114 protein-coding genes and 1 tRNA gene (2 of these 115 running past the window's edge) are annotated in these 109,285 nt (G+C 64.2%); 61 read left to right on the top strand and 54 right to left on the bottom strand.

The window, feature by feature from the left end:
• Positions 1–674: the 3' portion of a glycosyltransferase gene (locus BMZ70_RS00510; RefSeq protein ID WP_092277353.1), read on the top strand. Its footprint begins 532 nt before the window's first position; 674 of the gene's 1,206 nt are visible here — the last part of the coding sequence; its start codon lies off the left edge, out of view; it ends in the stop codon at positions 672–674.
• A 47-nt stretch (positions 675–721) separates the two neighbouring features.
• Here the strand turns inward: BMZ70_RS00510 and BMZ70_RS00515 are convergent, their stop codons facing one another.
• The 6 genes from BMZ70_RS00515 to BMZ70_RS00540 all read right to left on the bottom strand — a co-directional run bounded on the left by BMZ70_RS00515 (position 722) and on the right by BMZ70_RS00540 (position 6,809).
• Entirely contained in the window at positions 722–1,645 is a 924-nt protein-coding gene (locus BMZ70_RS00515) for a PEP-CTERM sorting domain-containing protein (protein WP_092268658.1), read from the bottom strand.
• A gap of 130 nt (positions 1,646–1,775) precedes the next feature.
• On the bottom strand, positions 1,776–2,444 hold the full coding sequence (locus tag BMZ70_RS00520) for an acyltransferase (RefSeq protein WP_092268660.1): 669 nt from the start codon (positions 2,442–2,444) through the stop codon (positions 1,776–1,778).
• Positions 2,444–3,541, bottom strand: a complete 1,098-nt coding sequence (locus BMZ70_RS00525; protein WP_092268662.1) for a nitroreductase family protein — start codon at positions 3,539–3,541, stop codon at positions 2,444–2,446. The genes BMZ70_RS00520 and BMZ70_RS00525 overlap by 1 nt, the downstream gene beginning before the upstream one ends.
• Positions 3,538–4,401: a ThiF family adenylyltransferase gene (locus tag BMZ70_RS00530; RefSeq protein ID WP_092268664.1), complete on the bottom strand. Its 864-nt coding sequence runs from the start codon at positions 4,399–4,401 to the stop codon at positions 3,538–3,540. The genes BMZ70_RS00525 and BMZ70_RS00530 overlap by 4 nt, the downstream gene beginning before the upstream one ends.
• Positions 4,402–4,536: 135 nt before the next feature.
• Positions 4,537–4,737 (bottom strand): YbdD/YjiX family protein, encoded by a 201-nt coding sequence (locus BMZ70_RS00535; protein ID WP_092268666.1) that lies wholly within the window; start codon positions 4,735–4,737, stop codon positions 4,537–4,539.
• Positions 4,737–6,809, bottom strand: coding sequence for a carbon starvation CstA family protein (locus tag BMZ70_RS00540; protein WP_092268668.1), 2,073 nt, complete (start codon positions 6,807–6,809; stop codon positions 4,737–4,739). Before BMZ70_RS00540 ends, BMZ70_RS00535 begins: the two co-directional genes overlap by 1 nt.
• Before the next feature lie 162 nt (positions 6,810–6,971).
• Here BMZ70_RS00540 and BMZ70_RS00545 point away from each other — a divergent pair, with 162 nt between their 5' ends.
• From BMZ70_RS00545 to BMZ70_RS00565, 5 genes are all read left to right on the top strand, one after another.
• Complete coding sequence (locus BMZ70_RS00545) at positions 6,972–8,333, top strand: cache domain-containing protein (protein WP_092268669.1); 1,362 nt, start codon at positions 6,972–6,974, stop codon at positions 8,331–8,333.
• 2 nt (positions 8,334–8,335) lie between these two features.
• Positions 8,336–8,956 (top strand): response regulator, encoded by a 621-nt coding sequence (locus BMZ70_RS00550; protein WP_092268671.1) that lies wholly within the window; start codon positions 8,336–8,338, stop codon positions 8,954–8,956.
• 247 nt (positions 8,957–9,203) lie between these two features.
• Positions 9,204–10,373, top strand: a complete 1,170-nt coding sequence (locus BMZ70_RS00555; protein ID WP_092268673.1) for an EAL and HDOD domain-containing protein — start codon at positions 9,204–9,206, stop codon at positions 10,371–10,373.
• A gap of 3 nt (positions 10,374–10,376) precedes the next feature.
• Positions 10,377–12,461: a putative bifunctional diguanylate cyclase/phosphodiesterase gene (locus BMZ70_RS00560; RefSeq protein WP_092268674.1), complete on the top strand. Its 2,085-nt coding sequence runs from the start codon at positions 10,377–10,379 to the stop codon at positions 12,459–12,461.
• A 51-nt stretch (positions 12,462–12,512) separates the two neighbouring features.
• Positions 12,513–12,602 (top strand) — tRNA-Ser (locus BMZ70_RS00565).
• Positions 12,603–12,724: 122 nt separating this feature from the next.
• Here BMZ70_RS00565 and BMZ70_RS29155 read toward each other — a convergent pair.
• Complete coding sequence (locus BMZ70_RS29155; RefSeq protein ID WP_092268676.1) at positions 12,725–13,483, bottom strand: PEP-CTERM sorting domain-containing protein; 759 nt, start codon at positions 13,481–13,483, stop codon at positions 12,725–12,727.
• 139 nt (positions 13,484–13,622) lie between these two features.
• Between BMZ70_RS29155 and BMZ70_RS29260 the strand changes: the two genes are divergently transcribed.
• Positions 13,623–13,772: a 50S ribosome-binding protein YggL gene (locus tag BMZ70_RS29260; protein WP_092268678.1), complete on the top strand. Its 150-nt coding sequence runs from the start codon at positions 13,623–13,625 to the stop codon at positions 13,770–13,772.
• A gap of 15 nt (positions 13,773–13,787) precedes the next feature.
• Here BMZ70_RS29260 and BMZ70_RS00580 read toward each other — a convergent pair whose 3' ends face one another.
• From BMZ70_RS00580 to BMZ70_RS00590, 3 genes are all read right to left on the bottom strand, one after another.
• Positions 13,788–14,831 carry a type II toxin-antitoxin system HipA family toxin gene (locus BMZ70_RS00580; RefSeq protein ID WP_092268680.1) on the bottom strand — a complete coding sequence of 348 codons (1,044 nt, stop codon included), beginning with the start codon at positions 14,829–14,831 and terminating at the stop codon, positions 13,788–13,790.
• Positions 14,828–15,148 carry a helix-turn-helix domain-containing protein gene (locus BMZ70_RS00585; protein ID WP_229205232.1) on the bottom strand — a complete coding sequence of 107 codons (321 nt, stop codon included), beginning with the start codon at positions 15,146–15,148 and terminating at the stop codon, positions 14,828–14,830. The genes BMZ70_RS00580 and BMZ70_RS00585 overlap by 4 nt, the downstream gene beginning before the upstream one ends.
• 133 nt (positions 15,149–15,281) lie before the next feature.
• Positions 15,282–16,658, bottom strand: coding sequence for an MFS transporter (locus BMZ70_RS00590; RefSeq protein ID WP_092268682.1), 1,377 nt, complete (start codon positions 16,656–16,658; stop codon positions 15,282–15,284).
• A gap of 146 nt (positions 16,659–16,804) precedes the next feature.
• Here BMZ70_RS00590 and BMZ70_RS00595 point away from each other — a divergent pair, with 146 nt between their 5' ends.
• On the top strand, positions 16,805–17,344 hold the full coding sequence (locus BMZ70_RS00595) for an isoaspartyl peptidase/L-asparaginase (RefSeq protein WP_165403549.1): 540 nt from the start codon (positions 16,805–16,807) through the stop codon (positions 17,342–17,344).
• Positions 17,345–17,374: 30 nt separating this feature from the next.
• On the opposite strand, the gene BMZ70_RS00600 is transcribed toward BMZ70_RS00595, so the two are convergent.
• Positions 17,375–18,124 carry an SDR family NAD(P)-dependent oxidoreductase gene (locus BMZ70_RS00600; protein WP_092268685.1) on the bottom strand — a complete coding sequence of 250 codons (750 nt, stop codon included), beginning with the start codon at positions 18,122–18,124 and terminating at the stop codon, positions 17,375–17,377.
• A 123-nt stretch (positions 18,125–18,247) separates the two neighbouring features.
• Between BMZ70_RS00600 and BMZ70_RS00605 the strand changes: the two genes are divergently transcribed.
• The 4 genes from BMZ70_RS00605 to paoC all read left to right on the top strand — a co-directional run bounded on the left by BMZ70_RS00605 (position 18,248) and on the right by paoC (position 23,046).
• A complete protein-coding gene (locus tag BMZ70_RS00605; protein WP_092268687.1) occupies positions 18,248–19,162 on the top strand; it encodes a LysR family transcriptional regulator in 915 nt (304 codons plus the stop codon).
• 107 nt (positions 19,163–19,269) lie between these two features.
• A complete protein-coding gene (gene paoA / locus BMZ70_RS00610) occupies positions 19,270–19,905 on the top strand; it encodes an aldehyde dehydrogenase iron-sulfur subunit PaoA (RefSeq protein WP_092268689.1) in 636 nt (211 codons plus the stop codon).
• Positions 19,902–20,855, top strand: a complete 954-nt coding sequence (locus BMZ70_RS00615; protein WP_092268691.1) for an FAD binding domain-containing protein — start codon at positions 19,902–19,904, stop codon at positions 20,853–20,855. Before paoA ends, BMZ70_RS00615 begins: the two co-directional genes overlap by 4 nt.
• A 4-nt stretch (positions 20,856–20,859) precedes the next feature.
• Complete coding sequence (gene paoC, locus BMZ70_RS00620) at positions 20,860–23,046, top strand: aldehyde oxidoreductase molybdenum-binding subunit PaoC (protein ID WP_092268693.1); 2,187 nt, start codon at positions 20,860–20,862, stop codon at positions 23,044–23,046.
• Here paoC and BMZ70_RS00625 read toward each other — a convergent pair.
• From BMZ70_RS00625 to BMZ70_RS00635, 3 genes are all read right to left on the bottom strand, one after another.
• Complete coding sequence (locus BMZ70_RS00625) at positions 23,036–24,019, bottom strand: OmpA family protein (RefSeq protein WP_229205233.1); 984 nt, start codon at positions 24,017–24,019, stop codon at positions 23,036–23,038. The genes paoC and BMZ70_RS00625 overlap by 11 nt on opposite strands.
• Before the next feature lie 76 nt (positions 24,020–24,095).
• Positions 24,096–24,647, bottom strand: coding sequence for a DUF308 domain-containing protein (locus tag BMZ70_RS00630; protein WP_092268695.1), 552 nt, complete (start codon positions 24,645–24,647; stop codon positions 24,096–24,098).
• A gap of 56 nt (positions 24,648–24,703) precedes the next feature.
• Positions 24,704–25,288 (bottom strand): TetR/AcrR family transcriptional regulator, encoded by a 585-nt coding sequence (locus BMZ70_RS00635; RefSeq protein WP_092268697.1) that lies wholly within the window; start codon positions 25,286–25,288, stop codon positions 24,704–24,706.
• A gap of 94 nt (positions 25,289–25,382) precedes the next feature.
• On the opposite strand from BMZ70_RS00635, the gene BMZ70_RS00640 reads away from it, so the two are divergent.
• Together BMZ70_RS00640 and BMZ70_RS27830 are read left to right on the top strand one after the other, a co-directional pair.
• A complete protein-coding gene (locus BMZ70_RS00640; RefSeq protein WP_092268699.1) occupies positions 25,383–25,595 on the top strand; it encodes a hypothetical protein in 213 nt (70 codons plus the stop codon).
• A 70-nt stretch (positions 25,596–25,665) separates the two neighbouring features.
• Positions 25,666–25,881, top strand: coding sequence for a hypothetical protein (locus BMZ70_RS27830; protein ID WP_130300960.1), 216 nt, complete (start codon positions 25,666–25,668; stop codon positions 25,879–25,881).
• 7 nt (positions 25,882–25,888) lie between these two features.
• Here the strand turns inward: BMZ70_RS27830 and BMZ70_RS00645 are convergent, their stop codons facing one another.
• Positions 25,889–26,272, bottom strand: coding sequence for a hypothetical protein (locus BMZ70_RS00645; protein WP_092268701.1), 384 nt, complete (start codon positions 26,270–26,272; stop codon positions 25,889–25,891).
• Positions 26,273–26,312: 40 nt separating this feature from the next.
• Positions 26,313–27,452 carry a pyridoxal phosphate-dependent aminotransferase gene (locus tag BMZ70_RS00650; RefSeq protein WP_092268703.1) on the bottom strand — a complete coding sequence of 380 codons (1,140 nt, stop codon included), beginning with the start codon at positions 27,450–27,452 and terminating at the stop codon, positions 26,313–26,315.
• A 51-nt stretch (positions 27,453–27,503) separates the two neighbouring features.
• Here BMZ70_RS00650 and BMZ70_RS00655 point away from each other — a divergent pair, with 51 nt between their 5' ends.
• From BMZ70_RS00655 to BMZ70_RS00675, 5 genes are all read left to right on the top strand, one after another.
• On the top strand, positions 27,504–30,893 hold the full coding sequence (locus tag BMZ70_RS00655; protein WP_092268705.1) for a DUF748 domain-containing protein: 3,390 nt from the start codon (positions 27,504–27,506) through the stop codon (positions 30,891–30,893).
• Position 30,894: 1 nt separating this feature from the next.
• Positions 30,895–31,749, top strand: coding sequence for an EamA family transporter (locus BMZ70_RS00660; protein ID WP_092268707.1), 855 nt, complete (start codon positions 30,895–30,897; stop codon positions 31,747–31,749).
• Between the two features lie 56 nt (positions 31,750–31,805).
• Positions 31,806–32,126 (top strand): hypothetical protein, encoded by a 321-nt coding sequence (locus BMZ70_RS00665; RefSeq protein WP_092268709.1) that lies wholly within the window; start codon positions 31,806–31,808, stop codon positions 32,124–32,126.
• Between the two features lie 98 nt (positions 32,127–32,224).
• Complete coding sequence (gene alaC, locus BMZ70_RS00670; protein ID WP_092268711.1) at positions 32,225–33,424, top strand: alanine transaminase; 1,200 nt, start codon at positions 32,225–32,227, stop codon at positions 33,422–33,424.
• Between the two features lie 86 nt (positions 33,425–33,510).
• Positions 33,511–34,044 (top strand): hypothetical protein, encoded by a 534-nt coding sequence (locus BMZ70_RS00675; RefSeq protein WP_092268713.1) that lies wholly within the window; start codon positions 33,511–33,513, stop codon positions 34,042–34,044.
• Here the strand turns inward: BMZ70_RS00675 and BMZ70_RS00680 are convergent.
• Positions 34,041–35,072: a zinc-binding alcohol dehydrogenase family protein gene (locus BMZ70_RS00680; protein ID WP_092268715.1), complete on the bottom strand. Its 1,032-nt coding sequence runs from the start codon at positions 35,070–35,072 to the stop codon at positions 34,041–34,043. The genes BMZ70_RS00675 and BMZ70_RS00680 overlap by 4 nt on opposite strands.
• Positions 35,073–35,165: 93 nt before the next feature.
• On the opposite strand from BMZ70_RS00680, the gene BMZ70_RS00685 reads away from it, so the two are divergent.
• Together BMZ70_RS00685 and BMZ70_RS00690 are read left to right on the top strand one after the other, a co-directional pair.
• Entirely contained in the window at positions 35,166–36,065 is a 900-nt protein-coding gene (locus BMZ70_RS00685) for a LysR family transcriptional regulator (RefSeq protein WP_092268717.1), read from the top strand.
• An 84-nt stretch (positions 36,066–36,149) separates the two neighbouring features.
• Complete coding sequence (locus BMZ70_RS00690) at positions 36,150–37,226, top strand: AI-2E family transporter (RefSeq protein WP_092268719.1); 1,077 nt, start codon at positions 36,150–36,152, stop codon at positions 37,224–37,226.
• 72 nt (positions 37,227–37,298) lie between these two features.
• Here BMZ70_RS00690 and BMZ70_RS00695 read toward each other — a convergent pair whose 3' ends face one another.
• Entirely contained in the window at positions 37,299–37,529 is a 231-nt protein-coding gene (locus BMZ70_RS00695; RefSeq protein WP_090192292.1) for a hypothetical protein, read from the bottom strand.
• A gap of 211 nt (positions 37,530–37,740) precedes the next feature.
• On the opposite strand from BMZ70_RS00695, the gene BMZ70_RS00700 reads away from it, so the two are divergent.
• Genes BMZ70_RS00700 through BMZ70_RS00710 form a run of 3 tightly spaced genes read left to right on the top strand, consistent with a single transcriptional unit; the run spans position 37,741 to position 40,109 of the window.
• The gene (locus tag BMZ70_RS00700; protein WP_229205234.1) at positions 37,741–38,382 is read left to right on the top strand and encodes a phosphatase PAP2 family protein; all 642 of its coding nucleotides are present in this window, start codon (positions 37,741–37,743) and stop codon (positions 38,380–38,382) included.
• 5 nt (positions 38,383–38,387) lie between these two features.
• Positions 38,388–39,281: a diacylglycerol/lipid kinase family protein gene (locus tag BMZ70_RS00705; protein ID WP_092268722.1), complete on the top strand. Its 894-nt coding sequence runs from the start codon at positions 38,388–38,390 to the stop codon at positions 39,279–39,281.
• 9 nt (positions 39,282–39,290) lie between these two features.
• Positions 39,291–40,109, top strand: coding sequence for a metallophosphoesterase family protein (locus BMZ70_RS00710; RefSeq protein WP_092268724.1), 819 nt, complete (start codon positions 39,291–39,293; stop codon positions 40,107–40,109).
• Between the two features lie 5 nt (positions 40,110–40,114).
• Here the strand turns inward: BMZ70_RS00710 and cls are convergent, their stop codons facing one another.
• From cls to BMZ70_RS00730, 5 genes are all read right to left on the bottom strand, one after another.
• Positions 40,115–41,437: a cardiolipin synthase gene (cls, locus tag BMZ70_RS00715; protein WP_092268726.1), complete on the bottom strand. Its 1,323-nt coding sequence runs from the start codon at positions 41,435–41,437 to the stop codon at positions 40,115–40,117.
• Positions 41,434–43,401, bottom strand: coding sequence for a site-specific recombinase (locus BMZ70_RS00720; RefSeq protein WP_092268728.1), 1,968 nt, complete (start codon positions 43,399–43,401; stop codon positions 41,434–41,436). Before BMZ70_RS00720 ends, cls begins: the two co-directional genes overlap by 4 nt.
• Before the next feature lie 57 nt (positions 43,402–43,458).
• Positions 43,459–43,992, bottom strand: coding sequence for a DUF3617 domain-containing protein (locus BMZ70_RS00725; RefSeq protein ID WP_092268730.1), 534 nt, complete (start codon positions 43,990–43,992; stop codon positions 43,459–43,461).
• An 80-nt stretch (positions 43,993–44,072) separates the two neighbouring features.
• Positions 44,073–44,219, bottom strand: coding sequence for a lmo0937 family membrane protein (locus BMZ70_RS27835; protein WP_130300958.1), 147 nt, complete (start codon positions 44,217–44,219; stop codon positions 44,073–44,075).
• 78 nt (positions 44,220–44,297) lie between these two features.
• Positions 44,298–44,864, bottom strand: a complete 567-nt coding sequence (locus BMZ70_RS00730) for a glycine zipper 2TM domain-containing protein (RefSeq protein ID WP_229205235.1) — start codon at positions 44,862–44,864, stop codon at positions 44,298–44,300.
• Between the two features lie 108 nt (positions 44,865–44,972).
• On the opposite strand from BMZ70_RS00730, the gene BMZ70_RS00735 reads away from it, so the two are divergent.
• The gene (locus BMZ70_RS00735; protein ID WP_092268732.1) at positions 44,973–45,692 is read left to right on the top strand and encodes a Crp/Fnr family transcriptional regulator; all 720 of its coding nucleotides are present in this window, start codon (positions 44,973–44,975) and stop codon (positions 45,690–45,692) included.
• A gap of 41 nt (positions 45,693–45,733) precedes the next feature.
• Here the strand turns inward: BMZ70_RS00735 and BMZ70_RS00740 are convergent, their stop codons facing one another.
• The gene (locus BMZ70_RS00740) at positions 45,734–45,958 is read right to left on the bottom strand and encodes a glycine zipper 2TM domain-containing protein (protein ID WP_092277365.1); all 225 of its coding nucleotides are present in this window, start codon (positions 45,956–45,958) and stop codon (positions 45,734–45,736) included.
• Positions 45,959–46,042: 84 nt separating this feature from the next.
• A complete protein-coding gene (locus BMZ70_RS00745) occupies positions 46,043–48,013 on the bottom strand; it encodes an AsmA family protein (protein ID WP_092268734.1) in 1,971 nt (656 codons plus the stop codon).
• Positions 48,014–48,137: 124 nt separating this feature from the next.
• On the opposite strand from BMZ70_RS00745, the gene BMZ70_RS00750 reads away from it, so the two are divergent.
• From BMZ70_RS00750 to BMZ70_RS00775, 6 genes are all read left to right on the top strand, one after another.
• Positions 48,138–48,515: a DUF4398 domain-containing protein gene (locus tag BMZ70_RS00750; RefSeq protein ID WP_229205236.1), complete on the top strand. Its 378-nt coding sequence runs from the start codon at positions 48,138–48,140 to the stop codon at positions 48,513–48,515.
• Positions 48,516–48,558: 43 nt separating this feature from the next.
• The gene (locus BMZ70_RS00755) at positions 48,559–49,452 is read left to right on the top strand and encodes an OmpA family protein (protein WP_092268736.1); all 894 of its coding nucleotides are present in this window, start codon (positions 48,559–48,561) and stop codon (positions 49,450–49,452) included.
• Positions 49,453–49,470: 18 nt separating this feature from the next.
• The gene (locus BMZ70_RS00760; protein WP_092268738.1) at positions 49,471–50,001 is read left to right on the top strand and encodes a ferritin-like domain-containing protein; all 531 of its coding nucleotides are present in this window, start codon (positions 49,471–49,473) and stop codon (positions 49,999–50,001) included.
• A 75-nt stretch (positions 50,002–50,076) separates the two neighbouring features.
• Positions 50,077–50,379, top strand: a complete 303-nt coding sequence (locus BMZ70_RS00765; protein ID WP_092268740.1) for an ElaB/YgaM/YqjD family protein — start codon at positions 50,077–50,079, stop codon at positions 50,377–50,379.
• A gap of 6 nt (positions 50,380–50,385) precedes the next feature.
• Complete coding sequence (locus tag BMZ70_RS00770) at positions 50,386–50,769, top strand: phage holin family protein (RefSeq protein WP_229205237.1); 384 nt, start codon at positions 50,386–50,388, stop codon at positions 50,767–50,769.
• A 9-nt stretch (positions 50,770–50,778) separates the two neighbouring features.
• Positions 50,779–51,162, top strand: coding sequence for a hypothetical protein (locus BMZ70_RS00775; protein WP_092268744.1), 384 nt, complete (start codon positions 50,779–50,781; stop codon positions 51,160–51,162).
• Positions 51,163–51,197: 35 nt separating this feature from the next.
• On the opposite strand, the gene BMZ70_RS00780 is transcribed toward BMZ70_RS00775, so the two are convergent.
• The 3 genes from BMZ70_RS00780 to BMZ70_RS00790 are packed head-to-tail and all read right to left on the bottom strand — an operon-like array spanning position 51,198 to position 52,147.
• Positions 51,198–51,524 (bottom strand): hypothetical protein, encoded by a 327-nt coding sequence (locus BMZ70_RS00780; RefSeq protein WP_092268746.1) that lies wholly within the window; start codon positions 51,522–51,524, stop codon positions 51,198–51,200.
• Positions 51,525–51,538: 14 nt separating this feature from the next.
• Positions 51,539–51,691 carry a DUF3309 domain-containing protein gene (locus BMZ70_RS00785; protein ID WP_090192273.1) on the bottom strand — a complete coding sequence of 51 codons (153 nt, stop codon included), beginning with the start codon at positions 51,689–51,691 and terminating at the stop codon, positions 51,539–51,541.
• A 15-nt stretch (positions 51,692–51,706) separates the two neighbouring features.
• Positions 51,707–52,147 (bottom strand): glycine zipper 2TM domain-containing protein, encoded by a 441-nt coding sequence (locus BMZ70_RS00790; protein ID WP_092268748.1) that lies wholly within the window; start codon positions 52,145–52,147, stop codon positions 51,707–51,709.
• Positions 52,148–52,341: 194 nt separating this feature from the next.
• Between BMZ70_RS00790 and BMZ70_RS00795 the strand changes: the two genes are divergently transcribed.
• Complete coding sequence (locus BMZ70_RS00795) at positions 52,342–52,656, top strand: BON domain-containing protein (protein ID WP_092268750.1); 315 nt, start codon at positions 52,342–52,344, stop codon at positions 52,654–52,656.
• A gap of 18 nt (positions 52,657–52,674) precedes the next feature.
• Positions 52,675–53,808: an AI-2E family transporter gene (locus BMZ70_RS00800; protein WP_092268752.1), complete on the top strand. Its 1,134-nt coding sequence runs from the start codon at positions 52,675–52,677 to the stop codon at positions 53,806–53,808.
• Here BMZ70_RS00800 and BMZ70_RS00805 read toward each other — a convergent pair.
• A complete protein-coding gene (locus BMZ70_RS00805) occupies positions 53,794–54,636 on the bottom strand; it encodes a YihY/virulence factor BrkB family protein (protein WP_092268754.1) in 843 nt (280 codons plus the stop codon). The two genes, BMZ70_RS00800 and BMZ70_RS00805, sit on opposite strands and share 15 nt — an antisense overlap.
• 15 nt (positions 54,637–54,651) lie before the next feature.
• Entirely contained in the window at positions 54,652–55,692 is a 1,041-nt protein-coding gene (locus tag BMZ70_RS00810; protein ID WP_092268755.1) for an OmpA family protein, read from the bottom strand.
• Positions 55,693–56,016: 324 nt separating this feature from the next.
• Between BMZ70_RS00810 and BMZ70_RS00815 the strand changes: the two genes are divergently transcribed.
• The 4 genes from BMZ70_RS00815 to BMZ70_RS00830 all read left to right on the top strand — a co-directional run bounded on the left by BMZ70_RS00815 (position 56,017) and on the right by BMZ70_RS00830 (position 60,138).
• Entirely contained in the window at positions 56,017–56,601 is a 585-nt protein-coding gene (locus BMZ70_RS00815) for a winged helix-turn-helix domain-containing protein (protein ID WP_092277371.1), read from the top strand.
• A gap of 100 nt (positions 56,602–56,701) precedes the next feature.
• Positions 56,702–57,571 carry a M90 family metallopeptidase gene (locus BMZ70_RS00820; RefSeq protein WP_092268757.1) on the top strand — a complete coding sequence of 290 codons (870 nt, stop codon included), beginning with the start codon at positions 56,702–56,704 and terminating at the stop codon, positions 57,569–57,571.
• 139 nt (positions 57,572–57,710) lie between these two features.
• Complete coding sequence (locus BMZ70_RS00825) at positions 57,711–58,745, top strand: extracellular catalytic domain type 2 short-chain-length polyhydroxyalkanoate depolymerase (RefSeq protein ID WP_373922453.1); 1,035 nt, start codon at positions 57,711–57,713, stop codon at positions 58,743–58,745.
• 100 nt (positions 58,746–58,845) lie between these two features.
• Entirely contained in the window at positions 58,846–60,138 is a 1,293-nt protein-coding gene (locus BMZ70_RS00830) for an ATP-binding protein (protein ID WP_092268772.1), read from the top strand.
• Here BMZ70_RS00830 and BMZ70_RS00835 read toward each other — a convergent pair.
• From BMZ70_RS00835 to BMZ70_RS00860, 6 genes are read right to left on the bottom strand one after another with little or no spacing between them, the layout of a single operon-like run.
• A complete protein-coding gene (locus tag BMZ70_RS00835; RefSeq protein ID WP_092268774.1) occupies positions 60,135–60,611 on the bottom strand; it encodes a response regulator in 477 nt (158 codons plus the stop codon). The two genes, BMZ70_RS00830 and BMZ70_RS00835, sit on opposite strands and share 4 nt — an antisense overlap.
• Complete coding sequence (locus BMZ70_RS00840; RefSeq protein WP_092268776.1) at positions 60,608–61,939, bottom strand: response regulator c-di-GMP phosphodiesterase, NosR family; 1,332 nt, start codon at positions 61,937–61,939, stop codon at positions 60,608–60,610. Before BMZ70_RS00840 ends, BMZ70_RS00835 begins: the two co-directional genes overlap by 4 nt.
• Positions 61,936–63,399, bottom strand: coding sequence for an ATP-binding protein (locus tag BMZ70_RS00845; protein ID WP_092268778.1), 1,464 nt, complete (start codon positions 63,397–63,399; stop codon positions 61,936–61,938). The genes BMZ70_RS00840 and BMZ70_RS00845 overlap by 4 nt, the downstream gene beginning before the upstream one ends.
• Positions 63,396–64,241, bottom strand: coding sequence for an HDOD domain-containing protein (locus BMZ70_RS00850; RefSeq protein WP_092268780.1), 846 nt, complete (start codon positions 64,239–64,241; stop codon positions 63,396–63,398). Before BMZ70_RS00850 ends, BMZ70_RS00845 begins: the two co-directional genes overlap by 4 nt.
• The gene (locus tag BMZ70_RS00855; RefSeq protein ID WP_092268782.1) at positions 64,238–64,576 is read right to left on the bottom strand and encodes a hypothetical protein; all 339 of its coding nucleotides are present in this window, start codon (positions 64,574–64,576) and stop codon (positions 64,238–64,240) included. The genes BMZ70_RS00850 and BMZ70_RS00855 overlap by 4 nt, the downstream gene beginning before the upstream one ends.
• Positions 64,560–66,215, bottom strand: a complete 1,656-nt coding sequence (locus BMZ70_RS00860; protein ID WP_092268784.1) for an EAL domain-containing protein — start codon at positions 66,213–66,215, stop codon at positions 64,560–64,562. Before BMZ70_RS00860 ends, BMZ70_RS00855 begins: the two co-directional genes overlap by 17 nt.
• Positions 66,216–66,386: 171 nt before the next feature.
• On the opposite strand from BMZ70_RS00860, the gene BMZ70_RS00865 reads away from it, so the two are divergent.
• On the top strand, positions 66,387–66,938 hold the full coding sequence (locus BMZ70_RS00865) for a glycine zipper domain-containing protein (protein ID WP_092268786.1): 552 nt from the start codon (positions 66,387–66,389) through the stop codon (positions 66,936–66,938).
• Between the two features lie 141 nt (positions 66,939–67,079).
• Positions 67,080–67,442 carry a hypothetical protein gene (locus BMZ70_RS00870; protein WP_092268788.1) on the top strand — a complete coding sequence of 121 codons (363 nt, stop codon included), beginning with the start codon at positions 67,080–67,082 and terminating at the stop codon, positions 67,440–67,442.
• Between the two features lie 6 nt (positions 67,443–67,448).
• On the opposite strand, the gene BMZ70_RS00875 is transcribed toward BMZ70_RS00870, so the two are convergent.
• The 6 genes from BMZ70_RS00875 to BMZ70_RS00900 form a co-directional block, all read right to left on the bottom strand.
• A complete protein-coding gene (locus tag BMZ70_RS00875; protein ID WP_092268790.1) occupies positions 67,449–67,823 on the bottom strand; it encodes a TraR/DksA family transcriptional regulator in 375 nt (124 codons plus the stop codon).
• A 50-nt stretch (positions 67,824–67,873) separates the two neighbouring features.
• Entirely contained in the window at positions 67,874–68,266 is a 393-nt protein-coding gene (locus tag BMZ70_RS00880; RefSeq protein WP_092268792.1) for a hypothetical protein, read from the bottom strand.
• Positions 68,267–68,278: 12 nt separating this feature from the next.
• Complete coding sequence (locus tag BMZ70_RS00885) at positions 68,279–69,049, bottom strand: hypothetical protein (protein ID WP_092268794.1); 771 nt, start codon at positions 69,047–69,049, stop codon at positions 68,279–68,281.
• Positions 69,050–69,116: 67 nt separating this feature from the next.
• Positions 69,117–69,896, bottom strand: a complete 780-nt coding sequence (gene hyi, locus BMZ70_RS00890; RefSeq protein ID WP_092268796.1) for a hydroxypyruvate isomerase — start codon at positions 69,894–69,896, stop codon at positions 69,117–69,119.
• 61 nt (positions 69,897–69,957) lie between these two features.
• Complete coding sequence (locus BMZ70_RS00895; protein ID WP_092268798.1) at positions 69,958–71,388, bottom strand: DEAD/DEAH box helicase; 1,431 nt, start codon at positions 71,386–71,388, stop codon at positions 69,958–69,960.
• Between the two features lie 148 nt (positions 71,389–71,536).
• A complete protein-coding gene (locus BMZ70_RS00900) occupies positions 71,537–72,319 on the bottom strand; it encodes an inositol monophosphatase family protein (protein ID WP_092277374.1) in 783 nt (260 codons plus the stop codon).
• A gap of 169 nt (positions 72,320–72,488) precedes the next feature.
• On the opposite strand from BMZ70_RS00900, the gene BMZ70_RS00905 reads away from it, so the two are divergent.
• From BMZ70_RS00905 to BMZ70_RS00930, 6 genes are all read left to right on the top strand, one after another.
• Positions 72,489–73,283: an RNA methyltransferase gene (locus BMZ70_RS00905; RefSeq protein ID WP_092268800.1), complete on the top strand. Its 795-nt coding sequence runs from the start codon at positions 72,489–72,491 to the stop codon at positions 73,281–73,283.
• Positions 73,284–73,289: 6 nt separating this feature from the next.
• Complete coding sequence (locus BMZ70_RS00910; protein ID WP_092268802.1) at positions 73,290–74,045, top strand: substrate-binding periplasmic protein; 756 nt, start codon at positions 73,290–73,292, stop codon at positions 74,043–74,045.
• Positions 74,046–74,069: 24 nt separating this feature from the next.
• Positions 74,070–74,507, top strand: coding sequence for an acyl-CoA thioesterase (locus BMZ70_RS00915; RefSeq protein WP_130300956.1), 438 nt, complete (start codon positions 74,070–74,072; stop codon positions 74,505–74,507).
• A gap of 21 nt (positions 74,508–74,528) precedes the next feature.
• Positions 74,529–75,479, top strand: coding sequence for an esterase/lipase family protein (locus BMZ70_RS00920; RefSeq protein WP_092268806.1), 951 nt, complete (start codon positions 74,529–74,531; stop codon positions 75,477–75,479).
• 70 nt (positions 75,480–75,549) lie between these two features.
• Positions 75,550–77,034: a PAS domain-containing sensor histidine kinase gene (locus tag BMZ70_RS00925; RefSeq protein ID WP_092268807.1), complete on the top strand. Its 1,485-nt coding sequence runs from the start codon at positions 75,550–75,552 to the stop codon at positions 77,032–77,034.
• A gap of 16 nt (positions 77,035–77,050) precedes the next feature.
• The gene (locus BMZ70_RS00930) at positions 77,051–80,704 is read left to right on the top strand and encodes an EAL domain-containing protein (protein WP_092268808.1); all 3,654 of its coding nucleotides are present in this window, start codon (positions 77,051–77,053) and stop codon (positions 80,702–80,704) included.
• A 37-nt stretch (positions 80,705–80,741) separates the two neighbouring features.
• Here the strand turns inward: BMZ70_RS00930 and lptA are convergent, their stop codons facing one another.
• Positions 80,742–81,314, bottom strand: a complete 573-nt coding sequence (gene lptA, locus BMZ70_RS00935) for a lipopolysaccharide transport periplasmic protein LptA (RefSeq protein WP_092268810.1) — start codon at positions 81,312–81,314, stop codon at positions 80,742–80,744.
• A gap of 88 nt (positions 81,315–81,402) precedes the next feature.
• Here lptA and BMZ70_RS00940 point away from each other — a divergent pair, with 88 nt between their 5' ends.
• The 5 genes from BMZ70_RS00940 to BMZ70_RS00960 all read left to right on the top strand — a co-directional run bounded on the left by BMZ70_RS00940 (position 81,403) and on the right by BMZ70_RS00960 (position 84,691).
• The gene (locus BMZ70_RS00940) at positions 81,403–82,164 is read left to right on the top strand and encodes a substrate-binding periplasmic protein (protein ID WP_092268812.1); all 762 of its coding nucleotides are present in this window, start codon (positions 81,403–81,405) and stop codon (positions 82,162–82,164) included.
• A 64-nt stretch (positions 82,165–82,228) separates the two neighbouring features.
• Positions 82,229–82,594: a phasin family protein gene (locus tag BMZ70_RS00945; protein ID WP_092277377.1), complete on the top strand. Its 366-nt coding sequence runs from the start codon at positions 82,229–82,231 to the stop codon at positions 82,592–82,594.
• 101 nt (positions 82,595–82,695) lie between these two features.
• Positions 82,696–83,361, top strand: coding sequence for a TetR/AcrR family transcriptional regulator (locus BMZ70_RS00950; protein WP_092268814.1), 666 nt, complete (start codon positions 82,696–82,698; stop codon positions 83,359–83,361).
• 12 nt (positions 83,362–83,373) lie between these two features.
• Positions 83,374–84,162 carry a tetratricopeptide repeat protein gene (locus BMZ70_RS00955; RefSeq protein ID WP_092268817.1) on the top strand — a complete coding sequence of 263 codons (789 nt, stop codon included), beginning with the start codon at positions 83,374–83,376 and terminating at the stop codon, positions 84,160–84,162.
• Positions 84,155–84,691: an LOG family protein gene (locus BMZ70_RS00960; protein ID WP_229205238.1), complete on the top strand. Its 537-nt coding sequence runs from the start codon at positions 84,155–84,157 to the stop codon at positions 84,689–84,691. The genes BMZ70_RS00955 and BMZ70_RS00960 overlap by 8 nt, the downstream gene beginning before the upstream one ends.
• A 1-nt stretch (position 84,692) precedes the next feature.
• Here BMZ70_RS00960 and BMZ70_RS00965 read toward each other — a convergent pair whose 3' ends face one another.
• Entirely contained in the window at positions 84,693–85,835 is a 1,143-nt protein-coding gene (locus BMZ70_RS00965; RefSeq protein WP_207231534.1) for a glycoside hydrolase family 88 protein, read from the bottom strand.
• Positions 85,836–85,995: 160 nt separating this feature from the next.
• Here BMZ70_RS00965 and BMZ70_RS00970 point away from each other — a divergent pair, with 160 nt between their 5' ends.
• The 5 genes from BMZ70_RS00970 (at position 85,996) to BMZ70_RS00990 (ending at position 95,484) form a co-directional block, all read left to right on the top strand.
• Positions 85,996–88,125: a glycoside hydrolase family 88 protein gene (locus tag BMZ70_RS00970; protein ID WP_130300954.1), complete on the top strand. Its 2,130-nt coding sequence runs from the start codon at positions 85,996–85,998 to the stop codon at positions 88,123–88,125.
• Positions 88,126–88,137: 12 nt separating this feature from the next.
• Positions 88,138–90,537, top strand: coding sequence for a polysaccharide lyase 8 family protein (locus BMZ70_RS00975; RefSeq protein WP_092268825.1), 2,400 nt, complete (start codon positions 88,138–88,140; stop codon positions 90,535–90,537).
• Positions 90,538–90,576: 39 nt separating this feature from the next.
• Entirely contained in the window at positions 90,577–91,629 is a 1,053-nt protein-coding gene (locus BMZ70_RS00980; protein WP_092268827.1) for a LacI family DNA-binding transcriptional regulator, read from the top strand.
• A gap of 176 nt (positions 91,630–91,805) precedes the next feature.
• Positions 91,806–94,214: a TonB-dependent receptor gene (locus BMZ70_RS00985; RefSeq protein ID WP_092268829.1), complete on the top strand. Its 2,409-nt coding sequence runs from the start codon at positions 91,806–91,808 to the stop codon at positions 94,212–94,214.
• A 127-nt stretch (positions 94,215–94,341) separates the two neighbouring features.
• On the top strand, positions 94,342–95,484 hold the full coding sequence (locus BMZ70_RS00990) for an MFS transporter (protein WP_092268831.1): 1,143 nt from the start codon (positions 94,342–94,344) through the stop codon (positions 95,482–95,484).
• Here the strand turns inward: BMZ70_RS00990 and BMZ70_RS00995 are convergent.
• The 6 genes from BMZ70_RS00995 to BMZ70_RS01020 are packed head-to-tail and all read right to left on the bottom strand — an operon-like array spanning position 95,475 to position 102,447.
• Positions 95,475–97,199, bottom strand: a complete 1,725-nt coding sequence (locus tag BMZ70_RS00995) for an MFS transporter (protein ID WP_092268833.1) — start codon at positions 97,197–97,199, stop codon at positions 95,475–95,477. The genes BMZ70_RS00990 and BMZ70_RS00995 overlap by 10 nt on opposite strands.
• Positions 97,186–98,307, bottom strand: coding sequence for an N-acetylglucosamine-6-phosphate deacetylase (nagA, locus tag BMZ70_RS01000; RefSeq protein ID WP_092268835.1), 1,122 nt, complete (start codon positions 98,305–98,307; stop codon positions 97,186–97,188). Before nagA ends, BMZ70_RS00995 begins: the two co-directional genes overlap by 14 nt.
• A gap of 1 nt (position 98,308) precedes the next feature.
• Entirely contained in the window at positions 98,309–99,085 is a 777-nt protein-coding gene (gene agaR, locus BMZ70_RS01005; protein WP_092268837.1) for a transcriptional repressor AgaR, read from the bottom strand.
• Complete coding sequence (locus BMZ70_RS01010) at positions 99,079–100,386, bottom strand: D-tagatose-bisphosphate aldolase, class II, non-catalytic subunit (protein ID WP_207231533.1); 1,308 nt, start codon at positions 100,384–100,386, stop codon at positions 99,079–99,081. The genes agaR and BMZ70_RS01010 overlap by 7 nt, the downstream gene beginning before the upstream one ends.
• The gene (locus BMZ70_RS01015) at positions 100,383–101,327 is read right to left on the bottom strand and encodes an ROK family protein (protein ID WP_092268841.1); all 945 of its coding nucleotides are present in this window, start codon (positions 101,325–101,327) and stop codon (positions 100,383–100,385) included. The genes BMZ70_RS01010 and BMZ70_RS01015 overlap by 4 nt, the downstream gene beginning before the upstream one ends.
• The gene (locus BMZ70_RS01020) at positions 101,314–102,447 is read right to left on the bottom strand and encodes an SIS domain-containing protein (RefSeq protein WP_092268843.1); all 1,134 of its coding nucleotides are present in this window, start codon (positions 102,445–102,447) and stop codon (positions 101,314–101,316) included. Before BMZ70_RS01020 ends, BMZ70_RS01015 begins: the two co-directional genes overlap by 14 nt.
• A 250-nt stretch (positions 102,448–102,697) precedes the next feature.
• Between BMZ70_RS01020 and BMZ70_RS28660 the strand changes: the two genes are divergently transcribed.
• On the top strand, positions 102,698–103,339 hold the full coding sequence (locus BMZ70_RS28660) for a PEP-CTERM sorting domain-containing protein (protein WP_229205239.1): 642 nt from the start codon (positions 102,698–102,700) through the stop codon (positions 103,337–103,339).
• A gap of 1 nt (position 103,340) precedes the next feature.
• On the opposite strand, the gene BMZ70_RS01030 is transcribed toward BMZ70_RS28660, so the two are convergent.
• Positions 103,341–103,850 (bottom strand): YgjP-like metallopeptidase domain-containing protein, encoded by a 510-nt coding sequence (locus BMZ70_RS01030; protein ID WP_092268845.1) that lies wholly within the window; start codon positions 103,848–103,850, stop codon positions 103,341–103,343.
• Positions 103,851–103,932: 82 nt separating this feature from the next.
• Between BMZ70_RS01030 and modA the strand changes: the two genes are divergently transcribed.
• The 4 genes from modA to BMZ70_RS01050 are packed head-to-tail and all read left to right on the top strand — an operon-like array spanning position 103,933 to position 106,833.
• Positions 103,933–104,676 carry a molybdate ABC transporter substrate-binding protein gene (modA, locus tag BMZ70_RS01035; RefSeq protein WP_092268847.1) on the top strand — a complete coding sequence of 248 codons (744 nt, stop codon included), beginning with the start codon at positions 103,933–103,935 and terminating at the stop codon, positions 104,674–104,676.
• Between the two features lies 1 nt (position 104,677).
• Positions 104,678–105,358 (top strand): molybdate ABC transporter permease subunit, encoded by a 681-nt coding sequence (modB, locus tag BMZ70_RS01040; RefSeq protein WP_092268850.1) that lies wholly within the window; start codon positions 104,678–104,680, stop codon positions 105,356–105,358.
• Between the two features lie 3 nt (positions 105,359–105,361).
• Complete coding sequence (locus BMZ70_RS01045; RefSeq protein ID WP_092268852.1) at positions 105,362–106,039, top strand: sulfate/molybdate ABC transporter ATP-binding protein; 678 nt, start codon at positions 105,362–105,364, stop codon at positions 106,037–106,039.
• Positions 106,040–106,041: 2 nt separating this feature from the next.
• A complete protein-coding gene (locus BMZ70_RS01050) occupies positions 106,042–106,833 on the top strand; it encodes a TOBE domain-containing protein (RefSeq protein ID WP_092277383.1) in 792 nt (263 codons plus the stop codon).
• Positions 106,834–106,840: 7 nt separating this feature from the next.
• On the opposite strand, the gene BMZ70_RS01055 is transcribed toward BMZ70_RS01050, so the two are convergent.
• The 3 genes from BMZ70_RS01055 to BMZ70_RS01065 all read right to left on the bottom strand — a co-directional run bounded on the left by BMZ70_RS01055 (position 106,841) and on the right by BMZ70_RS01065 (position 108,634).
• A complete protein-coding gene (locus tag BMZ70_RS01055) occupies positions 106,841–107,158 on the bottom strand; it encodes a KGG domain-containing protein (protein ID WP_092268854.1) in 318 nt (105 codons plus the stop codon).
• 86 nt (positions 107,159–107,244) lie between these two features.
• The gene (locus BMZ70_RS28235) at positions 107,245–107,487 is read right to left on the bottom strand and encodes a phasin family protein (RefSeq protein WP_165403547.1); all 243 of its coding nucleotides are present in this window, start codon (positions 107,485–107,487) and stop codon (positions 107,245–107,247) included.
• A 127-nt stretch (positions 107,488–107,614) separates the two neighbouring features.
• Positions 107,615–108,634 carry an NADP-dependent oxidoreductase gene (locus BMZ70_RS01065; RefSeq protein WP_092268858.1) on the bottom strand — a complete coding sequence of 340 codons (1,020 nt, stop codon included), beginning with the start codon at positions 108,632–108,634 and terminating at the stop codon, positions 107,615–107,617.
• Between the two features lie 122 nt (positions 108,635–108,756).
• On the opposite strand from BMZ70_RS01065, the gene purU reads away from it, so the two are divergent.
• Positions 108,757–109,285, top strand: the 5' portion of a protein-coding gene (purU, locus tag BMZ70_RS01070; RefSeq protein WP_092268860.1) for a formyltetrahydrofolate deformylase. 341 nt of this gene lie beyond the right edge of the window; the window shows 529 of its 870 coding nt (coding positions 1–529); it begins with the start codon at positions 108,757–108,759; the stop codon falls past the right edge of the window.

Here is a 109,285-nt window from a genome sequence, read left to right on the forward strand (position 1 = left end):
GCATGCCGTCGCTGGGCTATGACTTGCGGCGCATCTACACCGACGCCGACCACGTGCTGTACGCCGATATTCCGGAAATGTTCCCGGCGCACGACTTGCCGATCACGCACGCTTATCTCGGCCCGGTGACGTGGTCGCCGCCGACCGAGCCGCCGTCGTGGTGGGACGCCTTGCCCGACGGGCGCGAGCTGGTCTACGTCACACTGGGCAGTTCAGGGCAGGGCGCCTTGTTGCCGCGCATCCTGCAGGCGCTGGCGCCGCTGCCGGTGACGGTAATGGCCGCTACCGCCGGCACCATCGAACCGGGCCTGTTGCCGGACAATGTGCACATCGCCAGCTACCTGCCCGGCGAGCAGGCGGCGCAGCGCTCGCGGCTGGTGATCTGCAACGGCGGCAGCCCGACCTGCCAGCAGGCGCTGGCGGCCGGCGTGCCGGTGCTGGGTATTGCCGGCAATCTCGATCAGTACCTGAACATGGCGGGGGTGGTGCGCTCCGGCGCCGGCGTGCTGTTGCGCTCGGATCGGCTGGAGGAACAGGCCTTGCGTTCAGCGGTGCTGCATTTGCTGCATGACCCGGAGCCGCGCACTGCGGCGGGACGGGTGGCGGAGCATTTCCAGCGCTACCACGCGGGTGCCCGGCTGACCGCCCTGTTGGCGCAGCTGCCGGGCCAATAAAAAAACGGACCGGGGTGCCGGTCCGTTGGGAAAGACCGCTGCTGCGGTCACGACTGTACTTTGCGGCGCGTGCCCAGCGCGAGGCCCGCAAAGCCCAGGCCGATCAGCGCCAGGGTGGCAGGCTCCGGAATGGTGGCGAAGCTCTGCGAGGAATCCACTTTGAGGAAGGGCACGGTGGTGGGCGTGGCGCCGTCCCACATCATGGTGGGGTTGAAGAACGACGGCACGTTGGTGGTGCCGGTGAATTTGTCGATGAAGATGCTGCCGCTGACGACATCCAGGTAGTTGTTGTCCACGTAGTCGATCATGAAGCGCGAATCGAACGAGCCGGTGCCGACCGCGCCGCTGGCGCTGAAGCTGGCTTCGTTGAACACCAGGTGGCCGGACAGGATCAGGATGCCGTCGCCATCGCTGCCGGCGCCGGCGCCGCAACCGGCCGACGTGACGCCTTCGCCATAGCAGCGTACCGTGGCGCCGCCATTACCGGGCACAGCCTTGCTGCCGTCGGTGATGCGGTCGAGATAGATGGCGACGTTCTGCACGCCGGCGTGCGCGGCGTCCACATCCATCGCGGCCGACTGCGTGGCCGGCATGCCGAAGTTGACGGTGGTGGCGGTCTGCGCGGTGACCAGTTCCTGGAAGCGCACCACTTTGCTGATTTCAAACGTGGTGTTCAGCCCGGCGGGCGTGACGATGGCCGGGATGTTGCTGTTGGACATAGTGCCGACCACCATTTGCGAGCGCAGTTCGGTCAGGTACGGCGCGGCGCCGCCGGGGCCGACGATCTGGCCGGGAATGAAGCCGGTGGCGAGACCGGTGTCGGTGACGTTGGTCCACAGGTCGGCGTAGGTGGTGTAGGTGCCGGTGCCGGTGGGATCCAGGCCGAGGGTGGGGGCGGCGCTTGCCGTCAGCGGCGCCGCCAGCGCGGCCGCCAGCAGGGCGGCGGCCAGCGCAGGTTGGGTGATTTTCATAAGTGCTCCTCGAAGAAGGCCACGGGAATCGAAGCCGTAGCGTTCAAAGAGCAAAACCCTTGCCAGTGCTGGTGCGCTTTTAAAATCAAGGACTTGCGTGCCGTGCCAGCGCTGGGTGTAAAAAAATCCGTCAGGCCGGGGCGGCCTTGATGCGGCGCGCCGGAATGCCGCCCCAGATTTCGCCGGCCGCGATCTGGGTATCCTTGGTCACCACCGCGCCGGTCGAGACGATGGCGTTGTCGCCGATGCGCACGCCGGCCATCACCACCGCCTTGGCGCCGATGGTGACGGTGTTGCCGATGTGGACCGCCTTGAGTTCCAGCCGCGCGCCTTCGATCACATGCGCGAACACCACGGCGTCGTGGCCGATGATGGTGTTGCTGCCGATGTGGGTCAGCGGCGGGTCGAGCAGGGCGCCGGCGCTGTAGGTGTTGGCGCCCAGCCGTGCGCCCAGCGCCAGATAGATCAGGCGCTGGATCGGCACCGGAATGAAGTGAGTGCGGATCAGCGAGTTGAACAGCAGCAGGTAGAACAGGATGTTGACGTTGGCGGCCAGCTCATGGCGCGAGTGCTCGGGTACGTCGCCTTCATGCAGCGGCAGCACCAGCAGGAAGCAGCGGTAGATCAAAAACGCGTACAAGTAGACCAGCAGCAGCGCCACCGCGACCAGCGTGACGCCGCGAAAATCACCCAGCGGCAGCGCGCCGAACAGCAGCGCGGTGGTGCCCACGGCCAGCGCCAGGATCAGCGCCAGCAGGCCAAGGAAGACGGCCACCTGGCCGGGCTTGATGGCGCGCATCACGGACTCCCTGCAGGCACCAGCAAGTCGCGCAAGGGCCGGCGCAGCGAGCGCGACGCGGCCGGTTCGCCGGCGCCGATGCGGCCCATGAACACTGCCGCCTCCCAGTCCTGCTGGCCGACCAGCGCTGCACCCTGGCGCGACAGTTCCGCCGCGCGTTCCTGCATGCCCGGCGTGGCGGAAAACACGCGGCCTTCGCGCACGTAGCGCGAGAAGATCAGCGGCGTCATCTCCGGTTGCAGTTGCAGGCCTTGCGCCGTGGCCGTGAGCCAGAAGCGCTGCATGGCGCGGCCGGCGGCGATGTAGTCGTCCATGCGCTGCGGCCGGCGCTCGGCCACCAGCACGAAATGGGCGGCGCAGGCCAGACCGGGAATCAGGTCCATCTGCAGGCGCGGCGCCAGCGTGCCAGCCAGCCAGGTGTTGAAGAAGTGCACACGCCGCCAGTCCTGCATCACCCAACGCATCAGCTTGGTGGTCATGGGGTCCGCGCCCAGCGCCTGGTCGGGCATGCGGTCTTCGCTGTAGCGGGCGTTCCATTCGATGACGGACTTGTGCACGCGGTGCGCTTCCGGCATGGTCAGGCGCAGTTTGGCGTTGCGGAACATCAGGCGCGCGGCGGCGCCGCGCTGGCTGCCTTCCAGCCAGTGCACGCGATAGCCTGCCGGCAGCGCGATGTTGAGCGCGGATTTTTCCGCTGCCGTCAGCGCGCGGCGGCCGAGCGCGCGGCGTTGCACGCTGCGCGCCAGAATGGCGTCGGCCAGCGGATCGGGCTCAAGATCCGGCGCAGGCAGGAATTCGATGCTGAAGGTGGGCCGGGTATCGGGCGTGTCGGTGTGGCGCATGGCGCGCATCTCGAGCTGGAGAGTGCTGGCGGCAATGGCCATTGTCTCCAGCAGGGCGCCAATCGACATCTGGCTCGGATGGCCGTCGAGGTCGTAGACGCAATGGTCGCGCGTGTCGTGGCCATGCACCACCAGCCGGCGTTCATCGAGCACCTCGAAGCGCCACGGTTGCGTGTTGTCGCCGCTCGGCGCCCAGCGCGCCAGTTCGAGGATTTGTTCCAGCGTTGCGTCCAGGCGCAGCTCCATCTTGCTCATGTCTTCGCTCCAGGCCGTCGTCGCCGCGCCAGCATCATGGCCAGCCGCTGCAACGGGTTGCGGTTGCCGCCGGGGCGCCAGGTGCGCACCAGCTTGTTGCGGAAGGCGTCGAACTGGTAGCCCCACGGGGCGGCCCGCACGTCGCCGCGTTTCAGTAAAATCTTCAGCGCCTCGGTGGCGGCCGCGCCGGCGCACAGCTCGCAGCCCATGATGGTAGACGGACCGCGCTGTTCCTTCAAGTTGATGCTGGACGGATCGACCAGGTAGCCGCCATGCAGCCCGGCCGGCGCCAGCCCGACCAGGAAGCGCAGGGCTTTTTCCATGTCCGGTTTATCGCCCCAGCCGAAGTATTCCTCGAACGTCATGTGGCCCGGCAGGAAGTTCAGCACCGCCGTGCCCATGCCCAGCGGCGCCGCCGTGATGGCCGGAATGCCGAGCCGCGCGCAGGCCGCAAACGCCGCCTGCCGCGCGCCGAAGGCAAAGAAGTCGAGGCCGTCAACGTACAAGTCTACACCCTCGAAGAAGTCGGCCAGATTGTCTTGGCTGACGCCGGCGGGGAAGCGCACCAGCTTGAGTTCGGGATTGATGTCGAGCGCCATGCGCGCCAGTACCTCGACCTTGGGCTGGCCCAGCGACGACATGGTGGCGCCGACCTGCCGGTTGAAGTTGGCGATGTCGAAGGTGTCGAAGTCGGCAATGTGGAAGCCGCCGATGCCGAGCCGTGTCAAGGTGAGCAGGTGCACGCCGCCGACCCCGCCCATGCCGGCGATGGCAATGCGTTTGTTGCGCAAGGTGGCCTGTTCGGCCGCTGTGACCCAGCCGATGTTGCGTGCGTATGCCTGTTGGTAAATGTAAGCCATCTTGATTAGATGGCTTGGGAGGGAAAAAGTTCCGCTGTGGGCGCGTCATCCCGGCGCAGGCCGGGATCCATGCTGAGCTTGCGTCGTCTCAGGCGTTCTATGGTTTCCGGCCTACGCCGGAATGACGGGGCTGGCTCAGCAACAACCGCCGCGCTTGCCTGCGCCGCCGTAACGCGCCTCTTGCCGTTCGCGGAAGAATTCCTCGTACGTCATGTACGGCTCGCCGGGATGGGTGGTTTCCCGGTGCGTGACGTAGGCATCGTAATCAGGCAGGCCCATCATCAGGCGCACGCTTTGCCCGAGGTAGCGGCCGGCCTTGGCGATATCGCTGAACATCACTGCACCTTGGCGGTCAGGACCATCGGGCTTTCGTTGGCCGTCGGCTTGCTGTTGGCGCGCGCGCGCAGCACGGTGCGGGCGCCAAAGATCAGCACGCTCAGGACCACGATCACGAAGAAGCCAGCCAGCGAAGCGTCGAGGTAGTCATTGAAGATCACCTGCTGCATCTGCGCCACCGATTTGGCCGGGGCCAGAATCTTGCCTTCATCCAGCGCGCCCTGATACTTGGCGGCGTGCGCCAGGAAGCCGACTTTCGGATTGGCGTCGAAGATCTTCTGCCAGCCGGCGGTCAGCGTGCACAGCAGCAGCCACACGGTCGGCACGATGGTCACCCAGGCGTACTGGCCGCGCTTCATCTTGAACAGCACGCAGGTGCCGAGGATCAGCGCAATCGCGGCCAGCATCTGGTTGGCGATGCCGAACAGCGGCCACAGGGTGTTGATGCCGCCCAGCGGATCAACCACGCCCTGGTACAGGAAGTAGCCCCAGGCCGCCACGCACAGGCCGGTCGCGGTCAGGTTGGCGAAGGTGTTTTCGGTTTTCTTCATGGCTGGCACGAAGGCGCCCAGCAAGTCTTGCAGCATGAAGCGGCCGGCGCGGGTGCCCGCGTCAACGGCGGTCAGGATAAACAGCGCTTCGAACAGAATCGCGAAGTGGTACCAGAAGGCCATCATCTCGCGGCCACCCAGCACGCCGGACAGGATGTGAGCCATGCCCACTGCCAGGGTCGGTGCGCCGCCGGCGCGCGAAATGATGCTGTGCTCGCCAACATCCTTGGCGGTCTGCACCAGCATTTCAGGGGTGATGTAGAAGCCCATCTGCGATACCGCCTGCGCGGCGGACTCGGCCGTGGTGCCCAGCAGCGCGGCCGGCGAGTTCATCGCGAAGTACACGCCCGGATCGATGGTCGAAGCGGCCACCAGCGCCATGATGGCGACGAAGGATTCCATCAGCATCGCGCCGTAGCCGATGAAGCGGGCGTGGGTTTCGTTCTCGATCATCTTCGGCGTGGTGCCGGACGAGATCAGCGCGTGGAAGCCGGACACGGCGCCGCAAGCGATGGTGATGAACAGGAACGGGAACAGCGAGCCAGCCCAGACCGGACCGGTACCGTCGATGAACTTGGTCATCGATGGCATTTGCAGGTGCGGCGCAACGATCAGGATGCCCAGCGCCAGGCCGACGATGGTGCCGATTTTCAGGAAGGTCGACAGGTAGTCGCGCGGGGCCAGCAGCAGCCACACCGGCAGCACCGAGGCGACGAAGCCGTAACCGATCAGCATCCAGGTCAGTTCGGTGCCGGTGAAGGTGAACATCGGCGCCAGCGCCGGGTTCTCCTGCACATACTGGCCGCCGAAGATGGCGGCCATCAGCAACACGAAACCAATGATCGACACTTCACCAATCTTGCCGACGCGGATGTAACGCGAATACACGCCCATGAACAGGGCGATCGGGATAGTGGCCATCACGGTGAAGCTGCCCCACGGCGAGCCGGTAAGCGCCTTCACCACGATCAGCGCCAGCACCGCCAGGATGATGACCATGATCATGAAGGTGCCGAGCAGGGCGATGTTGCCCGGAATCGGACCCAGCTCCGACTTGATCAGGTCGCCCAGCGAGCGGCCGTCGCGGCGCATGGAAATGAACAGCACGATGAAGTCCTGCACCGCGCCGGCAAACACCACGCCGGCCAGGATCCACAGCATGCCGGGCAGGTAGCCCATCTGCGCGGCCAGCACCGGGCCGACCAGCGGACCGGCGCCGGCAATCGCGGCGAAGTGGTGGCCGAACAGCACGTACTTATTGGTCGGCACGTGGTCGAGGCCATCGTTGAGCTTGTTGGCCGGGGTCATGCGGCGCGCGTCCAGGCCCAGCACCTTGTCGGCGATGTACAGGCTGTAGAAGCGGTAGGCGATCAGGTAGACGCAGACGGCAGCGATCACGATCCAGATGGCACTGATCGACTCGCCGCGATGCAGGGCCACCACGCCCAGCGCCGAGGCGCCGGCCAGGGCCAGCGCGGCCCAGCCCAGCTTGCTGGCCAGGGTGTTCGGTACAGTATTCATTGTGTCCTCCAAGGGTGTATTTTTACTTATGATGAGTATTCAGGATTGTGATATCACCCGCAAGCGCAGCACTACGCAAGGCCGGTGCGTAGGACTACGTAGGCCAACGGCCGGGCTGGAGCGTAGAATGCGGGCTATCAGAATAGGACCGGGGGCGGGGCGATGAAGTTGCGGCAAAAAGTGCTATTTCTGGCGATCGCGCCGCTGATCCTGGCGCTGTGCGCGATTGCGCTGGCGGTGCGTCACCAGTCGGTGCTGCTGGCCGAGCAGCAGCGCGCCACCATCCAGCAGGCTTACCTGAGCAGCAAGGAGGCCGAGCTCAAGCACTACGTGGCGCTGGCTTCGCATTCGATCGCCCGCCTGTACGATTCCGGCCGCGACGACCAGGCCACGCGCGAGGAGGCGATGCGCATCCTGTCCTCGCTCAGCTATGGCGACGACGGTTATTTCTTTCTGTACGACATGCAGGGCAACACCCTGATGCATCCGCGCCAGCCGGAGCTGGTCGGCCAGAACCTGCTGGGCCTGCGCGATGAGCATGGCCAACTGACCATCCAGAACTTGCTGCAACGGGCCAAGGCGGGCGGCGGACTGGAACGCTACATGTGGGTCAAGCCGTCCACGCATAAGCCGGTCGCCAAGCTCGGCTACGTGATCGCCATGCCGAAATGGGGCTGGATGATGGGCACCGGGATTTATCTGGATGATGTCGATCAGGCGCTGGCCAAGGTCGACGTTCAGCAGTCCCGCAACATCCACAACACCATGCTGTGGATCGCCGGGATTGCGATTGCCGCCGCCGTGGCGGTGGCCAGCTCTGGCGTGGCCTTAAACATTAGCGAACTGCGCGTGGCCGACGCCAAGCTCAAGGAATTGGCCCAGCGCGTGGTCGAGTCGCAGGAAGAGGAGCGGGCGCGGCTGTCGCGCGACCTGCATGACGGCATCAGCCAGTGGCTGGTGTCGATCAAGCTGCAAATCGAGGCCGGCATGATCCGCTTATCATCCGGCAAGCCCGAGCAGCAGCAGGCGGCGCACGCGGTGTTCGAGCACGCTGCCGACCAGCTCAGCAACGTGATGGCCGAGGTGCGCCGCATTTCGCACAACCTGCGCCCGGCCATCCTGGACGACCTCGGGCTGGCCGCCGCGCTGCAGCACCTGACCAAGGAGTACACCCTGTCGAGCGGAACCCCGGTACACTTTGAAGCGTCCGGCTGCACCGACGCCTTGCCCGATGTCGCCAACACCGTGCTGTTCCGGCTGGCACAGGAAGCGCTGACCAATATCGAACGCCATGCCGGGGCCAGCAGCATTAACATTACGCTGGCCGGCGAGGCGGACGGCGTCACGCTGCGCATCCGCGACAACGGCCACGGCTTCGACGCCGAGGGCATCGCCCTCCATCCCAAGCGCGGCATCGGCTTGCGCAATATGATGGAGCGCATGGACGCCATCGGCGGCCGCTTTGAAATCATGTCGTCCACCGACGGCACCATAGTGACGGCCTACGCCGCAAACAACAGTTAAAGATGACGATGAATACGATCAAGATCCTGCTGGTAGACGACCATCCCCTGGTGCGCGACGGCCTGCGCGCGCGGCTGGAAGCCATGCCGCAATTCGAGGTGGTGGCGGAAGCCGGCGGCGCGGCGGAAGCGCTGGAGCAGGCGGCCCGCCACCCGGTCGACCTGGTGCTGATGGATATTAATATGCGCGGTACCAACGGCATCGAGGCCACCGCCCAGTTCAAGCAGGCGTTCCCGCATATCGCGGTGCTGATCCTGTCGATGCACGACAAGGTGGAATACGTGTCGCAAGCGATCCAGGCCGGCGCGCGCGGCTACGTGCTCAAGGATGCACCCGGCAAGGATATCGTGGTGGCCATCGAGACCGTGATGTCGGGCGGCATCTACTACAGCGCCGCACTGGCCCGCCAGCTGGCCCAGCCGCAAAACCAGGACAACCAGCTGACCTCGCGCGAGCACGAGGTGTTGCGCCACATCGCCAACGGCGAGTCGAACAAGCAGATCGCCCGCGCGCTCGACCTCAGCGTGCGCACCGTGGAAACCCACCGCCTCAACATCAAGCGCAAGCTGGGCATTGAAGGGCAGGCCGAGCTGATCCGCTTTGCCGTGCAAAATGCACAATAGATGTGGCAAAAATACCGACGTGCACTTCTAATCCCGTTGAGCATTTCTTAACAGTACGTGTTTCTACGGCAAGATCTGATATATTCCTGCTCGACCGCAGATAACTGTGAAGTAAAGAAACGTTTCGCGCGCCGTCAATTGGTCCTATACTGGTAATATTGCTAACTGCTTAATATCTTGGTGGTATTTGGTTGCTTTAAGTCAAGTGTTGGTCTAAGATGGTGCGGATAACCTCGATGAGATATTGATGTCTGCGCCTGAAATCAGCCCGTTTCCACTGGTGGAATTACAAGCAGTATCCAACGCTCATAACGAGTGGGTGGCACTGACTTTTGAATTTGCGCAGCACGATGGCGACGCCTTCCAGGCCGCCCTGACGCTGTTGAAAACGCCCGACGTGTTTGCCGCGTTGGCGCCGCTCGATTGCATCCTTCCCGTACCGCATCCGCAGTTGCTTGAGCAGTCCCAACTGGAGACGCTGCAAGCCAACCGCATCATCCTGCGCGTCCCGGCCGCCGCCTGCGCCGACGCCGCGATTCAAAAGAAACTCTCCGCTTATGCCGATGCCGGCTACCGCATCATGCTCGATGGCGTGGCCGAAGGCTCGGCCGCCACCATGAGCGGCGCGCGCGGCCTGATCTTCGACGCAGCGCTGACCCTGCCGCCGACGCTGGCGCTGGTGGCCCAGCCGGGCCCGCACCTGGCCACCGGCATGGGCAGCGAGGAGCGCATCGCCGAATGCGCCAAGGCCGGCTTCAGCTGGTTTGCCGGCGACTTCGCGCTGCATCCGCACCACGACAACAACCTTGGCGACGGCACCTCGCGCAAGCGCCTGCTGGCGCTGCTGGGCCTGCTGGCCCGCGACGCCGATTCGCGCGAGCTGGAAGTGCTGCTCAAGCAAGACCCGGCGCTGGCCTACCACCTGCTCAAGCTGGTGAACTCGGCCGCGTTCGCGCTCAGTTCGCCGATCCACAGCTTCGGCCAGGCCATCAACGTGCTGGGTCGCCGCCAACTGCAGCGCTGGCTGCAACTGCTGTTGTACGCGCGCCAGCAGGACGACGGCATGGCCAATCCACTGCTGCCGCTGGCGGCAGTGCGCGCCTCCATGATGGAAGGCCTGGCCAAGTCGCTGGGCTGGGACCGCGACCAGCAGGACATGGCCTTCGTGGCCGGCGTGTTCTCGCTGCTGGACGTGCTGCTGGCCATGCCGATGACCGAAATCGTCGCCGCGCTGAGCCTTGATCTGGACGTGGTGCGAGCGCTGCTGGACCGCGCCGGTCCGCTGGGCGACCTGCTCAAGCTGGTAGAGCAACACGACGCCGCCAGCCTGGAACAGGCCGGCATCTCCCACGAAACCTATTGGGAAGCGCAGTTGCAGGCTTACCACTGGGCGATCCAGGTGAGCAGGAATATCTAAACCATGCTCGCGCAACCCGTCTCCGACTTCCTGGGCAACAGCGCGGCTCTCTGCGACGCGGTGTTGCGCCTGCGCGGCAACGCCCTCAGCGAAGAACTGGGACGCATCGTGCGCGCGGTGATGAACAGTCCGCTGGGCGAGTACGTGCCGGCCGATTCGTTCTCGGTGCTGTTGCCGCCGCCGACAGAGCCAGTGCAGGCGGCCAACGACGACGCGGTGCCGACCCTGAGCCAGGACATCCGTTTCGACAACCACTACTTCGGCCGCTTCATCGTCTCCGGCCGCGCACAGTACAGCGATCTCGATCGCCAGCACCTGGCCAGCCTGGCCAGCCTGGCGGCCAGCGTGCTGCAAGTGCATTCGGTGGCGCAGCGCACCACCCACGCCTACGTGCAGGTCGAGGCCAAGCTGCAGCATCAGGCGCAGATCCTGGACCAGATCCACGAATCGGTGCTGACGATGGACATGAACGGCTTCATCATCAGCTGGAACAAAGGCGCGGAGCGTCTGTTCGGTTACACCGCCGTGGAAGCGGTGGGCCGTAACATCCTGTTCCTCTACGATGACGAAGATATCGGCTTCCACGACGACTTCCTGGAGCAGGGCGGGCGCCTGATGGAAGTGCGGCGCAAAAAGAAAAGCGGCGAAGTGTTCTGGGCCAGCCTGTCGCTGTCGCCGCTGTGCGACATCAACGACCGCTCGATCGGCCTGATCGCCTACCTGACCGACATCACCGAACGCAAGATGGCGGAGGAACGCATCCACCACCTGGCCTACTACGACGCGCTGACCAACCTGCCGAACCGCACCCTGCTGACCAAGCTGGTGGACCAGGCCCTGACGGTCGCGCAGCGCAACAAGGCGCACGGCTGCGTGCTGTTCATCGACCTGAACCGCTTCAAGCTGATCAACGACACGCTGGGCCGCAAGATCGGCGACGAACTGCTGGTGGAAGTGGCGCGCCGCTTCCGCACCGTGCTGCGCGACCAGGACCTGGTGGCGCGCCTGGGCGGCGACGAATTCGCGGTTGGCCTGTTCGACATCGGCCAGCACTTCGAGGCCAGCATGGTGGCGCAAAAGCTGCTCGCCACGCTGAACGAAGCCATCCTCATCGACGGCCACGACTTGCGCGTGGGCGGCAGCATCGGCATCAGCGTCTATCCGCAGGATGGCAATGATGCGGAGACCTTGCTGCGCCTGGCCGATATCGCCATGTACCGCGCCAAGCAAGAGGGCAGTGCGGATGGCGACCACGTGGCCTTCTACAGCCAGGACATGAATCAGGGCATGCAGGAGCGCATGCGCATCGAGACCGGCTTGCGCAACGCGCTCGGCAACGGTGAACTGCTGCTGCACTACCAGCCCAAGTACGCCATCGAGGATGGCAAAATCATCGGCGCCGAAGCGCTGGTGCGCTGGCGTCATCCGGAGCGCGGACTGGTGCCGCCGTCGGAATTCATCCCGCTGGCCGAGGCCACCGGTTTGGTGGTGCAGGTGGGCGAGTGGGTACTGGAGACCGCGTGCGCGCAGGCGCAGGTCTGGAAAGATGCGGGACTGCCGCCGATCCGGCTGGCCGTCAACGTGTCGGCGCGCGAATTCACGGCGGCGCTGCCGGGGCGTGTCGCCGATACCTTGAAGCGCTACGGCCTGGAGCCGTCGTGGCTGGAACTGGAAATCACCGAGAGCACGCTGATGCACAACATCGACCGCGTGATCGGCATCATGGACCGGATTACCGCGCTCGGCGTGACCTTGTCGCTGGATGACTTCGGCACCGGGTATTCGTCGCTGTCGTACCTGAAGCGCTTCCCGATCGATACGCTGAAGATTGACCGTTCCTTTACCATCGGGATTCCGGGCGACACCAACGACTGCGCGATTGCCAACACCATCATCAGCATCGCCCAGCAGCTGAAGCACAAAGTGATAGCGGAAGGCGTGGAGACGGTGGAGCAGCTAGCCTTCCTGAAAAATTCCGGCTGCAATGAGGTACAGGGCTACCTGTTCTCCAAGCCGCTGGAAGCGGACGAATTCGAGCGCGCTCTGCGCGAGAACTGGGCGCCGGGAAGGGCAAGCCGGGCAGCGTGAGCGGGAATGGGTGGTCTTGGGGCCAGAAATCTGTATAATGTTGCACACTTAGGAAACGTGGCCGAGTGGTTGAAGGCAACAGTCTTGAAAACTGTCGACGGGTGAAACCGTTCGTGAGTTCGAATCTCACCGTTTCCGCCAGGATAATAAAATAAACCGCCCATGAGGCGGTTTTTTTATTTCCTGTCGCAATTTTGAGCAGGAATGAAAAACGGCCCGGTCGACAATGCGACCGGGCCGTTAGCGGCTGATTTCAGGCGGTGTTACTTGTTGCTCTTGCGCTTGCGGGCTGCAAAGCCGAGCAGGGCCAGGCCGCTCAGCATCATGCCATACGTCGCTGGCTCAGGTACGGCCGAGGTGAACAGACGGTAATTGCTGATGCCATGTGGCAGGTTGTTCAGCTCAAAGGTAGTATCGGCGGTGACTGGAGCGTTGAATTTGAACAGAATGTCGCCCTGACCGTAGTGGACCGACATATAAGTCGTGTTCGCCAGCACGCTGAACGAACCGCTGGTATCGTCAGCTTTCAGCAGCGACAGCGAACCCACGCCGCTGGTCGGCAGGCTGTACTTGCCGGTGATCGCGCTCAGCATCGTGGACGCGCTTTGGTCGTGCACGCCGTTGTTGTCGCCATCGTAAACCCACACGCTTTGGACGTTGGCCGTTGGCGTAGTGGTGTAGGTGACAGTCTTCGAACCAGCCTGGAAGCTGCCGCCCGGATTGGCCGTGTAGACCCAGCCAGGCGCCGGTGCAGGCGTCGGAGTTGGAGTTGGCGTTGGAGTCGGCGTCGGCGTGTCGATGTGGCCTGGTGCGTTGCCCGAGTTACCTGGGGCTGGGGTAGGAGTCGGCGTAGGCGTAGGCGTTGGAGTCGGCGTCGGGGTCGGTGCATGACCTGGCGCATTGCCCGAGTTGCCTGGGGCCGGAGTTGGAGTCGGCGTCGGGTCCGGCTTTTTTGCGAACGCTGGAGCGACAGCCAGGGACGTCATCACCGCAAACGCGGCAATATGCTTGGACTGGATCATGGTTTTTCCCCGCAGAATTTGATGTTGAATTTTGGAACTGCTTCTATTTTTTAGGAAATATATCACGGCTTTTCCGCGAGTGCAATTTATATAAGATAATTTTCTTTTTGAAAATTATTTTTGTGGTTTTTATCGGGATCTGCGACGCGGCTTCGTTGTAGCTGAGAAGGCGTACGCAGTGGTCGATGAAAATCACCGCGCCCTAGTTACCGCCTGGCTGAACCGTCAGGGCAATCTCAAAAATATCGTGGTCGGCCCCTTGCGTGATGCTTGGTATGGCTGGGGTTGATCGCAGCTAGCCAGCCTACCTCAATCGCCTCACATTAGCCTCCACCTGTGCTGCCATGTCCTTCACGGTGGATGGCCGTACCTTCGCGGCCTTGAGTGTTTTCGCAAAACCGCTGGCGACGTCTATATGCCGGTCCAGATGCGCTCGTGCCTTCTCAGCGGGAACGCCTGCTTTGCTAGCAAGGTCCAGCATATCCTTGCGTGTAATTGCCAGCGCCTCTCCCATCACGTCCATCTGATGATACCCACCCGGACCCGGTGAGTAAGTCAGGTCATACGCCGGTGATAATTTCCAGTGGCGCTCGCTATCGAGACGGAACGAAAAGTTCTTGGGATGGTCATCGCGGTTGTTGAAGACGACATTTCCGCCAAGCTTGGGCGAGATGTCAAAATATTCTGTCGCAGGAATATCCAGGCCGCAGTCCTGTGCCATCTCGGCATAGCAGTTCTCGATGATGCAGACCTCCTTATGCTCGCCTTGCGATTGGAACTTCACCAGCCAAGGCTGTCCGTTTGCGACGCCATGTGCTCCCATTTCTCCGGTGGCCGCGCAGTAGTCGACCAAGACTTTAGGGCGGGCGCCGTGCGGAGAGCCGCCCATCAAGACCAACTCTGCAAGAAGCTTGCTGTCCTTGCCGCTCATGACTTGTTGCGATTCCTGCGCGAGCTGAAGAAGGTCGACGTTATCGGCCGGGGCGGGCAGCGCTTGTGACGGCTCAAACGTCAGCGCGCCCATTGTGCGATGGCCCAGGAACGCCAACCGATCGAGAGGGGATACCTTGGCGGCCTCAATCCCGCTCTTGCGGCAGTAGCGATCCATCAGCAGCATCCCCCATCCGTCGGGCAGACTGTCTGCGATCAGGCCGGGCAAGCCATGCTGCGATTGGGGAAATTTGGAGAAAGCTGCAACTTGCAGCGGCAGCTTAAGGGGCGAAAGCTCCAGCTTTTGCTCCAGCGCTTGCGGGCTGTACTCAAACAAGAGCTCGCCGCTTCCGTGTGCCAGAGTCCCAAGAAGCCAACGCTCTGCCCAGCCCTCGTAATAGACATCGACGCGTTTCATGGCTTGGTCTTCATGGAGGGCTTGCGGATGCGCTGCGGTACCGGCGCCGTTTGCGCTTCCAGTTGCGCGATACTCTGAATCCGTAATACGAAGAGTGATTGCAACTGATCGACGATCCCCAATGCTGAGGCAACTCGCACCAGCGTCGTCATCGAGCCTTGGCCGTGGGATTCCAGTGCCAGTAGCGTGTTGCGCGAGATGCCCGAACGTGCCGCAAGCTCTGCTTGCTGTATGCCTTTGGCTTGCCGAGTCGCTTTCAGTCGTTCGCCTAGCGCGACGCACACCTCAGCTGGCGATGCTAAGTTAAAGTCCAGCATTTTGAGCGTTATCGGTATAAAGTGAATTTAGTGCTCACTATTTACGCACTAAGATCGTAATGCTCAAGCGGAAATGAATAAAAACGGCGACGGGCTGCGTAGCCGGTCGCCGCTTGCGAAAAATTTTTCTGCGTCAGTGCGCGGTGGCGCCGCGCACCAGCGCTGGCTTGCCGCCGTCTGGCTTGCCGCGATCGGCCGCTTGCTTGATCAGCAGCGCCATCGTGGATACCACCGCCGCCAGGGACACCACGGTGAACACATCGCTAAAGCCCATTTGCTGGCGCGACAATTCCGCCACCAGGAAGGAACCGGCGATGCCGCCGAAGCGACCGACGCCCAACATCCACGCCACGCCCGTGGCGCGGCAGCGGGTCGGGTAGTAGGCCGCCGCCAGCGCCGGCAGCGACGATTGCGCCGTGTTCATCAACGCACCGGCCACGAACACCACCACCGTCAGCACGCCGACATTGCCGGCCACCTGGCCGATGGCGTACACAGCGGCAGCCGTCAGCGCAAAGCCGGTGGCGATCACGCGATTGGCGTTGTAGCGGTCCATCAGCCAGCCGAACAGGATGGCGCCCACGCCGCCGAGCGGGAACAGGGCAGAAATCAGGGTGGCGGTTTTTGGTGCGAGGCCCGCATCCTTGAACAGCACCGGCATCCAGTTGACCAGCGCGTAGAAGATCACCAGGCCCATGAAGTAAGCCAGCCACAGCATGCAGGTGCCCACCAGATAGCGCGGCTGGAACAGCATGGCGATGCCGCTCTTGCCGTCGATGGCCGGACCTTGCTGGCGGCCCGTTTCGCTCAGGGTGAAGCTGGTCGCCGCAGCGGCCGAGGCGGCAATGCGGGCCAGCACGGCACGGATGCGCTCGGCCGGATAGGCTTTGGCCACCATGTGGCGTACCGATTCAGGCAAGGTGAAGAACATCACCACCAGCAACAGCAGCGGGGCGACGCCGCCCAGCATGAGCACGCTGCGCCAGCCCCAGATCGGGATCATCCACGCGGCCAGGAAACCACCCAGCGCCGCGCCTAGCGGGAAACCGCAGAACATGGCATTGGTCAGCGTGGAGCGGCGTGCGTCCGGACTGAATTCGCTGGTCAGGGTCACAGCATTTGGCATGGCTGCGCCCAGGCCCAGGCCGGTGATGAAGCGCAGCACGGTCAGTGCTTGCAGGCTGCTGGCCAGCGCCGAGGCGGCGCAGGCGCTGCCGAAGATGAAGATGGCCACCATCAGCACGATGCGGCGGCCGTAGCGGTCCGCCAGCGGGCCGGAGGTGAGGGCGCCGGCGGCCAGGCCGAACAGCGCGGCACTCAGTACCGGCGCCAGGTCCGGCTTGGCGATGCCCCAGTCCTTCATGAGGGAAGGGGCGATGAAGCCGATGGCTGCAGTGTCGAAGCCGTCCAGTAATACGATGAAAAAGCACAGGGCGAAAATCAGCCACTGGTAGCGCGAGAAGCGCTCACGGTTGATGAACTCCTGGACGTCCAGAGCTTGGGCTTGCATGTGAGTCTCCTGATGTAAATCTTATTCTCCCGAGTATAGTACACGATGTGCGATTAATGGATATAAGTTCGATAATCGCACAACTAATTTTGTAACGGCGAGTGTGTGCATTTCACCGGGAGAAGCAAGGCACCGGGCGACGGCAAGTGACGCGCAAAGCGCGCGTGCGTACGGAAACAACGCGCTGCGTTGCCGATGCTATTGGCCTCATACCCCAAAAAGGAAGGTTTAACGCCGGTACCGGCGTGGCCTTGGGCCTCGATGGCGTCACCGTCGAAATGGACGCAGCCATCATGGATACGCGCGGAAGGCTGAGCGCGGTAGCAGCGCTGCGCGCGGTAAAAAATCCGATCCTGGTCATGGCCGATGCCAGCGAGCGCATCTATTGCAGCGGTGGCGGCGAGCTCGGTGAAGGACTGTCGGTGGACATCGTCGACTGCGCGCTGACCCGGCTGGCGCCCGGCGGCCGACTGCTCATGTACACCTGTGTCGCCATCAATGGCGGGAACCACCCGTTTCGCGACCGGATCGGCGGCATGCTCAACGCTGCAGGGCTCATCTGGGATTACCACGAGCTCGACCCCGATGTGTTCGGAGGTGAACTGGGCAGCGAGAAGTACCAGCAGACTGAGCGTATTGCTGCGGTCGTGTTGTCCGCAGCAAGATGCCGGCGTGCTGTTGTCTAGCTGCCTCAGGCGCTGTGCCGCCTCGCCGGTTTAGATCTGGCGCAGGCCGCCGTCCACGAACAGCTCGGCGCCGGTGACGAAGCTGGCGCCGTCGGAGGCCAGGAACACTGCCGCTTTCGCGATCTCATCCGGATCACCGACCCGGCCCATCGGGATCTGCGACGCCAGATGGTCGAGGAAGCCTTGCTGCTGCCCCGCGTCGGTGCCGACCAGTTCCACCAGGCCCGGCGTCCTGATCGGGCCGGGGCTCAGCGTGTTGATGCGGATATCGCGGCCCTTCAGGTCCAGGATCCAGTTGCGGGCGAAGGCGCGCACCGCTGCCTTCGATGCCGAATACACACTGAACGCTTCCGTGCCGCTGCTGCCTGCGGTGGACCCGGTCAGGATCACAGACGCGCCCTTGCCCAGCAGCGGCAGCGCGGTCTGCACGGTGAGCAGCGTGCCTTTGACGTTGCGTGCGAAGGTGTCGTCGAAGTGCTCTTCGGTGATCTGCCCCAGCGGCAGCAGCGAGCCGCCGCCAGCATTGGCGACCAGCACGTCGAGCTTGCCGTGTTTGGCTTTGACGCGATCGAACAAGGCCTGCAGTTGGCCGATGTTGGTCGAATCGGCGCGCACGCCTTCGGCCGAGCCGGCGAGCGCATCCACTGCCATGTCCAGTTCGGCCTGGCGGCGGCCGGTGATGTAGACGTACGCGCCCTCGCGCACGAAACGTTGGGCGATAGCGAGGCCGATGCCGGTGGTGCCGCCGGTGATGACGGCGATTTTGTCTGCAAGTTTCATGATGCTCCTTCCGTAAATTATTGGGTGAGTGCAGTGTGCTCTCCTGCAAATCAAGTGATAAGACAGGCGGCACGCATATCAGTTATGCTTTGCTTGCATGAATTGATTTTTGATGGCGTGTAAATGGATAAATTGCTATGGATGCGCTGCTTCGTGCGGGCGATTGAGACGGGTAGCTTTTCGGCCGTGGCGCGCGAGCTGGGCATCGGCCAGCCCAACGTCAGCCGGCATATCGCTTCGCTCGAGAAGGCGCTCGACACGCGGCTGCTGCACCGCTCGACCCGGCAGCTGGTCGCGACACCCGAGGGCCAGCGCTATTACGCGCAAGCGCGCCAGGCGCTCGAGTTGATCGCCCAGGCCGACTCCGACGCGCGCGGCGAGCAAAAACCGCAAGGACTGCTCAGGGTAACGTGTGCGCCGACGCTGGGCACGGAGAAAATCATCCCCGCGCTGCCGGAGTTCCTGATGCGCTATCCGGAGGTCGAGATCGAGCTGCGGCTCAACGATGGCTATGTCGATCTGATTGCCGAGGGCATCGATGTGGCCGTTCGCGGCGGCGTGCTCAAGGACAGTTCGCTGCGCGCGCGCCGTGTCGGCATGTCCGAACGCATTTGTGTGGCGAGTGCGAAGTATCTGGAACAGCACGGCACGCCGGAGCGGCCGGCCGACCTCCTGCAGCATCAGTGCCTGATCTACACCCTGATGGCGGGCGGCGGCGGCTGGCCGTTCAAGGACGGCGCGGTGCATGTGCAGGGGCGCCTGCGCCTGAATAGCCTCGATGGCATCCGCGAGGCTGTCATGCAGGACATCGGCATCGGCTATCTGCCGTCATGGACGATCGCGGAGCAACTGCGCAGCGGCGCGCTGCGCGCGGTGCTGACCGATTATGCGGCCGCGCGTTCACCACTGAACGCAGTGTATGCGGCTGAGCGGCTGCTGCCGCAGCGCGCTGCCGTGTTCATCGATTTTATCAGTGCGCTGTTTGCCGCGACGCCCGGCCTCGATGGCCGTTCCATTCTGCGCACTCCCAGCGCTTAGTGAGCGGCGCAGGGAGGCGTCCCAGCCTGTGGCCGCCAACGGTGTTTAACCTGAAACGATATCGCATTTACTATTGGCCTGACCCTACAGGCATGAGGTGCGATGATATGAATGAGCTTTGCGACGTCAGTCTTTCCCGCCGTAACTTGTTGATTGCCGGCGCGCTGTCAGCGACCACAACGGCGGTGCCACTCACGGCGGAGGCGCAGCCGGCACAGGCAGCGACGCCGCCGGTGCCGGTCAAAGTCTCGCTCGTGGTCAACGGCAAACCGCAGCTGCTGGAGCTCGATACCCGCACCACGTTGCTGGATGCCTTGCGTGAACATCTGCGTCTCACCGGCACCAAGAAAGGCTGCGATCACGGCCAGTGCGGCGCTTGCACGGTGATGGTCAATGGCCGCCGCATCAACTCCTGCCTGACCCTCGCAGTGATGCACGAGGGCGACAAGATCACCACCATCGAAGGGCTGGGCACGCCGGACAAACTGCACCCCATGCAGGCCGCGTTCATCAAGCACGACGGCTACCAATGCGGCTACTGTACACCGGGGCAGATCTGTTCGGCGGTGGCGATGCTGGAAGAAATCAAGCAGGGCATACCAAGCCACGTCAGCACCGATCTCAACACCCAGCCGCTGCTGAACGCCGCCGAACTGCGCGAGCGCATGAGCGGCAACATCTGCCGCTGTGGCGCTTACTCCAACATCATCGACGCGATTACCGAAGTGGGAGGCCGCACATGAGAGCCTTCACTTATCAACGCGCGCAATCACCAGCCGAGGCCGCCGCTGCGGCAGCGCGCACGCCGGGAGCCCGGTTTATCGCCGGCGGCACCAATCTGCTGGACTTGATGAAGTTGGAGATTGAAACGCCGCAGCACCTGATCGACGTCAACGGCCTGGCGCTGGACAAGATCGACGCCATCGCTGGCGGCGGCTTGCGCATCGGCGCGCTGGTGCGCAACACCGACCTGGCCGCCGACCCGCGCGTGCGCCGCGACTACGCAGTGTTGTCGCGTGCCTTGCTGGCCGGCGCCTCCGCGCAGCTGCGCAACAAGGCCACCACCGCAGGCAATCTCCTGCAACGAACGCGCTGTCCGTACTTCTACGACACCAACCAGCCCTGCAACAAGCGTCAGCCCGGCAGTGGCTGCTCGGCCATCGGCGGCTACAGCCGCAACCACGCCATCCTTGGCGCCAGTGACAGCTGCATCGCCACGCATCCAAGCGATATGGCAGTTGCCATGAGCTTGCTGGACGCCAGCGTGGAAACCATCAGGCCGGACGGCGCCACACGCACCATTCCGATTGCCGACTTCCACCGCTTGCCTGGTAACACGCCGCACGTGGAAACCGCACTCACGCCCGGCGAACTGATTACCGCAGTCACGCTGCCCCGGCCGACCGGCGGCGTACACATCTACCGCAAGGTGCGCGACCGCGCCTCGTATGCGTTCGCCCTGATCTCGGTGGCGGCCATCGTGCTGCCGGACGGCAGTGGCCGCGTGGCCCTGGGCGGTGTGGCGCACAAGCCGTGGCGCATTCCGGCAGCCGATGCCAGCATGGCGCTCGGCGCGCAAGCGGTGGCGGGGCACTTGCTGGCCACCGCCAAACCCAGCGCTGAAAGCGCCTTCAAAGTGCCGCTGGTGCAGCGCACGCTGGCCTCGGTGCTGGCCGAAGCGAAGAAAGGCTGATCTGATGAAATTCACCACTCCCGCCACCACCAATCCCATCGATCAGCTGAAGGTCATCGGCCGCGCCACCGACCGTATCGACGGCCCCTATAAAACCACGGGCACGGCGACGTATGCCTACGAACACAACAAGGAAGCCGCCTACGGCTACGTGGTGGGCGCCGCGATCGCCAAGGGGCGCATCACGGCCATCGATGTGGACGCTGCCAGGCGTGCGCCGGGCGTGCTGGCCGTCGTTACGGCCGACAACGCCGGCAAGCTGACCAAGGGGAACTTCAACACCGCCAAGCTGCTGGCCGGTCCGCAAATTGAGCACTACCACCAGGCGATCGCGCTGGTGGTGGCGACCACCTTCGAGCAGGCACGTGCTGCCGCGCAACTGCTGCGCGTACAGTACAGCAAGCAGAACGGCGCGTACGATCTGGCGCGCGCCAAGGATGCGGCCAAGCCACACAAGGACAAGGAAAACCAGGACAAGAAAGTCGGCGACTTTGACGGCGCCTACGCCAGCGCGCCGGTGCGGCTGGACGCCAGCTACACCACACCTGACCAGTCGCACGCGATGATGGAGCCGCATGCCTCGCTGGCGGAATGGCAGGGCGACCAGCTCACGGTCTGGACCTCGAACCAGATGATCAACTGGGGCAAGGGCGACATGGCGAAAACGCTGGGCATCCCGGAGGACAAGGTGCGGCTGGTGTCGCCCTACATCGGCGGTGGCTTCGGCGGCAAACTGTTCCTGCGCGCCGAGGCCTTGCTGGCTGCGCTGGGCGCCAAAGCGGCGGGCCGTGCGGTAAAGGTCGCGCTGCAGCGTCCGCTGATGATCAACAACACCACGCATCGCCCGGCCACCATTCAGCGCATCCGCATCGGCGCCAGCCGCGAAGGCAAGATCAGCGCCATCGCGCACGAAAGCTGGTCCGGCGATCTACCGGACGGCAAGCCTGAAACGGCCGTGATGCAAACCCAGCTGCTGTACGCCGGCGCCAATCGCCTGACCAAAATGCGGCTGGCGGTCTTGGATCTGCCCGAGGGCAACGCCATGCGCGCGCCCGGCGAGGCGCCGGGCTTGATGGCGCTGGAAATCGCCATCGATGAAATGGCGGAAAAACTGAAGATGGACCCGATCACCTTCCGCATCATTAACGACACCACGGTGGACCCGGCCAAGCGCGACCGCAAGTTTTCGCAGCGCCGCTTTGTCGATTGCCTGCGCATGGGCGCGGAGCGCTTCGGCTGGGACAAGCGCAATCCGCAGCCGGGCAAAGTGCGTGATGGCCGCTGGCTGGTCGGCATCGGCATGGCGTCGGCGTTCCGCAACAACCTGGTGCAGAAGTCGGCGGCGCGTGTGCGGCTGGACCGCGAGGGCAGGGTGACGGTGGAAACCGACATGACCGATATCGGCACCGGCAGCTACACCATCATCGCGCAGACCGCTGCCGAGATGATGGGCGTACCGCTGACGCAGGTGACGGTCAAGCTCGGCGATTCGGACTTTCCCGTATCCGCCGGTTCGGGCGGGCAGTGGGGCGGCAACAGTTCGACGGCGGGTGTGTACGCGGCCTGCGTCAAGCTGCGCGAGCTGGCGGCGCAAAAGCTGGGGCTGGATCAGCGCGTGGCCGAGTTTTCCCACGGCTCGGTACGTGCGGACGGCCGCATCCTGCCGCTGGCGCAGGCCGCCGCCGACGGCGAGCTGGTTGCCGAGGATACGATGGAGTACGGCGATCTCGACAAGAAATTCCAGCAATCGACTTTTGGCGCGCACTTTGTCGAAGTGGCGGTGGACGCCTACACCGGCGAGACGCGCGTGCGCCGCATGCTGGCGGTGTGCGCGGCTGGCCGCATTCTCAATCCCAAATCTGCGCGCAGCCAGGTGATCGGCGCGATGACGATGGGTGTGGGCGCGGCCTTGATGGAGCATCTGGTGGTGGACCAGCGCGGCGGCTTTTTCGTCAACCACGACCTGGCCAGTTATGAAGTGCCGGTGCATGCCGACATTCCGCATCAGGAAGTGATTTTCCTCGACGAGACCGATCCGATCTCATCGCCGATGAAAGCCAAGGGCGTGGGCGAGCTCGGCATTTGCGGCGTGGGCGCGGCGGTGGCCAACGCCATCTACAACGCCACCGGCGTGCGGGTGCGCGACTACCCGATCACCTTGGACAAGCTGATCGGAAAATTTACTGCTTAACGAGCTCCACTCGCCGGTTTTTTTCGCGGCCGGCGTCGTTGTCGTTGGAGGCGACCGGGGAGTAGGAGGCGACGCCTTTGGCGCTGAGGCGCTTGGCGTCGACTTTGAATTCGCTGCTCAGGGCTTTGACCACGGCTTCCGCACGCCGTTGCGACAGGTCGAGGTTGTGCGCCAGTGCGCCCTGGTTGTCGGTGTGGCCGACGATGTAGACTTTGAGCTGCGGATTTTTCTGCATCAATTTGGCCATCTCTCCCAATGCGGCCTTGGATTCCGGCTTGACCTCGCTTTTGTCGGTATCGAAGTAGACGCCGTAGATTGCTACCTTGCCCTCGGCGGCGATGCCTTTTGCCATGTCGGCCGCGTTCAGGTTGGCGCTGACTTTGCCTTGTTCCATCGCCTTGCCTTCGACGATCTGCAGGTAGATGCCGCCGTTCTGGTCCTGCACCGGCGCGGTCGAATACACGGCCACATGCACTTGCATGCCGTTGGCGGTGACGCCTTGCGCCAGCAGATAGCGCCCGTCGTTACGGCCGTAGTTGAAGGGCGCCGCGTAGTCGCTGCTGCCTTGGATGAAGTTGTTGCCCAGTTGTTTGTCCAGGAACCAGGCGCCAAAGCCGTCGCCGCAACTCTCCTTGGCGCAGGCGAATAGCACTTTCAGCCCGGCCTTCTCCAGCGCCGCCTGATAGTTGCGCATCACCTCGAGCGCGGAACGCTCCTTCGGAAAGTTGTAGGCGATGCGCGTGTACTTGCCTTCCAGCGGAATGCTCTTCTCGAAGTTCTGGCCGGCCCGCTTACCCGCCGGCAGGGACACTTCATCGAACTCCTTGCGGTCGTAGCCGACCAGCCTGGCGCCTTCAAAGCGCGACAGCAAGGGGTGGTCTTTGGCGCCTTTCACGGTGTCCTGAGTCGGCATGTTAGCGGCTTGGGCCAGCGGCGCCAGGAGGGCGCACAGCAGCAAGGAGGTCATACGCATATGGAATTCCCGTTGAGTTTGCGACAACGGGATTTTGCAGAGATATGCGATGAGGCGGCGCTCGATTAGTTCATGCTCAGGCGCTTTTCCGGCGCCAAGCGGTGATGCTCAGGGAGAGCGCGGAGACCAGGAAGTAAAATCCGCCGAAGCCTGCGTAGCCGGCGACAGTGGCGATCGACGGCACGGCTGGCGCCTGCGCCTGGAACACGAAGACGGCGCCGGCCAGGGCGGACTGCCCGCCACTGAGCATCATCGCCCATTGCGCGCCGTATTGTTTGCGGCGGCGCAGCCCTGCCGCCAGTTGCAGCAGCCCGGACAGGATGGCCCAGAAGCCGAACACGCCCAGTACGTGGTGCATGTCGGGCAGCGACAGGTACACGGCCGACGCGATCGCCAGGCTGACAAGGACGTTGATCGCTTGCGGGCGGTTGCTGGCCAAGCCGCCGCTACGCCGGGCGTCCACCAGGTTGGCTAGCGCATCCCACAGGGGATAAGCCACTAACAGCAGGGCGGCAATACCTGCCGAGTGCGCAGCCACGCTCACGGCAGCAGCCAGCCAGGCGAAGGAAAAGGCGGCGCGGACGAAGTAGTATTTCTTCAGCCAGCTTTCATTGTTTGAGGTTTGCATGATGGTGCCTTTAAGTATTCTACCTACTAATTGGTAGGTTGTTGGGTTAAAAAAACTCAGCTTTTCGCCGAGAAGCGTTCGAGTTGCGGCGCCATGATGACGCCAAAGATGTCGGGATCGCCATACGCGCGCGCCGACAGCATGCCGCCGTGCACGGTTGCCATGAATGCTTCCGCTTCCACGCGCGGCGTCTGGCGCAGTGCGATCACGCCTTGCTGCACGCCGCGCTCCAGCACGCCGGTCAGCCATCCCGACAGGAAGCGGAAATGGGCGCGGATTTCCTGTGCCACTTCCGCCGGCAGGGCGGGGAGTTCGCTTGCCAGCATGGCGCAGACGCAGAACGGCGCGCTGGCATCGCGGATGCACGTGGTCCAGTACTGGACGTAGGCGCGCAGTTGTTCAAGCGGGTCGGCGATGTGATGCTCCAGCTTGCCAACGCCTTGCTCGGCCGCTTCGCGGTAGCGGCTTAACAACACGGTGGCCAGGTCGACCTTGCTCGGGAAGTGATGGTGGATGCTGGCCTTGCGAATGCCGACCACGTCCGCAATATCGGCGTAGCTGAAGCCGTTATAGCCGCCAGCAATAATGAGCTGTTGCGCACAGGTCAGGATGTCTTCAGCAGTGGTCGAGGATTTTGCCATGTGCGCAGCCTACCTTCTAGTAGGTTTGGGGTCAAGCATTTTCTGCGGAGGGCGGTCACGGTATGATGTAGCTTCAATATTTTGTGAGGAAATCATGGCTGCTAACGATTGGGATTGGAATCCGGAAAAACAAAAAAGCATCGTCGTACAACAAGTCGACGCGATTGCGATCTATACCAATGTGCGCGGCGAGATAGTGATTCGCCAGCAGGGCTTCGGCGGCGAGGAGGATGCGATCGTGGCGTTCCCGCGCGCTTACGCTGAGACCATTATTGCCGCGCTCACGGCCGAGGCTGGCAAATCCTGATCAATCAGGTCGGCGACATTGCCGGCGTGTTAGTGCTATCCTTTAGGTACGCTCTGGACAAGGAGGATATATGCCTGCTTCTCATGACACCTACACGCGCCGGCAAGGGTTGAAGCAAACCTATGACGTGGAGTACACGGCCCTGCGCTACAAGATTTCCCTCGGTAATAAAGTGCTCAAGGATATAGAGCTAGGCCTGCAGTCGACGCCGGTGCTGGATCCGGAGGTTGCGTGGCGTCACGCGATCGCCGACATCGAAAACCTGCGCGGCATGACTGAGCAATAGCCCGGCGTTATCGTCCAGGCGCGGACGGCGGCGTTGCTGCGGCTGGCGGCTGGGCGTAAATGACGATCGGCGCGCTGCTCCTGGGCGGGGTTTGCGACAGCAGGAAGGATACCGTCGAGATCGTCAGGGCCGAGCTGGTAAATAAGGCGCCGACGACCCACTTGATGATCTCGGTCTGGCTCTTGGCGATCTCGTTCGCGATTTTGTGCAGCTGTGCTTCATTTTGGGCGAGCTTCACACTGACCTCGTCACGCGTCGATTGCGTTTCAGACCTGATAAGTTGCTCAAGCCTTTCAAAGCCGCCCGACATGGCGAGTTGATACGCGCGCATTTCACCGTTCACGGTTTCCAGGCGCGCATCAATATAGTCTTTGGTGGTTGGCGTATCCATTGAATCATTGTGCGCCGCTGGCGGGCGCTGTCAATGAGATTCATCCACGTGCGGCTTGTGCTGCGAACCACGGCTTCATGCGCTTGATCGCCTCGGCGATTTCCGGCGTGGAGACCGCAAAGCTGAAGCGGATGAAGTGCTTGCCGTCGACCGGATCGAAGTCGATGCCGGGCGCACTCGCTATGCCCGTATCTTCCAGCAGGCGTTTGCAGAAGGCCAGGCTGTCGTCGGTCAAATGCGCGATGCTGGCGTAGATGTAGAACGCGCCATCGGGCGGCGCCACCGTGGTCAGTCCCAGCTCCGGCAAAGCGGCCAGCAGCAGGCGGCGATTTTCGCGGTACACATCGATGTGGCTTTCCAGTTCATCCAACGCATCGAACGCGGCCAGGCCGGCGTGCTGGCTCAGCGATGGCGCGGTCAGGAACAGGTTGCCGCAGTAAGCTTGCGCGCGCTCGATGTGTTCCGGCGGTGTCAGCAGCCAGCCCAGTCGCCATCCGGCCATGCTGAAATATTTCGAGAAGCTGCTCACCACCAGCGCCTGCGGTTCGTGGGCGAGGATGGTGTGCGCCGGCTCGACGTAGCTCAGGCCGTGATAAATCTCGTCCGAGATGATCCGGATGCCGCGCGCGCGGCACACGGCCACGATGGCCTGCAGTTCGTCGGCCTTGATCAGCGTGCCGGTCGGATTGGCCGGGCTGGCGATGATGACGCCTTGCGGCGCCGGCTCCACCGCAGCCAGTGCGGCGGCCGTCAGCTGGAAGCCCACCGCCGCACCGCAGGCGATTTCCACCGGTTCCATGTGCAGCGCCTTCAGCGTGTTGCGATAGGCCACATAGCCGGGCCGCGCCATCGCGATGCGGTCGCCCGGCGAGAACATCGAACTCAATGCCAGCACCAGCGCCGGCGACGCGCCGCAGGTCAGCACGAACTGGTCGGCCGATACTGTCACGCCGTAGCGCTCCTGGTAGAACTGCGCCAGCCGTTGTTTCAGCGGCGCGCTTTCCCAGTAGCCCATGCTTTCCGCATCGAGCACTTCATGGGCCTTGGCGATGGCGGGCGCCGGCGCGCCGGTCGACGGCTGGCCGAACTCCATGTGGATGATTGATCGTCCCTGGGCTTTCAGGGCGTGGGCCAGCTTGCTGATGGCGATGGCGTGGAAGGGTTCGAGTTGCGCATTCATCCTTGGATTATACTGTTGCCTGTAACATAAAAAAAGCAAAGGTGTGCGGGTATGACGATACGATGGAAGCGGTGGGCGATAGGCGCGGCAAGCGCGGTCGGTGTGTACGCGGTGGCGGGATTTTGGCTGCTGCCGAGTGTCATCAAGAGTCAGCTTCCCAAGTACGCCGAGACTGAACTGGAGCGCAAGGCCAGCATCGGCCAACTGCGCTTCAATCCGTTCACGCTGCGGCTGGAGGCGCAGGATGTGCGCCTGACCGAAGCCAACGACGCGCCGCTGTTCGCGGTCGGCGCGCTGGCGGTGGAGCTGCAGTGGCGCTCGCTGTTCCGCCGCGCGTGGAGCCTGGCCGAGATCCGCATCACCGAGCCGGCGCTCGAGCTGGCGATTGCCAAGGATGGCAAGTTCAATATCGCCGAGTTCCTCGCCACGCTGGAAAAGCACAAGAAGGATGAGCCGGATTCGCCCATGCCGCGCCTGGTCATCGAACACTTTGCGCTGGATGGCGGCAAGGTGGCGATGCATGACCAGCATGCGGGCTACAACGATACGTTCACGCCGATCACCTTTGCGCTGAATAACCTGAGCACGCTGCCGGATGAGAACGGCGACTACACGCTTAGCGCGGATGCGGGGCTTGGCGGCAAGCTGCGCTGGAAGGGCGTGGCGTCGGTGAATCCGATCGGTGGCAGCGGTGTGCTGACCCTGGAGAATGTGTCCTTGCCGGGCGTGGCAGCGTATCTCAAATCGTTTTCGCGCATTGTGGTGGCGGATGGGAAGTTGTCGGCACAGCTGCCGTACAAGTTCGGCTATCACGATGGCAAGCTGGATGCGAGTCTGGCAGGTGCCAGCATGAGCCTGAATGCGTTGTCGCTGAAGCGCGGTATCGATGCGCCGTTCGTGAAGTTGAAGCAGTTGGCTGTCAGCGATGTGGGCGTGGATTTGCTGAAGCGCTCGGTGCAGATTGGCGGCTTGCAATTGAACGGCGGCGCGCTGGCGGTGCGGCGCGGTGCGCGCGGCGAGCTGGATGTGGCGGGCTTGATGCTGCCTGCGCCAGCGGCCGCTGCGCCGGTCAAGCCGGCTGCGCCAGCGGCCAAGGAGACCAGCTGGAGGGTGGGCTTCAAGCAGATCGGCCTGGATGCGGTGGCGCTCACGTATGTCGATGAGACGGTGAGCCCGGTACTCAAGGTGACTGCTGAAAACGCCAAGCTCAAGCTGGGCTTGCAGATGGATGGCGATAAGCTGTCTATCGATGGCGCTGGCTTTGCAATGGAGAACGTGGCGATGAGCAGCGGTGCACTGGCGCCGCTCAAGTTGTCGCGGATTGGCTTTGATGAGGCCTCGCTCGATCTGGCGGCGCGCAAGGCCAGCGTGGGGCGCTTGTATGCGGACGGCGGCCAGCTCGATTTGTCGCGCGATGCGAAAGGGCAGTTCCTGTTCCTCGCCGCGTTGCCGGGCAGCGGTGCGCAAGCCCCGCGCGCGCCAAGCGCTCCGGCTGCGTTGCCGGCCAACGCGCCCGCGCCGTGGACTGCAAGCGTCAAGTCGGTCGAGCTGAACAAATTTGGCGCGCGGTTTGATGATGCCAGCACCGGCATCAAGGTCAATCTGCAAGACTTCAATTTGAAGGTCCGCGACGCGGGCACGGATCTCAAGAAGCCGTTGGCGTTTGATGGTAGCGTTGCGTTGCGTGAAGGTGGTCAGCTGACGGCCAAAGGGCAGGTGGTGCCGTCCACCGGCGCCGTGGATACTGAACTCAATCTCACCAAGCTGGCGCTGACGCCGGTGGCGCCGCTGCTGGGCAAGTACGTCAAGCTGAAGCTGGCCGAAGGCGTGGTCAACGCGCAAGGCCGATTGCGTACCGGAGCAGGTGGCAGCAAGGCCGATCCGGCGCTGCGCTATGACGGCGCGTTTGAAGTCGCCAACCTCTCGCTCAACGAACTGGACAATGACCGCTTCGCCCACTGGAAGACCGTACGTGCCGACAAGCTGGCACTCAGCCTCAAGCCCGACTTGCTGGACGTGGCCGAACTGCGCATTGTCGAACCGAACGCCATCCTGATTATCGAGAACGACCGCAGCTTCAACGCCCAGCGCTTGCTGGTGGAGCAGCCTGCGCCGGCCCAGCCTGCGCAGTCATCGCCGCAAGCCGCCGCCAGCGAGCCGTTCCCGGTCCGCATGCGTCGGGTGCGCGTGCAGAACGCCAAGCTGGACTTCACCGACCTCAGCCTGCGCCCGCAATTCGCGGCCAAGATTTATGAGCTGAACGGTGTGGTCACCGGCCTGTCGTCCAAGCGCGATGCGCGCAGCCAGATCGAACTCGATGGCCGCGTCGACGAGTACGGCATGGCGCGCGTGCGCGGCCAGATGAATCCATTTGTGCTGGCCGATAACACGGACCTGAACGTGGTGTTCAAGAACGTTGACATGGTGTCGGCCTCGCCGTACAGCATGAAGTTCGCCGGCTACAAAATCGCCGAGGGCAAGATTTCGCTGGACCTGCAGTACAAGGTGCGCAACAGCCAGCTGGAGGGCAACAACCAGGTCATCCTCGACAACCTCACGCTGGGCGAACGCATCGACAGCCCGGACGCGCTCAAGCTGCCGCTGGAACTGGCCCTGGCCATCCTCAAGGACAGCAACGGCCGCATCGACCTTGGCATCCCGGTGGCCGGCAATCTGAACGATCCTGAGTTCAGCTACGGCGCGGTGGTGTGGAAGGCGCTGGGCAACATCATGACCAAGATCGTGACCTCGCCGTTCCGCATGCTGGGCAGCCTGTTTGGTGTCAGCGGCGACAAGCTGGAGTCCGTGGAGTTCGACGCCGGCAGCGAAGTGGTGCTGCCGCCGGAGCGCGAAAAACTGCAGCACGTGGCCCAGATCCTGACCAAGAAACCGGACCTCAAGCTGACCGTACCGGGCGCGTACAGCGAAGCCGCCGATGCCGCAGCCCTGCGCGCGCAAGCCCTGCGCCGCGCCGTGCTGGCACGCGCCGAGATCAAGCTGGGAGCCGACGAGCAGCCCGGTCCGCTGGACATCGGCCAGCGCAAAGTGCGCGGCGCGTTGCGCGACCTGTACGCAGAACGCTTCGGTGCGCCAGAGCTCGACAAGCAGAAGAAGGCCGCCGAAAGCGCCGCCGGCAAGGAAGAGGGCGCCGCACCGAAGAAGCTGCCGGTGCTGCAGCGCCTCGGCAAGCTGGTGCAAGGCGAACCGCAAGTTGCCGACGCCACCGAGTTCTACGACAAGCTGCAGGAGCGCCTCGAACAAAACCAGCCGCTGGCCAAGGACGCCTTGCCGCAACTGGGCGCACGCCGCGCGGCGGCAGTGCTGGCGGTGTTGAAGGAAGCCGGCGCCAGCGCCGCTGCGGTCAAGTCCGCCGCGCCGGCCAGCACGGATGGCGATGCAGGCAAGCCGGTCGCGCTGAAACTGGAATTGTCGGCGAAATAAAATGGCTGAAGAAAAACCGCAAGCGCCCGGCAATCCGTGGGTGGCCGGGCTGGCGTTGCTGTGCAGCCAGCTGTCGCTGAACGTGGGCGCCGCCATCGCCAAGCACCTGTTCCCCAAGATCGGTGTGGAGGGCGTGACCGCCTATCGCGTCGGCATTTCGGCGCTGGTGATGCTGCTGATGTTCCGCCCGTGGCGCACGCCACTGACCATGAAGCAAGCCGTCAACGTCGCCATCTACGGCTCGGTGATCGGCCTGATGAACTTGCTGATCTATCGTTCCTTCAGCCGCATCCCGATGGGCATCGCGGTAGCGATTGAAGTGGCCGGGCCGCTGACGGTGGCGGTGCTGGCGTCGCATCGTCCGCGCGATTTTGTCGCGGTGTGCCTGGCGGTGGCAGGCTTGTATTTCCTGCTGCCGATCCACGGCCAGGTCGACCAACTCGATCCGGTGGGCGTGGCCTATGCGGCCGGTGCTGCGGTGTGCTGGGCCTTGTACATTGTCTATGGCAAGCGCGTGTCGGCCATGTCGGGCGGGCAGTCGGTGGCGTGGGGCATGTTGGCGGCGTCGCTGTTCATCGTGCCGATCGGCGTCTACCATGCGGGCGCGCAGTTGCTGACGCCGACTTTCCTGCTGATCGGCACTGCGATCGCGGTGATGTCGAGCGCGTTACCGTACACGCTGGAGATCTTCTCGATGCGTACGCTGTCGTCGCGTACCTTCAGCATGTTCAGCAGCGCCGCGCCGGCGTTGAGCGCGCTGGCCGGCATGGTGGTGCTGGGCGAGCACCTGACGCTCACCCAATGGCTGGCCATCGCCGCCATCGTCACCGCCTCGGCGCTGACCTCGCTGCGCTGAGTTATTGATTTTGTAAGCAGATCGTGGCAGCATAGCCGCTTGCTCAAGGAGATGTCATGCATATTGAACGCGCCCAACAACCTATCGCCGCCGCCGCCGTTACGCTGGTGCTGCTGATCGTTAGCATCGCGTCGTTCCTGCCGCCGCTGTTTGAAAAGTACACCAGCCAGTCAGTGCTGTTTATTATCGCTGCGGGCATCAGCACCTGTGTTTGTCTGGTGCTGCACTTTGTGTTCATCGGCATCGCCGCCAAGCGATTGGGGCGCGCGCCCTTGCTGTGGGTGTTGCTGGCGCTGTTCACGTTTCCTATCGGCTCCATCATCGGCCTGATTTTGTTCGAGTGGTTCAGCCAGGAGCAAAAACAAGCTAGCGCGTAAAACGCTAGACAGACATGAACGGGATCGTCTAGTATCGATCCCGATGCACTCAGCATCGACGTCGCTCGGACGGATCCGGGCGCTTACGTGGACAATTCATGACTGACTCTTCATCGCCGCGCAGCTTTGCGCGCATCGATCGCCTACCCCCATACGTTTTCAATGTCACCGCCGAGCTCAAGCTCGCGGCACGCCGTCGCGGCGAGGATATCATCGACATGTCGATGGGTAATCCCGACGGCGCCACGCCGCCGCACATCGTGAGCAAGCTGGTCGACACGGTACAACGCCCCGATACCCACGGCTACTCGGCCTCGAAAGGCATCCCGCGCCTGCGCCGCGCCATCGCCAAGTGGTATCAGACGCGCTACGACGTGAGCTTTGATCCGGACTCGGAAGCCATCGTTACCATCGGCTCCAAGGAAGGCCTGGCGCACCTGATGCTGGCCACGCTGGACCAGGGCGACACGGTCCTGGTGCCGAATCCCAGCTATCCGATCCACATCTGGGGCGCGGTGATCGCCGGCGCGAATATCCGCTCGGTACGCATGACGCCCGGTGTCGATTTCTTCGACGAACTGGAACGCGCGGTGCGCGAGAGCTACCCAAAACCGAAGATGATGATCCTTGGCTTCCCGTCGAATCCAACCGCGCAGTGCGTGGAGCTGGAATTCTTCGAGCGCGTGGTGGCGCTGGCCAAGCAACACAACATCCTGGTAGTGCACGACCTGGCCTATGCCGACATCGTGTTCGACGGCTGGAAAGCGCCGTCCATCATGCAGGTGCCGGGCGCGCGTGAAGTGGCGGTGGAATTCTTCACGCTGTCCAAGAGCTACAACATGGCCGGCTGGCGCGTCGGCTTCATGGTGGGGAACAAGGAACTGGTGGCGGCGCTGGCGCGCATCAAGAGCTATCACGATTACGGCAGCTTCACGCCGGTGCAGGTGGCGGCGATTGCGGCGCTGGAAGGCGACCAGCATTGCGTGAGCGAGATTTGCGCCCAGTACCAAAGCCGCCGCGACGTGCTGCACAAAGGCTTGTGCGAAGCCGGCTGGCCGGTCGACAAGCCGAAAGCCTCGATGTACATCTGGGCGCGTATCCCGGAAGCGTATCGCCATCTCGGTTCGCTGGAGTTTTCCAAGCTGCTGCTGGCGGAGGCCAAGGTTTGCGTCTCCCCCGGCATCGGCTTCGGAGAGTACGGTGATGAATACGTGCGCTTCGCCCTGATCGAGAACGAAGCGCGGATCCGTCAGGGCCTGCGTGGCATCAAGGCCATGTTGCGCAAGACTTCCGCATAAATCTGCACGAAGTTTAACCCGCATCAAACCATGTGTTTGATGCGGCGGCTACCGTAGCTCTCAGGACCATCTTCGGAGCTACCGCCATGTCTCAATTTCCCACCGGTGCCAGCGCACGGCGCTTGGTCGCCTCCGTCCAGAAACTGGAACGTACCCTGTCCACCGCCGGCTTGCCGCGATTTATGGCACGCTTGCCGGTATGCTGGCTAAGCTGGCATTACTGCCGCATGCTGGACCAGAAAATCGTGCGCATGCGCAAAATCGCCGGCAAGTTTGATAGCTGGGGGCCGACCATCCGTGAAGTCTCGCCGGTGGCGCAGGAGAGGCTGGAAATGCTGGACCTCGATCACAGCATGCGCACCGATATCGAATTCACCAAAGTCACCATGATGGAATTGCGCGACTACTGCACCGACATCGGCCGCATGTTCGAGCAGTTGGGCTACGACTCGGCCGCGCTGAAGCGCCGGCAGGCCACGCTGGTGGCGGTGCTGGAAGCGTCCTGCGCTTCGGCCAGCCGCATGCAGGAGGCCCTGACGCGGCATGACGATCTGGTGCTGGCGCGTTTGCGGGCCGAGGCCGACGCCGCCTCGGCTGCGGCAGCGCGTGCGGCTGTTTAGAAGCCTTCCAGCACGATTTTGCCCTTGGCGGTGTTGCTCTCTATCAGGGCGTGGGCGCGCTTGAGGTTGGCGGCGTTGATCTTGCCATAGCGCTCGGCCAGCGTGGTTTTCACCGCGCCGGTTTCCACCAGCTTGGCCACATCGTTCAGCAGCTGGTGCTGCTTCTGAATATCATCGGTCTGGAACATCGAGCGGGTGTACATGAACTCCCAGTGCAGCGAAACGCTCTTGCGTTTCAGCGTGCGCACGTCAATCGAGGCCGGGTCGTCGATCAGTGCGACTTTGCCTTGCGGCGCGACCAGCTCGCTGATGGCGGCCCAGTGATGGTCGGTCTGGTTCAGCGCGGCGACATATGCGACAGGCGGCAGCCTGTCGGGCGGCAGGCCGAGGCGGGCGATTTCTTCGTTGAGCGGCTTGCTGTGGTCGATCACATGGTGCGCGCCCAGCTGCTTGATCCACTCGCCGGTTTCCGGACGCGAGGCGGTGCCGATGATGGTCAGGCCGGTCAGCTGGCGCGCCAGCTGGACCAGGATGGAGCCGACGCCGCCTGCCGCACCAATCACCAGCAGCGACTTGCCCTGCGTGGCGCCGGCGTCGCGGCTCACTTCCAGACGGTCGAACAGCAATTCCCATGCGGTGATGGTGGTCAGCGGCAGCGCGGCGGCTTGCGCGAAGTCGATATTCTTTGGCTTGTGGCCGACGATACGCTCGTCCACCAGATGCAGCTCGCTATTGGTGCCGGCGCGGGTCAGGTCGCCGGCGTACCAGACTTCATCGCCCGGTTTGAACAGGGTCACGTCCGGGCCGACCGCTTTCACGACGCCGGCGGCATCCCAGCCGATGACCTTGGCCTGGCCTTCGGCCGGCGGCACGTTGCGGCGGATCTTGGTGTCGACCGGATTGACTGAAATGGCGCGCACTTCGACCAGCAAATCGCGGCCGGTGGCTTGCGGGGCTGGCAGCTCGATATCGATCAGGGCGTCAGCGTGGTCGATCGGCAGGGACTGGCGGTAGGCAATGGCTTTCATTCTTAAAATGCTCCGAAAAGGTTGGTATGGGCGTATCATCATTTATTTCGTGGCGATGAAAAAGAGGCGTTTCGCCGAAACACTTTCAAAAATATGCTGAAACTGGATGATTTGACCGTATTTGTCCGCACTGCCGACCGGGGCAGCTTGTCGGCCGCCGCCCGCGAGCTCGAGATCTCGCCGGCCTTGGCCAGCGCCGCCGTCAAGCGGCTGGAAGGCGAGTTGAAGATACGTTTGTTCGCCCGCACCACCCGGTCGCTGCGGCTGACGGAGGAGGGCGAAACCTATCTGCGCCATGCGCGCGAAGCGCTGCGCCTGCTGCAGGAGGGGCACGACGCGCTGATGCAGGGCAAGGAAACGCTGGGTGGCACGCTGAAGATTTCCATGCCGTCCGACCTCGGCCGCAACATGCTGGTGGGCTGGCTGGACGAGTTCCAGGCGCTGTACCCCAAGGTCAGCTTCCAGCTCAGCATCAGCGACCGCGTGTCGGACATGTACCGCCAGCCGGTAGATATCGCCATTCGTTACGGCGTGCAGGAAGATTCCAGCCTGATCGCTTTTCCGCTGGCGCCGGAGAACCGCCGCGTGCTGGTGGCCTCGCCCGAGTACATCAAGCAGCACGGCAAGCTGGGCTCGCTGGACGAACTGACCCGTCACAACTGCCTGCGCTTCATGCTGGAAGACGTGATCCACGACCGCTGGAGTTTTTACCGCGATGCGGAGGCCGAGCCCGAAATCATCCACGTCAACGGCAACCGCAGCGTGGACGATGCCGACGTGGTGCGGCGCTGGGCGGTGGCGGGGCTGGGCATCGCCTACAAATCGCGGCTGGACCTGAGCGCCGACATCCGCGCCGGCCGGTTGCAGGTGCTGCTGCCGGACCTGCTGGGCGAACGCACCGCGCTGCACATGCTGTGCATGCACCGGTCGCAGGTCACGCCGACCGTGCTGGCGCTGCGCGACTTCCTGCGTGCGCAGTGTGAAAAAGCTTAAGGCCGCCTGAAATCGGCCGTTGGCGTGCTTGCGCCGCAACAAAAAGCGCTTACCATAGCGTCAACAAAAACACGGGAGAGAGTCATGACCGACACCCAGCGCGATATTCTGAGCGCCGGTTTTTCACTGACGCTGATTGCACTGGCCGCCTTTGTGATGCACCGCTTCTTCCTGCCGCTGATCTGGGCCGGGATTTTATGCGTGGCGACATGGCCGTTGTACCGGCGCATGCGCGAGCGTTTCGGCCGCCATCACATCGTGGCGGCGGCCGTGCTGACCTTGCTGCTGGCGGCGGTGTTCATCATACCGGTGCTGCTGGGCGTGGCGCAGGCGGCGAAGCAGGCGCCGGAACTGGCCAATTACGTTGTCACCGCCAACACGGACGGCATCCCGGTGCCGGCCTTCATCCAGCACCTGCCGGTCATAGGCGATTCGATTACGGAGTGGTGGCAAGCCACCCTGAGCCAGCCGCACGGTCTTTCCCATTTGATGTCCGACCGTGAAATCAACGGCTTCCACTCGGCCAGCGACATGATCAAGGTGGCCGGCGTCGGCTTCATGCACCGGCTGGTGAATTTCGGGCTGGCCTTCCTGTGTCTGTTCTTCTTCTACAAAGATGGCGAGGTACTGAACTGCCAGATCACTGCCATCGGCAGCCACTGGTTCGGCCAGGTACGCTGGGGCCACTATGCGCAGAAAATCCCGACCGCCATCCGCGCCACAGTCAATGGACTGGTGCTGGTGGGCTTGGCAGAAGGCGTGTTGATCGGCATCGGCTATGCGCTGGCCGGCTTGCCATCGGCGGCATTGTGGGCGGCGGCGACCGGCATCCTGGCGATTATTCCGTTTGGCGCACCGCTGGCATTTCTCGGCGCAGCGGGTCTGCTGGCCTTCAAGGGCGCCATTCCGGCAGCGATTGCCGTGGCGGCCTGGGGCGGCGTGGTGCTATTCGTAGCGGATCACTTTGTACGGCCCGGCATCATCGGCAACGCCACGCGGCTGCCATTCCTTGCCGTACTGTTCGGCATACTCGGCGGGGTGGAAACCCTGGGCCTGGTCGGACTGTTTATCGGTCCGGTCGTGATGGTGCTGTTTGTGACGCTGTGGCACGAGGCGCATCCGGAGACGGATGTCGGTTCGCCAGTTGCCAAACCCAGGTGAGGAGCGCTAACGAGGCAGCGGCGTTGGCCGGCCTGTCATGCGACTGGGGAGGGCAACTGGCACCGGCAACCATTAGTGAGCCTTCGATTTCGACAGGATCAGCAGCCAGCGGCGGAACAGCAGCACCTCGAGGTGACCTGCTTGCACGCCGGTGTCGCATTCCATGATCGGGTTCACTGCGTAGAAACGTTTGCGAAAGTCGCGGCACACCATCATTTCGCGTTTGCCCATGCGAACCATGAAAGAGGTTGGCAGGTATTCCAGACCGAAACGGGAACCATAGCTGCTGTTCAGAGTGCTCATGTGAATTCCTTTTGTTGGTGATGTGTTTAACGAGGAGTTCAGAATAGCATAACTACTGTATGAATAAACAGGTACTGTGCAAATAAACAGTAAATTCGTTGTTTCGTGGTTTTTACGCCAACTTCATCGGCCAAGTGGTCAGGAGGACCAAATTTCTAACAAATTGCTCAGTTTCGTGGAGGCAAGACTGTCTCCGGGCGGCGAATTCGGTTTGCATTTGACCTTGGGGATGGCTTTGCTGCTGTTTTCGGGCTATGTATTCCATGAACTGGCCGAGGCGGTCATGGGGCAGGAGGCCATCACCGTGCTGGACGTGCAGGTGGCGCACTGGTTCAATGCCCATGCCGCCGAGCCGTTCACCGGGCTGATGCTTGGCGTCTCGGCCATGCATTCGGTGGCCGGCATGGTGCTGCTGTTCTGCGCGCTGGCGGCGTGGCTGTGGCGCGAACGGGCGTATTACTGGTTGTTGGCGCTGGTGTGCTCGGTGCCGGGCGGGATGCTGTTGAATGTGGTGCTCAAGCACGTGTTCCAGCGCGCGCGGCCAGTGTTCGAGGATCCGTTGGTGACCCTGGCGACCTATAGCTTCCCCAGTGGCCATACAACGGCAGCCACTTGCTTCTACGGCTTGCTGGCCAGTTATCTGGTGATGGCCCGCCCGGCGTGGAGTGTGCGCTTGGGAACAGTAGCGTTATGCGTGGCGATGGTATTGTTGGTGGCATTCAGCCGGGTCTACCTCGGCGCGCACTATGTCAGCGACGTGCTGGCCGCGATGGCGGAGAGCGTGGCTTGGCTGGCGGTGTGCATTACAGCCATCTCCACATTGCGCCGCAGGCGTGAAGCTAAAACGGTATAAATCATATGGATCAAATCGTTGTCATCGTTAATGCGAAGGCGGGGCTTGGCTACTGTGGTGGCTGGGGCGCGGCGCTGGCCGAGAAGTTTGCCGCGCAAGGCGTGACGGTCGATATCACGCTGGCGCAAAGCGGCGAGGAGATGATCGCGCGGGCGCAGCGGGCCGTGGAGGAGGGCGCGACCACGGTGGTGGCAGGCGGCGGCGACGGTACCATCAATGCGGTGGCGTCGGTGCTGGCGGGCACGCCGGCGCGGCTGGGCGTGCTGCCACTGGGGACGCTGAATCACTTCGCCAAGGATTTGAAGATTCCGCTGGAGCTGGATGAAGCCGTGGCGAATGTGGTGCAAGGCGTACCGGCCAAGGTGGATGTGGGCGAGGTGAATGGCCGCATCTTCCTCAATAATTCCAGCCTCGGCATCTATCCGGACATTGTGCGCGACCGCGAGCAGCAACAGCGTCACCTCGGACGCAGCAAGTGGCCGGCGTTCGGCTGGGCCTTGCTGACTGCCTTGCGGCGTTTTCCGTTTTTGAGTGTGCAGCTCAGGATCAATGGCGAGGAGCATTTGCGGCGCACGCCATTTGTCTTTATCGGCAACAACGAATACCTGCAAGGCCTGACGCTGGGCGCGCGGGAGCGGCTGGATACCGGCCAACTGTGCCTGTACGTGGCGCAGAAGCCGACCCGGCTCGGTCTGCTGCGCTACGCTGTGCATGCGCTGTTCGGCCGCCTGCAGGAGGCGCGCGATTTCGATGTGCTGTCGGCGCCATCGCTGACCATCGAGACCCGCCACCAGCGCATGCGTGTGGCCACCGACGGCGAAGTGACGCTGATGACGGCGCCACTGTGCTATCGTTCAAGGGCTGCGGCATTGACGGTGATCGTGCCGCCTGCGGCCTAGGAGGGGAGCATGCGCACCATTGTCCATTTGTCGGATCTGCACTTTGGCCGGGTCGATCCGGACTTGCTGCGGCCTTTGCAGCAGCTGGTGACCAGGCTGGCGCCGGACGTGGTGGTGGTTTCCGGCGACCTGACCCAACGCGCCAAGACCGAGGAATTCAAAGCCGCGCGCGCCTGGCTGGACACCTTGCCGGGGCCGCAGATTGTGGTGCCGGGCAATCACGACATCCCGCTGTATAACGTCGCCAGCCGTTTTCTGGCGCCGCTGCGCAAGTACACGCGCTACGTCACGCTGGACCTGGCGCCGGAATATGCGGATGAGGAGATCGTCATCCTCGGCCTCAACACCGCGCGCTCGCTGACCTTCAAGGATGGCCGCGTCAACAAGGAACAGCTGGCGCAGATGCGCCAGCGCATGCAGGCGGCGGGGCCGGATCACACGCGCATCATCGTCACCCACCATCCCTTCGATTTGCCCGAGCATTCCGACCCGGATGATCTGGTCGACCGCGCGCCGATGGCGATGCAGGCGTTCGCCGAGTGCGGCGTGGACGTGCTGCTGGCGGGCCATCTGCACACCAGCCATGCCAGCAACAGCGCGCAGCGTTACAAGATCAGCGGCTACGCGGCGCTGGTGGTGCAGGCAGGAACGGCCACTTCGACGCGGGGGCGTGGCGAATCTAATTCCTTCAATGTGCTGCGCGTGGCGCCGGACGATGTGCAGGTAGTGCGCTACAGCTGGATCGAAGGCACGGCCAGCTTCGAGCCGGTGCACACTGAATGCTTCCGCCGCAGCGGCGATGTGTGGTCATTGGCGGGGGAAGCCTGACTTTCTTATAGCCAGTAGTTCATGAAGCGTGCTGCCCATTCCTTCATGCGCTGCACCATCGAGCGGTCGCGCCATAGTTCCAGTGTGATCTGGTTGGAGTCGCGCATGTCTTCCTGGAAGGCTTTCTCCATCTCGGTGCCGAAGGCCGTGCCCATGACGATCACGTTGACCTCACTGTTGTGCAGGAAACTGCGCATGTCGATATTGGTCGAGCCCACCGTCGACCAGGTGCCGTCGATGACGGCGGTCTTGGCGTGTAGTACCGCCAGTTTGAGCTGGTAGATTTTCACGCCGGCAGCCAGCAGGTCGTCGTAGAAAGCGTGGCCGGCGTAGAACACCAGTCCGCTGTCCGACACGCCCGGCAGCACGATCTTCACATCCACGCCGCGCTTGGCCGCTGCGATCAGCGCGTCCACCGTTTGCCGGTCCGGCACGAAGTAGGCCGAGGTGATGTGGATGGATTTCTTCGCTTCCTGGATCGCCAGCGCGTAGGCCTTGTAGATTTCAAACTCGCCGCCCGGCTCGCTGCCCAGCACGCGCACCGCCTTGTCGCCGGCCACCACCAGCGGCGGGAAGTAATCGGCATCCGGCAATTCTTCCTTGCCCTGCGAGGTCCACTGGCGCATGAACAGCCATTGCATCGAACGCACTGCCGGGCCTTCGATCTTGAGATGGGTGTCGCGCCAGCCCACTTGCGATTTGTCGGTCGGCCGCGAGGCGGAGCGGAACAGCGAACTTTTCGCATAGGTAGCGCTGATGTTGATGCCGCCGGTGAAACCCACCTTGCCATCGACGATCAGCATCTTGCGATGGTCGCGGTTGTTCAGCTTCCAGCCCTCGCCGCTGGCCTTGGCCGGGTTGACCGGATTGAATTCGATCAGGTGGATGCCTGCATCACGCATGCGCTTGAAGAATTCGGCCGGCACGCCGATGGTGCCGACGCTGTCGTACAGGATATTGACGGTCACACCTTGCCGCTGTTTTTCGATCAGCGCATCGGCGAATTTCAGACCCAGCTCGTCCTGGTCGAAGATATAGGTTTCAAGGTTGATGTGGTTGCGCGCGGCGGTGATCGCCTTCAGCATTTCCGACATGGTCTGCGGGCCGTCGAACAGCAGCGTGCATTTGTTGCCGGCGATGAGAGGCTCGCCGGTGGCCGCTTCTTCCAGTGCTGCTTGCGGCCAGCGCTTGGCCAGCTTGCTCATGGTGGCGGCCGGCGCTACCCGGTCGCCCAGATCCTGCACATCGGGCAGCGATGCGCATGCGCCCAGCAAACCCCAGCACATCATCAGCATCGGGAGCCAGTGGTGCATGCGCAGCGATTTCATGTGTGTTCTTCCTTTGATCCAAAGAAGAAGCCGACCGGGGCCTCACGGAAGCGACGCCCCAGCGCCTTCAGCAATTGCCAGCCGTGCTTGAAGTGCACCTGGCGCGAACGCAGCGCCACCCACAGCGCCAACCCGAAACTGACCAGCAGGTTGACCGTACCGATGGACAAGAAACCTGCCACCGAGGTCACAACCAGTTCCCAGCTGACATTGTGATCGAGTCCAACAATTGCTGTCGCAAAGTTGGCGGAGGAGAACGTCACGTGCCGGATATCCAGCGGAATGCCCAGCACGAAGCCGATAAACGGCATCACGCCCAGCAGGATGCCGAAGAAGAAATTCCCCATCAGCCCGCCGAGGTTGTTTTCCATGTAGACGCCGAGGCGCTCGGTGCGCTCAACGCCCAGCAGCCAGCGCAGGCCGCGCAACTGCGCGATGCGCTGCGCCCAGCGTGTGTACAGCGCCTTGTTGTCGTAGTAGCCCGAAATCAGGCCGGCCACGAACAGGCAGACGCCGGCAATCGCCGCGTAGATCAGCGTCGGCGCGTGGATCGGATCGATATCGTGCAGCAGGTGCATGGCTTTTTCCGGCGACACCAGATGATGGCCGGTGATCAGCGGCCACGCGATCGCAATCGCGTAGGCGGTCGGGATGGCCACGGCCAGGTTGCCCAGCACCGCCATGTTCTGGGTGCGGATCACCTTGGCGCACAGCTCGGCCATGCTGTCCAGATCGATGTTGCGGCCGTCCTTGGACTGCAGGCCGGTGGCGATGCGCGAGGCTGTCATGGCCGGCTGCTTGGTCGCCACCGTGAAATGCAGCAGGTGGATGAACATGAAGCCCAGCGAGTAGTTCATGCTGAACAGGAAGGCTTCCACCAGCGGCGCAGCACGCAGGTAGGACATCAGGATCTTGAACAGCGCCATGAAGCCGATCACCAGCCCGGCGCCGGCCGAGGACACGAACATGGCGCCCAGCTGCTGGCGGTTGTCGGCCACGTAGTGCTCGCCGGTGTGGCTGGCGTTTTCGGTGACGTTGCGCGCCAGCAGGTCGATGTTATCGCGCAGCAGGTCGCGCACCATGTATTTGTTGTTGTGCGCTTCGACCAGTTCCTGCCACAGCGCCACGGCGGCGTTGCGGCGTTCGCCGTCGTGCTGCTCGTCGACCAGGAACAGCAGCTTGCGCATGCGGTCCAGGCTCTGCGTCAGCGATACCAGCAGGTAGGTGAGGGCGATGCTGGTGCCCTGGCTCAGGGCTTTCTTGCGGATCTTGGCGATCACCGCGTCGCACTGGTCGAGCATGACCAGCAGGTGGCGCGTGTCTTCAAGCTCGACTGCTTCGCCGGCCAGCTTGCGCTGGTAGCCGTCGAGATAGGCGTTGACCTCGAAGTTCTGCACCATGAACGGTGATTCGTAGGTCTCCATCTCGGTATGGAAATTGGTCAGGCGCGGCTCCAGGCCGATGGCGCACACGCGGTAGGACAGGGTGCGGATCGCATCGAGCAGGCCGGGCAGCATCAGGTGGCCTTCGGCCGGTGCGGCCTGCCGCACCACGTCCAGCAGGGCCAGCCAGTCTTCGGCCGGCACGGCGGCGATCCACAGGTAATCGGTGCGCTTGTAGACGATCTGGTCCAGCGCTTCGCTCAGGTAGTCGTTGCCCAGCGCCGGCGGCAGGATGCGGTAGGCGATGCGGGTTTTCAGTTCGGTGAAGAAGCCGTCGTTGGACAGCACGCCGATCTCGGTGTACAGGCTGGCATGGCGGCGCGTGGCGATCAGGTTGCGTGCGTACAGGTGCAGCGCCAGCGCATGCTGCGGATTGCCTTTCAACAGCTGGCACAGCGTGCGTACATTGGCGATGGCCCGCGCGCCATCGCTGGCGCGGCGGGGACGTAAGGTGTCGAACAGCTCGACCATCGGGCCGATATCGCTATTGTCCGGCGTGATTTTTTCGAGGATCTCTAGCATCGCGCCAGTATACCGGCGGCATTTGCGCCTGTATGTACGCTGGCGAACATAGTTTCCTTACTGCACTTTTGCAGGGCAAGTCGCGCTCAGCCAGCGTCCGCTTGACTCCACGTTGGCGCTGCGCGGACCGGCGCCGGTATTGTTGGTGACCTGCATGGTCATGCTGTAGGCGCTGTCGCCGTTGAAACGGATCTGGCCGTTGCCGCTGGAAGCCGGGTCGGTGCAGGTGTAGGAGACGTTCATGCCGCCCGCCACTGGTTCCTGCTTCGAGGTGCATTTGCCTTTCTGGTTCATCGGCAATTCCTTGCGCGAGGCCATTTCCGGCGTGACGCAGGCGGTCAGCGTGATGGCGCCGTCGCTGCCGGCCTTGGGCATGGAGATGCCGTTCTTGGCCATCATCGCCTCCACCTGCGCGCGCTGCTCGGGCGGCATGGCGGCAAACTGCGCGGCGGCGGCGCTCATGGCCTGGTCTTGCTGGGCGTTGCCGGTCTTGACCTTGCTGGTGATTTCCCACAGGCCGGGCTTGATGCTGTTTTGCGCAGAGGCTTGAGCCGCAGCCAATATTGCCAAGGTAAGCATGAGACGTTTCATAGGTCCTCCCGAAAACGCCTAGCATAAACGAAAACGGCGCCCCGAAGTTGGGGCGCCGTTCTGTCCGCTGGCGGAGAGCGCTACACGCCGCGTCCGCTAATCAGGCGCAGCAGCACGGCAATGACGGCGATCACCAGCAGGATGTGGATGAAGCCGCCGAGGGTGTACGACGTGACCAGGCCCAGCAGCCACAGGATGATCAGGACAACAGCGATGGTGTATAGCATAATTATCTCCTCGGGTTGTGTTGCATTGATTATCTGTGCTGGCCGTCGCCGATTCTGTACGGTGACGTACCTAGCGTGTTAGTCCATCGAGCGCAGCTGGCCGTTGACCACGCGCACCGAATCACCCGAGCGCCACGCTGGCTGCTGCGAGTTATGGAAGGTGCGCTTGGTGCCGTTGTCCATGCGGACCACGACGTCCCAGCTGTGGGTGGTTTTCATATTGCCTTCGATCTGGTTACCGGCCACCGCGCCGCCGACTGCGCCAGCCACGGTTGCCAGCTGACGGCCGTGGCCGCTGCCGACCTGGTTGCCCAGCAGGCCGCCCAGCACCGCGCCGCCGACCGCGCCGACTCCGCTGCCTTTCGGACGGTGCTCAATCGCACGCACGGATTCCACCACGCCGCAGTTGGCGCATGGCGCCTGGCGGGCTTCCTGCTCCGGCAGCGGGGCCGGGCCTTGTTGCGGCGCTTGCGCCAGCGACTGTTCCGGTGCTGGCGGCATGCCGCTCACTTGCGTCGGCACGGTGGCGCTGGAAGTCGGCAGCCAGCCCAGAATGGCCGCGCTGCCGACACCGCAGAAGAGCACCACCGCAACGGCGGCGATGACCATGATCGGATGGGTGGCTGGTTTGTTTTGGGTGTCCATGAGGATGTCCTTTGTTTTTAGTTGAGGATAATATTTTCCTCAAGGACATCTAATTCTTCCGTGCGTCAGCGTACATACGGCATAAATTATTGCCGTTAATCTGCGGCCATGCTTACCTCGACCTCCACTTCCATCGATGACGACCGCGCGCCGCTCCGGCTGGCGAACAACCGCCTGCTGGCGAGCTTGCCGGACGACGACCAGCTCCAGCTGGCCGAAAAGTGCGAGACGGTGCGGGTGGAAAACGGCCAGGTGTTGTCGGAGCCGGGGCAGGCGATGCAGTATGTGTACTTTCCTATTGATTGCCTGATCTCGCTGCTGGGCGTGGCGCAAGGGCGCATGACGCTGGAAGTTGGCCTGCTGGGCCGCGAAGGCATGCTGGGCGCCTCGCTGGCGCAGGGCGCGGCGATGGCGCAGGTGCGCGCGGTGGTGCAGCGTTCCGGCCGCGCCTACCGCATGGCCGCCGCCGATTTCATCGCCGAGTTCGAGCGCATGGAATCGCTGCAGCACCTGCTGCACCGCTACACCGGTGTACAACTGGCGCAAGCGATCCAGATTGCCGTATGCAGCCGCTTCCACGTGCTGGAAGCGCGGCTGGCGCGTTCGCTGCTCATCACGCGCGACCGCCTGCAATCGGACAAATTCCACCTGACCCACGAATTCCTGGCCCATGCGCTGGGCGTGCGGCGCGTCGGCGTGACCAAGGCCGCCAGCGCCTTGCAACAGCAAAAGCTGATCAGCTACAGCCGCGGCAATATCGAGATCCTCGACGCCGCCGGGCTGGAAGCGGCGTCCTGCCATTGCTACGATCTGTTCAAGGAAAAATAAAAACGGACCCGCAGGTCCGTTGAAGATGGGACTGTCGGCTTTTAACGCGGCGGCTTCTGCACTTGATTGCCGATCACGCCACCCACCGCTGCACCGCCCACGGTGCCGACCGCGCTACCGCCGGTCAGGACCGAGCCGGCCACTGCACCAACGCCGGCGCCGATGGCGGTGTTCTTGTCTTGCCCCGACATATTGGCACAGGCACTCAGGCCCAGGGTGGCTGCCAGAATGGCGGTGGTTGCTGCAATACGCTTGATGTTGTTCATGATGAGCTCCTTGTTGTAGATGCTGACCACAGCATAAGCAAAGCGGCTCGGTGCTTCGGTTCGGCAACACACGTAAGACCGCAATCAGGGCGGTGGCGCGGCCGGCTTGCCGCCCGCCTGCGCGATCAGGGCCTGGCAGCCGCTGCTGGTCTCGCCGGGGCCGGTGCTGACCAGCGGCACGATGGCGGCGACCGGCGCCACCACCGCCAGCGCCAGGGCGCCGCCGGCGCGCAGGGCCAGCGTGCCCTTGTCCACGCTGAGGTCGGGTTCCTTGAAGGTGCCGCGCACGTAGATCGGCGCGCGCAGCGAAATCACGCGCATGCTCTTGGCGTCCGGCCGCAGGGTCAGGTCCAGCTTTTCGTTGCCGAGGTTGACATTGCCGCTGATGTCGATGCGTGCCTCGGAGGTGTCGACCACGAACAGGCGCGATTTCATCAGGCCGTTGGTGACGGCAAAATCGGTCACCATGCAATTCAGCTTGACCTGCTTGTCACCGACCAGCTTGGTCAGCACCACGCTGCCGATGTTGAGCCCCATCGCTTCCAGCAGCAGCTTGCTGACGCTGCCTTCGCTGACCACGCCTTTCAATTCGCCGTTGGACGCGCCGAGCAGGCTGGCCACCGAGTTGCCGGTGGCCGACAGCGACAGGTCGGCGTTGATTTCACCGACCGTGGCCTGCATGCCGTCGATGTTGGGGAACAGCTTCTTGAGTTGCAGCTTGCGCGCGCCGGCCTTGAGTTCGGCGCGGATGGCGTTGGGGTTGTGCTTGCCGCTGCCGTCCAGCATCACGTTCGAAGTGAAGCGGCCACCGGCGATATCGAAGTTCATCGGCGTCAGCGCCAGCACGCCATCCTTCAGGTGCAGCTGGGTGTCGAGGTTGTTGATCGGCAGCGCTTTTTCGCGCGTGATTTGCGCGGCCTTGAAGTTGACATCGGCATCGATGGCGGTCCAGCGCTCGGTGCGGAACTGTTCCACCGGCAGCACCTTGTTGCCCGGCTGGACGGTTTCCGAACCGCGCGCTTCCTTGCTGGCGTTGGAGTCGGCGCCGATCAGCGGGCCGAGGTCGGACACCTGCAGCAGCTTCGATTGCACCGAGCCGCTCAACAGGGGGCGTGCCGCACCGGAGCCGGTCTTGAAGGCCAGCTTGCCGCCGATATCGCTGCGGCCGACGGTGCCGGTGAACTGGTCGTACAGCCAAGCGCTCTGGTGCGCGCCGAGCGTGCCGGTGAGATGGCCTTCGGTGGCAAACGGCGGCGTTTCCGGCAGCAGCACGCCGGTCAACGCGTACAGCCGCGCCATGCTGGGGCCGGACAGCTTGAGCCGCACATCGAGCGCCGCCAGCGCGGCCGGCTTGGTCAGCGTGCCTTCGATGCTGATGCTGGTGCCGCCGACGTTGAGCTGGGCCGCCAGCGGGAACGGCTTGGCTTGTTCCTGCAGCGACAGCACCGCGCCGGCCTTGCCGTTGCCGCTGAAGTCGCGGTTATTCCACTTGCCGCGCAATTGCCACGCCACGCCGTAGCGGGCGTCGTTGATGGTGTCGATGTGGGCGGTGGCGTCGACGTGGGTCAGCGCATCGGCGTAGCGCACCGTGCCCTTGGCCAGCACCACGCTGTGCACGTCCACCGTCCATGCGGAGGGCTGGTCGTCGCTCTTGAAGGTCCAGTTGTTTTTGCCGTCGGCGTCGCGTTGCAGCAGCAGGGCCGGGTTGTCGAAGCGCAGTTCGGGAATCTCGATGCGCTGGCGCAGCAGCGGCAGCAGTTCGATGGCAAACGCCAGCTGGTCGACGCTGGCCATCTCGGCCGGCATGCCGCGCGGATTGCCGAGGTGGACGTCGCGCGCCACCAGATGCGGCAGCGGCAGCCAGCGGCCTTGCCGGTCCCAGGCCAGCGACACCGGGCCGCGTATCTCGAACTGGCGCTCGAGCGCCGCGCTGATTTTCTCGTTGAGCCAGGGGCGCGCGCGGTTCCAGTCGACGTGGTTGAGCACGACGACGGCGGCGGCCGGGATGGCCAACGCGATGGCTACGGCGATCAGGGTGCGGCGGGACTTGAGCATGGCGGATAAGAATATTGGGAGTTGCATCATTTTACACACGGCGGGATGTGTGCGTCACCGTACTGATGCTGTGCAGCGGGCGGCATATAACTATGCCACTGCAACCATCTTGAGGAGAACAATAATGAAGCTATGGACCATGCTGGGCGGCGCAGCACTGGCGCTGGGTGTCAGCGCTTGCGCCAGCAACAAAACGCCCGCCACCGCTGATGTGGCTGTTTCCAACCAGGCCGTTGCTGCTGCCACCAGTGCCGGCGCGGCCGAGCTGGCGCCGGCCGAAATGCAATCGGCGCGCGACAAGCTGATGCGCGCCAACCAGGCGCTGGCGGCCAAGGACTACAAGGCCGCGCAAGACCTGGCCTCGCAAGCGTCGGCCGATGCCCAACTGGCGCAGAGCAAGGCCACCTCGGCCAAGGCCACGATGGCCGCCGACGAGCTGCAACAAAACATCCGCCTGCTGCGTGAAGAGCTGCAGCGCGCCAACGCCACCAGCCAACAATAAGCCCAATAAGCCAACAACAAGCCAAGAATAAAAGGAGCTCATCATGAAAAAATTTGCCCTGATGCCTGCCGCGTTTGCCGTTTCGGTGATGCTTGCCGCCTGCAGCAGCACGCCCACCACCACCAGCCAACTGGACCAGGCGCGCGGCGACTTCATCGCAGCGCAAAACAATCCGTCGGTGGCCGCCAACGCGCCGCTGGAATTCAAGGCCGCTGCCGATGCGCTGGACCGCGCCAACGCCGCCGCCGCGAAAAAGGAAAGCCTGAACGAGATCGACAAGCTGGCCTACATCGCCAAGCAGAAGATCGCCACCGCGCAGGAAGCGGCGCGCGCCAAGCAGGCTGAGGCCGACGTGGCCAACGCCAGCCGCCAGCGCGATGAAATCCGCCTTGAGGCCCGTACTGCCGAAGCCGAGCAGGCGCGCATGAAGGCCGAACGTGCCAAGGCCGAGGCCGACGCGGCACGCGCGCAAGCCGATGCCGCCGCCAATTCGGCGCGCGACGAGGCCGCCAAGAACGCTGCCCTGCAACAGCAACTGGCCGACCTGCAGGCCAAGCAGACCGAGCGCGGCGTCATCATCACCCTGAGCGATGTGCTGTTCAACGTCGACCGTGCCGAGCTCAGCGCGGAAGGCCTGCGCACCGCGCAAAAGGTCGCCGACGTGCTGCTGCAGGAACCACAAAGCGTGGTGCTGGTCGAAGGGTTTACCGACAGTACCGGCACCTCGCAGCACAACCTGGAACTGTCGCAGCGGCGCGCCGAATCGGTGCGTAGCGCACTGATCGGGCTGGGCGTCCCGAGCGGCAAGATCGGCACGCGCGGCTACGGCGAAGCCTATCCGGTGGCCAGCAATGCCGACGCCGGCAGCCGCCAGCTGAACCGCCGGGTGGAGATCGTGCTGTCGCAGAACGGCGCACCGATCGCCAACCGCCGCTAATTTTTCAAAGGAGAAGTCATGGCTGAATCTACCCCAACCGGCATTGATGTCGAAGCCATCCGCGCCGCCGCGCGCAACCTGGAAGACGGCGCGGTCACGGCCGGCTACCAGGGCGACCGGCGCGCCGTGATCCAGATGCTGAACGAGGCACTGGCCACCGAACTGGTGTGCATCATGCGCTACAAGCGGCACTACTACACGGTGGCGGGGCGCGACAATGCCGGCATCAAGGCCGAATTCCTCGAGCATGCGCAACAGGAGCAGGAGCACGCCGACTGGCTGGCCGAACGCATCGTCCAGCTCAACGGCGATCCCGATTTCAATCCGGCAACGTTGCTCGCACGCAGCCATGCCGAGTATGATGCGTCAGAAGACGTACAATCGATGGTGCGGGCCAATCTGATCGCAGAGCGGGTCGCCATTGAGTCGTACCGGCAAATGATCGAACGCATCGGCGACAGCGATCCGACAACACGCCATCTTTTGATCAAGATCATGGCGGTGGAAGAAGAACACGCGGACGATATGCGTGATCTGCTTGACCAATAATGGTTGAGGCAGGGCGCCAGTCTGGCGCCATTTGCGGTACAGTTGCATACCAACAATCACAACAGGAGCTTCATCATGCTGGAACAAAACATCAGTACCGTGAACAACGACGTGAAAACCCTGGTCAAGGATGCCCAGGCCCTGTTCACCGCCGCCACCGCGCTGACCGGTGAGAAAGCCGACGAGCTGCGCGGCCGCGGCATGCGCGCGCTGGACACCGCCCTGGCCAAGGCCCATGAAGCCCAGGTCAGCGCGGTCGCCGCCACCAAGGAAGCGGCCAAGCAGGCCGACGAGTACGTCAAGGAAAATCCGTGGCGTTCGATTGCCCTGGCCGCTGGCGTTGGCCTGTTGGTCGGCGTCATCATCGGCCGTAAGTAAGCTGCCGTGGCGCATGAGGAAGCAAGTCGCCCGCCGGGCTTGATCGCGTCGCTGGGCCTGGTGGTCCGCAACGCGATCGGCCTGTTGCTCAACCGGCTGGAACTGGCCGCGCTGGAGCTGGCGGAGGTGCGCGATCATTTGCTGAAGCTGGTGCTGGTGTTTGCCCTGGCCGTGGTGCTGGGCGGCTTTGCGCTGATCTATGCTTCGGTCACCATCGTGTATCTGGCGTGGGCGGCGATCGGCTGGGTGATCCTGCCCATCATCACCGGGGTGTTCCTGCTGATTGCGATCGGCCTGATTTTCTACGCGCGTTCCGTGCTGCGCAGTGGCAAGCTGTCCTTGCCGGCGACGATGGCGGAACTGAAGTCCGACCGCGACATGCTGCTGTAAGGAGCGACCATGAACAAGCAGGAACAAGCGGCCGCGCTGGCGGCTGAAAAGCAAAAGCTGATCCGCGAGGGCGAGCTGTACCGCATCAAGGTGGTGCACTCGAAAGCGCTGGTAGGGCAGGCGCTGCATCCGGAGGCGCTGTTGCATGGCGCGGTCGAGCATGCGGTGAGCCTGGCGCAGGCGCGGCTGGGCGGCTTGTTGCAGCCCGGCGGCCTGAGCGGCGGCCTGGGCGGCCTCAATTTCAAATCACTGAAATCGCTGATGCCGTATGCGCTGACCATCGGCTCCTTCATCGCGCGCAAGCGCCTGATCAAGCCGGCCATCGCGCTGGCGGTGGTGGCCGGCGCCGGCGTGGCCTGGCTGCTCCGCCACAAGCGCCCGCCGGAAGCGTAGTAAATCAAGGCCGCGTTCATGAGCGGCCTTTTTCTTTAGCGGCTCTGGGCCAGCAATTGCGGAATATTTGCGAGGTCATGCTGGTAGGTGGTCTGCGCTTCTTTCAGGCAGGCGCTGCGCTCGCTCGCAGGGCCTTGCTTGCAGGCCTGCCTGGCTTCGGCCAGTGCAGCGCCGATTTCCTTGCGCAGCGTGCGGGTGCGGGCTGCGTCGGTGGCATCCGGTTGCGACCAGCGGGTCGGCTCTCCCCTGGAGATTTCCTGTCTTTGCAGTGTGGCGTTTTGCTGCGGCGTGGTGTCTTGCGCATGCGCGGCCGACCAAGCCGCGCACACCAGCGCCGCACCGCCGATGAGGCGACGTAGCATGACGTTCTCCTTCTCTAGAGCCTGCCGGTGAGCAGCATGATCAGCAGGATGACGACGATCAGACCGGTAATGCCGCTGGGGGCGTAGCCCCAGTTGCGGCTGTGCGGCCAGGTCGGCAACGCGCCGATCAGGGCCAGCACCAGGATAATCAGAATGATGGTGCCCATGTGGCTCTCCTTGGCTTAGTAACGATACAGGCGGCCGTCGACCAGGCGCACGCGCGCGCCCACCCGCAGGTCATAAATGCTGTCCTGATTGACGATGCGGTAGTCGCCATTGTCCATGCGCACGCTGACCTGGTATTCCTGCGCGGCGTTGCGTTTGTTCTCGACGTTGTTGCCGACCACCGCGCCACCCACGGCGCCGGCCACCGTGGCCGCCGTGCGGCCGCTGCCGGAGCCGACCTGGTTGCCCAGCAAACCGCCGATCAGGCCGCCCGTCACGGCGCCGGCGCCGGAGCTGGCGCGCGGCTGCATCACCTGGATCGATTCGATGGTGCCGTAGCTGGCCGCTTCGTTGTTGACGTAGCCCACTTGCTGCGGTTGCTGGCTGGTGCTGGCGCAGCCGCTGAGAACTGCTACGCCGGCCAGCAGCGCGGCGGCGAAGGTGCTTGAGCGTTTCATGATGGTCTCCTGAAAAAAGTTGTGGCTTCAGCTTAGTCAGCGCATCAGGCCGGGTCTGTGCGCTTCCGCACCTCGCGGGCAGGTGGCGATTTTTGTACGCTACCGTACAGAGGCACTGCGGGACACCGGGTTTAATGACGACATCGGCCAGCCAATGGCTGACAAACCCCATCAAATCCAATAAGGAGAACACCATGAAAATCGCACATAAAATCGCTACCGCCCTGTTCACCGTGTCGCTGCTGGGCGCTGTCACCGGTTGCGCATCGACCTCGACCAAGGAAGGCGCTGGCGAGTATGTCGACGATTCCGTTATCACCACCAAGGTCAAGGCCAGCATCTTCAATGAGCCAACCCTGAAATCGACTGAGATCAATGTCGAAACCTTCAAGGGCACGGTGCAGCTGAGCGGCTTTGTGGCCCAGCCGGAAGATATCGCCAAGGCTGCCGAGATCGCACGCGGCGTGAAAGGCGTGACCAGCGTGAAGAACGATATCCACGTTAAATAAGCCAGCAACGTCCGCATCATGAACCAGCCCGCCGAGGACAGCGCGCAGCGCATTCCGGTCCATGTCCACGCGCGCGGGCTGGCGCTCGGCGTACTGGCCACGGTGGCCTTTCTCTACGCGCTGCAATGGGCGCGCAACTTCCTGGTGCCGCTGGTGCTGGGCATCCTCCTGACTTACATGCTGAGCCCGCTGGTGTGCTGGCTCGAGCGCTTGCGCATACCGCGCCTGGTCGGCGCCACGCTGGTGACGGCCGCCATCCTTGGCGGCTCGGTGCTGGTGATCGACAAGGTGCAGGATGAATTCCAGGCCATCGTCGACGAGCTGCCGACCGCTGGCCACAAACTGTCGCGCCTGCTGTCCGAGCGGCTGCACACGGGCGGCCCCGGCGCACTGCAGCGCATCCGCGACGTTGCCGCCGAACTGCAACAAGCCACCGCAGGCGCGCAGGAAAAACGCGCCACGCGCCGCGCCGCACCGCCGCCGACCCCGGCGCCGGCCGACAATTTCCCGCTGATGAATTGGATCTGGGCCGGCTCGATGGGCGTGCTGGGTTTCCTCAGCCAGGCCACGATGGTGATTTTCCTGATGTTCTTCCTGCTGCTGTCGGGCGACACCTTCAAGCGCAAGCTGGTCAAGCTGACCGGGCCTTCGCTGAGCCGCAAGAAAATCACCATCCACATCCTCGACGACATCAACAGTTCGATCCAGAAGTACATGCTGATGCTGCTGGTGACCAATGCCATGCTGGCCCTGCTGATGTGGGTGGCCTTGCGCTGGATCGGCCTGGAGAACGCCGGCGCCTGGGCCATCGTGGCCGGGCTGCTGCATTTGATGCCTTACTTCGGCCCGCTGCTGATCATGCTGGCGACCGGCGTGGTGGCCTTCCTGCAATTTGAGTCCCTGCAAATGAGCTTGCTGGTGATGGGCGCATCGCTGGCCATCGCCACGCTGGTCGGCACCGTGGTGGCGACCTGGATGACGGGGCGTTTCGCGCGCATGAACGCGGCGGCGGTGTTTGTCAGCCTGCTGTTCTGGGGTTGGCTGTGGGGCGTGTGGGGGCTGCTGCTGGGCGTGCCGCTGATCGTGATCGTCAAGGTGGTGGCCGAGCGTGTCGAAGGCATGGAAGTGGTGGCCGAACTACTTGGGGAGTGATCTCAAGCTGCCCAGCTGCAGCGCATACTGGCGCGCAAACTCGGCGCCGAGGAAAAAGATCTGCGCCGAATAGTACACCCACAGCAGCAGCGCGATCAGCGAACCGGCCGCGCCGAAACTGCCCGCCACGCCGCTATTGCCGATATACGCGCCGATCGCATATTTCCCCAGCGTGAACAGCGCCGCCGTGCCGAGCGCGCCGATAGTGACGTCATGCCACGACAGCCGCACGCGCGGCAGCAGCTTGAAGATCACGCCGAACAGCGCGGCAATCACCGCGAAGCCGATCAGCGCGTTCAGCACCGTCAGCACCACGCCGGCGTCACGCCAGATACTGCCCCAGTATTTTTCCAGCAGCGCCAGGGCGGCGCTGACCACCAGCGACACCATCAGCAGGAAGGCCAGCACCAGCACCATGCCGAACGACAGCAGGCGCGTGCGCACCACGTCCCACAGGTTGCCGCGGGTGAGGGGAGGGACTTGCCAGATGGCGTCGAGGCTGGACTTGAGTTCGGCAAACACGGTGGTAGCGCCAAATAGCAGAAGGCCGCCTGCGACTAGCGTCGCGAGGCGGCCTTCTTCCTTGTTCTGCGCACCGGCCAGCACCAGCTGGATGGCTTCCGCGCCCTGCGTGCCGACCAGGCCGCGCAGCTGCGCAAACAGCTCGCCTTGCGCGGCCTGCGGCCCGTAGAACCAGCCGGCGATCGCCAGCACCAGGACCAGCACCGGCGCCAGCGAGAACAGGGTGTAGAACGCCAGCGCTGCTCCCATACTGCCGCCACGGTGCTCGAACCACTCGGAGACCGTGCACTTCAGCAGCGAGAGCATGGCTGGCGCTACAACTTACTTCACGCGGCGCTCGATGGTGATCTGCTCGACTTCCACGCGGCGGTTAGGCTCGAGGCAGGCGATCAGGTCGGCGCGCTTCTTGTTGTTGCACTGGACCACAGGGTTGGCCTTGCCTTTGCCTTCCGCTTTCAGGCGGCTGGCGGCCACGCCCTTGCCAACCAGGTAGTCCTTGACCGCATTGGCGCGGCGCTCGGACAGTTTCTGGTTGTACTTGTCGCTGCCCAGGCGGTCGGTGTAGCCGGTGATGACCACATTGTCGACGCTCGGGTTGGCGTTCAGCGCGCTGGCGATTTCATCCAGCTGCGGCGTGGTGTCCGCGCTCAGCGTGGCACTGTCAAAGGCGAACAGCTTGGTGGCCGACAGCGTGACTTTCTCGAAGCGTGCTGGCGGTGGTGGCGGCGGCGCGACCGGTGCTGGCGGCGGCGGTGGCGGCGGCGCGACCACTGGCGCTGGCGGCGGCGCCGGCGGGGCCGGGCGTGGCGGCGCGTTGAAGGCGATGTTCAGGCCGACGGTGGCGTAGTAGTTGTTGCTCTTGGTGTGAGGATAGTCGTTGCCACGGAAGCCGTGCACATCGCGCAGGTCGGCCTGCAGGCTGACCATCTCGCTCAGGTCGGCCTGGAAGCCGAGGCCGGCGCTCACATATGGCGAGGTCTTGCGGCGCTCGACGTTGCCGATCAGGTTGCTCTTGTCTTTTTCGGCGCCGATACCGACCAGCACGAAGGGACGGAAGCTCTTGCGCGAGAACAGGTACAGGCCGTCCACGCCCAGCGTTTGCTGCTGGTAGCGCTCACCGTTTTCACGCGAACGCGCGCCGGTGTAGCCGAGCTGGAGATCCCAGTCCTGGTTGAGGGCCTTGCCGACTTTCAGGCCGGCGCCATAGCCGCGTTTGTCGACGCCGAAGTTGTCGTCCGGCTTCATGGCGTTGAGGCTAGGTTGGAGGTACCACGATGGGTTGATGACCGCATCCTGGGCGTGGGCCGCGAACGACGCGCACAGCAGGGCGGCGGCGAGGGCAAGGTTGTTGGTTTTTTTCAAAATAAACTCCCGATTTTATAAAAAGCATTTCTTTTCCAGCAATATTTTTGCCTTGCTGTTGGACCGCAGAATAGGTGTCTTCGTGCGGCCCATCTGTACGATACCGCACTTAAGTTTGCGCTGTATCAAATCCATCACATTTCCTGAAACTTATCCGTTGCACTTTTGTCCCACCTTAAAGCACGGCTAGTCCCAATAATGTTCGTTGCCGCACAGACTAAGACGGGGCAAGCGGGCATTCTGATATTAACGCGATACCGAATTAGTTAAAGGAGTGTTCCCATGCATGCTGCCAGCAAACAACAAACTTTGGTCCAGAACGAGATGAAAGCCTCGCCGGAGATGCAAGCCACCACTTCGCGCCTGACGCTGATGGAGCGCTCGACGCCGGCGCCGCTGGACCGCAAGCCGGGCTTGTCGATGGCCTCGATCGAGCGCGTGCGCTCCACCTCGGCCACTCTGCGCCGCATTGAAAACATGCAAAAGCTGATCGCCGAGCTGACCCAGCACGAAATGCTGGCCGACGAAATCGCCTGGTTCCTGAAGTTTTCGCCGTCCGGCGCCCGCAAGTACATCCGCGACCTGCGCGAAGCCGGCGTGATCGAACTGTCGCGCTACGTCGAAGGCACGGCCACCTACCTCGGCAAGGCGGTCTACCAGCTGACGCCGGACCCGGAACGGATTGCCGCCTTCCTCGCCGCCATCGCCCAGCCGAAGCGCGAAGGTGCGCCGCCGCGCAAGGAGCGTCCAGGCCTGCGTGAACAGGCGATGGCCGGCAGCGGCCGCCATTTCCACATCCTGGCCGACGACACCCATTACGCCATCCGCGTCAATCGCGGCCCGGTGATGCGCGATCCGCTGGTGGCCGCCTTGTTCGGTTTGCCGATGTCGCAGCAAAAAGCGGAATAATCCGATAAGCCAGTGCGCCGCAGGGGTATGATGTTTGCGTATTGAAATGCAAACATGCAACCCCAACTATTCCGTCAAGACATTACACGGATGGCGGCACATGGAAGCTTTGCTCTGGATAGGCCTCACGGCGCTGCTGATCGCAGCGCCTTTTCTGTACCCGCGCTGGCGCTTGCAGCGCGTGCTGGCCCAGCCTTTGCCGCCTGCGGCGGAAGCCGTGCTGCAGCGGAATATCCCAGTCTATAAACGCATGAGCCCGGACCTGCAGCAGCAGCTGCGGCGCATGGTGGTGCAGTTCCTGCACCAGAAAAAATTCATCGGTTGCGAAGGGCTGGAGGTGACGGACGAAATGGCCGTCACCATCGCCGGCCAGGCATGCATGCTGCTGCTGAACCGCCCGAGCAAGGTGTATCCGGCCTTGCACACCATCCTGGTGTATCCGAGCGAATTCGTGGCGCAGCGTGCCGACGTGGGGCCGGGCGGGGTGATTACGCCGGGCCGGCAGAGCATGCTGGGCGAGTCCTGGGACGACGGTCGCGTAGTGCTGTCGTGGGACAATGTGCGCCGGGGCGCGGCCGACTGGACCGACGGCCACAACGTGGTGCTGCACGAGTTCGCGCACCAGCTGGACAGCGAATCGGGCCGCGCCAACGGCGCGCCTTACCTCGGTCATCCCGACAGCTACCGTGTATGGTCGGAAGTGCTGTCGCGCGACTATCAAAACCTGCGCATGCATGCCATGTACCGCCAGCACACGGTGATGGATCACTACGGCGCCACCAATCCGGCCGAATTCTTCGCCGTCGCCACCGAGACCTTCTTCGAGAAACCGTATCAAATGGCCGAGCACCACGCCGAGCTGTACGCGGAATTCCGCAAGTATTACCGCGTCGATCCGCGTGAATGGATGTCGGCGCCGCTACCGCCCCCACCGGAACCATCGCCGTACGCCACCATCGCTGGCTGGTGAGCAAGACCTGCTGCCACACGTAATTTGTATTTTTGCTACTGGCCAGCAAAAGCCGTTCTTGCAAGTTAGAAAACATGGGAATATTTGATCTGCACCAATGGTGCGATGCGTCAAATCCCCCCCTAGCTTGCAGGAGAATATGATGAATTTGCGTTCGTCTTTGGCTTTGCTGTCTCTCGCGTTTGGCTGCGCGCACGCAGCCAGTTCATTGCCGGGCTTTGCCGCCGACCCCGGTGGGACCTCGGTCTCCGGGCTGTCGTCCGGCGCCTTTATGGCAGTGCAATATCAAGTGGCCTATTCCAGCGAAGTGGTGGGCTCCGGCATCGTCGCCGGCGGGCCGTACTATTGCGCCGCCGGGCTGGTGATGAATGCCGGCATTTGCATGGGCTCGGTGCCGTTCGTGGCACCGAATCCCTACCTGATGGTGGGCGCGGCCCAGACTTATGCCGGCCTCAACCTGATCGACCCGCTCAGCAACCTGGCCAAGGACCGCATCTACGTGTTCAGCGGCACCAAGGATACGGTGGTGTACCAGAAGGCGGTGGACGCCACGGTGGGCTTCTTCAAGGAAGCCGGTGTGCCGGCCGCCAACCTGCAATACGTGAACTCGCTGCCGGCCGGCCATGCGCTGATCACGCCGTCGTTCGGCAATCCCTGCCCGGACAACAAGTCGCCCTACATCAGCCACTGCGCGCTGTCCGCCAGGGACTATGACCAGCCGGCGGAAATCCTGGCCCATATCTACGGTCCGCTCAATCCGCGCGCGGTGACGCGCAGCGGCCAGCTGATCGCCTTCAAGCAGAGCGAGTTCGGAACCTCGGCCATCAGCATGGCCGACGAGGCCTATGTCTACGTGCCGGCCAATTGCCAGCAGGGCGGCTGCAAGGTGCACGTGGCCTTCCACGGCTGCAAGCAGTCGGCCGAATCGGTGAAGGATGATTTCTACAACAAGAGCAGCTACAACGACTGGGCCGACAGCAATCGCCTGATCGTGCTGTATCCGCAGGTGAACAAATCGCCGGTGGTGCCGTTCAATCCGGAGGGCTGCTGGGATTGGTTCGGCTACACCGGCGCGCTGTACGCCACCAAGAGCGGGCCGCAGATCCAGGCCATCCGCGCCATGATCCAGCGCCTGACGTCGCCGGTGTCGACGCAGGTGGCGTCGGCACAGTAGTCGGCACAGTAGTCGGCACAGTAAGCGCATCCTTGCGCGCAAGGAGGGCGCAAACTCGGGCATAATCGCAGAGGGCAGCCGCTGCAGCGAGGCTATCGTGATGCAATTCGAAGAGTTTGATTCGCTTTCCACCGCCAGCGCGCGGCCGGCGCCGGCCAGCGCGGCGTCGCCGCTGGTGCGTCTGCAGTATTTGGTCGACAACACGCCGGCCATCATTTACTGCACCGTGCCCAGCGGCGACTTCAAGATGACGTTTGTCAGCAACAACGCTTACAACGTCCTCGGCTACCGGCCCGAGCAGATGGTGGCCGATCCGAATTTCTGGTTCGACCACATCCATCCCGAAGACGCGCCTCAGATCTTTTCCAGCCTGGCGCTGGTGTTCACCGAGGGCCAGCGCGCCTACGAGTACCGCTTCCGCATCCACGACGGCAGCTATCTGTGGATGCACGACACGCTGCGCCTGATCCGCGACGAGCACGGCGCGCCGCTCGAAGTGATCGGCTCGCTGACCGACATCACCGTGCGCAAGCGCATGGAGGAAGCCTTGCAGGCCAAGGGCGAGGAACAGCAGCAGCTGATCGCCCAGCTGCGCAGCGCCCACGAGCAGTTGCTGCAGTCGGAAAAGATGGCCTCGATCGGCCAGCTGGCGGCCGGCATCGCGCACGAGATCAACAACCCGGTGGGCTTCGTCAATTCCAACATGGGCTCGCTGAAGAATTATGTCGGCACGCTGCTGGGCGTGATCGAGCAGTACGAGCAGGCGGCCGCGCCGCACCCGGCGCTGACGGCGCAGCTGGCGCAATTGCGGCGCCAGGCCGACCTTGAATTCCTCAAGGAAGACGTGACCGATCTGGTGCGCGAATCGATGGACGGGCTCAAGCGGGTCAAGGACATCGTCCAGGCCCTCAAGGATTTTTCCCATGTCGGCGAGACCGAGTGGCAGGTGGCCGACCTGCACCAGGGGCTGGACAGCACGCTCAACATCGTCAGCAACGAGATCAAGTACAAGGCCAGGGTCGACAAGCACTACGGCGTGCTGCCGCCGGTCACCTGCCTGGCCTCGCAGCTGAACCAGGTGTTCATGAATTTGCTGGTGAACGCGGCCCACGCCTTGCAGGCGCAGGGCGTGATCACCCTGCGCACCGGCGCCGCCGACGGCTGGGTGTGGGTGGAGGTGGGCGACAACGGCGTCGGCATCGCGCCGGAAAACCTGAACCGCATCTTCGAACCGTTCTTCACCACCAAGCCGGTCGGCAGCGGCACCGGGCTCGGGCTGTCGCTGTCGTATGGCATCGTGCACCGCCACGGCGGCCGCATCGAGGTGGCCTCGGTGCTGGGGCAGGGCACGCGCTTTACCGTGCACTTGCCGGTCCAGCCGCCGGGCGCCTAAAGGATCACCGAACCGTCGGCGTCGCGCCGCACCTGCAGCAGGCCCGGCTCTTCCGCTTCGAGCCGCCGCGCTTCCTGTTCCTGCGGCGTCGGCGCCGGGCGCTGCGCCAGCGCCTGCCGCACATTGCGTTCCAGCTCGGCCGCGTCCCACGGCTTGCTCATGAAGCGGAACGCGCCGGCCTGGTTGATGGCGCTGATCAGCGTGCCATATTCGGTCGAGGCGCTCAGCATGATGCGCACGGTGTTTGGCGCCACCTCCTTGAGCACTTGCAGCAGTTCGCCGCCGGTCATCTGCGGCATCATGTAGTCGCAAATCACCAGGTCGAAATCGACCGCGCAGATGCGCTCCAGCGCCTGGTAGGGATTGACGTAGCTTTCGATCTGCGGCGGCGCGGCGGCGAACATTTGCAGCAGCGCGCGCTGCAAGGCGGCCAGCACATTGGCGTCGTCGTCGATCAGCAGGATCTTGCTCATGAACTTTCCCTCGGATTGCGCACCCAGATCGCCAGCCGGCTGCCGCTCTTGGTTTCGAAGTCCTGCACCTGCTGGATCATGCGCGCGTCCAGCACGTGGTCGACGGTCAGCAGCATCAGGCCGTCGCGGCTGACCAGGTCGCGCGCCAGCACCATGCCGGGCAGCAGTTCGCCGGACAGCACTTCCACCCCGGCGCCGGGCTCGGCGGTGTCGTCGATCAGCTGGCGGAACGCCGCCACCACGTGCGGGTCGTAGCGCTTGCCGCCGGCGTCAAGGATCAGCGACTTGGCCTCGTCGGCGCGCAGATGGCGCTGCACCATCGCGCCCTGCTGCAGGTTGTAGTAGTCGGCCGCCAGCGCCAGGATGCGGGCGCCGAGCGGGATCGCCAGCCCGGCCAGTCCGTCCGGGAATCCCTGGCCGTCGAAGCGCTCGAGCTGGCAGCGCAGGATGGCGGCGCTGCCGCGCAAGTCTTCCAGCGGCATCAGCAGTTCCTCGGCGCGCACCGGGTGCTTGCGGAAGCGCGCCAGCGCCTCGCCGCGCAGCAGGGTCAGCGGGGTTTGCAGCAGTTCGTCGCTGAAGCCGATCTTGCCGATGTCGTGCAGCAGGGCGGCGATGAACACGTCCTGCGCCTCGCGCCCCTCCAGCCCGAGCCGGGCGGCCAGCTGGCGCGCCAGCTCGGCCACCTGGCGCGCGTGGCCGGGCTGGTTGTGGGCGCGCAGCTCGATCATGCTGGAGAAGATCTTGATGGTGGTGACGAAGTTGTGCTTGAGCTTGGCGTTGGCGGCCACCGTGGCCTCGTGCTCGGCCTTGAGCTGGCGCGTGCGCGCCTCGACCTTGGCCTCGAGGTCCTGGTTGAGCGCCTTGAGTTCCTCGTTCTGGCGCTGGGTCAGCGCTTCCAGCCGCTGCTTGTCCTGTTCCAGCTGGCGCCGTTCCAGCGCATGGCGCACCAGCAGCAGCATGTCGCCGTCTTCCCACGGCTTGGTGATGTAGCGGTAGATCTCGCCGTTGTTGATGGCGTCCTGGATCGACTGGATGTCGGAATAGCCGGTCAGCAGCAGGCGCACGGTGTCGGGCCAGCGCTGGCGCACCTGGGCCAGGAACTGGGCGCCGTTCATTTCCGGCATGCGCATGTCGGAGATCACCAGGTCGACCGCTTCCTGCTCCAGCAGCGCCAGCCCGGCGGCGCCGCTCTCGGCCAGCAGCACGCGGTAGCCGGCCGGCCGGAACACCCGCCGCAACGCCGACAGGATGTTGGCCTCGTCGTCCACGCACAGCACGGTGGCCTGCGGGGCGGCGTCGTCCAGCGGCGCTTGCAGCACGCTGCTCATGGCGCCTCCGCCACGCTCTGGTCCTGGCGCACCGGCAGCCGCACGCGGAAGCGGCTGCCGGCGCCGGGCGCGGTGTCGACCTCGAAGCGGCCGCCGTGCTTGCGCACGATGCCGTAGGCCAGCGACAGGCCCAGCCCGGTGCCCTGGCCGACCGCCTTGGTGGTGAAGAAGGGATCGAAGATGCGCGCCAGCGTGTCGGGCGCGATGCCGCTGCCGGTGTCGGCCACTTCGAACCAGACCTCGCCGTCGCCCTCGGTCCCGGTGCGCACCGTGATGCGGCCGCGCTGCTCGCCGATGGCGTGGGCGGCGTTGACCACCAGATTCATCACCACCTGGTTGATTTGCAGCGGCAGGCACTGGATGTCGGGAATCGCGCCGTATTCCTTGACCACGTCGGCCTTGTACTTGACCTCGTTGCTGACGATGTTGAGGGTGGAGTCGATGCCGCGATGCAGATTGGCCCACACCCATTCCTGGTTGGTGTCGACGCGCGAGAAATCCTTCAAGTCCTGCACGATGTGGCGCACCCGCACGATGCCTTCGCGCGATTCGGCCATCAGCGCCGGCACGTCCTGGCGCAGGTAGTCGAGGTCGATCTGCTCGCGCTGCGCGCGCAGCGCGGCGGCCACGGCCGGGGCGGCCTCCGCCAGCGCCGGCTCGGCCTGCTGGTAGGCGTCGAGCATCTGGAACAGCTGGTCGAGATAGCCTTGCAGGGTGCTGAAATTGGAAAAGATGTAGCCGACCGGGTTGTTGATTTCGTGCGCCACCCCGGCCGCCAGCTGGCCGATCGAGGCCAGCTTGTCGGCCTGCACCAGCTGCTGCTGGGCGCGCGAGAGCTTGTCGTTCAACTCGGTCAGTTCGAGGTTGCTGCGGCGCAGTTCGGCCTCGGCCTGATGGCGCTGGCGTATGTCTTCCTGCAACTGCTCGTTCATGTCGGCCAGCTGGGCGGTGCGCTTGTCGACCAGGTGTTCGAGGTTGTCGTAGGCGCGCCGCAGCGCGTTTTCCGCCACCCGCCGCTCGGTGACGTCGCGCAGCGTTTCGATCGCGCCGACCACCCGCCCGGCGCTGTCGCGCAGCGGCGCGGCGGTGAAGTGCAGCCAGTGGCCGCCGGCGCCGAGGTTGGGGAAGAAGTCCTCGGCCTCGTAGGCGCCGGGGATCAGGGTCGAGGCGTGGTATTTGCCGGCGTAGTGCTGCTCCAGCTGCGCGTTCTGGCCGTTGACGATCAGGTCGGCCAGCACCGGGCGCTGGCGCTGATAGAACGCTTGCCAGTGGTGGTCGGTGCCGATCATCTCGGTCTTGCTCCAGCCCAGCAGGTGCTCGCAGGCGCGGTTCCAGTGGGTGACCTGGTGGCGCGCGTCGATGGCGAAGGTGGCCACCGGGTGGCCCTCGAAAAATTCCGACAGCGCCACCTCGCTGTGGGCGGCGTCAAGGTGGGTGGGGGTGGGGGCGTGGGCGCTCATGGGGTCAGCATCTGGCACATGTCGTGGTACATTTTTTCGCTCTCCTGGAAGGTGCGCGCGCAGGCCACCGTGCTCAGGTCGAGCGCCTGCCAGGCCGGCAGCGACAGCGGCGGCGCCTGGTCGTCGTCCTGCTCGGCCAGGTCGAGCGCGTGCGCCAGCGCATTGGCCAGGTGCACCAGCGTGGCCAGCGGCAGCGCCGTGCCCGGCGGCGCCGGCGGCGGCGCCTGGTGGTGGTGCGCCACGGCGGCCTGGATCGCCGGCGGGAATTTCCAGTGCGCGGCCAGCGCCGCCCCCACCGCCGCGTGGTCGAGGCCGAACACGGCCTGCTGGGCGGTGGCGTCCATGCAGTCGTGCTGGCGCTGGTAGGCGACCGCCTGCTGGTACTGCGCCGGGTAGCGGGTGGCCAGCACCAGCGTGCCGAGGTCGTGCAGCAGGCCGGCGGTGAAGGCGGTGTCCGGGCTGATACGGCAGTGCGGCGCCAGCACGCGCGCGCACACCGCGCTGGCGATGGCGTGGCGCCAGAACACGTTGAAGTCCAGTCCGCTGGCCGGCGCCGGCTGGAAGCTGCCGGTGACGGCGCAGGCGGTCACCAGCGTGCGGATGCTGTGGAAGCCCAGCACCGAGATCGCCTGCTGGATGGTGGTGACCTTGGACGGCATGCCGTAGAACGAGGAATTGGCCAGCCGCAGGGTCTTGGCGGTGAGCGCCTGGTCGAGGGTGATGCGGGTGGCCAGCGCGTGGGCGTCGAGGTCTTCCTGGTCGATGCTGGCCAGCAGTTCGCTGACCACCGCCGGCAGCGAGGGCAGGTCGTGCACGGCGCGGATGACGTCGTCGGCGTTCATACCTGCTCCATGCGGTAGACGCGCAGCTGGGCCAGCAGCGCCTGGCTGCCGCCATAGTCCGCGCAGTGGCGGAACAGATGCTCCAGCCGTTGCAGGCGCAGCGCCCGCGCCCGCGCCAGCGCTTCCGGGTCGGGCGCGTCCTCCTCGGTCCAGACCACGCAGCGCTCGACGCCGCGCCGGCGCAGCGCGGCCAGCACTGGCGCGGTCAGCGCGGCGTCCTGCGGCAGCAGCACGCTGCCGTTGGCGTCGAGCAGGGCGTCGGCCAGCGTCATGCCGGCGGCGGCATGGTCGAGGTCGATCTCATTGCGCTTACTGGCCTTACTGGCGCTCATCATCGCTGTCCTCCATCAAGCTTAGGGTAATCAGGCTGCCGCGCGAGGCCGACACCGCGCCCATCGGCGCGTTGCGCACAGCGTAGCGCCGGCCGCCGATCCGGGTCTGGTGGCGGCCATCCGGGGCGGCGCCGCCGGCGCCGAACAGCTCGGGCAGCACATGCTCGGCCGCGCAGCCGAGCAAGCCGCCGTGCTGCCGGAACAGGCTGGCGCCGGCGGCGTTGATGAAGGCGATCATGCCGGCATCGTCGAGGCCGATCACCGGCAGCGGCAGTTGCTGCAGCACGTCGCGCGCCACGCCGAGGCTGATTTCGTCGCGGCTGATCTGGCGCTGCTTTTCCTGCAGCAGCTGTTCCATGCGGCGGTTGGCGGCCGCCAGTTCGAGGTTGGCGGTACGCACCTCAAGGTGCAGGCGCTGGTTGTCGTCGGCGATTTCCTTGACGCGGAAGGCGTCGGCGATGTGGCTGCGCAGCTGTTCGTCGTCCCACGGCTTGGTGAGGAATTTGTAGATCGCGCCCTCGTTGACGGCGTCAGTCACCGACTGCAGTTCGGTATAGCCGGACAGCATGATGCGGATGGTGTCGGGCGCCAGCTCGCGCGCCTTGCGCAGGAAGTCGGCGCCCAGCATGCCCGGCATGCGCTGGTCGGAGACGATCACGTCGACCTGCTGCTGCGCCAGGATCTCCAGCCCCTGCGGGCCGTCGTTGGCGGTGTGGATCTGGTACTGCTCGCCGCGCAGCAGGCGCTTGAGCGCGGCCAGGATATTCGGCTCGTCGTCGACCAGCAGCAAGCGGCGCGGCGGCTTGTGCATGCGCAGCAGGTGCGGCGGCAGGCACGGCGCCCCGGCCAGCCACTGCTGCAGCGCGCCGGCGGCCATCGGCTGGGCGAAGAAATAGCCCTGGATCTGGTCGCACATATTGCGGCGCAGGAAGTCGCACTGGCCCTCGGTCTCCACGCCTTCGGCCACCACGTTCATGCCGAGATGGTGGGCCATCGCGATGATGCTTTGCGACATGGCGGCGTCGCTGCTGCTGCTGACCACGTCGCGGATGAACTCGGCATCGATCTTGATGGCGTCGAACGGATAGCGTTTCAGGCTGCTGAGCGAGGCGTGGCCGGTGCCGAAGTCGTCCAGCGTCAGGCACAGGCCGCGCTGCTTGAAGCCGGCCAGCACTTCATCGCAGCGGGCGCCGGCCTCGGTCAGGGCGGCCTCGGTGATCTCCAGGCTGAGCGCGTCGGCCGCCAGCCCGTGCCGGTCCAGCGTGGCCGCCACCTCGGCGCCGAAGCCGGGCGCGAGGAACTGGCTGGCGTCGACATTGATGGCCACCTTCAGGTGCGGACGGCCGCTGTGGCGCCAGCTGTGCAGGTCGCCGCAGGCCTGGCGCAGCACCCACAGGCCAACCGCCGCCATCTGGCCGGAGGCCTCGGCCTGCGGCAGGAAATCCTGCGCCGTCAGCAATCCCAGCGTGGGATGGCGCCAGCGCACCAGCGCCTCCAGGCTGACCACGGCCCCGCTTCGCAGGTCGACCAGCGGCTGGTACAGCAGCAGCAACTGGTCCTGTGCCAGGGCCAGCGCCAGCGCGGCAGTGAAGTGCGTGCCTGCAGGCTGCTCAAAACTGGACGGTGGCGAGAGCTGGTGCATTGACGCTCCTTGCAGGAGACTAGCCGGCCTGGAGTGACCGCTTAGGCCGATTATAGAACCAGCCTTGTTGTTTTGGTCACACCGTTCGACATTTTCGCCGTCGTGCGCAAACGTACGGAAACACCGTCCAACAGCAGCGATACTGATGTCAACTCAGACTGGGAGAACATCATGAGCACCATTATCGCCGGGCATTTTCAGTTGCAAGATGAAATCGCCAATGCGCGACAGGCACTGCTGGACGCCGGCTTTGCCGACTCGCGCATCAGCGCGTTCTACGTCAATCCGCCGGGGCAGCACGGCGTGTATGCCTATGGCGGCGACCATGCGGTCTCGCCCGGCGCGCGCGCCAGCGACGAGGGCGTGGTGCAGGGCGGTGCGGCCGGGGCGGTGGCTGGCGCGGCGGTCGGCGCCGCCACCATCCCGCTGACCGGGCCGGTGGGGCCGGTGGTGGGCGCCTTGGTCGGGGCCCACGTCGGCTCGCTGTACAGCCTGCACAAAATGAAGGAGGCCGGCGAGCCCGACAAGGACGGCAGCAATTTGCAGCCGCCGCGCAAGTCGGGCATGCTGATCGCCGTGGCGGCCGAGGATGCGGCGCACGCGCAGCGCGCGCTGGAAGTGTTGCGGCAGCTCGGCGCCGCCGACATCGAGCGCGCCGAGGGCAGCATCAGCGGCGGCGACTGGAGCGATTTCGACCCGAATGCGCTGCCGGTGCCGGCCTGAGGGCGGAGCGCATCGGGCAACAGTGTCGGCCTGTTATCTCTCTTTAGTCGCGCGCTGTTGCTTATCCGAGACGAAGGCTGCGCGCTGAGCAATTTTCGGTATGATAGTCGCTAAACACCAACCGAAGCGTGGGAGGCGGCAATGACACAGGCATGGCTAGTGCTCACTCGTCCGGACGGGCGCAATGTGACGGCGCCGTCCGAGGCCCAGATGGCGTCCGCGCTGGCCGATATCTACGGCGGCAAGATCGTCGCTGCCGATGGCGGCCCCGGCAGCGCAGTGCTGCGCTTCGGCTACGATGATGGTTTGATGTACGAGATGGAAATCTCGACCGGCGGCGCGGTGCGCTTTGCCGAATGGTCGGACCGCGATTGCGAAATCGCGCTGGCCTCGCCGCGCACCATGACGGTGGCGGCCCAGGCCGATGCCCTGCAGCTGTGGCGCCTGATGGCGCAGCGGCAGGTGGCGAAGATCCGCAGCCAGCCCTGGCTGTCCGATGATTAACGATGGCTAGCGTCCGTGCTGTTCCAGCCGGGTCTGGCACTTGATGCAGAAGCGGGCCTCGGGCCGCGCGTTCAGGCGCGAGTAGCCGATCGGCTCGCCGCAATGTTCACATAATCCATAACTCTGTTCGCTGAACTTGGCCAGCGCGTGGCGCACGATGTCCAATTGACGCGCCGTGTGCCCGGCCGCCTCGTGCACGGCGGCGTGCAGCGTGCGCTGGCTGGCGTTGTCGGCCGGCGAGGCTTCGGCCACGTGCGGCAGCGGCTGGCGCAGGTCGGTGCTGCGATCGAGGTCATCCGCCAACTGGCTGAGCAAGGCTGTGCTGGCACGCTCGAGGCGCGCCTGCAGGGCTTGCCATTGCTGATCGTCCAGTCCGTTCATGCGTTGGTTGTACTCCTTACCGCATTGGACTGGCGCGCGGCAGAATCGTTCTACAGCGCGTCGAGATGGTGCTTGATTTTTTCCAGCGGGGCCAGCACGTGGTCCGGTTTGCCGGTGGCAATGGCGGCGGCCAGCGACAGCAGCTCGGCGCTGAAGTCCAGCAGATCCTTGAAATGGTTGATCTTGTCGATCGCGGCCTGGGCGCGTTCGGTCACGGCCAGCAGCTGCAGCTGGGCGGCGTCCAGGCCGGCAGCGGCCAGGTGGGCGGCGTCGAGATACAGGCTGTCGGCCTGGGTGCGCAGGGCGATCTCATTGTCGAACAGCGCTTGCGTTTGCTCGCGCGGCGTGCCGGCGCGGATCGCCTTCATCAACTGCACGTGCAGGGCGTTGGCGCTGGCCGACAGGCGGTCAGCCAGGGCTTCGATATCGGTGGCCTGGGTCATGGCGTCTCCGGATCAGGGTTGCGGGGGAAGTTGCGCCACCAGCGCGCGGTGCTTCTGCTCGATGGCGTCCAGGTTCTTGCGCGCCAGCGTAGTGCGCAGGCCGGCCAGCCGGTACTCCTTGCTCTTCTCCTGCTGCTGCACGCGCGACAGGGCCAGCAGCAGGCGGTCACGCTGCGGATCGAGATAGGGGATTTCCGTTTCCAGCATGCCCAGCACCGTGCGCGCTTCATTGTCGCTGGTCTTGTCGTACAGGCGCAGCAGGGTGCGCATGGCGTCCAGCAGTTCCTGCACCGGCTGGTTGCCTTCGCGCAGGATATCGTTGACCGCCTGTTCCTGCAGCGGCCGCGTGACGCCGCGCGCGATCAGGCGGGTGAGGCCGGCGAAGGCGTTGACGTGGCGGTCTTCGAGGCCAGAGTCGGGCCAGGCCTTGATGCCGCCGCCGATATTCTTGACCTGATCTTCCAGATCGTACTGGCTGTCGCCGGCCAGCTTGCCCAGCGTTTGCATATACGCTTGCAGGCCGGTGTGCAGCTTGGCGAAATCGTCGCAGGCTTGCTGACGGCGGGCGTCGAGCTGCTGCTCGCTGGCGTTGGCGGCGGGGGAGAGGAAGGGCTGCTCGCGCTGGTAAGTGTAGCGGTAGCGCTCGGTCAGCTCGTGATAGGCGCCGAGCTTGGGCGAGTCGGCGGCGAAGGCGCGCACCTCGGCCATGCGCGGAGTGCTGCTGGCGCAGCCGGTGAGGATGGCCAGCAAGCCGAGGATGAAGAACAGGCGGGACAGTTTCATGGGCACTCCACAGTTGGTGGGACGATTGTTGCCGGTTGTGAACTCCTGTGTGTTGCGCGAGCGCAGACTAAGTGGTCAGCGTCTGTCGCCAGCTCAGACCGGCTTCGGTGCCGGCGGCCGGGATGTATTCGCAGCCGAGCCAGCCGTCGTAGCCGAGCTGGTCGATGAAGGCGAACAGGTGGCGGTAATTGATCTCGCCGGTGCCCGGCTCGTGGCGGCCGGGCGTGTCGGCGACCTGCATGTGCTTGATGAGCGGCAGGTTGGCCTTGATGGTGTTGGACAGCTCGCCCTCCATGCGCTGCATGTGATAGATGTCGTACTGCAGGAACAGATTGGGGCAGGCCGCTTCGCGGATGATCTCGATGGCCTGGGCGCTGCGGTTGAGGAAATAGCCGGGCATGTCGTAGTGATTGATCGGCTCGATCAGCAGATTGATGCCGTGCGGCTGCAGCTGCTGGGCGGCGTAGCGCAGATTCTCGATGTACGTAGCGCGCGCCAGCTCGGTGCTGACGCCGGGCGGCAGCTTGCCGGCCATGCAGTGCAGCTGCGTGACGCCAAGCGCGGCGGCATACGCCAGCGCGGTAGCGACGCCGCTACGGAATTCATCGATGCGATGCGGATCGCAAGCCATGCCGCGTTCGCCGGCATCCCAGTCGCCGGGAGGCAGGTTGAACAGGACCAGCTTGAGTTGAAATTGCTTGAGCAGCGCCGCGATCTGGCCGGGCTCGTAAGCGTAAGGGAAGAGAAACTCAACCGCCTCAAAGCCGGCCTGTCGGGCGCGGGCGAAGCGATCGAGGAACGGCGCGTCGGAAAACAACATCGACAGGTTGGCGGCGAATTGGGGCATGAAGGATAGCGGACTGTGGTTGAGCCGCTATCCTAATCCAAATGCCGGATTGCTGGCGCGTTTATCGGCCGCGACCACCCGAGCGGTGCTGGGCCGCGGAGCGCGGCGCACCTCCGCCCGCGTTGCCGCTGCGCGGCGCGCCGCCACCATTGCCGCCGGTACGCGGTGCACCACCGCCACCGTTGCCGCCGGCCGAGCGTGGCTTGTTGCCGCCGCCATTGCCGCCGCCATTGCCGCCGCCAGCATTGCGCGGTGCGCCGCCCGAACGGCCGCCACCACCGCCGTTGCGATGGCCAGGGCCACCACTACGCAGCTGGATCGGCTGCGCACGTGCGCTTGGATCCGGTTCGAAGCCCGGGATCACGTCACGCGGCAAGGTCTGCTTGATCAGCTTTTCGATGTCCTTCAACATCTGATGCTCGTCCACGCACACCAGCGATACCGCTTCGCCGGTGGCGCCGGCGCGGCCGGTACGGCCGATACGGTGCACATAGTCTTCCGGCACGTTCGGCAGGTCGTAGTTGACCACGTGCGGCAGCTGGTCGATGTCGATGCCGCGCGCGGCGATGTCAGTGGCCACCAGCACTTGCAGCTTGTTGTCCTTGAATTCGGACAGCGCCTTGGTGCGCGCCGACTGGCTCTTGTTGCCGTGGATGGCCATCGCGCCGATGCCGTCTTTTTCCAGCTGTTCCACCAGCTTGTTGGCGCCATGCTTGGTGCGGGTGAAGACCAGCACCTGGTGCCAGTTATTCGATTTGATCAGGTGCGCCAGCATCGGGTGTTTCTTGTCGCGGTCCACCGGGTGGATTTTCTGCGCGATGACTTCCACCGTCGAGTTGCGGCGCGCCACTTCGATGGTGGCCGGCTTGTCCAGCAGGCCGTCGGCCAGCGCCTTGATCTCGTCCGAGAAGGTGGCCGAGAACAGCAGGTTCTGGCGCTTCGGCGGCAGCTTGGCCAGCACTTTGCGGATGTCGCGGATGAAGCCCATGTCGAGCATGCGGTCGGCTTCGTCCAGCACCAGGATTTCAATCTTCGTCAGGTCGACCGTGCCCTGGTCCATGTGGTCCAGCAGACGGCCCGGCGTCGCCACCAGGATGTCGATGCCGTGTTTCAGCTGCTTGATCTGCGGGTTGATGCCGACGCCGCCAAAGATCACGGCCGAGTTCAGGTTGGTGTATTTGCCGTACACCCGCACGCTTTCCTCGACCTGGGCCGCCAGTTCGCGGGTCGGGGTCAGGATCAGGGCGCGGATCGCGCGCGGCGATTTATTGCTGGTCAGCTTGCTGCCGACCGCGTCGGTCGACAGGCGGTGCAGCAGCGGCAGGGTGAAGCCTGCCGTCTTGCCGGTGCCGGTTTGTGCGCCTGCCAGCAGGTCGCCGCCGTTCAGCACGGCAGGGATCGCCTGCTGCTGGATAGGAGTAGGCGAGGTGTAGCCGGTTTCGGCTACAGCGCGGACGAGGGCTTCGGACAAACCGAGGGTAGAGAATGACATAGTAATTCGATAATTCAGTCGAGGATTCTTGGTTTGCGGCATCGGACTGAGCGGTGTCGCAACTTTCAGTATAGCATCTTGTTTCAACAAGGAAATAAAAAAAAGGGAGCATTTGCTCCCTAATCTTGCATCGAGCTGTCAGGACGACTTATGCGTAAGGGGTCAGCAGGCCAACCATCTGGCCGAAGATTTTCGGGCTGCCGGCGATGACGTCGCCCTTGTACAGGTACTCCGATTCGCCGTTGAACTCGCCGACGATGCCGCCCGCTTCGGTCACCAGCAGCGCGCCGCCGGCGATATCCCACGGTTTCAGGCCTTTTTCATAGAAGCCGTCCAGGCGGCCGCAGGCGACGTAGGCCAGGTCCAGCGCGGCGCTGCCGGCGCGGCGGATGCCTTGGCTGCGCTCGGCCATGATGCCGTACATTTCCAGGAATTCTTTCAGTGCGGCCGGGCTGCCGGTCTTGTAGCCGGTGGCCAGCAGGGCGTTGCTGATACGGTCCAGCTTGCCCACGCGGATGCGCTTTTCGTTCAGGTAGGCGCCGGCGCCTTTGGTGGCGGTGAACAGGTCGTTGCGGGCCGGGTCGTAGATCACGGACTGGGTGATCACGCCGCGCTGCGACAGCGCGATCGAGATGCAGTACTGCGGGAAGCCGTGCATGAAGTTGGTGGTGCCATCGATCGGATCGATGATCCAGGTGTATTCTGCCTCGTCGTGGGCGTTGGCCGATGCGCCGGATTCTTCGCCCAGGAAGGCGTGGTCAGGGTAGGCCTTGGACAGGACTTCGATGATGGCTTGTTCAGCCGCCTGATCGACGTCGGTGACGTAGTCCTTGTGTTCTTTCTCGGTGACGATCACGCGGTCGAGGTCGAACGAGGCACGGTTGATGACGGCGGCGGCGCGGCGCGCGGCTTTCACGGCCGTATTAATCATTGGATGCATCATGGGCTATTTTTCCGTATAAAAATGCTAACGCCCACCGGGGGAATTCCAGCCCGGCGGCACGACAGGGAGACAAAATGACAAAGAGCGGGGCGGCGCCGACAAGGTAGAATTCACTCTGTAATTCACGTATCGATACCGCGCGATGGCGCTATTTTAAATGAACCAGCCCCAAATCAACACCAATCTTTTTAAACAGCTGCGATTTATCCTGGTCGAGACCAGCCGCGCCGGCAATATCGGGGCGGTGGCAAGGGCCATGAAAACAATGGGTTACAGCGACCTGGTGCTGGTCAATCCGCGCTTTGAAGACGCCTTGCAGGACCCGGAAGCGGTGGCGTTCGCCAGCGGCGCGCAGGATATCCTGGCCAGTGCGCGCGTGGTCGGCAGCATGGCCGAGGCATTGGAGGGCATCCATTTTGCCGCCGCCGTGTCGGCCCGCTTGCGCGAGTTTTCGCCGCCGGTGTGGTCGCCGCGACAACTGGCGGGGCAGCTGGTGGCGCAGCCGGACTGGCATGCGGCTGTCATTTTTGGCAACGAGCGCTTCGGCTTGCCGAATGAGCTGGTGCAAAAAAGTAATGTGTTGATCAATATTCCAGCCAATCCCGAGTATTCCTCGCTCAACCTGTCGCAGGCGGCGCAGGTGCTGGCCTACGAATGCCGCATGGCGGTGCTGGACGGCGCCGGCGTGGCGCTGACGCCGCGCTTGCCGGTGGGCGAGGCCAGCGAGGTCGGTTTCCACGGCGAGGCCGCCAGCGTCGAGCAGATCGAGGGCATGTATGTGCATCTGGAGCAGGCGCTGGTGGACATCGGCTTCCTCGACGCCGGCAATCCGCGCAAGCTGATGCCGCGCCTGAAGCGCTTATTTGCGCGTGCGCAACTGGAGAAGGAAGAGGTCAACATCCTGCGCGGCATTGCGCGTCACATGACCGGCAAGCCCGGCGCCCGGGGCTAGGCCGCCATGCCGCGCCTGCGTCCGTATCTGTGCGCTGCGCTGTGCGCTCTTGCCCTGACCCTGCCGGCCGCCGCAGCTGAGCTGCGCCTGGTCGGCGCCGAAACCTCGTTCTACTGCATCCCGCCCGCGCCCGACAGCAACGACAGGCCATCCGGCCTGGCCTGCGAGCTGATGGCAGAAATGGCGCGCCGCGTCGGCCACAGCGGCAAGATCCAGCTGTATCCGCTGGCGCGTGCGCTGATGATGGCGATCACCACGCCGGGCACCTTGGTGGCGCCGGTGGCGCGCATCCCTGCGCGCGAAAAACAGTACCAGTGGCAGGTGCCCATCCTCGAAGACGAGTTCGTGGTGGTGACCAACAAGGACGCCCGCGTCGACATTTCGTCGCTGGAGGCGGTGCGCAAGCTGGCGCTGGGCGTGGTGCGCGACGGCGCCGGCGCCCGGCTGGCCGAGGCCGCTAATTTTGACCGCGTCAGCCTGGTCGCGCACGACGACACCAATGCGCGCAAGCTGAGCGTGGGCCGCATCGATGCCTGGCTCAGTTCGTGGAACGGCATCTTGTCGGCGCAGCGCAATGCCGGCTTGCGCGCAGATGCCTTGCGGCGTGGCGTGGTGGTGATGCGGGTCAAGATCTATCTGGCCAGCTCGCCCGAGCTCGATCCGGCGCTGATGGCCGACTGGCGCGCGGCGCTGGACGCAATGATGCGCGATGGCACCTACGAGCGCCTGCTCAAAAAATACCAATACGAATTACCGAAATAGGACAGCATGAGTTCGATGAGTTTGATGAATCTGAATTGGGATCATCCGCAGCCATACACGCTGGAGCTATCGCCAGCGGCCGGCGACATCGATGGCCTGGACCACACCAACAACGCGGTCTATGTGCGCTGGTGCGAGCAGGCTGGCTGGGCGCATTCGGAAGCGCTGGGCCTGGGGCTGGCCGACTACCGCCGCCTCGACCGCGCGATGGCGATCCGCCGCTCCGAATACGATTACATCCTGCCCACCGCCGCCGGCGAAGCGCTGCTGCTGGGCACCTGGCTATACGCCACCGATGGCAAGCTCAACATGGAGCGCCGCTTCCAGCTGCTGCGCGCGAGCGACGGCGCCACGGTGCTGCGCGGGCGCTGGGAACTGGTCTGCATCGAAATCAGCAGCGGCCGCGCGCGCCGCATGCCGCCCGAATTCTGCGAGGTTTATCTGCCAGCCGTAGTGGCCTGAAAAACACGCTATCATGCAGTCATGATTAAACGACTGCTGATCCTGCTGTTGGTGCTGCAAGCCGTGCTCATCGGCCTGCTGGCGACGGGCCTCTATTACTGGTGGCGGCCGGCGTGGGAGTCTGCGCTGAGTGCGCCTTCCACCGTGGCCGTGTATCTGGCCTGCGCGCTGCTGATCGTGTTGCTGATGAGGCTGCTGATCTCGGCCAACAACTTCTACCTGAGCTGGCGCGCCGGCAGCATCACGCCGCCCGATCATGCGCTTAATCCACTCAGCGCCGCCGGCCTGTTCTGGCAGGAGTTCCATTCCTCGATGCTGACGTCCTCCTACTACATGCTGCGCCCGGTCGGCCTGCATGTGCTGCCCGATGCCAGCGGCCTGCCGGTGCTGCTGGTCCACGGCTACGCCTGCAACAGCGGCTATTGGCTACCAATGAGCAAGCTGCTGACGCAGGCGCGCATCAGCCATTACGGCATCGACCTCGAGCCGCCGGGCGCATCGATCGACGATTTTGTGCCGCAAGTGCGGGCCGCCGTGCAGCGCCTGCGCGCGGCGACCGGCAGCGCGCAAGTCATCATCGTTGGCCACAGCATGGGCGGGCTGGTGGCGCGCGCCTATTTGCGCGCCTGCGCGCAGCGCGGCGACGAGGCCCATGTGGCGCGCGTGATCACGCTCGGCACGCCGCATCACGGCACCGCGCTGGCGCATTTCGGACCCGGCAGCAACGCCGCGCAAATGCGCCGCGACAGCGCGTGGCTGGCCGCGCTGGCGGCATCTGAGGCAAATACGCAACGCATGTTGATCAGCTCCATTTACTCTGTCCACGACAACATTATTGCGCCGCAAGACTCGAGTGAACTGCCAGGCGCGCGCAACTTGGTCTTCGGCGCCATAGGCCACGTGGCGCTGGGGCGTCACCCCCTCATCATGCGTTGCACCTTGCAAGAGATCGAGACCGCGGCGCACGCGTGATTATGTGTGAGGATTCACGCGCCGCCTTGCTGTATGGTGAGTCTTATGTGCGTGGTAAATAGGCGAGGCGATGACGATCGATTTCGGCACCCTGATCCTGAATGAAATTCCCGATGCGGTGGTGCTGACCACCACCGAGGGCGAGGTGGTGTGCTGGACCAACGGCGCACAAGCCGTGTTCGGCTACAGCAGCGCCGAAGCGGTGGGCCGCCACCTTGATGAGTTGATCGTGCCGCCCACGCTGCACCACGATGGCGCCGCAGTGCTGCGGCAGACGCTGGCCGACGGCATGGCCAGCTACGAATCGATGCGCCGCGCCAAGGATGGCACGCTGGTCTATATCGACAGTTCCAGCAAGCTGGTGCGAGACGATGAGGGCCGGCCCGCGCACATTTTGTGGAGTAAAAAAGACGTCACCGCGCTCAAGGTGCTGCGCGACGCCAAGCTGGTCGCGGCGCGCTACGATGGCATCCTGGACTCGATGCCGGACGCCATCATCATGGCCAATGCGGCCGGCCGCATCGTGCTGGCCAATCACCAGGCCGAGCAATTGTTCGGCTACCCGCGCGGCGCCTTGCGCGGTATGGTGCTCGAGCATTTGATGCCGGCCCGTTTTCGCACCGCCCACATGGCGCACCGCGCCGGCTTTGCCGCCCAGCCGCAGGTGCGGCCGATGGGCAGCGGCCGCGATTTGTACGGCTTGCGCAGCGATGGCGCCGAGTTCCCGGTCGAGATCAGCCTGAGCCCGATCGACACCGAAGACGGGCCGCTGGCGATGAGCGCCATCCGCGACATCAGCGAGCGCAAGCGTTTCGAGCAGGCGCTGCAGGAGAAAAATATCGAACTTGCAAAAGCTGTTGCCGCCAAAGACAGATTCCTGACCGGCATGTCACATGAATTACGCACGCCGTTGAACGCGATCATCGGTTTTACAGGTACTATGCTAATGAAGTTGCCTGGTCCCATTAATGATGAGCAGAACAAACAGTTGCGCATGGTGCAGAGCAGTGCCCGCCAACTGCTGTCGCTGATCAACGATTTGCTGGACCTGACGCGCATCGAGTCGGGCAAGGTGGAACTGGAGCTGGCGCCGCTGTCGTGTCGCGCGCTGATCGATGAAGTGCTCAGTTCGTTCAAGCCGCTGGCGCGCAGCAAGGTCCTGGCGCTGGAGTTCGACGCCGGCGCCGACGAGGTGACGGTGTGCAGCGACCGCCGGGCGGTGCAGCAGATCCTGATGAACCTGGTCCACAACGCGATCAAGTTCACCAACAACGGCGCCGTCATGGTGCGGCTGGCGCGGGCGGTGGTGGGCGAGCGCGCCTGCGCCACCATCAGCGTCAGCGATACCGGCATCGGCATCGGCGCCGAGCAGCGCGACAGCCTGTTCCAGGCCTTTTCGCAGCTCGACGCCGCCGCGCTGCGGCAGTTCGAGGGTACCGGCCTGGGCTTGCACCTGAGCCAAAAGCTGGCCGCGCTGCTGCACGGCGAGATTTTGTTTGACAGCGAGTACGGGGTCGGCAGCGTCTTCACGCTGGCCCTGCCTTTGGAAGCATAAAGAGAGGAGGGGACGCGTGTCGGCACGTATCCTGATTATCGAGGACAACGCCACCAACATGGAGTTGATGGTGTATTTGCTGCGCGCCTTCGGCTACACGCCGTTGTCGGCCAGCGATGGCGAGGCCGGGGTGGCGGCCGCCCAGCGCGAACTGCCGGATCTGATCATCTGCGATGTGCACTTGCCCAAGCTCGATGGCTACGGCGTGGTGGCCGCGCTCAAGGCCGATCCCGGGGTGCGCCATATCCCGGCGCTGGCGGTGACCGCGCTGGCGATGGTGGGCGACCGCGAAAAGCTGCTCGAGGCCGGTTTTGACGGCTACATCGGCAAGCCCATCGAACCGGACACTTTCGTGACCCAGATCGAGTCTTTTTTGCAGGGGGCAGTGTCGTCCCCGGGTAAGAACGACATGGCCACGATTCTGATCGTGGACGATCACGTACTCAACCGTGAATTCCTGATGACGCTGCTGAGCTACGGCGGCCATCGTTTGCTGGAGGCGTCGAACGGCGTCGAAGGCTTGAAAATGGTGCTGGCGGAAAAACCCGACCTGGTGATTTCCGACATCCTGATGCCCAATATGGACGGCTACGAGTTCGTCACCCGCATGCACGCGCACGCGGAGACGGCCGACGTGCCGGTGATTTTCTACACCGCCACCTATCGCGAGCGCGAGGCGATGGCGGTGGCGCAATCGTGCGGCGTGCGCTGGGTGCTGCCCAAGCCGTCCGACCCGGAAGTGATTTTGCAAACCGTGCAGGAAGCGCTGGGCCTGGCCGAGGCCGCGCCGCGGGCCGCGGGCTTGCCGGCGTTCGCGCCGGAGCCGCCGCAGGAAGGACGCTTCCACGATATCGACCACAAGGTGGCCGAGTACCTCGACGAGCTGGAGTCGAGCAGCCAGCTGATCAGCCAGATGGCCAGCGACACCGAGGACAGCACGCCGGAACACCTGTCGCGCATGACGCAGCGGCTGTCGCATTCGCTGTCGAGCCTGCAGGCGGTGAGCTTGCGCCTGACCGCGCTGATCGAGCTCGGCATCGAACTGGGCGCCGAGCGCGACCCGGCCGCGCTGGTGGAGATCGGCTGCCGCGTGGCGCAGAATATCTGCGTCTCCAAATATGCCTGCATCGGCGTGCTGGAGCCGGGCGCGACCGAGCTCAGCTACTTTGCCAGTTGCGGCGCCGGCATGCCGGTGCGGCAGATTGCGCAGACCCCGCGCGCCGGTGTGCTGCGCGGCCTGCTCGACCAGCGCCTGCCATGCCGCATCAACGACCTGAACGGCGACCCGGCCAGCATCGGCCTGCCGCCGACCCACCCGCCGGTGCATTCCTTCCTCGGCGTGCCGATCACCTCGCGCGAGCGCACCCACGGCTGGCTGTACCTGGTCGACAAGCTGGGCGCGGACGGTTTTTCGGAAGTCGACGAGCGCGTGGCCGGCACGGTGGCGGCGCAGGTGGCGGTGGCGTACGAGAACCTGCTGCTGTACGAGGAAATCAAGCGCCACCACGCGCAGCTGACGCTGGACATGAACGCCCGCATCCGCCTCGATGAAGACCTGCGCCGCTTCCGGCTGGCGATGGACGCCACGGCCGACGCCATCTTCCTGGTCGACCGCGCCGGCATGTGCTTTGTCGACGTCAACGCCACCGCCTGCCGCATGCTGGGCTTCGAGCGCGAGGACTTCCTCAAGGTGGGGCCGAACCGCTCGCTGGAAGGCGATCTGCACAAGCTGGAAGAACTGTACGACAAGCTGCTGGCCGGCGAGCAGAGCGGCGCCATGACCGAGCTCAGCCTGGTATGCAAGGACGGTACGCCGCTGGCGGTGGAAGTGCAGCGGCGTACCCTGCGCTCGGGCGCCAGCTGGATCCTGGTGGCGGTGGCGCGCGACATCACCGAGCGCAAGGAGGCCGAGCAGCGCCTGCTCAAGCTGGCCCACTTCGATACCCTGACCGGCTTGCCGAACCGCAGCCAGTTCTACGATTCGCTGACCCATTCGCTGCGCCAGGCCGATGAGCACAAGTGGTCGCTGGCGGTGCTGTTCCTCGACGTCGACCGCTTCAAGAACATCAACGACACGCTGGGCCACACCATCGGCGATGAGCTGCTGCGCCAGTTCTCGAGCCGGCTGGTCGATTGCCTGCGCGTGCGCGACACCATCGGCCGCTTCGGCGGCGATGAATTCGCCGCCATCCTGATGCTGCCGGACGGCGCGCAGAACGCCATCGCGGTGGTCGACAAGATCCGCGACTCGCTGCGCCGGCCGTTCGATTTGAAGGGGCATGAGGTCACCGTGACGGCCAGCATCGGCATCGCCGTGTTCCCCGACGATGGCGCCGAGCCGGACACCCTGATCCAGTACGCCGACACCGCCATGTACCGCGCCAAGGAAGCCGGGCGCGACGCCTTCCGCTTCTTCACCGCCGAGATGAACGCGCAATCGCTGGCACGGCTGGACCTGGAAAACGCGCTGCGGCGCGCGATCGAGAATGACGAGTTTGTGTTGCACTTCCAGCCCAAGGTCCACATCGCCAGCGGCCGCATCAGCGGGGCCGAGGTGCTGATCCGCTGGCAGCGGCCGGGGCATGGCATGGTGTCGCCGGCGCTGTTCATCCCCATCCTCGAAGAGACCGGGCTGATCGTGCGGGTCGGCACCTGGGTGATCCACGAGGCCTGCCGCAAGATCGCCCACTGGCACAAGACCAATGCCGGCTCGGTGCACTTGTCGGTCAACGTCTCGGGCATCCAGTTCTTTGTCGGCGGGCTGGAGGAGGAGGTGTTGAAGGCCATCCGCGAGCACGGCATCGCGCCGGAACTGCTGGAGCTGGAACTGACCGAAAGCTCGCTGATGTCCAACGCCGAGGAAACCATCAGCGTGCTGCAAAACCTGAAGGCGTTGGGGATCCAGATTTCGATCGACGACTTTGGCACCGGCTACTCCTCGCTGGCTTACCTGAAGCGCTTCCCGATCGACAAGCTGAAGATCGATATCGCCTTCGTGCGCGAAGTCACCAGCAACCCGGACGACGCCGCCATCGTGCTGGCCATCATCAACATGGCGCACAGCCTGAAGCTGGACGTGATCGCCGAGGGCGTGGAGAAGGATGCGCAGCTGTCCTACCTGCGCCGCCACGGCTGCGACGAGATGCAGGGCTACTACTTCAGCCGTCCGCTGCCGGAGGCCGATTTCGAGGCCATGCTGCGCGAAGGGCGCCGGCTGCAGGCGCCGGTGGACGAGCAGGTGGCCGACCAGCAGACCTTGCTGATCGTCGACGACGACGCCTTCATGCTCGACGTGCTGACCGATTTCCTGTCGCAGGACGGCTACCGCATCCTGACCGCGCAGACCGCCGCCGAGGGCTTCGACATCCTGGCGCGGCACCGGGTGCAGGTGATCCTGTGCGACCAGTGCATGCCGCTGATGAGCGGCACCGAGTTCATGGAGCGGGTCAAGAACCTGGCGCCGGACACCTTCCGCATCATGCTGTCGGCGTATGCCGACCTGACGCCGATCATGGCCGCCATCAACCACGGCGCCATCGACCGCTTCTACACCAAGCCGTGGAAGGGGGCGGTGCTGCGCGAAAACATCCGCGAAGGCTTCCGCCTGCAGGCGCAGATGCACGGGGCAGTGACGACGGTCGCCAGCGAGGAAGCCAAGGCCGCTGGCTGAGGCGAGGTGGTTTGAAAACCGCCCCGATCATGCGGCCTCATTGTTGCGGAACCGCTGCTGTGGAATTGAGCGGATTGATCAGCGGGTCTTTGCGGATGGGTTGCAGCACCATTTTGCCGCGTCGATCGCCGGTTGCGGTACTGCCCGGCAGCTGCGTCACCAGATACTGCTCCTCACGTGACTTGTAGATGATGCGTTCGCCGGTGACCTCGTCGGTTACCAGGCCATCGCTAGTGCGGCGGGCCTGGGCCTGATTTGTGAGGTCGACGATTTCGGTCTTGTCGTCATACGTGACCTGCAGTGCCTGGCCTTCCATCCATTGATTGCCGGCGCCATCACGCTTCTGGCGGAAGCTTACTGGCGGCTCGCCTGCTTGTGCCGTCATGACCACGCGCTGGTAGCCTTGCGCATCCTCGGTAAGCACCGCATGCTCGGCACGAATCAGCAGACTACCGCGCTGGATTTCGACGTTGCCGGTCAGGGTGGTTACCTTGCTCACCATGTCACTGGCGCTATCGCGTGCTTTAATCACGGTCTTTTGATAACCATCGGCGCGCTCCGCATGGGCAATCGGCAGCGCAAACAGCAAGCATAACAAGATGTTTTTCATGGCAGCTCTGGCAATTATCGAAAGTGGCGATGAAGAGGATACCACTATACGAATAGTTGTATTTGAAACTTAAGGTAATATCGGGAGCATGAACCCGATCCGTTTCGTTTGTCTGCTGCTCTGGCTGCTGGGCGGTGTGGCTGAGGCTGCACCGTTGAAAATCTACGGCATGGAGAGCGGCCCGATCAGCTTCCTCAACGGTGCACGGCCCGACGGCTATGCGGTGGAGCTGGCGCTGGCCATCCAGCAGCGGCTCGGCCAGCGCGACCCGATCGAGATTGTGCCGTGGGCGCGCGCCAACACGCTGGCGGTGGTGGGGCCGGGCGTGATGCTGCTGTCCATCGTGCGGACCGCCGAGCGCGCCAAGAACATGCATTTTGTCGGCCCGATTTTCAACACGCGGGTGACGGCGTTTGCGCTCAAGGGCATGGCGGCCGGATGGCGCCAGCAGAACCTCGACTTGCACAAGCTGCGCGCCGGCGCGCGGCGCGGCAGTATTTTCGTTTCGCTGCCGCGCGCACAGGGTTACAACATGCAGGACGAAACCAACACCTCCGAAACTGCCGCCAAGATGCTGGTCAACCGCCGCTTCGACCTGTGGTTCGACGGCGAGGAGTTGTATGCCGAGGCGCTGCGCCTGGCCGGCTACCGCGAGACGGAAGTGGAGGTGGCGTTCCGGCTCGATCTGGTCGAGGTGCATTTCGCTTTTTCCAACGGCACGCCGCAGGCCACCATCGATGCGTGGGACCGCACGCTGCGCGAAATGAAGCGCGATGGCAGCTTGCTGAAGATCTATCGCAAGTGGCTGCCGCTCCATCAACTGCCGGCCGATGTGCCGTTGTCGCATTAGTAAGCATTCTCTAGAATGCCTCGGCTAGAATAAAATACCGGCAAACAGCACTGATGGGATGGAAATGGCTAAGAAGTTGAAGAAGAACGATGACCAGCAACTGGACGCGGTCCGCATGTCGTCGCAAGAGATCTGGCAGGCCGGCCTGGCCGCCTTCGCCAAGGCGCAGGAAGACGAGGGCAAGTTCTTCTCGATGCAGCTGTTCGAGGAGCGCGTGCTGCGCGCCCTGAGCTCGATCGGCGTGCCGAGCCGCGAGGAAGTCGAGGCCCTCAACCAGCGCATCGAGGCGCTGACCGCGCAAGTGGCGGCGCTGTCCGGCAAACCGGCGGTGAAGAAGGCTGCCAAGCCGGCCGCCAGGAAAGCCGCCGCGCCCAAGGCCGCCGTCAAGAAAACTGCCGCTAAAAAGCCGGCCGCGAAAAAGGCTAAGTAACGGCATCTAGGCGCTAATTGCGTCTAAAAGCATGCGCGGGTGTTCCTCTGTGGTGCGCATCGGTGTTATGCTTGCACCAGAATAAACAGAGGTTTCCCGCTATGCTACAAAAAGCTCCCCGCCGTACCCGCGAACGCATCTTAGAGTTGTCCTTGCGCTTGTTTAACGAGTTTGGCGAGCCCAATATCACCACCACCGTGATCGCCGAGGAGATGAATATCTCGCCGGGGAACCTGTACTACCACTTCCGCAACAAGGACGATATCGTCAACTCGATTTTCGTCCAGTTCGAGGCCGAGATCGAGCGCATCCTGACGGTGCCCAACGGCCGCCGCTCCAACATCGAAGACGTGTGGCTGTACCTGCACCTGATGTTTGAACTGATCTGGCGCTATCGCTTCTTCTACCGCGACCTGAATGATCTGCTGTCGCGCAACCGCAAGCTGGAGCTGCACTTCAAGCAGATCCTGGCGCACAAGATCAAGGTCGCCAAGCAGCTGTGCGAAGACCTGCGCAGCGAGAAGTCGCTGGAAGCGTCCGACACCGCCATCGAGGCGATGGCAACCAATATGGTGGTGGTGGCGACGTACTGGCTGTCCTACGAATACGTGCGCAATCCGCGCAAGTACAGCGAGCAGCAATCGATGGCCGATGCGCTGGCGCGCGGCTGCTACCAGGTGCTGTCGCAAATCGGCCCGTACCTGCGCAATGAAACCAGCTTGCTGTTCCAAAAACTGTCCGAAGAATATCTGAAGAAGTTGAAGTAAACCGGAGGCTTCATGGCTTGGACCCCTTTCCCGTATCCCGATCCAGCATATCGCTACACGGCGGAGACTTTGAAGGAGGCCTGGCCGCAGCTGCACGCCGGCGACCGCGAGGCCTTCCCCACGCATCCGGCGCTGCTGCAGGCGTGGATCGCGTTTCATGCCGGAGAATTTGAGCGGGCTGCACGGCTCGGGCTCGACGTCGGCGTGAACGGTTACTCGGTGGCGCACAAGGCCATCTGCATGCACACCAATTACCTGGAGCCGAACGAGAAGAAACGCCTGGCCACCTTCGAATGCGTGGCCGAGCGCTGCGAGCGACAGCAACTGGAGCAGCCGCATAACCCGGCCGGCTACTATTGGCATGCGTATGCGCTGGGCCAGTATTCGCAGGGGATCTCGGTGGTGAAGGCGCTGGCGCAGGGACTGGGTGCCAAGGTCAAGCGCAGCCTGGACATGGCGATCAGGCTGGAACCGCAGCGCGCCGATGCGCAGACCGCGCTGGGCGTGTACCACGCCGAAATCCTCGACAAGGTGGGCGCGGTGCTGGCTGGCTTGACCTACGGCGTGAAGAAGGAAGTGGCTTACCGCCAGTTTGAAGAAGCTTTGAAGCTGAATCCCGATTCGGCCATCGTCCGCATTCAGTACGCGCGCGCGCTGCTGATGTTGGACGGGAAGAAGAAGGCGGCGCAAGCCGTGAGTTTGTATGAGCAAGCCGCCCACTGCCAGGTGCGCGACGCCACCGAGCGTCTCGACCAGCGGGCGGCGCAACAGGAACTGGAAGAGGAAAAACTCAGTGGTTAAGGCTATTTGTGTGTACTGCGGCGCCAATCCCGGCGCATCCCCCCGTTTTGCCGAAGAGGCGCGCGTGCTGGCGCGGGCGCTGGTGGAGCGTAACCTGTCGCTGGTCTACGGCGGCGGCAAGGTCGGTTTGATGGGCGTAATCGCCGATGAAGTGCTGCGTCTCGGCGGCGAGGTGACGGGCGTGATCCCGACCGCGCTGGTCGAACGCGAAGTGGGGCACACCGGCCTGACGCGCCAGTTCATCGTCAAGGATATGCACGAGCGCAAAGCCATGATGGCGCAGCTGGCCGACGGCTTCATCGCCATGCCGGGCGGCCTCGGTACGCTGGAAGAGTTGTTTGAGGTGCTGACCTGGGCCCAGCTGGGGATCCATTCCAAGCCGATTGGCCTGCTGAACGTCGACGGCTATTACGATGGTCTGGTGAGCTTCGTGCGTCACGCTACCGAGCAGGAACTGGTGCGCCCGCAGCATGCGGCGCTGATGATGGTCGAAAACGACGCTGAAACGCTGCTGCACCGCTTCGTTTAATTCAGAGCTGGGCTGGCGTCCAGTGCCCCTCCACGCGCGCCAGCGCTTCGAGATAGTAGTAGTCCCCCCATAACGTCGCTTCATCCACGCCCAAGTCTGCGGCACGGTGGTAGACGCCGTGGCGCAGCAGGCCGCCGCAGGATGGATATTGGCCGGCGCAGTGCTGGGTGAGCGCTTCCAGCAGATCCAGCGCGGCGCTGCGGTAGTGCTGGCGCTGGGCGCCTGGCGGCAGTTGCTCCGCGATTTCCAGCAGGCCGCAGGCGGCAATCGCGCATGCCGAGCTGTCGCGCGGCTCGCCGCTGTCGTGCGGCAGACTCAGATCCCATAAGGCGATGCGGTCCGGCGGCAGCTGGGCCAGGAAGTAGTCGGCCAACCGCGTGGCGTCGTCCAGCAACTGCATGTCCGGCAAGTGGCGGTGGTTGAGCGCAAAGCCGTAGATGCCCCACGCTTGTCCGCGCGCCCAGCATGAATCGTCTGCCAGTCCCTGGTGGGTGGAAGGGCGCAGCGGTGCGCCGTTCTCCGCATCGAAGTGGAAGGTGTGATAAGTGCTGCCGCCCGGCCGCACCAAGTGCGCGCGGGTGCGCTGCAGGTGGCTGCGCGCCGCGTCGCTGAACGCTGTTTCGCCGCTGGCGCGCGCGGCCCAGTGCAGTAGCGGCAGGTTCATGATGCCGTCAATGATGACGCGGCCGCGCTGTTCGACATCGTCCATTGTTCCCCACGATTGAATCACGCCGGCGCCGGGCAGGAAGCGGCCCAGCAGGCGGCGCGCCGCGCCAAGTGTGGCGGCGTGCGCGCCGGGCTGGCCGTGCAAGTGGTGCGCGGTGGCGCAACTGAGCATGTAAAGAAAGCCCAGGTCATGGTGCTCGAGATCGACGCCCTGTTCGAGGCGGGCGATGAAGCTGGAGGTTTGCTGTTCCGCCGCCGCCTTCATCGGCGCCTGGCCGCCGATGGCGTGGCCCAGCCACAGCTGCCCGGTCCAGAAGCCGCTGGTCCAGCCGACGTTGGCGCCCGGCGGCGCGCCATTTAGTGTACGCGGCAGGTAGTGTTGGCGGGTGCTGGTATCGCCGGGGAAGATGTCGGGCCCCAGCGCGGCCAGGGTTAGTTCAAGCTGGCGCAGGGCCAATTGCAGGGCGCGAGCAGTCATGGTGATGCCTGTCTTGTTAATGATGGTTAACGTTACCATGTTGTTTTGCGAATTTCAATCGGTGCTACTACTGAATGGCGCCTGAAGAGCCAAAAACCGCTTCACTATCTGAAAAAATATGTGGTATCGTTAACCTATTGATTCTTGATGGGAGGTGGCTTTGAATACTTACCGAGTAACCCTGGCTGGCCTGTGCGCTGGTTTGTTCCTGCTGGCCCCTGTGCAGGCGGCGCAATCGCCCGCCGCCGTGCTGGCGGTGATGGAGAAGGCCGCCAACTGGCAGCTCGCTCATCCTACCGATTATCCGGCCGACGACTGGACCGAAGCGGTGGGCGACGCCGGCTTCATGGCGCTGGCGGGCGTCTCTGGCAACAGCGCCTACCGCGATGCGATGCTGGCGATGGGCCGCAAGAACCGCTGGCGCCTCGGCCCCAGCCTGTATCACGCCGACGACCAGGCGGTAGGCCAGACCTACGCCGAGCTGTATCAGCAGCTGCGCGACCCGGCCATGATCGCGCCGATGCGCGCGCAGTTCGACAACATCATCGAGGAGCCGCGCGACGGCACGCTGGACTTCCTGGCGCCGGGAGTGTTGATGCGCTGGTCGTGGTGCGACTCGCTGTTCATGGGGCCACCGGCATGGGCGCGTTTGACGGCGGTGACCGGCGATGCGCGCTATCTCGAGTTTGCGATTGCGCGCTGGTGGAAGACGTCCGACTATCTGTACGACCAGCAGGAGCACTTGTACTTCCGCGATAGCCGCTACTTCAAACAGCGCGAGGCCAATGGCAAGAAGGTGTTCTGGGGGCGCGGCAACGGCTGGGTGCTGGGTGGACTGGCGCGCATGCTGCAATATGTGCCTGCCAATCATCCTTCCTATCCGCGCTTTGTGCAGCAGTACCGCGAAATGTCGGAGCGGCTCCTTAGCCTGCAGCAGGCCGATGGTTTGTGGCGTGCCAGCTTGCTCGATCCGGCCAGCTATCCGTCCAAGGACACCAGCGGCACCGGCTTGTACACTTACGGCCTGGCATGGGGCGTGAACCAGGGCTTGCTGCCGAAGGAGACGTACGGTCCGGCGGTGCAGCGCGCGTGGCAGGCGCTGGCCGCCAGCATCACGGCCGAGGGCAAGCTGACGCACGTGCAGCCGATCGGCGCCGATCCCAAACACTTCGACCCGGAATCGACCGACGTGTTCGCGGTGGGCGCTTTCCTGATGGCAGGCAGCGAACTGTATCGCATGTCGCTGGAGGAAGGCGGCGCGCCGCGCGTGGTGACGGTGGTGAACGGGACGCAGGCCTACCGGCTGGAGGAATCGGTGGAGGCGGATGCGCGCGACGTGGTGGTGATGGACGCTTTGACGTCGCGCGTGCTGCCGTCGCAGTCGGTAAGCAAGGGCGTGCTGTTCCAGTCTGATCTCGCGCCGGGCGAGACGCGTCGTTTCCTGCTGTTCCCGCGCAAGGCGCTGCCGGCGGTGCCGCCGGTGGTGTCGCGCGCGCATGCGCGTTTCGTGCCGGAGCGCATGGATGATTTCGCGTGGGAGAACGACCGCATCGCGCATCGCACCTACGGCCCGGCGATCATGACGGAGCCGCGCGAGATGCTGGTGTCGAGCGGGATCGATGTGTGGTCCAAGTCCGCGCACAAGCTGGTGCAGGACGCATGGTACAAGGCCGGCGACTATCACGTGGAGAAAGGCGAGGGCCATGACTTCTACCACGTCGGCAAGACGCGCGGCTGCGGTGGGCTGGGCATCTTCGATGGCAAGGCCTTGTACACATCGAAGAACTACGCAGGCTGGAAGATCCTGGCCGATGGCCCGATCCGCGCCGAGTTCGAGCTGCGCTTCGATGCATGGGATGCGGCCGGCCGCAAGGTGGCCGAGACGCGCCGCGTGTCGCTGGATGCGGGCAGTAATTTCAGCCGCGTCGAGAGTGTGTTCAGCAGCCCGTCCGCCGCGCCGCTGCCGGTGGGCGTAGGCATTGTGCAGCGCGAGGGGCAGGGCCGCTATGTCGACGACAAGGCTGGCTGGATGAGTTATTGGGAGCCGGAGATGGGCGCGCATGGCAGCAATGCCTGCGCAGTGATCGTGCCGGGCGCCGGCGCGTTCACTGCCGCCGATGGCAATTACCTGGCGACTGCCACCGCCACGCCGGGTCGCGCCTTCGTTTATTATCTCGGCGCCGCGTGGAGCAAGGGCGGCGACTTCCCGAATGCGCAGGCATGGGAAGCCTATGTCCGGAGCACGGCGGCGCGCGTGGCGACGCCGGTGCAAGTAAAAGTGTCGCGCTAACAGGAGAGCCGCATGCGCTGGATCCACAGTCTCACTTTGGCCACTGCGCTGGCCGCCAATACTGCGCACGCCGATGCATTCGACGACCTGCGTGCGCGATGGCACGTGCAGCTTGTCGGCGCTGCGGCGCTGGACCGCAGTGATCCCGATGTGACGGCGCAGTTGCAATCCCGCGCGCGCACGGTGCAAGGCTGGCTGGCGCGCATGCAGTCCGCTCCGGACGCCGCCCACCTGTGGGACGATGCCGCCGCATTCAATGATCCCAAGGGTTTGCTGGCCTCCGCCGCAGTCACGGCGAACGCCTTCCGTTTGCGGCAGATGGCACTGGCCTACGCGACGCCGGGATCGCCGTTGCACCGCGACGCGACGCTCGGCGCAGCCACGCTAGCGGGTTTGGACTGGCTGGTGACGCACCACTACCGCGCCGGCAAGCCGGCCATTGGCAACTGGTGGGACTGGCAAATCGGCACGCCCTTGTATTTGCTGGACGTCCTTAGCCTGATGGACCCGCCAGCCGAGGTGCGCGCACGCGCGCTGGCTGCGGTGAACTGGCACGTGCCCAATCCACGCTACCGCACCCGCAACGACGGCAGCCTGCGCACCGAAGCGGAAACCGGCGCCAACCTGCTGGACAAGGCGCTGGTGGGCATCCTGAGCGGCATGCTGGCGCGCGACCAGCAGCGCGTGACACTGAGCCGCGACGCCATCAGCCCCGCGCTGCAACTGGTGGAGCAGGGCGACGGCTTCTATCGCGATGGCTCGTTCGTACAGCATGCCTACGTGCCCTATACCGGCAGCTACGGCGCCGTGGCGCTGGCCGATTTCGCACGGCTGGTGTCGCTGCTGACCCACTCCGCGTGGCCCATCACCGATCCTGGTTTATCGAACGTGTTCCTGTGGGCGCGCGACGCCTACGCGCCGTGGATCATCGATGGCGCCATGCCGGACGCGCTGCGCGGTCGCAAGATCGCCACGCCGACGCAAACCGAACACTCGGTGGGCCGCAGCATGACCGCCTATCTGGCCACGCTGGCGGAAGCCGCGCCGCCGGCTGATGCCGCTGCGCTGCGCGCTGCCGTCAAAGGCTGGATGACGCGCGACCGCAGCTTCGGTGCGCGCTATCTTGCCGCGCCGAGCGGCGTCGGCACCTCCGGGCTGTCGCTGTACGAACTGGGTCTGCTGAGGAAAATCGCCGCCGATCCAGCTATCCCTGCCGCGCCGGAAGCGCCGGGCGCGCGCGTGTACGCTGCGATGGACCGCGCCATCCTGCGCGGCCCGGGCTTCGCGGCGACACTGAGCATGGCCTCGCCGCGCATATCGTCGTTCGAGTCGGGCAATGGCGAAAACCTTCAGGCTTGGTGGACCGGCATGGGCATGCTGTCGCTGTACACCGCCGACCAGACGCAGTTCGGCGGCGACTTCTGGGCCACGGTTGATATCCGCCGCCTGCCTGGCACCACCACGGACCGCAGCGGCAGCGGACGCCCGGTGGAATGGAAACTGTATCCGAATACCGAAAGCTGGGTCGGCGGCGTGGCGCAAGGCAGTTACGCGGCGCTGGGCATGGCGTTCAGCATGCGCGAGGTGACTGGCTCGCCGCTGCATGGCAAGAAGTCGTGGTTCATGCTGGGGGACCGCATCCTGGCGCTGGGCGCGGGCATCGGGGACGGTCAGGGCGCAACCGAGACCGTGGTCGAAAACCGCAAGCTGGCCAGCCCCCAGGCGCAACTGGTGGTGGATGGCGCGCAGCTGGCGAATGGCCGCAAGGCTGGCGCGCGCTGGGCGCATTTGCGCGACGCGCAGGCCGGCAGCAGCATCGGCTATGTGTTCCCGCATGGCGCGGAAATTGTGGCGGAACACGCTGAACGCAGCGGCAACTGGCGCGCGCTCAACGATCAGCAAAGCGCGCAGGAAGTACGGGCCACGTTCCAGACTCTGTCGATACCACACAGCGCCGGTGCGGCAGGCAGCTACGCCTATCTGCTGCTGCCATCCGCCAGCGAGGCCGCCACCGCGCAGGCAGCGCGCGATCCGGGATTGCGCATCGAGGCCAATGATGCGCTAGCCGCCGCGGTCAGCGACACGCGCGCCAATGTGTACGCCGCCAATCTGTGGCAGGCGGGCAGCGCGCCGCGCGGCGGCTCGGCCTATGTCAGTGCTTCCGGTCCGGCGGCGGTGGTGCTGGCGGAAGAGGGCGGGCGCTTGCGGCTGTCGGCGGCGGATCCGACCCAAAGCCAGGCTGCGATTGAGCTCACCGTGGCGCGTCCTGTTGGCGCGGTGCTGTCCGCCGTGCCGGGTGTGACGGTGCTGCAAACCATGCCGCAGCTGCGTTTGCGCATCGACACCGCGCGCGCCGCCGGCAGCGGCTACACGGCGACGTTTGCGCTGCCCCTTGTCTCGGGGAGCAAGTGAAGGTATCGTTATCACCGTAAGCAAATACGGGATGACAGCATGAAGAAACAGTCAGTGACGCTGGTGCAGGTGGCGGCCAAGGCCGGGGTGTCGGTAATGACGGCCTCGCGCGCCATGTCCGGTGACGGCTACGTGTCGGAAGAGACCAAGGCCAAGGTGCAAGCCGCCGCCAAGGCGCTCGGCTACGCGCCCAATACACTGGCGCGCGTAATGAAGGGCGGCCGCACCAACGTCATCGGCGTGGTCGTCAACGACCTCAGTTCGGTGGTAGTGAACGCCTTTGTCTCGGCGCTGACCGAGGAGGTGCGCAAGTACGAGATGGACCTGTTCATCTACAACTCCATCGGCCAGTTGGATGAACAAACCCAGCGCCGCCACAGCCAACTGCTGCATGGCCTGTGGGATGGCCTGATCTACGTGCTGCCGCGCATGACCGACGAATACCTCGAAGCGCTTGAGCAGAGCGAGAGCCCGATCGTGCTGGTCAATTTCTGCCGCCGCGAGACCTCGCTGCCGGTGGTACAGGGCGATAATTTCAACGCCGCGCGCGACGCCGTGGCGGGCCTGATCGCACAAGGCCACAAGCGCATTGCCTTCATCAAGGGCACCCACTGGACCGGTCAGAGCGCCGAGCGCGAACGTGGCTACCGCCAGGCCATGCACGACGCCAACCTCGAGATCCACGACCAGTGGGTGGAGCAGGGCACCTTCAGCGAAAAATCCGGCCAGGAAGCGTGCACACGCCTGCTGGCGCTGGACGCGCGTCCCACCGCCATCTTCTGCGCCAACGACGAAATGGCGATCGGCTGCATGAACGCGGCGCGCGAATTGAACGTGCAGGTGCCGCAAGATCTCTCGCTGATCGGCTTCGACGATGTGTCGGCCGCCAGCATCGTGCGCCCGCAACTGACCACCATCCGCCACCCGCTGCCGCTGATGGCGCAAGCCGCCGTGCAGGAACTGATGCGCCGCATCCTCGGCCAGCCGGGCAAGCGCCAGCGCGTGGAATTCCCGGCCGAGATGGTGGTGCGCGAATCGACTGCGTCCGCCGCCGGCGCCACCGCCGCCAAGCGCCGCACACGCAAAGCATAAGCTTAGTCGCAAACTGTCGCATTTTTGCGCCACTCAATGAAAAGCTTGTAAAAAGGCTTGTAAATCAAAAGTTCGACTGATAACGTTAACTCACCTAAGTTGCATATTTTTTTAAGTGAGTGTGATAACGTTCACATTTCGCTGCAAGGTGTATATTCCATTGAGGAGGATCAGCAGTGAGCAAGAGCAATAAGCATCAAGCCAGCCTGGCAGTTCGCCCCCTGGCAGCATCGGTCGCCCTGGCGCTGGCCAGTTTGTCGCACGGCGCCGTGGCGCAGGAGAGCAAGGTCGAGGAACTGAAGGTTGAGCAAGTGGTGGTGACCGCCAACAAGCGCGCCCAGAATCTGCAAGACGTGCCGGCCGCCATCACGGTGCTGAGCGACGCCACCCTGCAGCGGAATAACGTCCGCGACATCAATGACCTGCCCAATCTGTCGCCGGCGCTGACGGTCACCTACTCGACCCAGCCGGGCAACTTCAGCATCAATATGCGCGGCATCGGCACCTACTCGCTCGGCATCGGTGTGGAGTCGGACGTGGCGGTGGTGATCGACGATATCCCGTTCGCGATGCAGGCCAACGCCTTCAAGGACCTGGCCGACGTGTTCCGCGTCGAAGTGCTGAAAGGACCGCAAAGCACCTTGCTCGGCAAGAGCTCCATCGCCGGCGCGATCAACATCACCACCAAACCGATCGACAATGAGTGGAAAGAGAAGGCCACCACGTACCTGAGCAGCGACGGCGAATGGCGCGCGATGGGCTCCATCTCCGGGGCCCTGAGCGACACGCTGCGCATGCGCGTGGCGGTGAACAAGTCCTCGTTCGGTGGCGTGGTGAAGAACCTGACCACCGGCGACAATCTGAATGGCTCGCGCAGCACCAACTTCGTCGGCAAACTGGAATGGCGTCCGGACGATCAATGGAACGTCACCTTCAGCCCGCGCGCCAGCGAGTCTACCGTCAACTGCTGCGTGCAGCCGTTTTCCAGCATGACGCCGGGCGGCCGTTACCAGAACGTGGCGCAGTTGCCGGCGTCGACGCTGCTGGCCGGGATCAATCCAGGTCCGGACAACGTCAGCGTGCGTAACGACTACGGCGCCGGCGGCAAGGCCAAGGACAAGGGCGCAGGCCTGAAAGTGAACTACGCCTTTGACGACAACGGTCCGCTGGCAGGCTACAACCTGAGCGCCATCGGTTCGTGGTCCAATTACCGCATGAACGACTACCAGGATGGCGACGCTACCGACAGCGATATCCTCGCCTACCTGCCGGTGAACGGCGCGGTGAGCGGCTTGCACGGTGGCCTGTATCAATACGGCTTGTTCGACGTGACCGCGCGCACCTTCGAGCTGCGCTTGACCTCTCCCGACAAAGGTCCGCTGAAGTATGTAGCCGGCCTGTGGTACGGCGATAACCGGCTGGCGCGCGAGCTGACCCGTGCGCCGGTATCGACCTACGTGACCGACTACGCGGCCACCGCCTATAACACCAGCTACGCCGCCTTCGGCCAGGCCTCCTACGACCTGACCTCCGCCACCAGCGTGATTGCCGGCCTGCGCGTGAACAAGGAAGACACGGGCTACACCTTCACCCGCTACACGCCGCCGCCAGCCACCACGCGCACGGTGACCGAGTACCTGCATGGCGATGACAGCAACACCGACAAGACCGGCCGCCTCGGTCTGGAACATCGCTTCAATCCGAACGCGATGGGCTACGCGACTTACTCCACTGGCCACAAAGGCGTGGCGTACGACCTGACGTCGAGCTTCACCGGCGCCATCGCCAAAAACCAGCCGGTACCGGGCGAATCGGCGCACAGCATTGAAGCGGGCTTGAAGCTTGGTCTGCTGAACGGCAGCATGTCGCTGGATCTGGCGGCGTTTCGCACCAACTTCACCGGCTTCCAGCAATCGGCGGGCTTCTACGATGCGGATGGCGTATTCCGTACCACGCTGCACTCGATCGGCGGCCTGCGCACCAGCGGCTTTGAAGCGGACCTGGGCTGGCGCGTGAGCAAGCTGCTGCAACTGAACGGCGCCTTTGCCTACACCCGCGCCATCGTGACTGACTTTGAAAACGGCCCGTGCTATAGCGTGCTGAATGCGGCAGGCACCGGTACCACGCCGGGCGGCAATTGCGCGGTCAGTGCGAAGTACAACAACACCAGTGTCGCCAACCTGAAAGGCGCCACGCTGCCGAACGCGCCGAAGTTCAAGTTCAACCTGGGCGGCCAGTACGACATTCCGACTTCGTACTCGTACAACGGTTTCGTCACCGGTGCGTACCGCTTCCAGAGCCGCACGCAGTTCAACCTGAATCAGGATCCGATGACCATCCAGGGCGCATACGGCATCTTCAACCTGGGCCTGGGCATCAAGGACAAGCAGGACAAGTACAAGTTCACCTTCATGGTCAACAACCTGTTCGACAAATCCTACGCCACCGGCCTGGCCAACAACTGGGCCAACGGTACCTGGAGTTCGAAGGCACCTAACCCGGTGGTTGTGGTGAATACCACGCAATGGACGCCGGCGCGCGACTATCAACGCTACTTTGCGATGCGCGCTGACTTCAGCTTCTAACTTCATCACATCCGCCCTCGGGATTCCTTTATAGTAGAGAGACACACAAAAGGGGAGACCGAGGGTGCGGGATGAAAGCGCAAGCGTCCGGACAGGGCGCACAGGACTGCTGGTCCTGTGCGCCCTGTTGTTGATTGGTGATCTGGGCTGGTCGCTGCGCGAGCGTTCGGTGCAGGAGTTGTTTAAAGTGCACCTGATGCGCTTTAGCCAGGACGCTACGCTGCTCAATATCCTTATCGGCGCCATGCCGGCCCTGATCGCGCTGACCCTCGGCCCGCTGATCGGCGCATGGAGCGACCGTACGCGCTCGCGTTTCGGCCGCCGTATTCCTTTCATTTTTGGCACCGCCGTGGTGTCCACCTTCGGCATGCTGGGCATGGCCTTCAGCAGCAGCCTGGCCGGCCTTGCGGTCAGCTGGACGGTGTTCGAGATGGCCACCATCGTCGGCAATCCTTTATTTATCGCGCTGATCAACGACACCGTGCCGCGGCCGGTGCTGGGGCGATTCTTCGGCGCGTTCCGCATCGTCAGCCTGGCCACGGGTGCGGGCTTCTTCGCGCTGTTCTTCCGTAATGACCTGGTGTCGGTGTTCCAGCCGCTGCTGGTGGCCATCACTGTGGTTTATATGGGCTGCATGCTGCTGGTGTGTTGGCGCGTGCGCGAACCGTCGTATGCCGCGCCGCCGCGCACCGGCTGGCGCTTGATGCAGCCTGGGGATGAGCAGTGGGGCCGTTTGTTCGCGGCCGTGTCGGTCGGGGCGGTGGCGGTCCTGCCGATCAATATCAACGCGCTCAATGCCAGCGCGCAGTTTGGCGCAGATGCCGGCGATTTCGGCAGCGCGATTGCGCTGACCTATGCGATTTCGATTTTGCTAGCCTGGCCATTGGGCTGGCTGGCCGACCGCTACCATCCGCTGCGCGTGGGCGCGGCGGTGTTGTCGGCGTACGCGCTGTGCATGCTGGTGGCGTGGCGTGTGGTGGATGAGCGCACCGGATTTTTGGTGGCGTTGATTGTGCACGGCGTGCTGGCCGGCTGCTTCCTGACCGGGACCGTGTCGCTGCTGCCAGCCTTGCTGCCGCGAGAACGCTTCTCGCAGCTGGCCGCTATCTCGGCTTCGCTGACTGCATTAATGGTGGTGGTATCGACGGTGGGGCTGGGCGCGCTGCTGGATGCCACCGGCCGCGATTATCGTTTGCTGTATCTGGCCGGGGCGCTGGCGGCAGGCTGCGGTGTTGTGTTGTGGCGCAGCCTGCTCAAACGCTATTTATAGGCGAAGTGGCGGTTGATTTCTTCCAGCGTCTTGCCGCGCGTTTCCGGCAGCAGGAAGGTCGCAGCCAGGAAGTAGACCACGGTGCAGCCGGCCCAGAAGAAGAACATCGGCGCGTAGCCTTGCAGGCTCACGACCGGCAGGAATACTGCTGCCAGCACGGTCGACACGAACTGGTTGACCAGAAGCGCGATGCTCATCCCGTTCGAGCGGATGCGGGTTGGCATTAGCTCGGACAGCGCCAGCCACACGCATACACCCGGTCCTACCGCGAAGCTGGCGATGAAGCCGAGCAGGCAAGCCAGCAGCAGCCAGCCGTGCGCCGCTTGCGGACGTGGGCCGATGCGGGCACGTTCGATTTGCAGCGGCGCTTGCAGGGAGGCGTTCATGTCGGGGAAGGGATTCAGGTGCATCTGCCGGAAGGCGGCGCCGATGACGCTGTCGCCCTCCACGCTGTCCGGTGGCGTGATGCGCAGCGCATCGCCGGGACGCAGGCTGCGAACCTGCGTCAGTGGGCCGTAGCTGTAGGCGATGTCGAGCTGGTAGTCTTCACCGCCGGCGAGCGCGCGCAGCGCGGGCGCATCGAGTTGCAGGGCGTTGTCCTGAATGCGTTGCGACAGTGCGGCGCCGGCGTCGGACTGGCCCGATTCAGCGATGCGGAACAGCAGCGCCGCCGCCAGCAGCGATACCACGATGCCGCCGGAGCCCAGCATCAGCAGGAACTTGCGGCCCTTGCGGTCGACCAGTATCACGGCCAGCACCGTCACCAGCGCGTTGAGCAGCTTGAGTGCGAAGTCGCCGACGTTCCCCATGCTGCCGGACAGGCCGCCCTGATCGAGGATGGTGACCGCATACGCCAGCACCGAGTTGATGCCGGTGGCCTGGTTGCAGGCCAGGATCAGGCACGCCAGCAGGAAGGGCAAGACGTAGCGGCGCTGCAGCAGCGAGTCGGCGGAGCTGCCTTTGCTGCTGGTACGCGATTCGCCGGCGCCGTCGATGGCGGCTAGTTCTGCATCGGCTTCGGCAGCGGGACGCGTGCGGCGCAAGGCTTGCAGCGCGTCGGCTGTGCGACCGTGCGCCAGCAGCCAGCGCGGCGATTCGGCCAGCCACACCACGCCGGCCGTGAACAGCAGGCCGGGTGCGAGGCTGAGCCAGAAGATGCGGCGCCACGCGGCGTCCTGCACTGCTTGCAGCGCTGCTGGCGCCTCGTGCGCGGCTTGCTCCACCTGATGCGCCACCAGCAGCCCGATGGCGGCGGCAAGAACAAGGCCGATGGTCAGCAGCAGCTGGAAGATGGCGGTGCCGCGTCCGCGCACGGCGGCGGGCAGGCTTTCGGCCAGATACAGCGGCACCACTACGCCGATCAAGCCGCCGCTGACGCCTTGCAGCAAGCGGCCCAGCAGCAGCGGCACATAACCGTCAGCCAGTGCAATGACCGGAATGCTAAGGCTGAACAGCAGGCCGGAGATGAACATGATTTTCTTGCGGCCCCACGCTTCGGCCAGCGCGCCCGCTGCCAGCGAGGACAGTACGGACCCCAGCAGCACCGCCGCCACCACAAAGCCCAACTGCTGCGACGACAGCTTCCATAGCTGCACAGCGCTGGCTTCCAGGTAGGGCAGGGCACCGGCGATGATGCCGACATCGATCCCGTATAGCAGGCCGCCAAGGCCGGCCACCAGCAGCAGGTAACGAGTTTGGTTTTCAGGCGAGTGCATGTTCTTGAACTCCTTGTTGTAAAGAGATGGCGTGGCCGCCGACGATGACCTTGCGGACTTGCAGATCGGCATCCAGCACCACGATGTCGGCGCGCTGGCCGGCGGCGAGCACGCCGCGATCTTCGAGGCCGAGGTATTCGGCCGGATAGCGCGACACGCGCGCCGAGGCGTCTGGCAGCGACAGGCCGAGGCTGACCAGATTGCGCAAGGCCTGGTCCATCGTCAGCGCGCTGCCGGCCAGCGAATCACCGAGCACCAGCCGCACGCAGCCCATGCACTTCATCACACGCTGGCTACCCAGCATGTACTCGCCGTCCGGCATGCCGGTGGCGGCGGTAGCGTCGGTGACGGCGTACAGGCGCGGGATGGCGCGCATGGCGGCGCGCAGTGCGCCGGGCTGTACGTGTTGAAGGTCCGGGATCACTTCCGCAAAATCGCCGTGCGCCAGCGCCGCGCCGACGATGCCGGGCGCGCGGTGGCTCAAGCCGGACATGCCGTTGAACAGGTGGGTGAAGCCGGCCAATCCCGCTTCCAGCGCAGCGACGCCGTCCTCGTAGCTGCCGGCGCTGTGGCCGGCCTGCACGCGGATGCCCAATGCCGACAACTGCGCGATCAGTTGCAGGTGGCCGGGGATTTCCGGCGCCAGCGTCAGCACCTTGATCGGCGCGATGTCATTCCAGCGGCGCACTTGTTCCAGCGTGCCGGTGCTCACCAACGGCGGCTGCGCGCCCAGCCGCTTGCAATTCAGGAAGGGGCCTTCGAGATGGACGCCCAGTATCTGCGCGCTGTCCGGATCCGGCGCGGCGATGGCGCGGGCCAGTCCTTGCAGCGCGCGTTCGATCTCTTGCGGCGGCGCGGTCATGGTGGTGCCGAGCAGGGTGGTGGTACCGTGGCGGGCGTGCAGGCGTGCCACCCGACGCGCCGCGTCGCCGCCTTCCATGATATCGGTGCCGCCGGCGCCGTGCACGTGCAGGTCGATAAAGCCGGGCAGTATCCATTGGTCGGCCGGCGCTGCGGCGTCGGCTTCGATGTGGCTGATGTCCGATGCGTGATGCAGGTGGCCTTGTACCCAGCCGTTCGGTGTGAGTATGCGTCCGCTGATTTTCATGTCATTCCTCTTCTGCGATTAAGACTTCAACGCCTTGCTGCGCCAGCGCGGCACGCATCGCCGGCGGCAGGCTGGCGTCGCTCACCACGATGTCGATGCGATTCAAGTTGCAGATGCGATGCAGGCAGATGCGGCCGAATTTGGAGCTGTCCGCCAGCAGGATGACTTGCCGCGCTTGCGATGCCATGCGGGCGTTGAGGCGCGCCTCCGCTTCATCGTGCGTGGACAGGCCGAATTCGGGATCGCAGCCATCGGCGCCGAGCAGCAGCTTGTCGAATACGTAGCCGTCCAGCCCTGCCTCGGCCTGCGGGCCTTGCAGCGACTGGGATGCTTTGCGTAGCGTGCCGCCGGAGAGCAGCAAGTCGATGCCTTCCACCGATCCCAGTTCGTTGGCGATCGGCAGGCTGTTGGTGAATACGCTGAGCGAATAACTGCTGTGCGCGAGGCGGCGCGCCAGTTGCAGCGTGGTGCTGCCGGCATCGAGTATCAGCTTGTCGCCGGGCTGTATCAGCTTCATCGCGCGGGCGGCGATGCTGTGTTTGCGTTCGCGGTGCTGGCCGCGTTTTTCTTCCAGCGGCAGTTCCGGCGGCGCGCGCCGTGTGGTGCTGGCGCCGCCGTGCTGGCGCTGCACCAGGCCCGCTTGGGCCAGCGCGCGCAGGTCGCCGCGTATGGTGACGGTGGAGACGCCGAAGCGCTGCGCCAGCCGGTTGACGCGCACCTTGTCCTGCGCTTCCAGCGTTTGCAGGATTTGCTCGCGGCGGCCGTCGCTGTTTAGCACATGGCCTCCACCGCCGCTGCGGCATTCGCATGGCAAGCGCGCACGTAGCGGGCCAGCACCAGTCCTACCTTGTGGCGCACCAGTTCGGCGGCGCGCGCCGGCAGGCTGCCATCGAGCACGGCTTCCACTTGCTCCGGCAGGTATTGACTGATCAGCGGCAAAGGTAGTTCGCGCTGCGCGAGGTTGCTGTGCAGGCGTTCCAGCGCTTGCGCTACGGCCGGCTCACCCCAGTAGTAGCGGCTGCGGTCGGACAACGCATATTTGCGCAGCATGCGCTGCTGGTCGGGCGTGCCGCTGTAGTGCTTTTGCCAGTGGCGCGGCTGTTCGAGCATGCTGCGTTCCAGCACGTCGGCCAAGTGGGAACGCTGCTCGACCGGGACGAGTGCATCTTCAATTGCGGCCAATGCGAAGCTGGCTTCGCGCAGCGCGTTGGTGGCGGCCGGGCCGACCTTGAGGATGGCGAAATGGTCGCGCACCAGCGCGTGCAGGGCGCGCTCGCTCTGGTAGTCGGTGGAGTGGGCTTCGTACACCAGCCCCGGATGTTCGGCGATGAAGGCCGACAGCGGCGCCGCTTCGGCGGGCGCGTAGTGGTGCACGGTGCTGTGGTCGAAGTCCACGCCGGGCTGCACCACCAGCGCCACCACGCGCTGCCAGGCGTCGTACAGGCCACGTTCGGCGAAGGCGATGGCGTGTGCGGCCAGCGTGGCGTCGGCGGCGTCGGGGCGCGTGACTTGCAGGCCGTCCGCCAGCGAGGCTTCGCCCCCGGGAATCGGCACTTCGGTGCCGATCACGTACACCGGCGGCGGCAGCCCGGCGGCGATGGCCGCCTGTTCGGCCACTTGCGCCAGTTCGGCCGAGCGCGCGGCCACGATGGCGTCCGGCAGCGGTACGGGATCGCCGGCGCAGGCCATGCTGCAATCGAGGTGGATTTTGTGGAAGCCGGCACGTACGTAGGCGGCGATCAGGTCGCGCGCATTGGCCATCGCCTGTTCCGGGGGCAGGTGCTGCCAGGTGTTGGGGCCAAGGTGGTCGCCGCCCAGGATCAGGCGCTCTTGCGGCAGGCCGGTGCTGCGCGCCAGTTCGCGTACGTAGGCGATGTAGTCGGCTGGCGTCATGCCGGTGTAGCCGCCGAACTGGTCGACCTGGTTGGAGGTGGCTTCCACCAGCAGCGGCACGCCGTGCGCCAGCGCGACTTCCATTGCGGCTTGCAGCACTTGCGGATTGGCGCAGCAGACGCTCGGCAGGCCGACCGCTTCGCCGGCGTGGTGTTGACGGATCAGGGTTTGGATCGGGGACATCATGGCTCCTGTGTGATGGTGGCTTGCCGCGCCAGCAGCGCCGCGCCGCGCGCGCCGCCGGCATCGCCGAAGACGGGTGGCAGGATCGGCGGCACGCCGAGGCCGGGAATGAGGTGCGGGCGGATGGCGTCGGCCAGTCCGGTGTACAAATGCGGCAGTTGCGACAGGCCGCCGCCCAGCACGACGACGTGCGGGTCGTAGGCCAGCACGATGCGCGCGAGTGCTGCGCCCAGCAGGTCGAGGTGCAGCTTAAAGACGCTGGCTGCTTCGTTGTCGCCGGCGTTGTGGCGCGCCGCCAGTTGTTCGGCGCTGACGCCTTCGCCGCCGGTGAGGTGTGCGTGCAGGCGACGCAGGCCGGTGCCGGAGACATAGCTTTCGAGGCAGGCGACGCGGCCGCAAGGGCAGGGCAGCAGCGGCAGTTCGTAGCGCTGCAGCAGGTGCGGATCGAGCGGCCAGTGGCCCCATTCGCCGGCGGCGCCATGCAGGCCGCGCACCAGTTTTTGATCGATCACATAGCCGGCGCCGGCGCCGGTGCCGAGAATCAGGCCGAACATGCTGGCCGCGCCATCGGCCGCGCCGCCGTGGGCTTCGGACAGGGCGAAGCACTGGCAGTCGTTGCCGAGCGCGATGGGACGCTGCAATTGCGCGCGCAGCACCGGCAGCAGTTCGCGCCCGGTCAGGCAGGGGATGTTGGCGCACAAGTGTGTGCCGCTGGCGGCGTCGATGATGCCGGGGACGCCGATGCCGATCGCTGGTGCGCTAGTGCCCAAGGCGTCGTCGGCGCCGCGCACAAGGCTCACCAGCGCGCGCACCAGCGCCTCGTAGTCCTGCGTCGGCGTGGCGACGCGCTGGCGGTAGCGCACTTGCAGGCTGGCGTCGCAGGCCACCAGTTCAATCTTGGTGCCGCCAAGGTCGATGCCGTAGTAGTGGTCAGGCATAGTCATGAATGATCACGCCTTGCACCACGCGGTTGACCGTACCGTCCGGGAAGGGATTATCCGGCGTTAGGCCCAGTCGCATAGACTGGTGCAGCGCCAGCACCTGCGCGAACACCACGTGGCACACGGCCAGCCACGCATCGGTGATGTCGTCCGGCGCACCGAGCGCCTTGCCGTCGATGGATAGTACCGCCCCGGCCACCTGGTCGCGCCTCAGTTCATTGAGCAGGTCTTCGTCGTAGCGGCGCGCGTGCGCATCCTGGCTGTGGAACAGCACCACCAGGCTATCGGCATTCAGCACCGACTTCGGACCGTGGCGGAAACCCAGCGGCGTATTGGCCAGCGCCAGCGTGCGGCCGCCGGACAATTCCAGCACCTTCAGCGCCGCTTCGCGCGCCAGCGCTTCCAGCGGTCCTCCGCCCAGGTAGATGATGCGCTGGAAATCGCGCTGGCCCAGCGCGTGCCAGTCGGCGGCCTGCGTGACCATCCAGTGCTCGGCCAGTGCCGCCAGCTGCTGCAAGCGCTGCGCCGCCAGCGGTAGCGGATCGGGGCCAAGCAACGACAGCGCCGCCAGCACCATCGCGGTAAAGCTGCTGGTCATGGCGAAGCCCTGGTCGCAGCTGGCTGGTGGCAGCACTACGTTGATGGTGTCCTGCTGGCCGGCGCCATCGCGCGCCAGCTTGCCGTCCGCATTGCAGGTGATGTTGAGGAACAGCGCACCGGGCGACTGCGCCCGCACCAGTTCCACGGCGGCCTGGCTTTCCGGGCTGTTGCCGCTGCGTGCGAACGATACCAGAAGCAGTGGGCGTTTTGCCGACAGATACAAGGCAGGGTGGCTGAGCAGGGTAGTGGTGGCCAGCGCGCGCACCTGCGCCGGCCAGACCGCATCCAGCTGGTCGGCTACCAGCTCACCGGCATAGGCCGAGGTGCCGGCGCCGGTGAGCAGCACCAGCGCGCGCGGGTCGCTGAGCAAGGCGTGCAGTGTGGCGCGGGCACCCGATGGCAGGTTGTCGAGGCAGGCTGGCAGCTGACGCCAGACGGCGGGCTGCTGGGCGATTTCACGGGCGGTGTGATCGCCGCCGCGTTCAGCCCACAGCGTGGTGGGCAGGTGGTGAAGCTGGGTCATGGCATCTCCGGCTATGCGTTTCAATCGAAAACGATGGTAACGTTAACCTATCGATTTAACCAGTGGCTTTTTCGATTTTTTACGGGAGATAGCAAAACGAAAGGGATGAAGGTGTGGCGCTTGTGCCACGCGATAGCAAATAAGCTTGCCGCAGGGATATCAAAATAAACATTGTTTGTGTAATTATGACATTAAAAGTGTTTTAATGGTAATTCCATGAGCCACCTTTAGACATCACCGGAGACATGCCTTGAAAACCTCGAAAATGTTGCAAGCATCTGTCGCCGCAGCGTTGCTGTCCGCTGCGACTGCCCACGCCGCCACGATTGACTTTGACGCGGCTTCCGTCAGCAATCTGCTGCACGCCAACAATACTTTGTTGGGCCTGGCGGATGTCTACTACGGCACCAGCTACACCGAAGACGGCTTCGTGCTGACCAGCTCGCTAGGCCATTCGTCGCTGCACGCGCTGTTTGTGGCGGACGATGACAATACCCTGATCCGTCCGGCCGCCGACTCCTACGCGATGGGCAGCACCGCACGCGCCACCACCACGCTGACCACGGCCAACAACAGCGCCTTCAGCATCACTTCGATTGACCTGTCCAAGCAAGTCCTGCTCGGCGGCTCGGTCACCTTCTACGGCGTCAAGGCCGATAACTCCGCCACCGTGCAGCAAACCTTCAACTACAACGGCAGCTGGAACACCTATACCTTCGATTCCACCTTTACTGGCTTGTCGTCGCTGAGCTGGAAGCAGGGCGCTGTGCTGGCCGGTAAGGTGCAGTGGGATAACATCAATGTCTCGGCGGTGCCGGAACCGGAAACCTATGCCATGCTGCTGGCCGGTCTCGGCCTGATCGGTCTGGCACGCCGCCGCAAGCAGGCCTAACTTAAGACCAGAGGCGGGCGCCTCCGCTGTCCAGCAGCGTGAGGTAGACCCGCAGGTCGAATTCATATTGGTGATAGTTGGGCTCCATGTAGGTGCACAACTTGTAGAACGCCTTATCGTGCTGCTTTTCCTTGACGTGCGCCAGCTCGTGCACCGCAATCATGCGCAGGAATTCCAGCGGCACTTCCTTGAACATGGTCGCCACCCGGATCTCATGCTTGGCCTTGAGCTTGCCGCCCTGCACGCGCGAGATAGCTGTGTGCAGCCCCAGCGCGTGATTGATCACGTGGATCTTGCTGTCGTATTCGACCTTGTTGATCGGCTCGGCGTTGCGCAGGTATTCCGTCTTCAGCTCCTGCACGTACTGGTACAGCGCGCGGTCGGTACGCAACTCGTGCGGCTTGGCGTAGCGCTTGAGCAGCACTTCGCCCAGCTTGTTTTGATCAAGCAGTTGCGACACTTGCTGCTGGAGTTGATCAGAATAGGCGCTGAGGTACTTCAGTTGGGACATGGGACGGCGGCAAAAATTAGCGAGCCGCAACTTTACCACGCCGACCGTTATATAATTGAGTTTATTGCGATTGGGAGGATGCATGGTAAAGCCAGGTTTGACAATTGCGTTGATGACGCTCGGTGGTGCGGCCTCGGCGGCGGAAGTGACGGTATCGGCGGCGGCCAGCCTGACCAACGCCTTCAAGGAAATCGGCGCCGCCTTCGAAAAGGAACACACCGGCGACAAGGTGCTGTTCAACTTTGCCGCTTCCGATCCGTTGGTGCAGCAGATCGCCAAGGGCGCGCCGGTCGATGTGTTCGCCTCGGCCGACCAGGACGCGATGGACAAGGCCGACACTCTCAAGCTGCTGGCGCCCGGCACCCGCAAGAATTTCGCCAGCAACAGTCTGGTGCTGATCGCGCCGCAAGGCGGCAAGGTGCCGCTAAAGAGCGTGGCCGACGTGGCGCAGCCTGCGGTGGCGCGCATCACCATTGGCAACCCGGCCAGCGTACCCGTGGGCCGCTACGCCAAGGCCGCCCTCGAGCACGCCAAACTGTGGGCGTTGGTTGAGCCCAAGCTGATCCTCGGCACCTCGGTGCGCCAGTGCCTGGACTATGTGGCGCGCGGCGAAGTCGATGCCGGTTTCGTGTACGCCACTGATGCCGCCATCGTCAAGGACAAGGTGACGGTGGTGGCCACGGTGCCGACCGAAACGCCGGTCACTTATCCGATCGCTGTGATCGCCGCCGGCCCGCAAGCGGCACTGGGCCGCCAGTTTGCCGATTACGTGCAATCGCCGGCCGGCCAGGCAGTGCTGGCCAAGTACGGTTTCGGCCGTCCATAAGGTGGAGTCGCTCGAGCCGGCCTGGGTAGCGCTGCGCCTGTCGCTGAAGGTGGCCTGCTGGGCCACGCTGATCGACCTCGTGCTGGGCGTAGCGCTCGGCTACCTGTTGGCGCGCAAGCGCTTTCCCGGCCGCGAACTGCTGGACGCGCTGCTGACCTTGCCGATGGTGATGCCGCCCACGGTGCTCGGCTACTACCTGCTGGTGGTGATCGGCCGCAATGGCGTGATCGGCGCGTGGCTGCAGCAGCATTTCGGCATCAACCTGATTTTCACCTGGCAGGCGGCGGTGATCGCGGCGGCCGTGGTGGCGTTTCCGCTGGTGCTGAAAGGCGCGCGCGCGGCGTTTGAAAGCGTCGATACGCAACTGGAGCAGGCCGCCCGCGTGCTGGGCCTGTCGTCGATGGCCGTGTTCCTGCGCGTGACTTTGCCGCTGGCCTGGCGCGGCGTGCTGGGCGGGGCCTTGCTGGCCTTCGCGCGTTCGATGGGCGAGTTCGGCGCCACGCTGATGGTGGCCGGCAGCATCCCCGGCAAGACGCAGACGCTGTCCATCGCCGTGTACGAGGCCGTGCAAGCCGGGCAGGACGACCATGCCAACCTGCTGGTGATCATCACTTCGGTGGTGTGCATCGCCGTGCTGGTGGCGGCCAACAAGCTGACGCCCAACCGCAACCCGCTGGCCTGAACCATGCAAATATCGATCGACATCAGCAAGACACTGCGGTCCGGCGAGCGCACCTTCCAGCTCGATGCACGCTTTGAATCGGCCGCGCAGCGGGTGGTGGTGTACGGCCCGTCCGGCGCCGGCAAGAGCCAGATGATGAAGGCGCTGGCCGGCCTGATGACGCCGGATGCCGGCCGCATCGCGCTGGCCGGGCGCGTTCTGTTTGATGCCGCTACCGGCGTCAATGTGCCGGCGCGCGAGCGCAACGTGGCCTACCTGTTCCAGGATTACGCGCTGTTCCCGCACCTGAACGTGCGGCAGAATATCGGCTTCGGCTTGCAGCGCGGCTGGCGCAATCCGCATGCCGGCGCGGACGGCGACGCCATAAACTACTGGCTGCAGGCGTTTGAACTGGAACAGGTGGCGCACCAGTTTCCGCATCAGTTGTCGGGCGGCCAGCGGCAGCGCGTGGCGCTGGCGCGCGCGCTGGCGCCGCAGCCGTCGGCGCTGCTGCTGGACGAGCCGTTCGCTGCGCTCGATCCCGGCCTGCGCGAGCGCATGCGCGCCGAGCTGGACGCGCTGCAGCGCCGGCTCGCCATCCCGATGCTGATCATCACGCACGATGCGGAAGACGTGCGCGTGTTCGGCGAGCACGTGCTGCACATGGAGCAGGGCCGTATCGCACAGGAGAAACCAGCATGACGATGGCATTGCAAGGCAACGTATGGCTGACCATTGATGGCCAGAAGCTGGGCGGGCAGGACCGCGTGGCGTTGCTGGCGGCGGTGGCGGAGCATGGGTCGATCACGGCGGCGGCCAAGGCGGTCGGCATGAGCTACAAGGGCGCGTGGGATGCGATCGAAGCGATGAACAACCTGGCCGGCGAACCGCTGGTTGAGCGGCTGGCCGGCGGCAAGGGCGGCGGCGGCACGCGGCTCACCAAGCGCGGCGCGCAGCTGGTGGAGAACTTCCTCAAGATCGATGCGGCGCACCGCGAGTTTGTGGCGCATCTGAGCGGACAGTCCCATGCATTGGCCGATGATTTCCTACTGATTCAAAGGATGAAGATGAAAACCAGTGCACGCAACCAGTTCAGCGGCAAGGTGGTGGCGGTCAAGCATGGCGCGGTCAATGATGAAGTGCTGCTGGAAATCGTCGGCGGCCAGCGCATCGTGGCCACCATCACGCGTGATAGCAGCGACAGCCTCGGGCTGGAAGAAGGCGTGGAGGCGTTTGCTCTGATCAAGGCCTCGTCGGTTATCGTCGCTACCGAGCTGGGCGATGTGAAACTGTCGGCGCGTAATCGTCTGAACGGCAAGGTCAGCCGCGTGCTGCCCGGCGCGGTGAATACGGAAGTGAGTATCGAACTGCAGGGCGGCGGCGTGATCGCCGCCATCGTCACACGCGACAGTGCCGATGCGCTGGCATTGGAAGTCGGTGCCGAAGCCAGCGCCATCTTCAAAGCCTCCAGCGTGATCATCGGCACGCCGGCGTAACACGTCCTTATTGTTTGTTGCCTCCTTTCGATGATTGTTCGCTGCGCGTGCCGTTCTTTTCGGCGGCGGCACGCGCGGCGGACTGACGGCTTTCCCCGCCCTTGCGGCCAATGGCGGCCATGTGTTCGCGGTCGCGACTGACCGCTTCGCCGCCTTTCTGTCCGGCGCGCCGGGCTTCCTCGGAATCGAATTCGTGCGCCGTGCCTTTCTGGTGGGCGGCTTGCCCGCCCTTGCTGGCGATGGCGCGTTGGGTGGCCTCGTCCATTGCGGCGAAGCCGCGCTTGGCCGTGCCCTTGGGTTTGTCGCTTGCTGAATTACTTGCCATATAAACCTCCGTCGGTTGAGTGGGTAGGCAGCAGAGTCGCTTGCTGCTCTGTGTGGTTAGAGCGGCAACCTTGACGGAAGTTCCAGTTAATGCGGTAGTTGGCTGCCCGGTTGGAATTGGGCCAGCTGTTCGGCCACGCGGTGCTGGTAGGTTTGCAGCGACTGGCGGCCAGGCGCCAGTTGCGCGGCGATGGCGGCGCTGAGCTGGGTGGCGTCTTTGCTGGCCATCAGGCGCTGCGTGTTGGCGCCAGCTTCGGCGATCAGGTCGCGGCCCAGTTGCAGGTTGATTTCGCTGAGCTTGCGCATGGCGTCGAGCAGGCGCAGCGACACCTCAAGCTGGAGGTTGATGAGGAGATTGGCGTTGGTGAGCAGGGCGGGGGGGGGAGTGGAAACATGATGGTCCTCGGCGTGGTGGTGATACTGATAGACGCCGAGGCCGACGGAAGGTTCCCGTTTTTTACGCTGAGGCCACCTGCAGCACCAGCTTGCCGAAGTTCTTCCCATCAAACAGCATGTTCAGCGCTTGCGGGAAGTTCTCAAGTCCTTGCACGATATCTTCCTTGCTTTTGAGTTTGCCTTCCTTCATCCAGCCCGCCAGCGCGGTCACGCCCAGGTGGTAGCGGTCGGCGTAGTCGAACACCACGATGCCTTCCATGCGCGCGCGGTTGACCAGCAGCGACAGGTAGTTCGATGGCCCCTTCACCGGCGTGGTGTTGTTGTACTGCGAGATGGCGCCGCAGATGACGATGCGCGCCTTCAGGTTGATGCGGGTGAGGATGGTGTCGAGGATCTCGCCGCCGACGTTGTCGAAGTAGACGTCCACGCCTTGCGGGCAGTGCTGCTTGAGGCCGTCCTTGACCGAGTCGTTCTTGTAGTCGATGCAGGCGTCGAAGCCGAGCTGGTTGACCACGAAGTCGCACTTGTCCTTGCCGCCGGCGATGCCGACCACGCGGCAGCCGAGCTGCTTGGCGACCTGGCCCACGGTCTGGCCGACCGCGCCGGCCGCGCCCGATACCACCACCGTCTCGCCGGCCTTGGGCTGGCCCGATTCGAGCAGGCCGAAGTAGGCGGTCATGCCCGGCATGCCCAGCGTGTTGAGGTAGGTGGTCAATGGCGCCAGCTTGGGATCGATTTTGTAGAAAGCGCCGCTCTTGTCGTCGGCCGCGCCGGTCCAGTAGCGCTGCACGCCGGTGCCGCCCGAGACGTGCTCGCCGACTGCAAATTTGGGCGACTTCGACTCGGTCACCACGCCGACGCCGCCAGCGCGCATCACCTCGCCGATGGCGACCGGGCGGATATAGGATTTACCTTCGTTCATCCAGCCGCGCATGGCCGGATCAAGCGACAGGTACAGCACTTTGACGCGGATTTCGCCATCGGCCAGCGGGCGCAAGGGCTCTTCGGCCTGCTGCCAGTCGCTGTCCTTGACCATGCCGACCGGACGCGCGGCCAGGCGGAATTGCAGATTTGTCTCCATCGATATTCTCCTTGTATGGGGTGGAAGGACTATATCTCAATTTGCACGACCGTGCTATTTTTGTCGTCAGAGGCAATGCATGCGACAATAGGTGTCTTTTTGTCCAACCTTACCCGGTTTTTATGAGCAATCCCGAATACATTTTGACACTGTCTTGCCTGGACCAGCGCGGAATCGTGCATCGCGTTTCGGGCTTCCTGGCTGAACACGGCTGCAACATCATCGACTCGGCGCAGTTCGGCGACAGTGAATCGCAGCTGTTTTTCATGCGCGTGCACTTTGCCCGCGAAGACCGCGACGTCAGCGATGAACTGCTGCGCGCCGACTTCAGCCTGCTCGCCGCCGACATGAAGCTGGACTGGGAAATGAAAGACGCCCACTACAAGCCGCGCGTGATGCTGATGGTGTCGAAGATTGGCCATTGCCTGAATGACCTGCTGTTCCGCTACAAGAGCGGCCTGCTGCCGGTGGAAATTCCAGCGATTGTGTCCAACCACATGGACTTCTACCAGCTGGCGGCCAGCTACAACATCCCGTTCCACCACCTGCCGCTGGCCACCGGCGCGCCGCTGGAAGATAAGCTGGCGCAGGAAGCCCGCATCATTGAGCTGATCAACACCCACAAGATCGACCTGGTGGTGCTGGCGCGCT

The organism is Duganella sp. CF402, assembly GCF_900109645.1.
In the GTDB taxonomy this organism is placed as follows: domain Bacteria; phylum Pseudomonadota; class Gammaproteobacteria; order Burkholderiales; family Burkholderiaceae_D; genus Rugamonas.

What these genes read in the sequence shown, in the direction of transcription:
- BMZ70_RS01065 (WP_092268858.1), bottom strand. Translation starts at nt 108,634, where the DNA reads ATGGAGACAAATCTGCAATTCCGCCTGGCCGCGCGTCCGGTCGGCATG.
- BMZ70_RS00530 (WP_092268664.1), bottom strand. Translation starts at nt 4,401, where the DNA reads ATGGCTTACATTTACCAACAGGCATACGCACGCAACATCGGCTGGGTC.
- BMZ70_RS00945 (WP_092277377.1), top strand. Translation starts at nt 82,229, where the DNA reads ATGGCTAAGAAGTTGAAGAAGAACGATGACCAGCAACTGGACGCGGTC.
- BMZ70_RS00825 (WP_373922453.1), top strand. Translation starts at nt 57,711, where the DNA reads ATGATGAATTTGCGTTCGTCTTTGGCTTTGCTGTCTCTCGCGTTTGGC.
- BMZ70_RS27835 (WP_130300958.1), bottom strand. Translation starts at nt 44,219, where the DNA reads ATGCTATACACCATCGCTGTTGTCCTGATCATCCTGTGGCTGCTGGGC.
- BMZ70_RS00920 (WP_092268806.1), top strand. Translation starts at nt 74,529, where the DNA reads ATGATTAAACGACTGCTGATCCTGCTGTTGGTGCTGCAAGCCGTGCTC.
- BMZ70_RS00855 (WP_092268782.1), bottom strand. Translation starts at nt 64,576, where the DNA reads ATGATGAGCGCCAGTAAGGCCAGTAAGCGCAATGAGATCGACCTCGAC.
- BMZ70_RS00785 (WP_090192273.1), bottom strand. Translation starts at nt 51,691, where the DNA reads ATGGGCACCATCATTCTGATTATCCTGGTGCTGGCCCTGATCGGCGCG.
- BMZ70_RS01020 (WP_092268843.1), bottom strand. Translation starts at nt 102,447, where the DNA reads ATGACCCAGCTTCACCACCTGCCCACCACGCTGTGGGCTGAACGCGGC.
- BMZ70_RS00555 (WP_092268673.1), top strand. Translation starts at nt 9,204, where the DNA reads ATGTCTGCGCCTGAAATCAGCCCGTTTCCACTGGTGGAATTACAAGCA.
- BMZ70_RS00865 (WP_092268786.1), top strand. Translation starts at nt 66,387, where the DNA reads ATGAGCACCATTATCGCCGGGCATTTTCAGTTGCAAGATGAAATCGCC.
- BMZ70_RS00580 (WP_092268680.1), bottom strand. Translation starts at nt 14,831, where the DNA reads ATGAAACGCGTCGATGTCTATTACGAGGGCTGGGCAGAGCGTTGGCTT.
- BMZ70_RS00995 (WP_092268833.1), bottom strand. Translation starts at nt 97,199, where the DNA reads ATGCACTCGCCTGAAAACCAAACTCGTTACCTGCTGCTGGTGGCCGGC.
- BMZ70_RS00950 (WP_092268814.1), top strand. Translation starts at nt 82,696, where the DNA reads ATGCTACAAAAAGCTCCCCGCCGTACCCGCGAACGCATCTTAGAGTTG.
- BMZ70_RS00740 (WP_092277365.1), bottom strand. Translation starts at nt 45,958, where the DNA reads ATGAACAACATCAAGCGTATTGCAGCAACCACCGCCATTCTGGCAGCC.
- BMZ70_RS00835 (WP_092268774.1), bottom strand. Translation starts at nt 60,611, where the DNA reads ATGAGCAAGATCCTGCTGATCGACGACGACGCCAATGTGCTGGCCGCC.
- BMZ70_RS00925 (WP_092268807.1), top strand. Translation starts at nt 75,550, where the DNA reads ATGACGATCGATTTCGGCACCCTGATCCTGAATGAAATTCCCGATGCG.
- BMZ70_RS00705 (WP_092268722.1), top strand. Translation starts at nt 38,388, where the DNA reads ATGGATCAAATCGTTGTCATCGTTAATGCGAAGGCGGGGCTTGGCTAC.
- BMZ70_RS00665 (WP_092268709.1), top strand. Translation starts at nt 31,806, where the DNA reads ATGCATATTGAACGCGCCCAACAACCTATCGCCGCCGCCGCCGTTACG.
- BMZ70_RS00725 (WP_092268730.1), bottom strand. Translation starts at nt 43,992, where the DNA reads ATGAAACGTCTCATGCTTACCTTGGCAATATTGGCTGCGGCTCAAGCC.
- BMZ70_RS00875 (WP_092268790.1), bottom strand. Translation starts at nt 67,823, where the DNA reads ATGAACGGACTGGACGATCAGCAATGGCAAGCCCTGCAGGCGCGCCTC.
- BMZ70_RS00735 (WP_092268732.1), top strand. Translation starts at nt 44,973, where the DNA reads ATGCTTACCTCGACCTCCACTTCCATCGATGACGACCGCGCGCCGCTC.
- BMZ70_RS01045 (WP_092268852.1), top strand. Translation starts at nt 105,362, where the DNA reads ATGCAAATATCGATCGACATCAGCAAGACACTGCGGTCCGGCGAGCGC.
- BMZ70_RS00840 (WP_092268776.1), bottom strand. Translation starts at nt 61,939, where the DNA reads ATGAGCAGCGTGCTGCAAGCGCCGCTGGACGACGCCGCCCCGCAGGCC.
- BMZ70_RS00910 (WP_092268802.1), top strand. Translation starts at nt 73,290, where the DNA reads ATGCCGCGCCTGCGTCCGTATCTGTGCGCTGCGCTGTGCGCTCTTGCC.
- BMZ70_RS01050 (WP_092277383.1), top strand. Translation starts at nt 106,042, where the DNA reads ATGGCATTGCAAGGCAACGTATGGCTGACCATTGATGGCCAGAAGCTG.
- BMZ70_RS00650 (WP_092268703.1), bottom strand. Translation starts at nt 27,452, where the DNA reads ATGAATGCGCAACTCGAACCCTTCCACGCCATCGCCATCAGCAAGCTG.
- BMZ70_RS00775 (WP_092268744.1), top strand. Translation starts at nt 50,779, where the DNA reads ATGAACAAGCAGGAACAAGCGGCCGCGCTGGCGGCTGAAAAGCAAAAG.
- BMZ70_RS00915 (WP_130300956.1), top strand. Translation starts at nt 74,070, where the DNA reads ATGAATCTGAATTGGGATCATCCGCAGCCATACACGCTGGAGCTATCG.
- BMZ70_RS00730 (WP_229205235.1), bottom strand. Translation starts at nt 44,864, where the DNA reads ATGGACACCCAAAACAAACCAGCCACCCATCCGATCATGGTCATCGCC.
- BMZ70_RS00590 (WP_092268682.1), bottom strand. Translation starts at nt 16,658, where the DNA reads ATGCAAGCCCAAGCTCTGGACGTCCAGGAGTTCATCAACCGTGAGCGC.
- BMZ70_RS00630 (WP_092268695.1), bottom strand. Translation starts at nt 24,647, where the DNA reads ATGCAAACCTCAAACAATGAAAGCTGGCTGAAGAAATACTACTTCGTC.
- BMZ70_RS00815 (WP_092277371.1), top strand. Translation starts at nt 56,017, where the DNA reads ATGAAAGCCTCGCCGGAGATGCAAGCCACCACTTCGCGCCTGACGCTG.
- BMZ70_RS00680 (WP_092268715.1), bottom strand. Translation starts at nt 35,072, where the DNA reads ATGAAAGCCATTGCCTACCGCCAGTCCCTGCCGATCGACCACGCTGAC.
- BMZ70_RS00655 (WP_092268705.1), top strand. Translation starts at nt 27,504, where the DNA reads ATGACGATACGATGGAAGCGGTGGGCGATAGGCGCGGCAAGCGCGGTC.
- hyi (WP_092268796.1), bottom strand. Translation starts at nt 69,896, where the DNA reads ATGCCCCAATTCGCCGCCAACCTGTCGATGTTGTTTTCCGACGCGCCG.
- BMZ70_RS00685 (WP_092268717.1), top strand. Translation starts at nt 35,166, where the DNA reads ATGCTGAAACTGGATGATTTGACCGTATTTGTCCGCACTGCCGACCGG.
- BMZ70_RS00560 (WP_092268674.1), top strand. Translation starts at nt 10,377, where the DNA reads ATGCTCGCGCAACCCGTCTCCGACTTCCTGGGCAACAGCGCGGCTCTC.
- paoC (WP_092268693.1), top strand. Translation starts at nt 20,860, where the DNA reads ATGAAATTCACCACTCCCGCCACCACCAATCCCATCGATCAGCTGAAG.
- BMZ70_RS00860 (WP_092268784.1), bottom strand. Translation starts at nt 66,215, where the DNA reads ATGCACCAGCTCTCGCCACCGTCCAGTTTTGAGCAGCCTGCAGGCACG.
- BMZ70_RS00805 (WP_092268754.1), bottom strand. Translation starts at nt 54,636, where the DNA reads ATGCTCTCGCTGCTGAAGTGCACGGTCTCCGAGTGGTTCGAGCACCGT.
- BMZ70_RS00980 (WP_092268827.1), top strand. Translation starts at nt 90,577, where the DNA reads ATGAAGAAACAGTCAGTGACGCTGGTGCAGGTGGCGGCCAAGGCCGGG.
- BMZ70_RS00640 (WP_092268699.1), top strand. Translation starts at nt 25,383, where the DNA reads ATGGCTGCTAACGATTGGGATTGGAATCCGGAAAAACAAAAAAGCATC.
- BMZ70_RS00870 (WP_092268788.1), top strand. Translation starts at nt 67,080, where the DNA reads ATGACACAGGCATGGCTAGTGCTCACTCGTCCGGACGGGCGCAATGTG.
- cls (WP_092268726.1), bottom strand. Translation starts at nt 41,437, where the DNA reads ATGAAATCGCTGCGCATGCACCACTGGCTCCCGATGCTGATGATGTGC.
- BMZ70_RS00550 (WP_092268671.1), top strand. Translation starts at nt 8,336, where the DNA reads ATGACGATGAATACGATCAAGATCCTGCTGGTAGACGACCATCCCCTG.
- BMZ70_RS00660 (WP_092268707.1), top strand. Translation starts at nt 30,895, where the DNA reads ATGGCTGAAGAAAAACCGCAAGCGCCCGGCAATCCGTGGGTGGCCGGG.
- BMZ70_RS01015 (WP_092268841.1), bottom strand. Translation starts at nt 101,327, where the DNA reads ATGACTATGCCTGACCACTACTACGGCATCGACCTTGGCGGCACCAAG.
- BMZ70_RS00940 (WP_092268812.1), top strand. Translation starts at nt 81,403, where the DNA reads ATGAACCCGATCCGTTTCGTTTGTCTGCTGCTCTGGCTGCTGGGCGGT.
- BMZ70_RS00545 (WP_092268669.1), top strand. Translation starts at nt 6,972, where the DNA reads ATGAAGTTGCGGCAAAAAGTGCTATTTCTGGCGATCGCGCCGCTGATC.
- BMZ70_RS00625 (WP_229205233.1), bottom strand. Translation starts at nt 24,019, where the DNA reads ATGCGTATGACCTCCTTGCTGCTGTGCGCCCTCCTGGCGCCGCTGGCC.
- BMZ70_RS00780 (WP_092268746.1), bottom strand. Translation starts at nt 51,524, where the DNA reads ATGCTACGTCGCCTCATCGGCGGTGCGGCGCTGGTGTGCGCGGCTTGG.
- BMZ70_RS00645 (WP_092268701.1), bottom strand. Translation starts at nt 26,272, where the DNA reads ATGGATACGCCAACCACCAAAGACTATATTGATGCGCGCCTGGAAACC.
- BMZ70_RS00540 (WP_092268668.1), bottom strand. Translation starts at nt 6,809, where the DNA reads ATGAATACTGTACCGAACACCCTGGCCAGCAAGCTGGGCTGGGCCGCG.
- BMZ70_RS00765 (WP_092268740.1), top strand. Translation starts at nt 50,077, where the DNA reads ATGCTGGAACAAAACATCAGTACCGTGAACAACGACGTGAAAACCCTG.
- BMZ70_RS00515 (WP_092268658.1), bottom strand. Translation starts at nt 1,645, where the DNA reads ATGAAAATCACCCAACCTGCGCTGGCCGCCGCCCTGCTGGCGGCCGCG.
- BMZ70_RS27830 (WP_130300960.1), top strand. Translation starts at nt 25,666, where the DNA reads ATGCCTGCTTCTCATGACACCTACACGCGCCGGCAAGGGTTGAAGCAA.
- BMZ70_RS00850 (WP_092268780.1), bottom strand. Translation starts at nt 64,241, where the DNA reads ATGAACGCCGACGACGTCATCCGCGCCGTGCACGACCTGCCCTCGCTG.
- BMZ70_RS00585 (WP_229205232.1), bottom strand. Translation starts at nt 15,148, where the DNA reads ATGCTGGACTTTAACTTAGCATCGCCAGCTGAGGTGTGCGTCGCGCTA.
- BMZ70_RS00750 (WP_229205236.1), top strand. Translation starts at nt 48,138, where the DNA reads ATGAAGCTATGGACCATGCTGGGCGGCGCAGCACTGGCGCTGGGTGTC.
- BMZ70_RS00675 (WP_092268713.1), top strand. Translation starts at nt 33,511, where the DNA reads ATGTCTCAATTTCCCACCGGTGCCAGCGCACGGCGCTTGGTCGCCTCC.
- BMZ70_RS00965 (WP_207231534.1), bottom strand. Translation starts at nt 85,835, where the DNA reads ATGACTGCTCGCGCCCTGCAATTGGCCCTGCGCCAGCTTGAACTAACC.
- BMZ70_RS29155 (WP_092268676.1), bottom strand. Translation starts at nt 13,483, where the DNA reads ATGATCCAGTCCAAGCATATTGCCGCGTTTGCGGTGATGACGTCCCTG.
- lptA (WP_092268810.1), bottom strand. Translation starts at nt 81,314, where the DNA reads ATGAAAAACATCTTGTTATGCTTGCTGTTTGCGCTGCCGATTGCCCAT.
- BMZ70_RS00525 (WP_092268662.1), bottom strand. Translation starts at nt 3,541, where the DNA reads ATGAGCAAGATGGAGCTGCGCCTGGACGCAACGCTGGAACAAATCCTC.
- BMZ70_RS01030 (WP_092268845.1), bottom strand. Translation starts at nt 103,850, where the DNA reads ATGTCCCAACTGAAGTACCTCAGCGCCTATTCTGATCAACTCCAGCAG.
- BMZ70_RS00905 (WP_092268800.1), top strand. Translation starts at nt 72,489, where the DNA reads ATGAACCAGCCCCAAATCAACACCAATCTTTTTAAACAGCTGCGATTT.
- BMZ70_RS00830 (WP_092268772.1), top strand. Translation starts at nt 58,846, where the DNA reads ATGCAATTCGAAGAGTTTGATTCGCTTTCCACCGCCAGCGCGCGGCCG.
- BMZ70_RS01055 (WP_092268854.1), bottom strand. Translation starts at nt 107,158, where the DNA reads ATGGCAAGTAATTCAGCAAGCGACAAACCCAAGGGCACGGCCAAGCGC.
- BMZ70_RS00955 (WP_092268817.1), top strand. Translation starts at nt 83,374, where the DNA reads ATGGCTTGGACCCCTTTCCCGTATCCCGATCCAGCATATCGCTACACG.
- BMZ70_RS00800 (WP_092268752.1), top strand. Translation starts at nt 52,675, where the DNA reads ATGAACCAGCCCGCCGAGGACAGCGCGCAGCGCATTCCGGTCCATGTC.
- BMZ70_RS00795 (WP_092268750.1), top strand. Translation starts at nt 52,342, where the DNA reads ATGAAAATCGCACATAAAATCGCTACCGCCCTGTTCACCGTGTCGCTG.
- BMZ70_RS00605 (WP_092268687.1), top strand. Translation starts at nt 18,248, where the DNA reads ATGGATAAATTGCTATGGATGCGCTGCTTCGTGCGGGCGATTGAGACG.
- BMZ70_RS01010 (WP_207231533.1), bottom strand. Translation starts at nt 100,386, where the DNA reads ATGATGTCCCCGATCCAAACCCTGATCCGTCAACACCACGCCGGCGAA.
- BMZ70_RS00615 (WP_092268691.1), top strand. Translation starts at nt 19,902, where the DNA reads ATGAGAGCCTTCACTTATCAACGCGCGCAATCACCAGCCGAGGCCGCC.
- BMZ70_RS00690 (WP_092268719.1), top strand. Translation starts at nt 36,150, where the DNA reads ATGACCGACACCCAGCGCGATATTCTGAGCGCCGGTTTTTCACTGACG.
- BMZ70_RS00745 (WP_092268734.1), bottom strand. Translation starts at nt 48,013, where the DNA reads ATGCTCAAGTCCCGCCGCACCCTGATCGCCGTAGCCATCGCGTTGGCC.
- modA (WP_092268847.1), top strand. Translation starts at nt 103,933, where the DNA reads ATGGTAAAGCCAGGTTTGACAATTGCGTTGATGACGCTCGGTGGTGCG.
- paoA (WP_092268689.1), top strand. Translation starts at nt 19,270, where the DNA reads ATGAATGAGCTTTGCGACGTCAGTCTTTCCCGCCGTAACTTGTTGATT.
- alaC (WP_092268711.1), top strand. Translation starts at nt 32,225, where the DNA reads ATGACTGACTCTTCATCGCCGCGCAGCTTTGCGCGCATCGATCGCCTA.
- BMZ70_RS00635 (WP_092268697.1), bottom strand. Translation starts at nt 25,288, where the DNA reads ATGGCAAAATCCTCGACCACTGCTGAAGACATCCTGACCTGTGCGCAA.
- BMZ70_RS00790 (WP_092268748.1), bottom strand. Translation starts at nt 52,147, where the DNA reads ATGAAACGCTCAAGCACCTTCGCCGCCGCGCTGCTGGCCGGCGTAGCA.
- BMZ70_RS00895 (WP_092268798.1), bottom strand. Translation starts at nt 71,388, where the DNA reads ATGTCATTCTCTACCCTCGGTTTGTCCGAAGCCCTCGTCCGCGCTGTA.
- BMZ70_RS00900 (WP_092277374.1), bottom strand. Translation starts at nt 72,319, where the DNA reads ATGATTAATACGGCCGTGAAAGCCGCGCGCCGCGCCGCCGCCGTCATC.
- BMZ70_RS00710 (WP_092268724.1), top strand. Translation starts at nt 39,291, where the DNA reads ATGCGCACCATTGTCCATTTGTCGGATCTGCACTTTGGCCGGGTCGAT.
- BMZ70_RS00880 (WP_092268792.1), bottom strand. Translation starts at nt 68,266, where the DNA reads ATGACCCAGGCCACCGATATCGAAGCCCTGGCTGACCGCCTGTCGGCC.
- BMZ70_RS00520 (WP_092268660.1), bottom strand. Translation starts at nt 2,444, where the DNA reads ATGCGCGCCATCAAGCCCGGCCAGGTGGCCGTCTTCCTTGGCCTGCTG.
- BMZ70_RS00720 (WP_092268728.1), bottom strand. Translation starts at nt 43,401, where the DNA reads ATGCTAGAGATCCTCGAAAAAATCACGCCGGACAATAGCGATATCGGC.
- BMZ70_RS00535 (WP_092268666.1), bottom strand. Translation starts at nt 4,737, where the DNA reads ATGTTCAGCGATATCGCCAAGGCCGGCCGCTACCTCGGGCAAAGCGTG.
- BMZ70_RS00885 (WP_092268794.1), bottom strand. Translation starts at nt 69,049, where the DNA reads ATGAAACTGTCCCGCCTGTTCTTCATCCTCGGCTTGCTGGCCATCCTC.
- BMZ70_RS00695 (WP_090192292.1), bottom strand. Translation starts at nt 37,529, where the DNA reads ATGAGCACTCTGAACAGCAGCTATGGTTCCCGTTTCGGTCTGGAATAC.
- BMZ70_RS00845 (WP_092268778.1), bottom strand. Translation starts at nt 63,399, where the DNA reads ATGAGCGCCCACGCCCCCACCCCCACCCACCTTGACGCCGCCCACAGC.
- BMZ70_RS00755 (WP_092268736.1), top strand. Translation starts at nt 48,559, where the DNA reads ATGAAAAAATTTGCCCTGATGCCTGCCGCGTTTGCCGTTTCGGTGATG.
- BMZ70_RS00760 (WP_092268738.1), top strand. Translation starts at nt 49,471, where the DNA reads ATGGCTGAATCTACCCCAACCGGCATTGATGTCGAAGCCATCCGCGCC.
- BMZ70_RS00600 (WP_092268685.1), bottom strand. Translation starts at nt 18,124, where the DNA reads ATGAAACTTGCAGACAAAATCGCCGTCATCACCGGCGGCACCACCGGC.
- BMZ70_RS00975 (WP_092268825.1), top strand. Translation starts at nt 88,138, where the DNA reads ATGCGCTGGATCCACAGTCTCACTTTGGCCACTGCGCTGGCCGCCAAT.
- BMZ70_RS00820 (WP_092268757.1), top strand. Translation starts at nt 56,702, where the DNA reads ATGGAAGCTTTGCTCTGGATAGGCCTCACGGCGCTGCTGATCGCAGCG.
- nagA (WP_092268835.1), bottom strand. Translation starts at nt 98,307, where the DNA reads ATGAAAATCAGCGGACGCATACTCACACCGAACGGCTGGGTACAAGGC.